The organism is Pseudomonas sp. Irchel s3h9 (genome assembly GCF_900187475.1).
Lineage (GTDB): Bacteria > Pseudomonadota > Gammaproteobacteria > Pseudomonadales > Pseudomonadaceae > Aquipseudomonas > Aquipseudomonas neuropathica.
The window spans coordinates 171,930-287,272 of the sequence record NZ_FYDH01000003.1; the positions used below are offsets into that span (position 1 = coordinate 171,930).

General features: G+C 60.8%; 70 protein-coding genes (2 of these 70 cut by a window edge). 35 read left to right on the forward strand and 35 right to left on the reverse strand.

Annotation, left to right across the window (positions count from 1 at the left end):
* Together CKW26_RS05965 and CKW26_RS05970 are read left to right on the forward strand one after the other, a co-directional pair.
* Positions 1-410: the 3' portion of an SDR family NAD(P)-dependent oxidoreductase gene (locus tag CKW26_RS05965; RefSeq protein ID WP_095047870.1), read on the forward strand. Its footprint begins 301 nt before the window's first position; 410 of the gene's 711 nt are visible here — the last part of the coding sequence; the start codon falls outside the window, past its left edge; the stop codon is at positions 408-410.
* 93 nt (positions 411-503) lie between these two features.
* A complete protein-coding gene (locus tag CKW26_RS05970) occupies positions 504-1,424 on the forward strand; it encodes a LysR family transcriptional regulator (RefSeq protein ID WP_095047871.1) in 921 nt (306 codons plus the stop codon).
* A 73-nt stretch (positions 1,425-1,497) separates the two neighbouring features.
* On the opposite strand, the gene ycaC (CKW26_RS05975) is transcribed toward CKW26_RS05970, so the two are convergent.
* The 3 genes from ycaC (CKW26_RS05975) to CKW26_RS05985 form a co-directional block, all read right to left on the reverse strand.
* Positions 1,498-2,130, reverse strand: a complete 633-nt coding sequence (gene ycaC, locus CKW26_RS05975; RefSeq protein ID WP_007916011.1) for an isochorismate family cysteine hydrolase YcaC — start codon at positions 2,128-2,130, stop codon at positions 1,498-1,500.
* 789 nt (positions 2,131-2,919) lie between these two features.
* Entirely contained in the window at positions 2,920-5,046 is a 2,127-nt protein-coding gene (locus CKW26_RS05980) for a TonB-dependent siderophore receptor (RefSeq protein WP_095047872.1), read from the reverse strand.
* 164 nt (positions 5,047-5,210) lie between these two features.
* Entirely contained in the window at positions 5,211-5,795 is a 585-nt protein-coding gene (locus CKW26_RS05985) for a TetR/AcrR family transcriptional regulator (RefSeq protein ID WP_095047873.1), read from the reverse strand.
* Between the two features lie 212 nt (positions 5,796-6,007).
* Here CKW26_RS05985 and CKW26_RS05990 point away from each other — a divergent pair, with 212 nt between their 5' ends.
* The 4 genes from CKW26_RS05990 (at position 6,008) to CKW26_RS06005 (ending at position 12,331) form a co-directional block, all read left to right on the forward strand.
* Complete coding sequence (locus tag CKW26_RS05990) at positions 6,008-6,685, forward strand: type 1 glutamine amidotransferase domain-containing protein (protein WP_095047874.1); 678 nt, start codon at positions 6,008-6,010, stop codon at positions 6,683-6,685.
* 103 nt (positions 6,686-6,788) lie between these two features.
* A complete protein-coding gene (locus tag CKW26_RS05995) occupies positions 6,789-7,913 on the forward strand; it encodes an alkene reductase (protein WP_095047875.1) in 1,125 nt (374 codons plus the stop codon).
* 280 nt (positions 7,914-8,193) lie between these two features.
* Entirely contained in the window at positions 8,194-9,732 is a 1,539-nt protein-coding gene (locus CKW26_RS06000) for a cryptochrome/photolyase family protein (protein WP_095047876.1), read from the forward strand.
* 136 nt (positions 9,733-9,868) lie between these two features.
* A complete protein-coding gene (locus CKW26_RS06005) occupies positions 9,869-12,331 on the forward strand; it encodes a hybrid sensor histidine kinase/response regulator (protein WP_095047877.1) in 2,463 nt (820 codons plus the stop codon).
* Here CKW26_RS06005 and CKW26_RS06010 read toward each other — a convergent pair.
* Positions 12,293-13,840 (reverse strand): sensor domain-containing diguanylate cyclase, encoded by a 1,548-nt coding sequence (locus CKW26_RS06010; protein WP_095047878.1) that lies wholly within the window; start codon positions 13,838-13,840, stop codon positions 12,293-12,295. The two genes, CKW26_RS06005 and CKW26_RS06010, sit on opposite strands and share 39 nt — an antisense overlap.
* 265 nt (positions 13,841-14,105) lie before the next feature.
* Between CKW26_RS06010 and CKW26_RS06015 the strand changes: the two genes are divergently transcribed.
* Together CKW26_RS06015 and CKW26_RS06020 are read left to right on the forward strand one after the other, a co-directional pair.
* Positions 14,106-15,362, forward strand: coding sequence for an MFS transporter (locus CKW26_RS06015; RefSeq protein ID WP_095047879.1), 1,257 nt, complete (start codon positions 14,106-14,108; stop codon positions 15,360-15,362).
* A 181-nt stretch (positions 15,363-15,543) separates the two neighbouring features.
* Positions 15,544-16,566 carry an alpha/beta hydrolase gene (locus tag CKW26_RS06020; RefSeq protein WP_095047880.1) on the forward strand — a complete coding sequence of 341 codons (1,023 nt, stop codon included), beginning with the start codon at positions 15,544-15,546 and terminating at the stop codon, positions 16,564-16,566.
* Positions 16,567-16,653: 87 nt separating this feature from the next.
* On the opposite strand, the gene ycaC (CKW26_RS06025) is transcribed toward CKW26_RS06020, so the two are convergent.
* Positions 16,654-17,286 (reverse strand): isochorismate family cysteine hydrolase YcaC, encoded by a 633-nt coding sequence (ycaC, locus tag CKW26_RS06025; RefSeq protein WP_007915995.1) that lies wholly within the window; start codon positions 17,284-17,286, stop codon positions 16,654-16,656.
* Between the two features lie 320 nt (positions 17,287-17,606).
* Here ycaC (CKW26_RS06025) and CKW26_RS06030 point away from each other — a divergent pair, with 320 nt between their 5' ends.
* Entirely contained in the window at positions 17,607-18,353 is a 747-nt protein-coding gene (locus CKW26_RS06030; RefSeq protein WP_095047881.1) for a response regulator transcription factor, read from the forward strand.
* Positions 18,354-18,555: 202 nt separating this feature from the next.
* On the opposite strand, the gene CKW26_RS06035 is transcribed toward CKW26_RS06030, so the two are convergent.
* The 7 genes from CKW26_RS06035 to CKW26_RS06065 all read right to left on the reverse strand — a co-directional run bounded on the left by CKW26_RS06035 (position 18,556) and on the right by CKW26_RS06065 (position 60,638).
* Complete coding sequence (locus CKW26_RS06035; protein ID WP_320413091.1) at positions 18,556-18,837, reverse strand: DUF6124 family protein; 282 nt, start codon at positions 18,835-18,837, stop codon at positions 18,556-18,558.
* 59 nt (positions 18,838-18,896) lie between these two features.
* A complete protein-coding gene (locus tag CKW26_RS06040) occupies positions 18,897-19,262 on the reverse strand; it encodes a DUF6124 family protein (protein ID WP_095047882.1) in 366 nt (121 codons plus the stop codon).
* Between the two features lie 675 nt (positions 19,263-19,937).
* Positions 19,938-21,896 carry a MacB family efflux pump subunit gene (locus CKW26_RS06045; protein WP_095047883.1) on the reverse strand — a complete coding sequence of 653 codons (1,959 nt, stop codon included), beginning with the start codon at positions 21,894-21,896 and terminating at the stop codon, positions 19,938-19,940.
* 2 nt (positions 21,897-21,898) lie between these two features.
* Complete coding sequence (macA, locus tag CKW26_RS06050; protein WP_095047884.1) at positions 21,899-23,047, reverse strand: macrolide transporter subunit MacA; 1,149 nt, start codon at positions 23,045-23,047, stop codon at positions 21,899-21,901.
* Between the two features lie 66 nt (positions 23,048-23,113).
* Entirely contained in the window at positions 23,114-40,957 is a 17,844-nt protein-coding gene (locus CKW26_RS06055; RefSeq protein WP_095047885.1) for a non-ribosomal peptide synthase/polyketide synthase, read from the reverse strand.
* Complete coding sequence (locus tag CKW26_RS06060; RefSeq protein WP_095047886.1) at positions 40,954-53,970, reverse strand: non-ribosomal peptide synthetase; 13,017 nt, start codon at positions 53,968-53,970, stop codon at positions 40,954-40,956. Before CKW26_RS06060 ends, CKW26_RS06055 begins: the two co-directional genes overlap by 4 nt.
* Before the next feature lie 257 nt (positions 53,971-54,227).
* Positions 54,228-60,638 (reverse strand): non-ribosomal peptide synthetase, encoded by a 6,411-nt coding sequence (locus CKW26_RS06065; RefSeq protein WP_095047887.1) that lies wholly within the window; start codon positions 60,636-60,638, stop codon positions 54,228-54,230.
* Between the two features lie 486 nt (positions 60,639-61,124).
* On the opposite strand from CKW26_RS06065, the gene CKW26_RS06070 reads away from it, so the two are divergent.
* The 4 genes from CKW26_RS06070 to CKW26_RS06085 all read left to right on the forward strand — a co-directional run bounded on the left by CKW26_RS06070 (position 61,125) and on the right by CKW26_RS06085 (position 64,589).
* A complete protein-coding gene (locus CKW26_RS06070; protein ID WP_095047888.1) occupies positions 61,125-61,919 on the forward strand; it encodes a helix-turn-helix transcriptional regulator in 795 nt (264 codons plus the stop codon).
* Between the two features lie 33 nt (positions 61,920-61,952).
* Positions 61,953-63,347, forward strand: coding sequence for an efflux transporter outer membrane subunit (locus tag CKW26_RS06075; protein ID WP_095047889.1), 1,395 nt, complete (start codon positions 61,953-61,955; stop codon positions 63,345-63,347).
* A gap of 157 nt (positions 63,348-63,504) precedes the next feature.
* Positions 63,505-64,110, forward strand: a complete 606-nt coding sequence (locus CKW26_RS06080) for an SCO family protein (RefSeq protein ID WP_007915980.1) — start codon at positions 63,505-63,507, stop codon at positions 64,108-64,110.
* On the forward strand, positions 64,110-64,589 hold the full coding sequence (locus CKW26_RS06085; RefSeq protein ID WP_095047890.1) for a copper chaperone PCu(A)C: 480 nt from the start codon (positions 64,110-64,112) through the stop codon (positions 64,587-64,589). The genes CKW26_RS06080 and CKW26_RS06085 overlap by 1 nt, the downstream gene beginning before the upstream one ends.
* Positions 64,590-64,668: 79 nt before the next feature.
* Here the strand turns inward: CKW26_RS06085 and CKW26_RS06090 are convergent, their stop codons facing one another.
* Positions 64,669-65,166 carry a hypothetical protein gene (locus tag CKW26_RS06090; RefSeq protein ID WP_095047891.1) on the reverse strand — a complete coding sequence of 166 codons (498 nt, stop codon included), beginning with the start codon at positions 65,164-65,166 and terminating at the stop codon, positions 64,669-64,671.
* Positions 65,167-65,398: 232 nt separating this feature from the next.
* Here CKW26_RS06090 and CKW26_RS06095 point away from each other — a divergent pair, with 232 nt between their 5' ends.
* From CKW26_RS06095 to CKW26_RS06105, 3 genes are all read left to right on the forward strand, one after another.
* Complete coding sequence (locus CKW26_RS06095) at positions 65,399-65,773, forward strand: hypothetical protein (RefSeq protein WP_095047892.1); 375 nt, start codon at positions 65,399-65,401, stop codon at positions 65,771-65,773.
* Positions 65,770-65,967 carry a helix-turn-helix transcriptional regulator gene (locus CKW26_RS06100; protein ID WP_093430734.1) on the forward strand — a complete coding sequence of 66 codons (198 nt, stop codon included), beginning with the start codon at positions 65,770-65,772 and terminating at the stop codon, positions 65,965-65,967. Before CKW26_RS06095 ends, CKW26_RS06100 begins: the two co-directional genes overlap by 4 nt.
* A gap of 103 nt (positions 65,968-66,070) precedes the next feature.
* The gene (locus CKW26_RS06105; RefSeq protein ID WP_095047893.1) at positions 66,071-67,612 is read left to right on the forward strand and encodes an alkaline phosphatase D family protein; all 1,542 of its coding nucleotides are present in this window, start codon (positions 66,071-66,073) and stop codon (positions 67,610-67,612) included.
* 33 nt (positions 67,613-67,645) lie between these two features.
* Here CKW26_RS06105 and CKW26_RS06110 read toward each other — a convergent pair whose 3' ends face one another.
* Positions 67,646-68,662 carry an ABC transporter substrate-binding protein gene (locus CKW26_RS06110; RefSeq protein ID WP_095047894.1) on the reverse strand — a complete coding sequence of 339 codons (1,017 nt, stop codon included), beginning with the start codon at positions 68,660-68,662 and terminating at the stop codon, positions 67,646-67,648.
* Between the two features lie 419 nt (positions 68,663-69,081).
* On the opposite strand from CKW26_RS06110, the gene CKW26_RS06115 reads away from it, so the two are divergent.
* Positions 69,082-71,292 (forward strand): LTA synthase family protein, encoded by a 2,211-nt coding sequence (locus tag CKW26_RS06115; protein ID WP_095047895.1) that lies wholly within the window; start codon positions 69,082-69,084, stop codon positions 71,290-71,292.
* 108 nt (positions 71,293-71,400) lie between these two features.
* Here CKW26_RS06115 and CKW26_RS06120 read toward each other — a convergent pair whose 3' ends face one another.
* On the reverse strand, positions 71,401-73,437 hold the full coding sequence (locus CKW26_RS06120; protein ID WP_095047896.1) for a TonB-dependent receptor: 2,037 nt from the start codon (positions 73,435-73,437) through the stop codon (positions 71,401-71,403).
* 334 nt (positions 73,438-73,771) lie between these two features.
* On the opposite strand from CKW26_RS06120, the gene katG reads away from it, so the two are divergent.
* Positions 73,772-76,042 carry a catalase/peroxidase HPI gene (katG, locus tag CKW26_RS06125; RefSeq protein ID WP_095047897.1) on the forward strand — a complete coding sequence of 757 codons (2,271 nt, stop codon included), beginning with the start codon at positions 73,772-73,774 and terminating at the stop codon, positions 76,040-76,042.
* 394 nt (positions 76,043-76,436) lie between these two features.
* On the opposite strand, the gene pepN is transcribed toward katG, so the two are convergent.
* The 6 genes from pepN to CKW26_RS06155 are packed head-to-tail and all read right to left on the reverse strand — an operon-like array spanning position 76,437 to position 82,952.
* Positions 76,437-79,094 (reverse strand): aminopeptidase N, encoded by a 2,658-nt coding sequence (gene pepN / locus CKW26_RS06130; RefSeq protein WP_095047898.1) that lies wholly within the window; start codon positions 79,092-79,094, stop codon positions 76,437-76,439.
* Positions 79,095-79,104: 10 nt separating this feature from the next.
* Positions 79,105-79,935 carry a DUF2797 domain-containing protein gene (locus CKW26_RS06135; RefSeq protein WP_095047899.1) on the reverse strand — a complete coding sequence of 277 codons (831 nt, stop codon included), beginning with the start codon at positions 79,933-79,935 and terminating at the stop codon, positions 79,105-79,107.
* On the reverse strand, positions 79,932-80,192 hold the full coding sequence (locus CKW26_RS06140; protein WP_007919229.1) for a YeaC family protein: 261 nt from the start codon (positions 80,190-80,192) through the stop codon (positions 79,932-79,934). Before CKW26_RS06140 ends, CKW26_RS06135 begins: the two co-directional genes overlap by 4 nt.
* A 32-nt stretch (positions 80,193-80,224) precedes the next feature.
* On the reverse strand, positions 80,225-81,094 hold the full coding sequence (locus CKW26_RS06145; protein ID WP_095047900.1) for a rhomboid family intramembrane serine protease: 870 nt from the start codon (positions 81,092-81,094) through the stop codon (positions 80,225-80,227).
* Positions 81,091-82,062 carry a metallophosphoesterase gene (locus CKW26_RS06150; RefSeq protein ID WP_007919225.1) on the reverse strand — a complete coding sequence of 324 codons (972 nt, stop codon included), beginning with the start codon at positions 82,060-82,062 and terminating at the stop codon, positions 81,091-81,093. The genes CKW26_RS06145 and CKW26_RS06150 overlap by 4 nt, the downstream gene beginning before the upstream one ends.
* A complete protein-coding gene (locus CKW26_RS06155) occupies positions 82,062-82,952 on the reverse strand; it encodes an NAD(+) kinase (RefSeq protein WP_003224174.1) in 891 nt (296 codons plus the stop codon). The genes CKW26_RS06150 and CKW26_RS06155 overlap by 1 nt, the downstream gene beginning before the upstream one ends.
* A gap of 115 nt (positions 82,953-83,067) precedes the next feature.
* Here CKW26_RS06155 and CKW26_RS06160 point away from each other — a divergent pair, with 115 nt between their 5' ends.
* Entirely contained in the window at positions 83,068-84,018 is a 951-nt protein-coding gene (locus tag CKW26_RS06160) for a DUF1853 family protein (RefSeq protein ID WP_095047901.1), read from the forward strand.
* Positions 84,019-84,148: 130 nt separating this feature from the next.
* Here CKW26_RS06160 and CKW26_RS06165 read toward each other — a convergent pair whose 3' ends face one another.
* Together CKW26_RS06165 and CKW26_RS06170 are read right to left on the reverse strand one after the other, a co-directional pair.
* Entirely contained in the window at positions 84,149-85,432 is a 1,284-nt protein-coding gene (locus CKW26_RS06165; RefSeq protein ID WP_095047902.1) for an arsenic transporter, read from the reverse strand.
* Positions 85,433-85,585: 153 nt separating this feature from the next.
* Complete coding sequence (locus CKW26_RS06170; RefSeq protein WP_038366013.1) at positions 85,586-86,143, reverse strand: NADPH-dependent FMN reductase; 558 nt, start codon at positions 86,141-86,143, stop codon at positions 85,586-85,588.
* A gap of 185 nt (positions 86,144-86,328) precedes the next feature.
* Here CKW26_RS06170 and CKW26_RS06175 point away from each other — a divergent pair, with 185 nt between their 5' ends.
* Both CKW26_RS06175 and CKW26_RS06180 read left to right on the forward strand, forming a co-directional pair.
* Positions 86,329-86,559 carry a hypothetical protein gene (locus tag CKW26_RS06175; RefSeq protein WP_093430724.1) on the forward strand — a complete coding sequence of 77 codons (231 nt, stop codon included), beginning with the start codon at positions 86,329-86,331 and terminating at the stop codon, positions 86,557-86,559.
* A gap of 85 nt (positions 86,560-86,644) precedes the next feature.
* Entirely contained in the window at positions 86,645-87,538 is an 894-nt protein-coding gene (locus CKW26_RS06180; protein ID WP_095047903.1) for a LysR family transcriptional regulator, read from the forward strand.
* Here the strand turns inward: CKW26_RS06180 and CKW26_RS06185 are convergent.
* From CKW26_RS06185 to CKW26_RS06205, 5 genes are all read right to left on the reverse strand, one after another.
* Positions 87,504-88,118, reverse strand: a complete 615-nt coding sequence (locus tag CKW26_RS06185) for a GNAT family N-acetyltransferase (RefSeq protein ID WP_095047904.1) — start codon at positions 88,116-88,118, stop codon at positions 87,504-87,506. The genes CKW26_RS06180 and CKW26_RS06185 overlap by 35 nt on opposite strands.
* Before the next feature lie 14 nt (positions 88,119-88,132).
* On the reverse strand, positions 88,133-90,388 hold the full coding sequence (locus CKW26_RS06190; RefSeq protein ID WP_095047905.1) for an Orn/Lys/Arg decarboxylase N-terminal domain-containing protein: 2,256 nt from the start codon (positions 90,386-90,388) through the stop codon (positions 88,133-88,135).
* A 133-nt stretch (positions 90,389-90,521) separates the two neighbouring features.
* Entirely contained in the window at positions 90,522-91,280 is a 759-nt protein-coding gene (gene dnaQ / locus CKW26_RS06195) for a DNA polymerase III subunit epsilon (protein WP_093430720.1), read from the reverse strand.
* Between the two features lie 190 nt (positions 91,281-91,470).
* Positions 91,471-91,941 (reverse strand): ribonuclease HI, encoded by a 471-nt coding sequence (gene rnhA / locus CKW26_RS06200; protein ID WP_093430719.1) that lies wholly within the window; start codon positions 91,939-91,941, stop codon positions 91,471-91,473.
* Between the two features lie 91 nt (positions 91,942-92,032).
* Positions 92,033-92,791 (reverse strand): class I SAM-dependent methyltransferase, encoded by a 759-nt coding sequence (locus CKW26_RS06205; protein ID WP_093430718.1) that lies wholly within the window; start codon positions 92,789-92,791, stop codon positions 92,033-92,035.
* Positions 92,792-92,857: 66 nt separating this feature from the next.
* Between CKW26_RS06205 and gloB the strand changes: the two genes are divergently transcribed.
* The 8 genes from gloB (at position 92,858) to fabI (ending at position 103,798) form a co-directional block, all read left to right on the forward strand.
* A complete protein-coding gene (gene gloB, locus CKW26_RS06210; protein WP_093431663.1) occupies positions 92,858-93,625 on the forward strand; it encodes a hydroxyacylglutathione hydrolase in 768 nt (255 codons plus the stop codon).
* A 99-nt stretch (positions 93,626-93,724) separates the two neighbouring features.
* The gene (locus CKW26_RS06215) at positions 93,725-95,188 is read left to right on the forward strand and encodes a transglycosylase SLT domain-containing protein (RefSeq protein WP_093430717.1); all 1,464 of its coding nucleotides are present in this window, start codon (positions 93,725-93,727) and stop codon (positions 95,186-95,188) included.
* Positions 95,189-95,602: 414 nt separating this feature from the next.
* The gene (locus CKW26_RS06225) at positions 95,603-97,435 is read left to right on the forward strand and encodes an extracellular solute-binding protein (protein ID WP_095047907.1); all 1,833 of its coding nucleotides are present in this window, start codon (positions 95,603-95,605) and stop codon (positions 97,433-97,435) included.
* On the forward strand, positions 97,432-99,273 hold the full coding sequence (locus CKW26_RS06230; RefSeq protein ID WP_095047908.1) for an extracellular solute-binding protein: 1,842 nt from the start codon (positions 97,432-97,434) through the stop codon (positions 99,271-99,273). The genes CKW26_RS06225 and CKW26_RS06230 overlap by 4 nt, the downstream gene beginning before the upstream one ends.
* A 4-nt stretch (positions 99,274-99,277) precedes the next feature.
* The gene (locus CKW26_RS06235) at positions 99,278-100,351 is read left to right on the forward strand and encodes a microcin C ABC transporter permease YejB (RefSeq protein ID WP_007910584.1); all 1,074 of its coding nucleotides are present in this window, start codon (positions 99,278-99,280) and stop codon (positions 100,349-100,351) included.
* Position 100,352: 1 nt separating this feature from the next.
* The gene (locus CKW26_RS06240; RefSeq protein WP_095047909.1) at positions 100,353-101,372 is read left to right on the forward strand and encodes an ABC transporter permease; all 1,020 of its coding nucleotides are present in this window, start codon (positions 100,353-100,355) and stop codon (positions 101,370-101,372) included.
* A 1-nt stretch (position 101,373) separates the two neighbouring features.
* Positions 101,374-102,984, forward strand: coding sequence for an ABC transporter ATP-binding protein (locus tag CKW26_RS06245; protein WP_095047910.1), 1,611 nt, complete (start codon positions 101,374-101,376; stop codon positions 102,982-102,984).
* Between the two features lie 19 nt (positions 102,985-103,003).
* Entirely contained in the window at positions 103,004-103,798 is a 795-nt protein-coding gene (gene fabI, locus CKW26_RS06250) for an enoyl-ACP reductase FabI (RefSeq protein ID WP_007910591.1), read from the forward strand.
* Between the two features lie 158 nt (positions 103,799-103,956).
* Here fabI and CKW26_RS06255 read toward each other — a convergent pair whose 3' ends face one another.
* The 4 genes from CKW26_RS06255 to CKW26_RS06270 are packed head-to-tail and all read right to left on the reverse strand — an operon-like array spanning position 103,957 to position 108,198.
* Positions 103,957-104,922 carry a diguanylate cyclase gene (locus CKW26_RS06255; RefSeq protein ID WP_095047911.1) on the reverse strand — a complete coding sequence of 322 codons (966 nt, stop codon included), beginning with the start codon at positions 104,920-104,922 and terminating at the stop codon, positions 103,957-103,959.
* 55 nt (positions 104,923-104,977) lie between these two features.
* Positions 104,978-105,556: a hypothetical protein gene (locus CKW26_RS06260; RefSeq protein ID WP_095047912.1), complete on the reverse strand. Its 579-nt coding sequence runs from the start codon at positions 105,554-105,556 to the stop codon at positions 104,978-104,980.
* 1 nt (position 105,557) lies between these two features.
* Positions 105,558-107,720 (reverse strand): xanthine dehydrogenase family protein molybdopterin-binding subunit, encoded by a 2,163-nt coding sequence (locus tag CKW26_RS06265; protein WP_095047913.1) that lies wholly within the window; start codon positions 107,718-107,720, stop codon positions 105,558-105,560.
* 22 nt (positions 107,721-107,742) lie between these two features.
* Positions 107,743-108,198, reverse strand: coding sequence for a (2Fe-2S)-binding protein (locus CKW26_RS06270; RefSeq protein WP_003224136.1), 456 nt, complete (start codon positions 108,196-108,198; stop codon positions 107,743-107,745).
* 266 nt (positions 108,199-108,464) lie between these two features.
* Here CKW26_RS06270 and CKW26_RS06275 point away from each other — a divergent pair, with 266 nt between their 5' ends.
* Positions 108,465-109,295: an alpha/beta fold hydrolase gene (locus CKW26_RS06275; RefSeq protein ID WP_095047914.1), complete on the forward strand. Its 831-nt coding sequence runs from the start codon at positions 108,465-108,467 to the stop codon at positions 109,293-109,295.
* Between the two features lie 110 nt (positions 109,296-109,405).
* On the opposite strand, the gene CKW26_RS06280 is transcribed toward CKW26_RS06275, so the two are convergent.
* The gene (locus tag CKW26_RS06280) at positions 109,406-109,798 is read right to left on the reverse strand and encodes a GFA family protein (protein ID WP_095047915.1); all 393 of its coding nucleotides are present in this window, start codon (positions 109,796-109,798) and stop codon (positions 109,406-109,408) included.
* Between the two features lie 622 nt (positions 109,799-110,420).
* Here CKW26_RS06280 and CKW26_RS06285 point away from each other — a divergent pair.
* From CKW26_RS06285 to CKW26_RS06295, 3 genes are all read left to right on the forward strand, one after another.
* Complete coding sequence (locus CKW26_RS06285; RefSeq protein WP_095047916.1) at positions 110,421-110,786, forward strand: DUF6124 family protein; 366 nt, start codon at positions 110,421-110,423, stop codon at positions 110,784-110,786.
* A gap of 282 nt (positions 110,787-111,068) precedes the next feature.
* The gene (locus tag CKW26_RS06290) at positions 111,069-111,842 is read left to right on the forward strand and encodes a carboxymuconolactone decarboxylase family protein (protein WP_095048101.1); all 774 of its coding nucleotides are present in this window, start codon (positions 111,069-111,071) and stop codon (positions 111,840-111,842) included.
* 129 nt (positions 111,843-111,971) lie between these two features.
* Positions 111,972-112,640 (forward strand): bifunctional 2-polyprenyl-6-hydroxyphenol methylase/3-demethylubiquinol 3-O-methyltransferase UbiG, encoded by a 669-nt coding sequence (locus CKW26_RS06295; RefSeq protein WP_095047917.1) that lies wholly within the window; start codon positions 111,972-111,974, stop codon positions 112,638-112,640.
* A gap of 212 nt (positions 112,641-112,852) precedes the next feature.
* Here CKW26_RS06295 and CKW26_RS06300 read toward each other — a convergent pair whose 3' ends face one another.
* A complete protein-coding gene (locus CKW26_RS06300) occupies positions 112,853-113,122 on the reverse strand; it encodes a transmembrane sensor/regulator PpyR (protein WP_095047918.1) in 270 nt (89 codons plus the stop codon).
* A 313-nt stretch (positions 113,123-113,435) separates the two neighbouring features.
* Here CKW26_RS06300 and CKW26_RS06305 point away from each other — a divergent pair, with 313 nt between their 5' ends.
* Complete coding sequence (locus tag CKW26_RS06305) at positions 113,436-113,939, forward strand: VOC family protein (protein WP_095047919.1); 504 nt, start codon at positions 113,436-113,438, stop codon at positions 113,937-113,939.
* A 35-nt stretch (positions 113,940-113,974) separates the two neighbouring features.
* Positions 113,975-114,808 (forward strand): AraC family transcriptional regulator, encoded by an 834-nt coding sequence (locus CKW26_RS06310; protein WP_095047920.1) that lies wholly within the window; start codon positions 113,975-113,977, stop codon positions 114,806-114,808.
* A 42-nt stretch (positions 114,809-114,850) separates the two neighbouring features.
* Here CKW26_RS06310 and CKW26_RS06315 read toward each other — a convergent pair whose 3' ends face one another.
* Positions 114,851-115,343: the final stretch of a YncE family protein gene (locus tag CKW26_RS06315; RefSeq protein ID WP_095047921.1), read on the reverse strand. The gene runs 1,505 nt beyond the window's last position; 493 of the gene's 1,998 nt are visible here — the last part of the coding sequence; its start codon lies beyond the right edge, outside the window; the stop codon is at positions 114,851-114,853.

A 115,343-nucleotide genomic window follows, 5' to 3' on the forward strand; every position in this document is an offset into this window, starting at 1 on the left:
TGGCGACCAACATGAGCGGCTTCTTCCATATCTCGCAACTGGCAATTGCCGAAATGGAGAAAAACGCCAGCGGCCATATCGTCAGCGTCACCACCAGCCTAGTCGACCACGCGATTGACGGCGTACCGTCGGTGCTCGCTTCGCTGACCAAGGGTGGCATCAACGCGGCGACCAAGTCTCTGGCCATCGAGTACGCCAAGCGTGGTATTCGGGTCAACGCGGTATCGCCCGGCATCATCAAAACGCCGATGCACGGCGAAGAAACTCACGCCGCCCTCGGCAGCCTGCACCCGGTTGGACATATGGGCGAGATCGATGACATCGTGCAGGCGATCCTGTACCTGGACGGCGCGAACTTCGTCACTGGCGAAATCCTCCATGTCGATGGTGGTCAAAGCGCTGGCCATTGATACCTCCCCGCAGCGCCGTCGGTGTGTACCGGCGGTGCCGCTTCATGAGATAAGCCTGAGAATGAACCGTCAGTTGATCCTCGGTGTACTCACATGAAGCGCCATTTTGATGACTTGCAATTGGGCAGTATCGAACTGTTTTGCCTCGCCGCTGAAGCCGGCAGTTTTACCGCTGCCGCGCAGCTCGCCGGTGTAACTCCGGCCGCCGTGAGCCGGTCGATTCTTCGCCTCGAAAAAAGATTGGGTTCACGCTTGTTTGCCCGCACCACGCGCAGCATTCGCTTGACCGAGGCCGGTAGAAACTTTTTTCTCCAGTGCAGCCAGGCGCTGACGCAATTGGTCGAGGCGCAACAAGAAGTCATGGGCGCACAGTCGTCACCCTCAGGGCTGTTGCGCATCAGCCTTCCCACCACTTACGGCCATCACCGCATCCTGCCGCTGCTGCCGAAATTCCGTGCGCTCTACCCTGACGTCACCGTCGACATCCACTTGGGCAACCGCAATATCGACTTTGTCGGCGAAGGCTACGATCTGGCGATCCGCGTCCGCGCCCAACCGGACTCGACCATGGTCGCGCGCCTGTTGGAGGATGCAAAACTGGTGGTGGTCGCGTCTCCCGACTATCTGAAAAAGGCTGGCACACCGCAGACGCTGGAAGACCTGGTGCAACACGAATGCATTCAGTTCGAACTGCCGAGCAGCGGACGGCGGATCTCCTGGCTGTTCGAGGAAAACGGCCACGACCGTGAAGTGTATTCCGACGGCGGCTACTCCTGTTCTGATGATGTGCTCGGTGGCGTGACCCTGGCCAAGCATGGCGCCGGGGTCTTTCAGACCTACAAATTCATTGTCGAAAAAGAACTGGCCGACGGCAGACTCGTCGAGGTGCTCGAGCCGTACGCCGGCCGCTCACGACCTTACACCTTGCTCTACCCGCACGGCCGCTATGTGCCGCAACGGGTCAGGGCTTTTGTCGATTTTCTGCTGCAGTTTCGTGATGAGTGGGCCGGTTAACGCGGATTAAATCGGCGCAGCAAATGACAAAAGCCTGCTTTTCAGGGCAGGCTTTCGTTTGGATCGCGCAGGCTTACTTCTGCTGAGCGGTGAGCGCCGAGTAGCTGTTCATCAGGTTGCGGTAGTTGGGAATCCGCTGCGACAGCAGATTACCCAAGCCTTCAATATCGTTGCGCCAGTCGCGGTGCAGCTCACAGGCCACCGAGAACCAGTTCATCATCTGCGCACCGGCCTGGGTCATGCGACTCCACGCGGCTTGTTGCACAGTGGTGTTGAAGGTGCCGGAAGCATCAGTTACCACAAACACGTCGAACCCTTCCGCCAGCGCCGACAAGGTCGGGAACGCTACACACACATCCGTTACCACACCGGCAATGATGATCTGCTTGCGGCCAGTGGCTTTGATCGCCTTGACGAAGTCTTCGTTGTCCCAGGCGTTGATCTGACCTGGACGAGCGATGTACGGCGCGTCCGGGAACATCTCTTTCAACTCCGGTACCAGCGGGCCGTTCGGGCCTTGTTCGAAACTGGTGGTGAGGATGGTTGGCAGTTCGAAGAACTTGGCCAGATCCGCCAGGGCCAGCACGTTGTTCTTGAACTCGTTTGGCGAGAAGTCCTGCACCAGGGAAATCAGGCCGGTCTGGTGGTCAACCAGCAGCACGATGGCGTCGTCTTTGTTGAGGCGGTTGTAGGTTGGAGTGGTCATGATTTGCTTCCCTTTTGAGTTTTTGAAGTTGTTGTTGCGTTCAAGTTGGGTACAGATTACTGACGCACAGGAACGGGATAAATCGGCTGAAAAGCGTTTATCCGTCAACTCAAAAAGGACAATCTCTAGCGACCACAATCGCGCCACCTCGCCCACCGAGCGCGTGCTGTTGAGCAGGAAATTGCGCGCCGCGTGCATCCTGCGTTCGAGCACCCGCTCACTAACGGGCATGTGCCGAAGCAGCTGCCCTCACCCTAGCCCTCTCCCTCAGGAGAGGGGACCGATGGGGGGATATTTGGCGATGAACGCCATGTGCAATAGCGCCGGTGAATTCAATACCGCCAAGCATTGCCGATGCCCGCGTAATCGACGCGACCTGTCAGTTCGATGCATAACGCAAGACGCCTCGGTCGGCTCCCTCTCCCCGAGGAGAGGGGACCGATTGGGGGATATTGGCGATGAACGCCGACGTGCAATAGCGCCGGTGAATCCAATACCGTCAAGCATTGCCGATGCCCGCGTAATCGACACGACCTGTCAGTTCGATGCGTAACGCAAGACGCCTCGGTCGGCTCCCTCTCCCCGAAGAGAGGGGACCGATTGGGGGATATTGGCGATGAACGCCATGTGCAATAGCGCCGGTGAATTCAATACCGCCAAGCATCGCCGATGCCCGCGTAATCGACGCGATCTTTCAGGTCGATGCTTACGCAAGACGCCTCGGTCGGCTCCCTCTCCCTCCGGGAGAGGGCTGGGGTGAGGGGCTGCCGTTGCAGCGTCGAGCTCGGCTTACAAGGTGTAGGAAATCCCCACCTGCACGGTTCTTGGTGAACCTGGATAGGCGTAGACGTTACCGAACGCGCCCTCTTCATAATCGCGGTCAAACAGGTTTTTCAGGTCAAGGTTGAGCCGCACTTTCTCGTTGACCTTGTAGAAGCCGAGCAGGTCGACAACGGTGTAACTGTCCATCGAGAACGCGGTATTGGCGGTTTGCCCGGCACGCTGGTCGACATACTTGAGTCCGGTGCCCAGGCCAAGGCCTTTTAGCGCACCGTCCTGAAACTCGTAGACGTTGAGCAGGCTGAAGCTGTTTTGCGGAATGTTCATCAGGCGCGTGCCAGAGCGGATCACATTGTCCTTGGTCACCTCGGCATCGACGTAGGCGTAGCCGCCGATCACTCGCCATTCGGGTGTCAGGTTGCCGGCGACGTTCAGGTCGAAACCACGGCTGCGCACTTCTCCGGCGGCGACGTTGAAGGTCGAGTCAACCGGGTCAGTGGTCAGCACATTGCGTTTTTCGATCTGGTAGATCGCCGCATCCACGCTCAACTGATGGTCCAGCGCTTCCCACTTGATGCCCATTTCGTAGGACTTGCCCTTCTCCGGTGCGAAGCCTCCGCCCGTACGACTCGCGCCGGTATTGGGTTTGAACGAGCGCGCCGTGTCGGCATAGATCGCCAGGGTCTCGGTCAGGTCGTAGGTCACGCCGATGCGCGGGGTCACCGCGTTATCACTGGCCTGCCAGTTTTTGCCGCCCGGCACATAGGTTTCATAGTCGTGCTCGAAACGCTCAAAACGTGCGCCGGCCAAGACCTTCAGACGCTCGGTCAACGCGACCTGATCCTGTACAAACGCGGCGTAAGTCTTGAGGTTTTCCTTGTCGTGGGTTGGCGTGCGCGTCAGTGCCGGACGCGGCTGGCCGTAGACCGGATCGAAGATGTCGATCGGGTAGGCGCCGAACGCGCCGCTGGAGCGCTGAATGATCGACTTGTAGTCATAATCTTCATACTCAATGCCGGTCAACAAGGTGTGCTGCAAACCACCAGTGCTGAAATGCCCGGTCAGATTGAGCTGGGTGTCCTTGTCGGTCCATTCCAGTTTGCGGTAGTTGAAGTTGCGCCCCAGGGTTCGACCGTCATCGGCAATGCCGTTGGCCTCGATCGCATTGCCCTCAAGCGAACCGTCGAGCCACTGGAAACCACCGCCCAGCGTCCAGTCATCATTGAGCAGATGTTCGAAACGCAGTTGCGCCATGTTGTTGTCGTTGTGCAATTTGCCGGCGTCTTTTTCGCCGAAAAACGTGTCACGCGAGGCGGTGCCGATCTGCTTGGCGTAACGCGTCACACCGCGATCCAGCGGATGATTGTTGCGCATGAAATCACCCTCGAAGATCACTCGAGTAGTATCGCTGGCCTGCCAGGTCAGCACTGGCGTGATGCCGTAGCGCTCAGTCTCGACGTGATCGCGGAAGGTATCGCCGCCCTCACCCACCACGTTCAATCGATAGGCCAGGCGCCCCTCTTCATCCAGCGGGCCGGAGGCGTCCAGGGTGCCGCGCTTCATGCCTTGATCGTTCAACTGGCTGCCCAACGTGACCGTACGCTCGGCCAACGGCTGCTTGGAAACGACATTGAAGGTGCCGCCGGGATCGCCACGGCCGTAGAGCATCGTCGCCGGCCCGCGCAGCACTTCCAGACGCTCGATGGTGTTGGCGTCGGGCATGTTCGGGTAGCCGCGATTGATCGGGAAGCCGTTGCGGTAGAACTCGCCGGTGGTGAAACCGCGCACGGTGAACGTCGTCAGGCCCTGCCCGCCAAAATTGTTCGCCCGGCCCACACCACCGGCATAATCCAGCGCATCTTGCAGACGCGTGGCGCCGAGGTCTTCGACAGCATCCTTGGTGACCACGCTGATCGATTGCGGGGTTTCATGGATCGAGGTGTCGGTACGGGTGGCACTGGCAGAACGTGTGGCGCGGTAACCCTGCACCGGGCCGTCAGCCCGTTCGTAATCCGCTGTACCGACCACGTCGGTCGCCTCCAGCTCTAGCGTTGCGGGTGTTGATTCGGCCTGTTCGGCCCATGAGGAAGGGGACAACGCCTGCAGCACGCAAATTGAAAGCAGAGTACGACGCATGAAATGAAAACCTTACGAATAGGCCAGAACGAAGGGTAAAACCGCCAGCAAAACGCGGCGATGGTATACCAAGCGTTCCGTTATTGAAACTTATTCCCATTCGTATATCTAACCGATCGAGTGCCGACAGGTAGGTCACCCATTGCGTCGCACAAAAACCTTGGTCAAACGTGCAATAGTTGTTTCGTCATCGCCATCGAGGTCTGCAGCGACTGCCCGGTACGCTGCAATTTGTTCAGCAAACTGGCGCCCAACCACAGCTGATAAAGGGTTTCCGCCAGATGCCGGGCGTCGCCTGCGGGCAGGCTGTTTTCGGCCTGGCCCTGCTCGATGCACAGAGTGATGCGCGCCACCACTTGCTCGGCGCCATCGCGCAAGGTCAGGCGCATCGACTCCGACAGGTCGGCGACTTCGGCACTGAGTTTCACTACCAGACACTCATCTCCGTGGCCTTCGAGGGTGCAGCGGTTCTGCCAGCCCTGCCAGTAATCCATCAGCCGCTCATAGGCGCTCAGCCCCGGCAGCGTCAGGCGCCGTTCCATGTCAGCGAGGTAATCGACGAAGTAATCCGCCAGCAACGCCTGACCGTACAACTCTTTGGATTTGAAGTAGTGATAGAACGAGCCCTTGGGCACACCGGCGGTTTGCAGGATTTCGTTGAGGCCGACACTGGTGAAGCCCTTCTCAGCCATCATCCGGTGGCCGGTGTCGAGCAAGTGTTGGCGGGTGTCGTCGTAGGTCGGTTTCATTGGGCGCGAATTACCAGGCAATAGACCAGTCGTATATTTGGAGGAACGGAAGTTTGCCATACCTGTCGATGAAAAACCGCAGGATAAAAAATTACTAGACGACTGGTCTAATTGGAATCTATGCTGCGCCCCGACAAACGTTTTCTGACCGGTGTGGCCGATGCGCGAATGTTTCGCCCAATCGAAGACGCCCAACCTACGCAAGGTGCTCTATGAAAATCTTGATGGTTCTGACTTCCCACGATCAACTCGGCGACACCGGCAAGAAAACCGGCTTCTGGCTGGAAGAATTCGCCGCGCCCTACTACGCCTTCAAGGACGCCGGCGCCGACGTCACCCTGGTTTCGCCAGCCGGTGGCCAGCCGCCGCTCGACCCGAAAAGCGATGAGCCTGATGCTCAAACCGCCGAGACCGATCGCTTCCGCCAGGACCTGGCCGCACAACAGGCACTGGCCAACACCGGCCGCTTGGCCGACGTCAACGCTGATGACTTTGATGCCGTGTTTTACCCGGGTGGCCATGGCCCGCTGTGGGATCTGGCCGAAGACAAGCAGTCAATCGCGTTGATCGAAGCGTTTGACCGCGCCAACAAACCCCACGGTTTCGTCTGCCATGCACCGGGTGTATTGCGTCATGTCCTTACCGCTGACGGCAAACCGCTGGTGCAGCATCGCCAGGTCACCGGCTTCACCAACGCCGAAGAAGAGGCAGTCGGCCTGACGGACGTGGTGCCGTTCCTGATCGAAGACGAGTTCCAGCGTCTCGGCGGTTATTACTCGAAAGTCGCTGACTGGCAGGTTCATGTGGTCGCCGACGGGCAACTGGTCACTGGCCAGAATCCGGCCAGTTCCGCCGCCGTCGCCGAGAAACTGCTGAAGATGCTCGGCTAAAACCTCGAACAACCCTTCCAAACGCCGGGTGCGTGTTGCCCGGCGTTATTTTTTCGCCCAGCCAATAGACGACTGGTCTAATAAACCACGAGCAAGGTCATTCATGAACCACAGCAGTTTCTTCACCCCCGCCAAACTGGGTCATCACACCCTGAAAAACCGTATCGTCCTGCCGCCTCTCACCCGTCAGCGCAGCACGCAACCGGGCAATATCGCCAACGAGCTGATGGCCGAGTATTACCAACAGCGCGCCGGCGCCGGTTTGCTGGTCACCGAAGGCACACAAATCGAACCTCGTGGCCAGGGTTATGCGTGGACGCCGGGCATTCATACGCCTGAGCAAATCGCCGGTTGGCGCAAAGTCACCGACGCCGTGCATGCCGTGGACGGGGTGATTTTCGCCCAGTTGTGGCACGTTGGCCGTGTCTCGCACACCGCGTTGCAGCCCAACGGCGCAGCTCCGGTTTCAGCCTCCGCCGTGGCCACCGACCGCGTCAGCGTGTTTATCGAAACCGCGCCCGGCGCCGGTGAACTGGTTCCACCGTCAGCACCTCGCGCACTGAGCACTGATGAAGTTCAGGAACTGGTGCAGCTGTATATCCAGGCTGCGCGCAACGCCATGGACGCGGGTTTCGATGGCATCGAATTGCACTGCGCCAACGGTTATCTGGTCAACCAGTTCATCTCGGCCCACAGCAATCTGCGCACCGATCAGTACGGCGGCTCGCTGGACAATCGCCTGCGTTTTCTGCGCGAAGTGGTGGCCGGTGTTGCCGAATGCATCGGCAAGGAAAAAGTCGGCGTGCGCTTCGCCCCGCTGTTCACCACCACTGATGAAGCGCGGACCTATTTGGGCATGGTCGAGGAAGACCCGCACACGACTTACATCGAAGCGATCAAAGTGCTGCAGGACGTGGGCATCGCCTATCTGTCGATCGCCGAAGCCGATTGGGACAACGCCCCGGCGATGCCGTTGACGTTTCGTCAGGCCGTGCGCGCAACCTTCAGCGGCGCGATCATTTACGCCGGGCGCTATACCGCCGAATCCGGGGTGCAACTGCTCGACTCCGGGCTGGCGGATCTGATCGCTTTCGGCCGCCCGTTCATGGCCAACCCCGACCTGCCGGCGCGGATTGCCAATGACTGGCCGTTGAACGCGCTGAACCCGGCGACGGTGTATGGCGGCAACGCCGAGGGCTATGTGGATTACCCCGTTTATCCCGGCTAACCCTTTCCACGCGGCGTCAAGCGCTCCCGCAACAGCGGGAGCGTTCATCCGAGTCGCAGTGAAAGCCCTTGTGGGAGCGAGCCTGCTCGCGAAAGCGGCGTGTCAGTCAGCCAAAATGTTGAATGTGACGACGCCTTCGCGAGCAGGCTCGCTCCCGCAGGGGGGATGTGAATATTCACCGCACAAAAACCTATACACATACTACAATCTGTACAACTATCTGGACTTAGCACTTAAACGTCCACGCGGCAGCCTGCTGCCCTTACGCTGAATTCGTGAAATGAACAAAACCCGTCGGCTGTGCCTGGTATTGGGTGACCAGTTATCGTTTGATCTGGCGTCATTGGCCGGTCTGGATAGCGAACACGACCGTGTGCTGATGGTCGAGGTTATGGAAGAAGCCACCCATGTCGCCCATCACCCGCAGAAGATCGCGCTGATTTTCAGTGCCATGCGTCACTTTGCTCAGGCGCTGGAGAAACAGGGCATCCAGGTGCATTACGTGGCCCTCGACGACCCGCAGAACAGCGGTTCGGTGCCCGGCGAGCTGAAGCGCTGGCAGACTTTGTTGCAGGCCAGCGAGTTGCACGTGACGGAGTGCGGAGACTGGCGTCTGGAGCAATCGCTCAAAGCGTGTGGTGTGCCGATCAACTGGCACGCGGACGGCCGCTTCCTGTGCAGCCGCGATGAGTTTCGCGCTTGGGCCGCAGGCAAAAAACAGTTGCGCATGGAGTTCTTCTACCGCGAGATGCGCCGCAAAAGTCGCCTGTTGCTCAACGGTGACGGCACGCCGGTCGGCGGCGCGTGGAACTTTGACGCCGAGAATCGCAAAGCTTTGCCGAAAACCGTCAAGGCACCCTACCCGGCCGGTTTTGCCAACGATGCAATCACCGTCGAAGTCCTCGCCTTGGTAAAACACCGTTTCGCCAGTCATTACGGCAGTCTGGAGGACTTCAACTATCCGGTGACGCACGCCGATGCCCAGGCGCTCTGGGCGTACTTTCTCGACTACGCCCTGGCCGGCTTCGGCGACTATCAGGACGCCATGGCCAGCGACGAGCCGTTTCTGTTCCATGCGCGCATCAGCGCGGCGCTGAACATTGGCTTGCTCGACCTGCGCCAGCTCTGCGCTGATGTGGAGTCGGCCTATTGGTCCGGCAGCATCGCGCTGAATGCGGCCGAAGGTTTCATCCGCCAACTGATCGGCTGGCGCGAATATGTCCGAGGCGTTTACTGGCTGCACATGCCCGAGTACGCCGAAGGCAATGCATTTGCCAACCAGCGGCCATTGCCGGAGTTCTACTGGACCGCTGCAACCAAAATGAATTGCATGCGCCAGGCCATCGGCCAAAGCCTCAAACACGCCTACGCCCATCACATCCAGCGCCTGATGGTCACTGGCAATTTCGCCCTGCTCGCCGGCATCGCGCCGAAGCAGATCTGTGAATGGTATCTGGCGATTTACATGGACGCGTTCGATTGGGTCGAACTGCCTAACACCCTCGGCATGGTCATGCACGCCGATGGCGGTTACCTCGGTTCCAAGCCTTATTGCGCCAGCGGCCAGTACATCAACCGGATGTCCGACTACTGTCGCGACTGTGCTTACTCGGTGCGCGAAACCACGGCCGACAACGCCTGCCCGTTCAACGCCCTGTACTGGCATTTCCTGATGCGCCACGCCGACCTTCTACGGGGCAATCAGCGCATGGCGATGATGTACAAAAACCTCGACCGCATGCCGCCAGCCAAACAACAGGCACTGTGGCAACGCGGCCAACAGTTGCTCGACACGCTGGATAACGGCGACTCGTTATGAAAACGCACGCGCCCGTGCCCCGCGTGCAACTTAAACAGGGCGCCCCGGGTCAATGGCTCACAAAGCTTACGAAGCAACCTGGGTGTTCGCTTGAAACACGCCTATTGAACGCAGACCAATAATCAAGGCATGAGGGGTGGATATCCTGAAACAGCTTACTCGCGAGGAGCTTGAGTCCGAGGTCACGCGCCTGCGCCTGGCCGTCAAAGCGACCTGCGACGCCGTCTGGGACTGGGATCTGACAACCCATCAGATTGTCTGGAACGACGCGTTGGAACAGGCGTACGGCTATGCCCCCAGCGCCATCGAACCGACGTGTGACTGGCGCTTTGCGCAGATCCACCAGCAGGATCGCGCGCGGGTAGAGACTTCGATTCGGGCGGCGATGGCGGGCACAGGCACCACCTGGAGTGCCGAGTACCGCTTCCGCTGTCAGGACGGATCCTACGCCGAGGTGCTCGACCGCGGGCATCTGATCCGCAATGCCGACGGCAAAGCCGAACGCATGGTCGGGGCCATGCTCGACCTGACCCGTTCGCGCAGTGCCGAAACCGCACTGCGCAAAAGTGAAGAGCGCTTCAGCACCATTCTGGAAACCATCGAAGCCGCCTTCGCCATCGTCAAAGTCAAATTCGACGCCGACGACTACCCCATCGATTACTGCTTCGTTGAAGCCAACCCGGCGTTCGAGCGTCAGGCCGGGGTCAACCTGCGGGGCAAGTGGGTCACCGAGTTTGCGCCCAACCTGGAGAAATTCTGGTTCGAGACCTACGGCCACGTCGCCAAGACCGGCGAGCCGGCCAACTTCGAGAACTACGCCAACACCTTCGAACGCTGGTTCGACGTACGCGCCGTCCGTGTCGGTGACCCGGCCGATCGGCAGATTGCGATCTTCTTCAGCGACGTCACCGAGCGCCGCGACGCGCAGGAACGCTTGCGCGTCAGCGAGGCGATTGCTCGGGAAAACGTCGAACGGGTCCAACTCGCCTTGGCCGCCGGCGCCATTATCGGCACTTGGCACTGGCACTTGCCCACCGATCGTTTCTACGTCGACGAAGCTTTCGCCCGGATCTTCAACCTTGACCCGGCACTGGGCCGTGACGGTCTGAGCCTGGAGCAAGTGGTAGTCACCGTGCACCCCGATGACCGCGAGGGGCTGACAGTGGCAATCAATGACGCCCTTGCCCGCGGTGGCGCCTATTCGCACCAGTACCGAGTGCGCGGCGGGGATGGCAAATACACTTGGATCGAAGCCAACGGACGCGTCGAATGCGCCGAGGACGGCACGCCTTTACGCTTTCCCGGCGTGCTGATCGATGTCGAAGACCGGCGCAATGTCGAAGACGAACGCGACCGGGTCACCGCCGCTTTAAAAGCGCTCAACGACACACTGGAACAACGGGTCTCGGCGCGCACCACAGAACTGATGCAGGCCGAAGAGAAGTTGCGCCAATCGCAGAAAATGGAAGCCGTCGGGCAACTCACCGGCGGTCTGGCCCATGACTTCAACAACCTGCTGGCGGGGATCTGTGCCTCTCTGGAGCTGATGGAAAAACGCATCGCCCAAGGTCGTCTGAAGGACATCGACAAATACATGCTGATCGCCCAGGACGCCGCCAAACGCGCGACCGCCCTGACCCATCGCCTGCTGGCGTTCTCCCGCCGGCAGACCCTCGATCCACGGCCGACTGAAGTCAACGCGCTGATTGCCGGCATGACCGAACTGATCCAGCGCACCGTCGGCCCGAGCATTCGCCTGAAAACGGTCGTTGCCGCCGATCTGTGGCCGGCGCTGGTCGATGCCAGCCAACTGGAAAACGCTTTGCTCAACCTGTGCATCAACGCCCGTGATGCGATGCCCGATGGCGGCAGCATTACCGTTGAAACTGCCAATCGAACCCTTGATGCTGAATCGGCGCGCATCAGGGAGATGCCCGAAGGGCAATACCTGTGCCTGTCGGTTGCAGACACCGGTACCGGTATGAGTGCGGAGGTCATGGCCAAGGCCTTCGACCCGTTTTTCACCACCAAACCACTGGGCCAGGGCACCGGGCTGGGGCTGTCGATGATCTACGGTTTCACCAAGCAATCCGGCGGGCAGGTGCGGGTGCAGTCGACCGTGGGGCAAGGCACCATCATCTGCATTTACCTGCCGCGCTACCGCGGCGAAACGCAGCGCAATCACGATGACACGCAAAACTCGGCAACCCTGCCGGCAAAGGCCGGTGAGACCATCCTGATTGTCGACGACGAGCCCACCGTTCGAACGCTGCTCAAAGACGTGCTGAACGACCTCGGCTACAACCTGCTCGAAGCGGCCGACAGCGTTGAGGGACTGGAAGTATTGCGTTCCAGCGCGCACATCGATTTGCTCATCACCGATGTCGGCTTGCCGGGCGGCATGAACGGCCGGCAGATGGCCGATGCGGGCCGGGAAATCAGGCCGAGGCTGAAGACTTTGTTCATCACTGGGTACGCGGAAAATTCAGTGATCGGCAACGGTCAGCTCGGCCCGGGCATGCAGGTACTGACCAAACCGTTTGCCGTCGACACGCTGGTGTCACGAGTCGGTGGCCTGCTGTCCATCGACGTTGAGTGAGGGTTGCGCAGCGGATGTCATGAACCTGTTGCGCCCTGCCGTTTTCGCTTGATACAGCGCTTGGTCGGCGCACTCGATCAGAGCGCTCACCGGCTCCAGGTGCGGACCGTGCGCAACGGCGATGCCGATGCTCAGGCTCACACGAGCCACCGGACTGGTGGGGTGGGCAATGTTGGCTTGCTGCAGGCGCTCGATAATCAACTGCGCCACCACCGCAGCGCCGCCCATATCGGTGTCGGGCATGATCACGGCGAACTCTTCGCCGCCGTAGCGCGCCACCAGGTCCGACGGTCGCCGCACACACTCATCCAGCACGCTACCGACGGTTTGCAGACAAGCGTCGCCGGCAACATGCCCGAAGGCATCATTGAAGCGCTTGAAATAGTCGATATCGATCATCAGCAAGGCCAGTGACGAACCGTCGCGCTTTGCCCGACGCGCCTCTGTGGCCAGGGTCTGGTCGAAGCAGCGCCGATTCGCCAGCCCGGTCAGCGCATCCTTCATGGCCAACAACTCGAGTTGCCGATTGGAGCCGAGCAACTGCTGCTGAGCGATGCGCAGTTCGCCTTCAACCTGGGTCCGGCGCCGAATATCGAGGATCAAGAACCAACCGATCAGACCGGTGAGCCCCAACAGCCCCGCCACCACCACCGCCGACAGCAGTGCCTCGGTTCGCCACGCCTTGAGCGCTTCACGCTTGCCGATGGCGACCGTGGTGATCAGTGGCAACTTCTCACTTTTGCGGAAGGCGTAGAGGCGTTCGACGCCATCCAGGCTGGAGGTATAAGACGCGGTGCCGACCGATTGATCGACCAGGTACTTGGCGTAGATCGGCGACTTGGAAAAGTTGCGGCCCATGTCCTGCTCGCGGAAGGGATAGCGCACCAGCAACGTGCCGTCGGTATAGGACAAACCGATGGCACCGTCCTGGCCGATGTCGAGTTTGCCGAACAGGCGCAGAAAGTTTTCCACGCCCAGCGTCACGGCCACAACCCCGGCGAACTCGCCGCGATCATCATTGAAACGGCGGCTGACGGTGATCACCCACTCCTGATTGGAACGGCTGCGGATCGGTGGCCCGATAAAGGGTTCGCGGCTCGGATCGGCGCGATGATGAATGAAATAGGCTCGATCAATACTGCTGGCACCGACCGGAATCGGCCGGTTCGACGACATCAGCCAATGACCATCTCGGTCATAGATGGTGATACCGCTCATTTGTGGCATCAACGGTTGCTGGCGGTTGATCAGCGCACTCAGGCGCTGGATCTGCGTGGGGCCACTGCCTTCGGTTTCCAGGCGTTCGACCAGCCCGAGCAACAGCAGCGAACTTTGCCGGACAATGCCTTCGGAATAGGTCTCGAGTGCCTGGGTCAGGTTCAACCCGTGCACGTTGACTTCCTCCAGCGCGCGATCGCGCGAAGACAGCACTTTCCAGATGGTCAGCGACGCCAGGGAGCAGCCGATGACCAGCAGCAAGAGGATGACGAGGTGGGTATCACGCTTCACGAAAGTACCTAATGGAAAGTCCGGTTTCCGGTTCCGGCCGTTACTGATTCAAGGCAATAACAGCGGTCGTATGTCCTCGACCGGCGCAAGGATACAAGTAGCGCGTCGAACGTGCAGCAACCGTATGACGGAACGTCGTTTTCAGCCCCTTGGCGTTGTTTCGCAACGACACAGCCGTGGCCTGCAACTTATATTCACGGGCGCAGGTCATTAGGCTTGCTGAGGTTGAATCCATCCGCAAACCTCGAACATTGAAGACACCGCCGTGGCCGCTGACCTCGATCGCCGCAACAACCTGTCACTGGACAGCCTGAACTTTTTCCTCGCCGACGTGCGCGACGGCCTCGGCCCCTATCTGGCCATCTATCTCTTGGCGGTGCATCACTGGGAGCCGGCCAGCATTGGTCTGGTGATGACCATCGCCGGGGTCGCCGCGCTGATCACCCAGACACCCGCCGGTGCCTGGGTCGACAACAGCCGGCGCAAACGTGCGTTGATTGCGATCGCCGCGCTGGTGGTGACCGGAAGCTGCCTGGTGCTGCCGTTCGTGACGTCGTTCACTTGGGTGGCGCTGACGCAAACCTTGAGCGCAATGGCCGCCTCGATATTCGCCCCGGCCATTTGTGCGATTACCCTGGGCATGACCGGGCCACGGGCGTTCACTCGGCGAACCGGGCGCAACGAAACCTTCAATCATGCCGGCAATGCCTGCGCCGCACTGCTGGCCGGTATATTTGCCTACCTGTTCGGCCCGGTCGCAGTGTTCTATCTGATGGCGGCCATGGCTTTGGCCAGTGTCATTGCCATCACCTGCGTTTCGCCAGCAGCCATCGACCATGATCTGGCGCGCGGACTGGATCCAGCCGACGCCTGCCACCGCCAGCCTTCCGGTTTGTCGGTGCTGCTGAGCAACCGGCCGCTGTTGCTGTTCGCCATTTGCTGTGCGCTGTTCCACCTCGCCAATGCGGCGATGTTGCCGTTGGTGAGTCAAAAACTCGCGCAAGCCAATTTGCAGATGGCCACCCCGCTGACCTCGGCCTGCATCGTCGCCGCGCAACTGGTGATGGTGCCGGCTGCATTACTGGTCGGGGCGAAAGCCGATCTATGGGGACGCAAGCCGCTGCTGCTGGCCGGATTCCTGATCCTGCCCTTGCGCGGCGTGCTTTATACGCTGTCGGACGACGCCTATTGGCTGGTCGCGGTGCAACTGCTCGACGGCGTCGGCGCCGGTCTGTTCGGCGCCTTGTTTCCGATCATGGTCAAAGACCTCACCCAGGGCACCGGCCACTTCAACGTCAGCCTCGGCGCACTGACCACGGTGTTCGGGCTGGGCGCGGCGCTGAGCAACGGCCTCGCCGGACTCGTCGTGCAAGAGGCCGGTTACAGCGCGGCGTTTCTGACCCTGGCCGCTATTGCGGCGGTGGCGGTTGTGTTGCTCGCGATCGGTGTTCCGGAAACTCAGCGCAGTGGCCGGCAAGCTGAAACCGGATTGGTCGAGGCCAGCACTGAATCTTCAGCGTAATCCATATCCCGTCCCTGCCCTCTCATCGCCGCCAAATCGTGTTTGCGCGGCATTAAAAATCCAGGACTCAGTGGATCAGGCAAGCAATCCAGAGGAATGCACTTCGGCGCCGAGGCGCTGATCGAGAGAATGTTCGTGCACAGGCTCAGACGAATAAACCCTCAATCGCAAGGACATTCCAGTGAAAGGTTTTTGCTTGGCCTTCGGGCTGCTCTTCAGTACTTTTTCAGCCATGGGAGCCGATATGTCGAACGGCGCAGACAACTTCTACACCAGCGATAAAGTGACCGTGGAAAAGGTCACCTTCAAGAACCAGTACGGAATGAAGGTCGCAGGCAATCTGTTCAGCCTGAAGAACCTTGACCCACAGTCAAAAAATGCCGCGATCATCGTCGGCCACCCGATGGGCGCAGTTAAGGAGCAAAGTGCCAATCTCTACGCCACCAAAATGGCCGAACAAGGTTTCGTCACGCTGTCGTTCGACTTGTCCTTCTGGGGCGAAAGCGAAGGCCTGCCACGCCAATCGGTTGCGCCGGACATTTATGCCGAAGACTTCAGCGCGGCGGTGGACTTTCTCGGCACTCGCCCACTGGTCGATCGCGAGCGTATCGGCGTTATCGGTATTTGCGGCAGCGGCAGCTTCGCCATCAGTGCCGCCAAGATCGACCCACGTTTGAAGGCGATTGCCACCGTCAGCATGTACGACATGGGTGCTGCCAACCGCAACGGCCTCAAACATTCGCTCACGCCAGCGCAACGCCAATCGATCATTGAACAGGCGGCGCAGCAGCGTAACGCGCAGTTCTGGGGCGGCCCGGTGCGCTACACCGGCGGCACACCGCTCAAACTCACCGGCAACGCGGTGGGGGACGAGTTCTACGATTTCTACCGCACCCCGCGTGGCCAGGTCACTCCGACCGGTGCTTCGCCGCAGACCACCACCATGCCGACGCTGATCAGCAATGTGAAGTTCATGAACTTCTACCCGTTCAATGACATCGAGAGCATCTCCCCGCGCCCGCTGCTGTTCATCGCCGGTGCTCAGGCGCACTCCCGCGAGTTCAGTGAAGACGCGTACCAGCGCGCGGCCGAACCCAAAGAGCTGCTGATCATTCCAGGGGCCGGCCATGTCGACTTGTACGACCGGGTCAACCTGATTCCCTTCGCCAAATTGACCACGTTCTTCAGCCATAACCTGAAGTAACGTCATCGCAACGCAACCAGCGCTTTACAGTGCAGACACGACAAAGCCTGCTTTTCAGGGCAGGCTTTTCGTTTGCAGCATGTCGGCTTACTTCTGCTGTGCGGTCAGCGCCGAGTAGCTGTTCATCAGGTTGCGGTAGTTGGGGATGCGCTGCGACAGCAGATTGCCCAAGCCTTCAATATCGTTGCGCCAGTCGCGGTGCAGCTCACAGGCCACCGAGAACCAGTTCATCATCTGTGCGCCGGCCTGGGTCATGCGACTCCATGCAGCCTGTTGCACTGTGGTGTTGAAAGTGCCGGAAGCGTCGGTCACCACAAACACCTCAAACCCTTCTGCCAGCGCCGACAAGGTCGGGAACGCTACGCACACATCCGTCACCACACCGGCAATGATGATCTGCTTGCGGCCGGTGGCTTTGATCGCCTTGACGAAGTCTTCGTTGTCCCAGGCGTTGATCTGGCCTGGACGAGCGATGTACGGCGCGTCCGGGAACATCTCTTTCAGCTCTGGCACCAGCGGGCCGTTCGGGCCTTGTTCAAAACTGGTGGTGAGGATGGTCGGCAGCTCAAAGAACTTGGCCAAATCCGCCAGGGCCAGCACATTGTTCTTGAACTCGTTCGGCGAGAAGTCCTGCACCAGCGAAATCAGACCGGTCTGGTGGTCGACCAGCAGCACGATAGCGTCGTCTTTGTTCAGGCGGTTGTAGGTTGGAGTGGTCATGGTGTGCGTCCCTTTTCAATGTTGGAAAGTTGTTGTTGCGTTCAAGTTGTGTACAGGTTACTGACGCATCGGAAAGGGATAAATCGGTTGAAATGGGTTTCACCGTCAACCTGAACAGGACAATTCAACGACGGTGTTCTCTTCGTTCCCACGTTGAAGCCAGCAAATTCAGGGTTATTAGCTAATAACACCTTCATTAAACCGTCGCTCAAACGTTGTACTAGGATAGGATCCAAGTCTGCGGTTTTTCGTCGACCAAGGAGATCGTCGACAGGGCTGCAGACGTTTTTGAATTAACGCCTCTCAGGGATGACACGCATATGAATTCACACTTGTTCCCCCACATCGGCAAGGTCATCGCCAGCACCGGCAGCCGGCACTTTCCGCGCATGCTGCATGACCTGATCCTGACGCAACTGGCGGTCGACGCCACGCACATCCGGCAGATGCGTGTCGAACCGGTGAGCCGCACGTCGAGCCGCAGTGAGCCGGAGCCGCTGAAAGAGCCGGCCCTGCTCGCCGAAACGGTGTTTTCCGAACACAGTGCGGCGGCTCACCATTTACAGAATCCGCCGGCCGCGACCAGCGCGGACGCTTCGCAACTGCACCTGACCCGACGCAAGGACGGCTACCGCTACGTGATTTCGGTGTACCGCAACGGCGAGTCGCAACGCTTTTCCGCGCAGGAGCGCAGCCTGTTGCAGGACATCTCCCCGGTGCTGCTGCCGATGGTGGAAAAACACATCAACGCCCTGCAACCGGCCACCCCTGATCCACAAATTCCGTCCGAAGCAGCCGAAGGCAGCGGCCTGGAAACCTTGCGCCTGCGCTTTGACGAGCGCTTGGAGCAACTGGGGCTGAGCCTGTCCAACCGCGAAACTGAAGTCTGCGTCGGCCTGCTCGCCGGCCGCACGGCGCCGGAACTGGCGGAGCAATTGGCGTTGAAGGTCAACACCGTAGAGAGTTATCTGAAACGCGCGGCGATCAAGTTGGGCATCAGCGGGCGGCATTCGTTGATGCGCTGGATGTATTCGCCGTTGGAGACGTTGGCGTCGAGTGCGGCTTGATACACCGGGATTAGCGAAGGCTTGGCTTTTTTGGTGGTGTCAGTGAGATTCCCCCCTCACCCCAGCCCTCTCCCCCCAAGGGGGGCGAGGGGGAAAGGGAGCCGATTTTTGTGGTTTTCAAAACCTGAGTTCGACTCGGTAGTTCACGTCGGTGCATCTTCAGCAAACACCGCGGTCAGTCCCCTCTCCCTCTGGGAGAGGGTTAGGGTGAGGGCACTCCCGCGACGTGCTCCAATGCCTGATTCACCGCCAACTCCCCCAGCATCACCACTTGCGCAATACCCAACAAGGTCTGGCGATGCGGCCCCTCCAGCATCCCGGCAAAATCACACAACATGACCGAGGCCGAGGCCAGCGATTCACAGGCGTTTGCCAGCAGGGATTCGGTATCGGTTTGCGGGTTGACCCGGAACATAGCGTTGGGCGTATAGGGCGTGGCCATGATGTTGGCTGCAGTAACCGGCGGATCGGATGTCTTGGACATAAGCTCAAACTCCTTCTGCGCAGCGAGGGAGCAGGCTCCCTCGCGCGGCCGTTTCGCAATTAGTTGGGCAAGCGCTGGTTGTCGAGGACGCGACTCACCACCAATTCACTCAACATGATCACCTGCTGCAGGATCAGCATTTTCTTGCGGTGAGGGCTGTCGATCGAGTCGGCAAGGTCGCGGGCCATGTCACTGGCCGAGGACAGCGATTCGTAGGCTTCGACGAGCAGGGTTTCGTCGTCGACGGTGGGGTCGATCAGGTAGATCTTGCCGGTTTTGCGGGTGGGTTTTGAGGTTTTGAGCGCGGAAGGATTGAGGTAGAAATTGATCGCCCGTTCTGTGGCCTCTTTGATGTTTTGAGGTTCCAGTGCGGCGTCGTAGGGGATCGGGTCGGTGTCCGGAGGGTTCGGCGTAACTTTGAACATATTCATCTAATTCCTGAAATAGGGCCGCGACCGTTCTCTACTAAAAGAAGGGTGGCGGCTGTGCACAGGTTAGTAGACCGGTGGAATTAGCAAGACCGGCGCGCCCGAGGGCGCCCTGCGCACAACCACCATTGAGTGCAGGCAGAGACGCACCTGACTAAATGGAACTCATGCACTTACTAATACCAATCGGGCTACTAAACCCGACCACTGATAGGCAGTGGCAGGGAAACGATAGAGCCCATGGGATAAGCGCACAAGCCGGCGGATTCTGGCGTACGCGTAGGTAACGACGCAAGGTGTTGTAGGCGGTATGACGTAACGGTTCGTGTAATTTAAACGCGCTCACGGTGTTGTGTTTATTGATGGAAATTCTGGATGGCGGTGATTCGAGGTTTTGCGGTGTGTCAGTGGGATTTACCCCCTCACCCCAGCCCTCTCCCCCAGGGGGGCGAGGGGGAAAGGGAGCCGATCTTTGTGCTGTTCAAAACCTGAGTTTGGCTCGGTATCCCACGTCGGTGTACCTCGAAAGAACACCGAGATCAGTCCCCTCTCCCTCTGGGAGAGGGTTAGGGTGAGGGCAATCCCGCGACGTGCTCCAATGCCTGATTCACCGGTAATTCCCCCAACATCACGACCTGTGCAATGCCCAGCAGATTTGATGAGGGTCAGCCCTTAATCCCGCGCCAACGCCTCAATCGGATCAAGCCGCGAAGCATTCCGCGCCGGCACAAAGCCAAAAACAATCCCGATCAACGTCGAACACACCACCGCCGTCAACACCGACCCCAGCGAGAACACCATCTCCCACTCCTTGATAAACACCGAAAACAAATGCCCGATGGCATACGACAAGGAAATGCCAATCGCCCCGCCCAACAAACAGACCATCACCGCCTCCACCAGAAACTGCTGACGAATGTCCGACTGCCGCGCCCCCACCGCCATCCGAATACCGATCTCGCGGGTCCGTTCGGTCACCGACACCAGCATGATGTTCATCACCCCGATACCGCCGACCACCAGGGAAATCACCGCAATCAGCGACAGCAGCAACGCCAGCGAGCGGCTGGTTTTCTGCACGGTCTGCAAGACGCTGTCGAGGTTGTTGGTGAAGAAATCCTTGGTGCCGTGGCGTTGCAGCAGCAGTTGGGTGACGTGTTCTTCCACCACTTTGCTCGGCTGGCCGTCCTTCATGCGCACGCTGATGCTGTCCAGATAACGCTGGCCCAATACCCGCCCGGCGGCGGTTTCGTAGGGCACCCAGACGTTGAGGGTCTTGCCCGAGGCAAACAGGCTTTTATCCTGCGCGGCCACGCCGATCACTGTGCACGGCAGGTTGCCGATCAAAATCACCTGGCCTAACGGGTCAACATCCTGCCCGAACAGACGCTGCCGGGTGTTGTGATCGATAACCACCACCTGCGCCTGCCGCCGCGCATCGCTTTCGCTGAACGGGATGCCGGCGGCCATTTTGATCCCGCGCACTTTGAAGTACTGATCGCTGACGCCGTTGACCTGCGCATCCAGATCGATATTGCGATAACGCAACAACAGACTGCGGCCAATCATCGGCGTGGCGCTGTCGACGTAGTACAACTGATTCAGCGCGGTGACGTCGGCCGGCGTCAGGGTTTCAATGGCGGCGGCACGTTTGTCGCCATAACTGCTGCCGGGATAGACATCGATGGTATTGCTGCCAATCGCCGCAATGTCCTTGAGCACGTAGTTCTTCGCGCCCTCCCCGACCGCCGAAATCGACACTACGGAAGTGATGCCAATGACGATGCCGAGCATGGTCAGTAAGGTGCGCATGCGATGGGAAATCAAAGCCACCCAGGCCATGGCGAACGCTTCTTTGAATAGCCCGAGACTGGCGACCAGGCGACGCGAAGCGGTGGCTTTCGGTGCCACCGGTTCTTCGCTGAGCAGGTGCGTGGTATCGCGTTCGTTGCTGCGGTCGCTGAGGATTTCGCCGTCGCTGACTTCGATGATGCGCTCGGCATTGGCCGCCACTTTCGGGTCGTGAGTGACCAGAATCACCGTGTGCCCCGCCGCGTGCAGCTCCAGCAGGATGCGCATGACCTCCTTGCCGCTGGCCGTGTCGAGGGCGCCGGTCGGTTCGTCGGCGAGGATCACTTCGCCGCCGTTCATCAAGGCGCGGGCGATACTCACGCGCTGTTGCTGACCGCCGGAGAGCTGGCTCGGCCGATGCGTCAAATGGCCTTCCAGACCCAGTCGCGCCAACAACTCACGGGCACGGGCATGGCGTTGAAGCTGTGGCGTACCGGCATAAATCGCCGGCATCTCGACGTTGTGCATTGCGCTCAAATGCGGCAGCAAGTGGTAACGCTGGAAGATGAAACCAAAGTAGTCGCGGCGCAGCTCGGCCAGGGCCTGATTGTCCAGATCGCGGGTTTCCTGGCCGTTGATCCTGTAGCTGCCGGCGGTGGCGTAATCAAGGCAACCGAGGATGTTCATCAGCGTCGATTTGCCGGAACCGGAGGCACCAATGATCGCCACCATTTCCCCGGCATTGATCGTCAGATTGATGTTGTTCAGCGCGAGAAACTCGCGGTCGCCAGCGGTGAAACTGCGGGTGATGCCGGTCAGCTGTAGCAGTGGCTCAGTCATGCTCAGGCCCCCGCCACATTGTTCACCGGATCACCGATCACCACGCGGTCGCCTTCTGCCAGACCGGCGTTGATCTGCACTTTGACGTTGTTGTTGATCCCGGTCTGCACATTGCGCGACTGCGCGTGGCCCTTGGCGTCGAGCACCCGTACCGGAAAACTGCCATCGGCATTGCGCGGGCCGAGCGCCGCCACCGGCACGGTCAGCACCGACTTGGCGGTGTCGAGGATAATGCGCACCTGCGCGGTCATCGAGATGCGCAGGCGATGATCGGGATTGGGCACCTCGAACAACGCGTTGTAGAACACCGCGCTGCTTTGCTTAGGCGTGCCGGCGGGCGGTGTTTCAAGAAAGTTCTGCGGCGCCGGGTCCGTGCCGCGCAGTTTCGCGTAGTAGCGTTTGTCCTCGCCGAGAATGGTGAAATACACCTCTTGCCCCGGGGCGATGTGAATTACATCGGCCTCGGACACCTGCGCCTTGACCGTCATGGTGTCCAGATCCGCCAGTTTCAGCAGGACCGGTGCCAATTGGCTGGCGATCACGGTCTGGCCTTCCTGTGTCACCACGCCGACCACATCGCCATCAATCGGCGCAACAATCCGTGTGTAGGCCAGATTGACCTTGGCCGTGTCGATCTGGATGTGCGCGCTTTTGATCTGCGCATCCAGCGACATCAGATTGGCCTGTTGCACCTGATAATCCGACTCGGCGGTTTCGAAGTCCTGGCGCGAGATCGACGCGTCGTCCTGCAAGTTCTTGTAGCGCTCGTAAATCGCTTTGGTCTGCCTGAGCTGAGCCTGGGTCGCGCGTTTTTGCGCTTGCAGGTTTTCTTCATCAACCTGGGCCTGGCGCAAAGTGTTCTGCAACACCAGCGGATCGATTTCCGCCAGCCACTGCCCTTTCTTCACCTTGTCGCCAACCTTGACCTTGAGCGACTTCAATTGCCCCGACACTTGCGCGCCGACGTCCACTTGCTTGATGCCTTCGAGCAACCCGGTGGCGAGCACCGCGTTTTCAATGTCACTGCGTTCCACCGGCGCGGTCAGGTACTGCGGCGCCTCGGCCGGTGCCTGCACCGTGTAGAACGCCAATCCCGCTACTGCCACTAACGCCAAACCCATACCGACTTTGCGCAACTTCGACTTTTCCATAAATGACCACAAGTCCGTTCAGGGGTGAACCCGGCCAGCGGCCGGGCTCTGGTAGATAAACAACAATCAGGAAACCACTTGGCCGGCCGGCACTTTCAGGCCGTCATGCCACCACGCCGCGAGACTGAAAACGTTGGGCGCCTTGAGAATCGTGAAGTGGTTGCCCGGCCCGTACCACACCGCCAGATCCGTCACCTGGCGTTGCCAGCCTTCAACCATCGCCGCTTGCTCGCGCTGATTGCCCCACGCATCCAGCGTCGGGTCATCGACCAGCGCCAGCCGCACCGGCCCGGTGTAGGCCAACTGCGGTTGATAGACCGTGCGCAAGGCTGTGGCGAAGGTGCGGACCGGGCCGTGCATGGCCTGCGCTGACGAACGCGCAGACAACACACCGGCGCGCACCATGCCCTCGTGCAACAGGCGCATTTGCGTGGTGTCGTCAGCCTCGGCGAACGCCAGCGGGTCGATGCCCAACGACTTGCCGCTGGACAGTTGCAGCGTCTCGATCAAGCGTTCCAGTGCGGCAGTCGTGGTGTACGGTTTGCCCGCCGTACCGTTGCCGCCGGGCGATTCGCTGTCGATCAGGGTCAATGACGCCACCTCACGCCCCGCCGCCTGCAACTGCGCGGCCATGGCATGCGCGACCCACCCGCCGAAGGAATGGCCGATCAGGTGCACCGCACCTTGCGGATACAACTGCTCGACAGCTTGCAGATAGCACTTCGCTGCCGCTTCAACCTGGCTGTGCGGCACGCCGCTGCCATCGAGCCCACGCGGTTGCAGGCCGATGATCGGCCACTCCGGGCCCAAGGCCTCGGTCAGGTGAATGAACCCGGTGACACTGTCGCCCGCCCCCGGCACGCAGAAGATCGGCGCATGCCCGGCGTGCCCGCTCTGAATGGTCAACAGCGGCTGATAGGCCTCTGGCTCCGGAGCCTGCGCAGCGGCCATAGCCTGACTCAAGGCCTGGCCGAGCGCCTGAATATCCGGAGCTTTCATCATGCTGCGGTGATCACCCGGGACATCGATGCAGCGCAGCAAACTTGTACTGATCTTGTTTTCCCAACCGCGGGTCGGACTCGGCTGCGCCTGCCCCGGCATCAGTGCCTGAGCGCGGAACAAGTGCACCGGCTGACTGGCCGGGCTGACCCGGTAATGCGCCAGCGCCAGGCCATGAGCGGCCTCACGATCGAAGTAACTCCAGGCATCCGCTGCACTCAGTGCGGCCAGTTCCGGGTCAGGCAATTGCTGTTCGCAGCAGCGCTGGAACAGCTCATCGAACGCAATGCGTTCGACTTCAGCCTCCAGCCGCTCGACCTCAGCCAACGCTGGCAGCCCTTCTGCACCGCGCATCTGCGAGCGCGCGCGGCAGTGCTCCAGCAACTGATGCTTGTCGCGATGCGCGCCGCTCCAGCGGGTTTTATCCTGACTGGCCGGATGCGGCGCGTAGGTATCGAGCAGACCGACAAACGCCACCGCCTCATCGAGGCCGAGCAACTGCTGAGCGATTTCATACGCCAGCAAGCCGCCAAACGACCACCCGGCCAGACGATACGGCCCATGGGGCTGTACCGCCCGGATAATCCCGACCATCCGCGTGGCCATGCACTCAAGCGTGCGCAGCTGCGGCTGCCCCAACGGCACACCGGGCAAACCGTAAATCGGAAACTGCCCCTCGATGTGCATCGCCAATGCCGGGAAATACACCTCCCTGCCGCTGAACTCATGGATCAGGAACAGCGCATCGCCGCCCTCGCCCGGCCGTACCACGACCAGGCCCTCCGGCTGTTCGGGCACCGTGTTGCGCTGACAGAGCAGCGCGGCCAGCGACTCGACACTCGGACGCTGGAACAGCTCCGCCAGCGTCACCTGTTGCCCCGCACGCTGCAGCAGGTTGACCAGACGAATCGCCAGCAGCGAATGCCCGCCTAATTCGAAGAAGTTGTCGTGGCGTCCGACCTGCTCGACATTCAGCACCTCAGCCCAGACCCGCGCCAACACGGTTTCGACCTCGCCTTCAGGTGCTTCGTAATGTCGGCTGAGTACCGCGTCGAGGCCCGGCGCCGGCAGCGCCTGACGGTCGATCTTGCCGTTGGGACTCAGCGGCAAAACGTCGAGCGCAACAAACGCACCCGGCACCATGTACTCGGGTAACTGCTCAAGAATGAACGCGCGCAGCGTGTCGATAGCCGGTGCAGCACTGCCCTCGCGCAAAGTGAAATACGCGACCAGTCGTTCGTCGCGCATCAGCACGACCACCTCGCGCACACCCGGGTGCTGGATCAACCGCGCTTCGATTTCACCGAGTTCCAGGCGCAAACCATACAGCTTGACCTGGAAATCATTGCGCCCGAGGAATTCGAGGTTACCGTCCGCGCGGTAACGCACCAGATCGCCGGTGCGGTACAAGCGGTCACCGGGCACAAACGGACTGTCGATAAAGCGCTCGGCCTGCATCTGTGGCAGTCCCATATACCCTCGCGCCACGCCGATACCGCCGATGTGCAACTGGCCAATAACACCGAGCGGTACCGCTTGGTCATGCGCATCGAGCACGTACAAACGGGTGTTACAGATGGCCTTGCCAATCGGCAATTCGGTGGATGGCACGGGCATGTGCGGTTCCAGTGTCCACGCTGTGCTGTCGACCGTGGCTTCGGTCGGGCCATACACGTTATGCAGGCGCACCCACGGCAGTTGCTGGCGCACTTCGCGGGCCAGGGCCGCCGTGAGTTCGCCGCCACCGCAGAACACATCGGTGAGGCTGGTGCATTCACTGACGTCTTGCAGCTCGAGAAATTGCTGCAACAGCGCCGGCACGAACTTGACCACCGTGATCCGCTGTTGACGAATCACTTGCGCCAGATACGCCGGTTCCCGATGGCCGCCCGGCCGTGCCAGCACCAGACGCACACCGGCCGTCAGTGGCCAGAAGAATTCCCACACCGAACCATCGAAACTGAATGGGGCTTTCTGCAACAACGCGCCCTCTGGAGCTGGCGGGCAAATCTGCGAGCCCCAATGCACCAGATTGCACAAGCCACGATGTTCGAGCATCACGCCTTTTGGTGTGCCGGTCGAACCTGAGGTGTAGATCATGTACGCCAGGTTCGAAGGACTCAGGCATGGCACTTGCGGATTGCTTTCCGACTGGTCGTGCCAGGTGCATTGGTCAAGGTCGATCAGCATTGCCCCAGCCTCGGCAAACAGCGATCGCGTGGCCGTCTGCACCAGCACCGCCACCGGCGCGCAGTCCCTGAGCATAAAGTCCAGGCGCTCCGCCGGATAAGCCGGATCCAGCGGCACGTACGCGCCACCGGCCTTGAGAATGCCGAGCAACCCCACCACCAGATCGAGCCCCCGCTCGACGCACAGCGCCACCCGCGCATCCGGCCCAACGCCTTGCTCACGCAGGTGATGCGCGAGGCGGTTGGCACGCGCATTCAGCGCGCGATAGGTCAGGCTGTGTTCGCCCGACTGCACGGCGATGGCGTCCGGCTGACGCCGCACCTGTGCTTCGAACAGGCTCTGCACCGGTTGCTCGACCGGGCAATCAAGCGCCGTCGCGTTGAAGTCGCCGAGCAGGCGTCGCTGCTCATCCTCGGCAAGCAACTCGACTTGCGCCAAAACCGCCTGATCATCACTGACCAGCGCCGCCAGCAAGCGCTGGAGGTAACCGACAAAACGCTGCACGGTCGACTCATCGAACAGCGCGATGGCGTAGCGCAGCGAGCCACGCACCCCGTGCTGGCTTTCGCCCAGACTCAGCGACAGGTCGAACTTCACAAAGTGATTTTCCCCGGCCAGACCTTCCAGCGTCAGCTCGCCGAGTGCCAGGGCTCGCGCCACGCTGCTGTCCCAGCTCAGCAAAGTCTGGAACAACGGTGTGTGGGAAAGGCTGCGCAGCGGCCGGGTGATTTCCACCACGTGTTCAAACGGCAGATCCTGATGCGCCTGCGCGGCCAGCGTCTGCGCTTTGACCCGCGCCAACAACGCTGCCCCCGTCAGATCGCCCGAGGTATCGATGCGCAGCGCCAGGGTGTTGACGAACATGCCGATCAACCCTTCGATTTCGGCGCGGGTACGGTTGGCGACAGGCGAGCCGATGACCACATCGGACTGCCCGGACAGACGCGTAAGCAGCATCGCCCAGGCGCTCATGATCACCATGTACGGCGTCACGCTGTGGCGCTGACACAACGCCTTGAGACCGGCGCTGGTCTGCGCGTCCAGTACGATCTCGACACTGCCGCCGCGGTGATCCTGTTGCGCCGGTCGTGGACGATCAGTCGGCAGGCTCAGCAACGCCGGAGCGCCGGCCAGGGTCTGCTGCCAGTAATCACTCTGGCGCTGCAACACCTCGCCGCTCAGCCAGCGCCGTTGCCATACCGCGTAGTCGGTGTATTGCAAGGCCAGCGGTGGCAGCGGATCGGCCTCGCCGTGGCTGAACGCCTGATACAGCGCCATCAACTCATGGGTCAGCACGCCCATCGACCAACCGTCGGAGATGATGTGGTGCATCGTCAGCAACAGCACATGGTGCTCATCGGCCAACTGCACCAGCCGTCCACGGATCAATGGATCGTCCTGCAAATTGAATGGTCCGCGCGCTTCCGTATCGAGCAATGTGCGCAAGGCCTCCTCGGTCTGCGGCTGTTGTCGCCAGTCTTCCACAATCAGCGGCAGACCACTGTCGACCGGGGCAATCAGCACCTGTGCTTCGTCGTTCAGTTGGGTGAACCGACTGCGCAGGGTTTCGTGACGAGCGACGATTCGCGCCAATGCCCGTTGCAGTGCCACGGCGTCGAGTCGGCCACGCAGGTGCAAGCCCAGAGGAATGTTGTAGGCGGTGTTGCCGCCATCCATTTGCGCGAGGAACCACAAGCGTTGCTGGGCGAACGACAACGGCAGTGCCTGATCGCGCGGTGCCGGCAGAATCGGCGGCAAGCTGCTGCGTTCGGCCTGACTCAACACTTCGGCGACCGCCGCCAGTTCCGGGTTGGCAAACAGATCGGCCAGCGCCAGCTCCACACCCAATTGCTGGCGCACCTGGGAGAGCATGCGCATGGCCAGCAATGAATGGCCGCCGAGCTCGAAGAAGTTGTCATAGCGACCGACCTGCCCGACCTGCAACACCTCGGCCCAGACCTGCGCCAGGCTTGCTTCCAGTGGATTGGCCGGTGCCTCGTAGGCCCGACTGAGCAGTGCCTCCTGCGTCGGTGCCGGCAGCGCCTTGCGATCGACCTTGCCGTTGTTGTTCAACGGCAATACATCGAGTTGCACCCACGCGGTGGGCACCATGTATTCCGGCAGTCGCGCGTGCATTTGCGCGTGCAGCTCAGCGCTGTCCAAGTGCTCATCGTGCGCCGTGTAGTACGCCACCAGACGCGGGGAGTCCTGTCCGTCGCGGCGCGCCAGCACCACCGCTTCCTTGATCCCCGGGCAATTCAGCAGGCGGTTTTCGATTTCTCCCAGTTCGATGCGGAAACCGCGAATCTTCACCTGATCGTCGTTGCGCCCGATGCAATCGAGTTGCCCCGGCGCCAGCCAGCGCGCGAGGTCGCCGGTGCGATAGAGCAACGCGCCCGGCATTTCGCTGAACGGATCGCAGAGGAATTTCTCGGCAGTCAGATCCGCCCGGTTCAGATACCCCAGCGCCACGCCCTGCCCGCCGATGTACAGCTCGCCGGTGACGCCCATCGGCACCGGCTGCTGATACGCATCGAGCACGTAAACCTGCGTGTTAGCAATCGGCCCGCCAATCGGCACGCTCTCGGCGTTTTCTGCCACTTCGCGCACTTCAAAGGTTGTGGCGTAGGTGGTGGTTTCAGTCGGGCCGTAGCAATGCACGATGCGCAGTGTTGGCGCCTCGGCCAACAGGCGACGAAACGCCGCCGGATCGCCCCGCTCACCGCCGCACAGCAGAATCCGCAGGCCCTTGAGCGCCTGCGGAATCAGTTGCACGTATTGATTGAACAGCGCGGTGGTGACGAACAGGATCGTTGCGCCACTGCTGCTCAGTTCACGGCCGAAGGCATGCGGATCAAGCAAGGTTTGATGGTCGATGATCACCACGCGACCGCCATTGAGCAGCGGCCCCCAGATGTCCATGGTGCTCGCATCGAACGCCGGGTTCGAGGCGAAGACCACACGATCCTGCGCATTGAAATCGGCGTAACCGTTGTTGAGCACCAAGCGGCCGATGCCCCGGTGCGGCACCATCACTCCTTTCGGCGTGCCGGTGGAGCCGGAGGTATACATGATGTACGCCAACGACTCGGATGACTGCAGCAGGTTCGGGTTATGCGTCGGCTGGCCGTTGAGGGTCAGCTTGTCGAGGTCGATACGCGGCGCGGCGTAGTCGATGACTTCGTCGCTCAAGGTCAACAACGCCACCGCGCGGCAATCCTCGACCATGAACGCCTGGCGCTCGCTCGGTGCATTGATGTCCAGCGGCACATAAGCGGCCGCGCATTTGGCAATGGCCAGTTGCGCGACCAGCAACTCCAGCGAACGCGGCAGCAGGATCGCCACGTGATCGCCCGGCTGCACGCCGTGCGCGATCAGGTGATGGGCCAGGCGGTTGGCTTGCGCGTTGAGTTCAAAGTAGCTCAGCGAATGCGCACCATGCACGGCCGCCACAGCTTTGGGATGCGCGGCTGCCTGATGTTGGAAAACCCCGTGTACGGTCAGTGTTTGCGGGTAGCCTCGCGCCGTGGCGTTGAAGTCGTACAGCAAGCGCTGGCGCTCATCATTTGCCAGCAATGGCACACGCTCCAGCACCGTTTGATCATCGGCAATCATCGCTTCGAGCAGACGTTCGAAGTAGCCGATGTACCGCTTGATCGTCAGCGCATCGAACAGCGCCGTGGCGTAGTTCAGCGTGCCGCGAAGCACTCCGTTGACCTCGCCCAGTGTCAGCGTCAGGTCAAACTTGGCGACATCGCCGGTCCCGGCAACACCCTCCAGCGACAGCTCGCCCAAGGCCAATTGCGGGCCAACGCTGCCGTCCCAGCTTAACGTGCTCTGGAACAACGGGCTGTGCGCCAGGCTGCGCACCGGGCGGGCGATTTCCACCACTTGCTCGAACGGCAGATCCTGATGCGCCTGCGCTTCCAGTGTCCGCGCCTTGACCTGTGCCAGCAGCGCTTCGACGCTGGGCGCGCCCGAGGTGTCGATGCGCACGGCGAGCGTATTGACGAACATACCGATCAGGCCTTCGGTTTCAGCGCGGCTGCGGTTGGCCACCGGCGCGCCGATCACCACATCGGATTGCCCGGACAGCCGACTCATCAGCAACGCCCAGGCACTCATCAGGGTCATGAACAGGGTCGCGCCATGACGCTGGCTCAACGCTTTGAGGCCAGTACTCAGGCGCTCGTCCAGCAACACCTCGACGTTGCCGCCGGTGTAATCCTGCTGCGCCGGTCGCGGGCGATCGGTGGGCAGCGTCAACAAGGCCGGCGCACCGTCGAGGATCTGCTGCCAATATTGGCTTTGCTGCTGCAGCACTTCACCGCTGAGCCAGCGCCGTTGCCATAGGGCGTAGTCGCCGTATTGCAGCGTCAGTGCTGGCAGCGGATCCGGTTGGCCTTGGCTGAACGCCTGATACAACGCCATCAACTCGCCGGTCAGCACGCCCATCGACCAGCCGTCGGCAACGATGTGATGCACGGTCAACAGCAGCACATGATGATCGTCAGCCAGACGCACCAACCGTCCACGAATCAACGAATCGTTCTGCAAATCAAACGTTGTCGAGGCTTCCTGCGCCAGCAATATTTGCAAGGTGTGCTCGGCCCGCGGCTGTTGGCGCAGATCTTCTACGCGCAGCAGCAAACCGTTATCGACCGGGGCAATCGACACCTGCGCGGTGTCGTCGAGGCGGATGAAACGGCTGCGCAGGGTTTCGTGGCGGGCGACGATCCGCGCCAGCGCCGATTGCAGGGCATCGACGTCGAGGTGACCGCGCAGGCGCAAGCCGAGAGGAATGTTGTACGCCGAGTTGCCACCCGCCATTTGCGCAAGAAACCACAGGCGTTGTTGGGCGAAGGACATCGGCAGCGCCTGATCACGCGGTGCCGGCAAGATCTCCGGTAACGCGCTGCGCCCGGCGCGGTTCAATACTGCAGCGATTGCGCTCAATTGCGCATCGGCAAACAGATCACTCAGCGCCAGTTCGACGCCGAGGCGCTGACGGATCAGCGAGACCATGCGCATCGCCAACAGCGAATGACCGCCCAGTTCGAAGAAGTGATCGTGACGGCCGACCTGCCCGACTTGCAGCACTTCGGACCAGATCTGCGCCAGCGCGGTTTCCAGTTCACCTTGCGGTGCCACGTATTCGCGGGTCGGCAGCGCGGCCAGATCCGGTTTCGGCAATGCCTTGCGGTCGACCTTGCCATTGGCGGTCAGCGGCAAAGCCTCGAGCCGGACAAACGCTGCCGGCACCATGTAGTCGGGCAACTGCGTCAGCAGATGCTCGCGCAACTCGCCCACTGCCAGTGGCTCGGCCCCCGCCTGTTCGGTGAAATAGGCCACCAGTCGCGGCTGGCCGGGTTGGTCCTCGCGGGCCAGCAACACCGCTTCGTTAATACCAGGGAGCTGATTGAGGCGAGTCTCGATTTCGCCCAATTCAATGCGCATGCCACGGATTTTCACCTGGTCGTCGTTACGCCCCAAGTAGTCGAGCGAGCCGTCTTCGCGCCAACGGGCAAGGTCACCGGTGCGGTACATGCGCGCATTCGGCAAGGGGCTGAACGGGTCGCGCAAGAAGCGCTCGGCAGTCAGGTCGGCGCGGTTCAGATAACCCCGGGCCACGCCCGCGCCACCGACGTACAACTCGCCCATGACGCCCATTGGCACTGGCCGTTGCTGCTCGTCGAGCAAATAAACCGCCGCGTTCGCCACCGGTTTACCGATGTGCAACGCCGCGCCAACGTCGATACGCCCGGAAGTCGCGACCACGGTGGCCTCGGTCGGGCCGTAGTTGTTGATCACGGCGAAGCGCTGCTGACGGCTGAACTGGCGCAAGCGATCGCCACCGATCAGCAAGGTGCGCAAGGTCGGATGATCGAGGTTCTGACTGAACGCATATTCGGCGACCGGTGTTGGCAAAAAGCTCACGTCCAGCGGCTGCGCACGCCACCAGTCGAGCAACCCATCGATGTCTTCAGCGCCGTCATGGGATGGGGCCAGGTGCAGGGTCGCGCCCGCGCACAGGGCCGGCCAGACTTCCCACGCCATCGCATCGAAACCGAATCCGGCAAGGCTTGAGGTGTGGCTGCCGGCGCGTAAATCGAACGCTTCACAGTGCCAGTCGACCAGATTGGACAACGTTTGATGTTCGACCATGACCCCTTTGGGCAGACCGGTCGAACCCGAGGTGTAGATCACGTACGCCAGATGCGTAGCGCTCAGGCCCGGCACTGCAGGGTTGTGCTGCGCCTGCGCCGGCCATGCGCACAGATCGACATCAATCACTGGCACGCTCAACAGCGGCAGTCTCTGGTGCAGATCGCTTTGCGTGAGCACCGCGACTGGTGCGCTGTCGCTCAGCAAATAACTGATCCGCTCGGCAGGATGCGCCGGATCGATCGGCACATAGCCGGCGCCGGCCTTGAGGATGGCGACCAGCCCGACCAATGTATCCAGGCCCCGGCGGGCGACGATGGCCACGCGGTCATCGGCTTTCACCCCGATGGCGATCAAGTGATGCGCCAAGGCATTGGCCTGGCGATTGAGCTGCAAGTAAGTCAGTGGCTGTCCGGCAAACACCGCTGCAATAGCCTGCGGACGCTCGGTGACCTGCGATTCGAAGCGCTGGGCAATCGTCAGCTCACGCGGGTAGTCAGCCTCGGTCGCATTGAAATCCACCAGCAACTGTTCGCGCTCATCTGCCGGCAGGATCGACAACCGGTCAAAGCCCACGTGCGGCGTGTGCTCCAGTGCCTCCAGCAACGTCATCAACGCTCCCTGCATGTACCCGCAGATACGCTGCGCATCAATGCCGGCCCCGGCCAATACCTTCAGGCGGAAGTCTTCACCGAGATCATCAACGCTGAGAGTCAGGCGATAGTTGGTGTGTTCCTCGGCAGCGAGCAATTGCATGCCGTGCCACGCCGCTTGCACCTCAGCGGATATCGGCCCGACCGGCACGCTGTGACGATAGTTGAGCAGCGTGCTGAACAGCGGCGTGCCCGCCGGCATGGCGCTGCATTGCTGCACCTGCGCCAGTTGCGCATGTTCATGGGCCAGCAACTGACTCAGGCGTTCGTGGGTCGCCAGTGCGGCGCCTTTGACGCTATGGGCGTTCAGCTCGATGCACAGCGGCAAGGTATTGATGAACACACCGAGTGCCCGCTCCGATCCTTCACCGCCCTGCAATCGCCCGAGCAACACCGTGCCAAACACCACGGCGTCGCGTCCGGACAATTGCCCCAGCACCTGTGCCCAGGCGAGGTGCATCAGGCTGGCGGCGCTGACCCCCAAACGCCGGGCCTGCTGACGGATGCTGTGGCTCAGCGCGTTTTCCAGGTCCAGTTGCGCCTCTTGTGCAGGGCCGTCGCTGGCCAGATTCTGCCCGTAAGGCAAGGTCGGCTCATCAACAGCGCCGAGCATCTCGCCGAAGAAACTGGCGTGCGCTTGCGCGGTCAGGCCGGAACGGGTGTGCGCCACGTAATTGCGGTACGGCACCGGTTCGCTCAGCAGCCCGTCGTTGCCCAGCAGAAACGCCTGCATCTCGTGCTGCAACACCTCCAGCGCCACGTGATCCATCACCAGGTGATGGAACAGCAGCAACGCCACCACGCGTTGATTGGCCTCATCGCGGCCGTGCACCACGCGCATCAGCGGCGCCTCGGTGACGGGCATGCGGTAGTTATCGATGGTGAAGCGTCTGCGCAACTGGCTCAGCGCATCGCCCGCTTCGGCGTCTAGCGGCAAGGCCTCGCAGCCCAGCGAAGCCTGACGCCAGACTACTTGCACCGGCTCTTCCAGCCCCTCCCAGAACAGCGACGTGCGCAGAATGTCATGGCGTTCGATTACCCGTTGCAGGGCATCAGTGAATACCTGCAAACGCTGCTCGTCGGCGAAGGCAAACTGCGCCTGCAGCACATACGGATCGCCCTGCGCGGCCGACAGATGATGGAACAAGATGCCGGTTTGCAAAGGTGCCAGCGGGTAGATGTCCTGAACATTGCGCACACCGCCGGGGACGCTTGCAACGATACGGTCGATCGTCGCTTGGTCCAGCGCTACCAGCGGCAACAATTCGGGTGTGATGCGCGGGCAATCGGCCGCAATGAGGTTTGCCGGCACCGCCGCATCAGGTTCTCCGCCCACAGCCGCAGCGAGCGCGGCCAATGTCGGCTGGCCAAAGAGCACACGAATATCCGCCGACAGGCCGGCCCGACGCATGCGCGCAACCAGATTGACCGCCAGCAACGAGTGACCGCCCAGTTCGAAGAAATGATCGAAGCGCCCTACCCGCTCGACCTTCAGCAACTCGGCCCAAATCCCGGCAATCACGGTTTCGACTTCACCGATCGGGGCTTCGTATTCCCGGCTCAGCAGCGCAGTCTGGTCGGGAGCCGGCAAGGCCTGGCGATCCAGTTTGCCGTTGGGGCTCAGTGGCAAGGCCGGCAAATACACAAACACGGCAGGCACCATGTAGGCCGGCAGATGCTTGAGCAATTGGCTGCGTAGCTGATCTGTTTCGACGAGTTCGCCGCTGTAGTACGCGACCAGACGCTGATCGCCCGGCACGTCTTCACGGGCCAGCACGGCCGCTTCGCGGACACCGTCGACCTGCGCCAGATGCGCCTGAATCTCGCCCAGTTCGATGCGTAGACCACGGATTTTGACCTGATCGTCATTACGCCCCAGGTACTCGATATTGCCATCGGCCAGATACCGTGCGACGTCACCCGTACGGTACAAACGTGCGCCGGGCTGATCACTGAACGGATCGTCGAGGAAACGTTCGGCGGTCAGCTCAGGCCGATTCAGATAACCCCGCGCCACCTGCACGCCGCCCAGATACATCTCGCCGACCACACCCCATGGCGTCGGTTGTTGGTGAGTATCAAGGATGTACACGCGGGTATTGCACAGCGGTTTGCCAATCGGTGGCGCGCCTTGCGGTACCGGCGAATTCGCCTCCAGCGTCCATACGGTGCTGTCGACGGTGGCTTCGGTCGGGCCATAAACGTTGTGCAGGCGTACCTGCGGCAGACGTTCACGCACGCTGCGTACCAACGCGGCCGTCAGCGCACCGCCACCACAGAACACATCGGTAAGGCTGCTGCACTCGCCCACCTCTGCCACTTCAAGGAATTGCTGCAACAGCGCCGGCACAAACTGAACGACGTTGACCTGTTGCTCACGAATCAGTTGCACCAGCGCGGCTGGATCGCGGTGGTCGTCCGGGCCCGCGAGGATCAGACGCATACCGCAGCTCAACGGCCAGAACAGCTCCCACACCGAGGCGTCGAAACTCAGCGGGGTTTTCTGCAACAGCGCGGCGCCGGTAGAAAGCGGACACAGGCTGGCGCTCCAGTGCAGCAGATTGCCCAGGTTGCGGTGCTCGACCATCACGCCCTTCGGCGTGCCGGTGGAGCCGGAGGTGTAAATCACGTAGGCCAGGTTCGCGGCGCTCAGGCCTGGCACCTGCGGATTACTTTGCGCAAGGTCTTGCCAGGTGCAATGGTCGAAATCGACCAACACACCGGCCCACTCGCCGATCAGCGCACGCGTCGGCGCATGCACCAGCACCGCCACTGGTGCGCTGTCCTCAAGCATGTAGGCCAGACGCTCAGCAGGATACCCCGGGTCCAGCGGCACATAAGCGCCGCCGGCCTTGAGAATCGCCAACAGACCAACCAGCAATTGCGGCCCGCGCTCGACGCAGATCGCCACCCGCGAATCGCGGCCCACGCCGCACTGGCGCAGGTGATGGGCGAGCTGGTTGGCGCGACGGTTCAACTCGGCGTAACTCAAACGCAATTCACCGGCCACCACGGCATCCGCGTCTGGCGTGCGCAACACCTGCGTCTCGAAGCGAGCATGAACAGTCTGCTCAAGATCGTGGGTGACAGTGGTTGCGTTCAGATCGACCAGCAGATGCTGACGCTCATCGTCCGCCAACAACGTTACCTGCTCCAACACCGCTTGATCGTTGCTGACCATCGCCTGCAACAGGCGCTGGAAGTAGCCGACGTAACGTTGAATAGTCGACTCATCGAACAAGGCAACGGCGTACTCCAGCACACCGCGAATGCCGTCCGGCGCATCTGCCAGCGTCAGCGACACATCGAATTTGGCAAAGTGGCTCGGTTCGGCAACGCTTTCCAGCGTCAGCTCGCCGAGACCCAGGCTGGCGCCGTGGCCACTGTCCCAACTGAACATCGCTTGAAACAACGGGCTGTGCGCCATGCTGCGCGCAGGCTTGGTGATTTCCACCACTTGTTCGAACGGCAGGTCCTGATGCGCCTGCGCCTCCAGCGTTCGCGCCTTGACCCGCGCCAACAGCGCCTCGGTGCTCAACTCGCCCGAAGTATCGATACGCAGCGCCAGGGTGTTGACGAACATGCCGATCAGGCCTTCGATCTCGGCGCGGGTTCGGTTGGCCACCGGCGAACCGATGACCACTTCGGCTTGCCCGGACAAACGACTCAACAGGCTCGCCCATGCGCCGAGCATGAGCATGTACATCGTCACGCCGTGACGCTGGGCCAAAGCCTTGAGTCCGGCACTCAGGCGTTCGTCGAGCACCACCTCGACGGTGTTGCCGGCGTAATCCTGCTGCGCCGGGCGCACACGATCAGTCGGCAGCGTCAAAAGTGCCGGAGCGCCCGCCAGGGTCTGTTGCCAGTACTCACTCTGGCGCTGCAACACCTCACCACTGAGCCAGCGCCGCTGCCACACTGCGTAGTCGGTGTATTGCAGCGCCAGCGGCGGCAGTGGATCTGGTTGACCGTGGCTGAACGCCTGATAAAGCGCCATCAGTTCACGGGTCAGAACCCCCATCGACCAGCCATCGGAGATGATGTGGTGCAGGGTCAGCAGCAGCACATGATGATCGTCGGCCAGCCGCACCAGGCGGCCGCGAATCAGCGCATCGTCTTGTAAGTCAAACGGCCCCGAGGCCTCGCCCTGAATCAGCGCCGCCAAGGTCTGGTCGGCTTGCGGATGCTGGCGCAGGTCTTCAACGCGCAGCAGCAGACCGCTGTCGACCGGGGCGATCAGCACTTGCGCATGGTCATTGAACTGGGCGAAACGGCTGCGCAGGGTTTCGTGACGCGCAACGATACGCGCCAAGGCTTGTTGCAGGGCATGCTCATTCAGTTGCCCACGCAGGCGCAGGCCGATGGGAATGTTGTACGCGGTGTTGGCGCCTTCCATTTGTGCGAGAAACCACAAGCGTTGCTGGGCGAACGACAGCGGCAACGCGCCGTCACGAGCCACCGCGACAATCTCCGGTTGCGTGCTGCGCCCGGCTTGCGCCACCGCCTCGGCAACCGCTGCCAGTTCGGCGTTGGCAAACAGATCGCCCAGCGCCAGCTCGACACCAAGACGCTGGCGAACCTGGGACACCATGCGCATGGCCAACAGCGAGTGACCACCGAGTTCAAAAAAATGATCCTGACGCCCGACTCGCTCGACTTGCAGCACCTGCGCCCAGATCTGCGCCAAGGCGCTTTCCAGTTCGTTGTGCGGCGCCTCGTATTCGCGGGTGAACAGCGCCGCTCGCTCGGGTTTCGGCAGGGCCTTGCGGTCGACCTTGCCATTGGCGGTCAACGGCAGCGCGTCGAGTCTGACGAAGGCCACCGGCACCATGTACTCCGGTAACTGGGTCAACAGGTGCGCGCGCAACTCGGCCACGGCCAACGGTTCGACCTGGCTCTGCTCGGTGAAATACGCCACCAGTCGCGGTTGGCCCGGCTCATCTTCACGCGCCAGCAGTACGGCTTCCTGAATACCGGGCAACTGATTGAGGCGGGTTTCGATCTCCCCGAGTTCGATACGCACGCCACGGATTTTCACCTGATCGTCGTTACGCCCCAGGTACTCGATCGTGCCGTCCGCACGCCAGCGTGCGAGATCGCCGGTGCGATACATGCGCGCATTCGACAAGGGGTGGAACGGGTCGTGGAGGAAGCGCTCGGCGCTCAGGTCGGCACGGTTCAAATAGCCGCGAGCGACCCCGGCACCGCCAACATACAACTCGCCCATGACGCCAATCGGCACCGGACGCTGCTGTTCATCGAGCAGATACACCGTGGCATTAGTCACCGGTTTGCCGATGTGCAAGGCATCGCCTGCCTCGATGCGTCCAGAGGTCGCAACCACGGTGGCTTCGGTCGGGCCGTAGTTGTTGATCACGTCGAACTGCTGATTGCGGCTGAACTGGCGCAAGCGGTCGCCACCGATCAGCAGCGTACGCAACGTCGGGTGTTCGAGGTTCTGGCTGAAGGCGTATTCGGCGACGGGTGTCGGCAGAAAACTCACGTCCAGTGGCTGCGCGCGCCACCACTCGAGCAGCGCATCGATATCCTCGGTACCTTCCTGAGTCGGTGCCAAGTGCAGGGTCGCGCCGGCACACAGCGCCGGCCAGACTTCCCAGGCCATGGCGTCGAAACCGAACCCGGCAAGGCTTGAAGTGTGGCGACCGGCGCACAGATCAAACGCTGTGCAATGCCAGTCGACCAGATTCGACAAGGTGCGGTGTTCGACCATCACGCCTTTGGGCAGGCCGGTGGAGCCGGAGGTGTAGATCACGTAGGCCAGTTGCGCGGCGGTCAGGCCCGGCACCTGCGGATCAAGGGTCTCGCTCAGCGGCCAGGTGCGCGGGTCAAGATCGATCACCGGCACCGCCAGCGTCGGCAAGCGCTCCCGCAGATTATTTTGGGTCAGCACTGCAACGGGGGCGCTGTCGCTGAGCAAGTAGTGCAGACGCTCAGCCGGGTGCGCCGGGTCGATCGGTACATAACCGGCACCGGCCTTGAGAATGGCGACCAGCCCGACCAGCGTATCGAGGCCTCGGCGGGCGACAATGGCGACGCGATCATCGGGTTTCACACCCAGTGCGATCAGATGATGAGCCAAGGCATTAGCATGCCGGTTGAGTTCGGCATAGCTCAGTTGCTCACCCAAGAACTGTGCTGCCACAGCTTCTGGCCGCTGCGCCACTTGGGCCTCGAAACGCTGGGCAATGTTCAACGTCGCGGGGAAATCGGCGTGACTGGCATTGAACGCCAGCAAAACCTGTTCGCGCTCGGCCGCTGGCAGAATCGGCAACTGGTTGAGCGCGGTGTCCGGCGCCTGCTCCAGCGCCAGCACCAGACTTTCCAGGGAGCAGTGCAAGTAATCGCAGATGCGCTGTGGATCGACCTCGGTGGTGGCCAGCAAGGTCAGGCTGAAGGTATCGCCGAAATCGTCGACGCTCAGGGTCAGCGGATAGTTGGTGCGTTCTTCGGAGCTGATCGTGCTGATGCCTTCCCAGGCCGCCAGGGTCTCGGCACTCGCCGTCGCCGCGTTGTGGCTGTGGCGGTAATTGAGCAAGGCACTGAACAACGGCGTCGGCGCGACCACGCCGCTGCAACGCTGGGCGAGTGCCAGTGGTGCGTGTTCGTGGCGCATCAGCGTGGTCAGGCGTTTGTGCGTCGCCTCCACCGCCGCACGCACGCCTTGTGCATCGACATCGACCCGCAACGGCAAGGTGTTGATGAAAATTCCCAGCGCCCGCTCGGTGGCTTCGGCGCCTTGCATACGGCCCATCAGCACCGTACCGAACACTACGTTTTGTTTGCCGGTGAGCACCGCCAGTACCTGCGCCCAACCCAGATGAAACAGGCTCGCGACACTCACGCCGAGCTGCCGCGCCTGTGCGCGCAGACGCTGGCCGAGCAACGGATTGACCGGCAGGCTCAGCTCAGCGATACCGAGGCCGTCGCCCTGCACATCCTGCAAACCGTAGGGCAGCGTCGGCTCGGCTATGTCAGCGAGCATGTCGCGGAAAAAAACCTCGTGCTCAGCTTCGCTGATGCCCAGCCGCGCCTGCGCCACGTAATTGCGAAACGGCACCGGCCGGCCGAGCGATTGAGCCTGGCCAGTGAGGCAGGCGAGCAGTTCGTGACGCACCACGTCGAGCGCCGAGTGGTCCAGCGCCATGTGATGGAACAACAACGTCGCGACCACGCGCTGACCGTCCTCATCCCACGCGTAGGCCAGACGCATCATCGGCGCGCACCGGACGTCCAGACGGAAATGCCGCGCATCGAAACGCTCGTGCAGTTGCTGCAGCGCATCACTTGCGCCGTCTGCCAGCACGATCTCTTCCATCGGCAACGGTGCCTGACGCCAGACCACTTGCAGCGGCACGTCCAGCCCTTCCCAATGCACCGCCGTGCGCAAGATGTCGTGGCGATCGATGACCTTTTGCAAGGCTTGAGCGAAGTCCTGCAGACGCTCGCGGCTGCTGAACGCAAAGTACGACTGCATGACGTACGGATCGCCCTGCTCGTTGCTCGCGTGGTGATAGAGAATGCCTTCCTGCAACGGTGCCAGTGGGTAGATGTCCTGCACATTGGCGGCGCCGCCTGGTACCTCGGCGAGCAAGCGGTCGAGGGTCGCCTGATCCACGTCAACCAGGGTCACCATCGCTGGCGTGATGTGCGTGGTGCCGGGGAGAATGCCGTTGGCCGGAACGTCAATCTGGCCGACGCGGGTGGCCGAGTATTGGCCGGCCTTGATCAGTTCGATCAGCGCCGGTTTGTGCTCGCGCAGCGCGGCCAGCAGCGCCGGATCGCTCAACGCCTGTTTGTTGCCGTTGACGCGCAATTGCTCATCGGTCACCGCCAACTGAATGTCTTTTGTCTTCAGGGTTGCCAACAGTTCGAGCACATTCACAGGACGATCTCCATTCTTTCCGTAATTGCGGCGTAGCCGGCCAGGGTCGGTTGTTCGAACAACCCCCTGACATCGGCTTCCATGCCTTCCTGACGTAACCGGCCGATCAGACTGACCGCCAGTAATGAGTGACCACCCAGTTCAAAGAAATGGTCGTGACGCCCTACCCGCTCGACGTTAAGCAGCTCGGCCCAGAGCCGTGCCAGGGTGATTTCGACGTCGCCAACCGGGGCTTCGTATTCGCGGGTTTTCAGCGATTGCTGATCCGGCGCCGGCAGCGCCTTGCGGTCGAGCTTGCCGTTGGGGCTCAGCGGCAAACTATCGAGATGCACAAACACCGTAGGCACCATGTAATCCGGCAAATGCTCGAGCAGTTGACTGCGCAGCAGGTCGATTTCCAGCCGTTCGCCGGTGTAATACGCGACCAGACGTTTGTCGCCGGGCACGTCTTCGCGAGCCACCACCACGGCTTCCTGCACACCTTTGATCTGGGCCAGGCGCGCCTGGATTTCGCCCAGCTCAATACGCAGACCGCGGATCTTCACCTGATCATCGTTACGCCCCAGGTATTCGATGTTGCCGTCCGCCAGATAGCGGGCGACGTCACCGGTGCGATACATCCGCCCGTTGGCCTGGAACGGATCGTTGAGGAAGCGCTCGGCACTCAGCTCAGGTCGGTTCAGATAACCGCGCGCCACCTGCACGCCAGCGATGTACAGCTCGCCGATCACGCCTTGCGGCACGGGTTGCTGTTGCGCATCAAGGATGTACATGCGGGTGTTGGCGATCGGTTTGCCAATTGGCGTGTTGTCCGGGGTCTGCTCGATCGTTCCCGCGCAGTCCCACGCGGTGACATCGACGGCGGCTTCGGTCGGGCCGTACAGGTTATGCAACGCGCTGCCCGGCAATTGCAGTTTGAAACGCCGCACCACACGGCCCGGCAACGCCTCGCCGCTGCACATTACCTGCCGCACGCTGTCGCAGCGTGTGGTGTCGCTATTGGCGAGGAACACATCGAGCATCGACGGCACAAAGTGCAGCGTGGTGATGTTTTCGGTTTCGATCACTTCAGTGAGGTATTGCGGATCCTTGTGTCCGTCGGGCCGCGCCATGACCAGGCGCGCGCCGGTCATCAGCGGCCAGAAGAACTCCCACACCGAGACGTCAAAACTGAATGGGGTTTTCTGCAATACCGAATCGGCAGCGGTCAGGCGATAGGCGTCCTGCATCCACAACAAGCGGTTGACCACCCCGGCATGTTCGTTGACCACGCCTTTCGGTTGGCCGGTGGAGCCGGAGGTGTAGATCACGTACGCGCTGTGCTGTGGTGTCAACGTCGGGATTTGCGGATTGTCGGCAGGCAGGGATTGCCAGGTGTTCTGGTCGAGGTCGATTACCGGTGCCGAGAACTCTCCCAATAGCGTGCGGGTCGCCCCGTGCACCAGCACCACGGCCGGCGCGCTGTCCTCGAGCATGTAGGCCAGACGCTCCGCCGGATAGGCTGGGTCCAGCGGCACATAAGCGGCGCCGGCCTTGTTGATCGCCAGCAGGCCGATGACCATTTCCAGGCTGCGCTCGACGCAGATTGCCACCCGTGAATCAACCTGTACGCCAAGGCTGAGCAGGTGCCGGGCCAAGCGGTTGGCGCGTTCGTTCAACTGCGTGTAGCTCAATGCCTGGTCGCCGGCGACAACGGCCACAGCCTGTGGCGTACGCTGCACCTGCGCTTCAAACAAGCCGTGCAGCGTCTGCTGCAAGTCGTAATCGACGTCGGTGGCATTGAGGCCGAACAGCAACGCCTGCCGCTCCTCGTCCGGCAACACCGTCAGGCAGTTCAACGGTTGTTGCGGTGTGTGCTCCAACGCTTCAACCAGCGCGATCAGCGCGTTGTGCATGTACTGGCCGAGGCGTGCTGCACCGATGCGCGAAGGGGTCATCACCGTCAGTGCGAAACCACTGCCGAGATCATCGACGTTGAGGGTCAACGGGTAATTGGTGCGCTCCTCGCCGGCCAGGGATTCGATGCCCTGCCAGGCCTCGCGCTTGGTAGTTTGCTGAGCTTCGCTGTCGCTATGGCGGTAATTGAGCATCGCGCTAAACAGTGGTGACGGTGCCGCGACACCGCTGCAACGCTGGGCCAATGCCAGCGAAGCATGTTCGTGAGCCAACAGCGCACTGAGCCGCGCATGGGTCGCCTTGACCCCGGCGCGCACATCGGTTTCGTCGACATCCACGCGCAATGGCAAGGTGTTGATGAACATGCCCAGCCCGCGATCTGCGCCCGCGCCGCCCTGCATGCGGCCCAGCAGCACCGTCCCAAAGACCACCCGTTCCTGACCGGACGTTGCCGCCAGTACCCGCGCCCAGGCGAGATGGAACAGACTGGCGACACTGACGCCGAGCAAGCGCGCCTGGCTGCGCAAACGCTGCGCCACCGTGGCAGGCAGCGCTTGGCAGACTTCCTCGATGTCATTCCCGTCGCCGTGCACGTCCTGCAAACCGAATGGCAGCGTCGGTTCGTCGATGTCACCGAGCATCTCGCGGAAGAACACTTCGTGCTCTTGTTCGCTAACGCCGAGGCGGGTCTGCGCCACATAGTTGCGGTATGGCACGGCGGGCACAGGTAGTCGCTCATCACCGTGCAAAATCGCCTGCATTTCTGCGCTGACCACCGCCAACGCGGTGTGGTCCATGGCGATGTGGTGGAACAACAGCATGGCGACGACGCGCTGATTGTCCGGGTCGAGGGCATACACCAGGCGCAACAGCGGTGCCTGGTCGAGGTCCAGACGCCAGTGCCGCGCATCGAAGCGCGCACGTAGTTGATCGATGGCTTCGCCCTGCGCGGGCTCCAGCGCCACAGCTTGAACCGGCAACTCCGCACGGCGCCAGACCACTTGCACCGGCGCCGCCAAGCCTTGCCAGACCACCGAAGTGCGCAGGATATCGTGGCGCGTCATAACCTGACGCAACGCCGCCGCGAACCGTTGAAACCGTTCAATACTGTCGAACGCCAGACACGATTGCAGCAGGTACGGATCGCCCTGCGCGGCGCTGAGGTGGTGATACAGAATCCCTTCCTGCAACGGTGCCAGCGGATAAATATCCTGCACATTGGCCGCGCCGCCCGGCACCGTGGCGACGATGCGCTCGATACTGGCCTGATCCAGTTGCACCAGCGTCAGCATGTCCGCAGTGATGTGCGTGCAATCGGCAGGAATCAGATTGTCCGGCACGGCGACCTCGCGGCCACTGCCCACCGCCGCCGCCAGCGCGGCCAGGGTCGGTTGGCTGAACAGCACACGCACGTCGGTGCTCAGATCGACCTGACGCATGCGCTCGATCAGCGTCACCGCCAGTAATGAATGCCCGCCCAGTTCGAAGAAGTTGTCGTGACGGCCGATCTGTTCGACCTTGAGGACGTCCGACCAGATCTGCGCCAAGGCGATTTCCACCGAACCTTGTGGCGCGGCATATTCGCGGCTCAGCCACGCCATTTGATCCGGTTCTGGCAACGCCTTGCGATCGAGTTTGCCGTTGGCGGTCAGCGGCAGTGCTTGCAGGCGCACGTAAGCGGCAGGCACCAGGGCTTGCGGCAACTGTGCTTGCAAATGACTGCGCAAATCCTCGATCTCGACGTTCAGGCGTTCGGTAAACCAAGCCAGCAACTGGCCGTCGCGTACCAGCACCACGCAATCCTGCACGGCTTCGTGAGCGCTCAACGCCGCTTCGATTTCGCCCAATTCGATGCGCACGCCGCGCAGTTTGACCTGATCATCGTTGCGCCCCAGGTATTCGACGTTGCCGTCAGCCAGCCAGCGCGCGAGGTCGCCGGTGCGGTACATGCGCGCCTGCGGTTCATCGCTGAACGGGTCGTCGAGAAAGCGTTCGGCAGTCAGCTCGGGGCGATGCAGATAACCGCGCGCCACGCCGGCACCGCCGACATACAACTCGCCAGCAACGCCAACCGGTACGGGGCGCTGCTGGTCATCGAGCAGGTAAATCTTCGCGTTGGCCATCGGCCGACCGATATGCAGCACCTGCCCGGCCTCGACCGCGCCGCAGGTGGCAACCACCGTGGCTTCGGTCGGGCCGTAGTTGTTGATCACCGCGAACGTCTGCTGACGCGGGAACTGGCGCAATTTGTCGCCACCGATCAGCAACGTGCGCAAGGTCGGGTGGCCGAGGTCACGACTGAAGGCGTATTCGGCGACAGGCGTGGGCAGGAAACTCACCTGCAACGGCTGCGCGCGCCACCACGCCAGCAATTCGTCGAGGTGCTCGTTGCTCACCGATTGCGGTGGCAGATGCACGGTCGCGCCGATGCACAGCGCTGGCCAGACCTCCCACGCCATGGCATCGAAACCAAACCCGGCGACACTCGACGTGTGGCTGCCCGCGTGCAGGTCAAAGGCGCCGTTGTGCCAGTGCACGAGGTTTTCCAGCGTTGCGTGTTCGACCATCACGCCTTTCGGCTGGCCGGTGGAGCCCGAGGTGTAGATCACGTAGGCCAGATGCGCCGGGGTCAGCATCGGCACCTGCGGATTGCTGTCCGGCAGATGCGCCCAGTCAAGGCGATCGAGATCGATCACGCGCGCAGCACCGAGCAAATCACGCGTCGAGGCCTCGGCCAGAACCGCCAATGGAGCGCTGTCCTCCAGCAGGTAGGCAATGCGTTCCGCCGGGTAGGTGGGGTCGACCGGCACATAACCGGCGCCGGACTTGAGGATCGCCAGCAGCGCCACCAGCATCTGCGGGCTGCGCCGCACGCACACGGCGATGCGGTCGTCAGGCTGCACGCCAAGGCTGAGCAGATGGTGGGCCAGGCGGTTGGCGCGTTGATTGAGCTGGCCATAGGTCAACGCTTGCCCGCCCTGCACCACCGCCAGCGCATCCGCCCGTTGTGCCGCCTGAGCCTCGACCAGCGCATGAAGGGTTGCGCCACGGCGAAACGCGACGGCACTCCGATTGAAATCGACCAGCAGTCGCGCCTGCTCCGGCAGCGACAGAATCGGTAGCTGATCGAGTGGCGTCTGGGGCTGCTGCTCCAGCGCTTGCACCAGTTGCTCCAGTGCGGTGTGCATGTAACTGCAGATCCGCTGCGCACCGATCTCGGCGAGCGCCAGCACGTCCAAGGCAAAACCGTCGCCCAGATCATCCACCGACAGGGTCAGCGGATAGTTGCTGCGCTCCTCGCCACCGAGCATGCGCACGCCTTGCCAGATCCCCTGGCCGTCGCGCGGCTGTTGTGCGGCGGCGCTGTGCCGGTAATTGAGCAAGGCGCTGAACAGCGGCGCAGAACCCGGCGTGCCGCTGCAGCGTTGAGCCAGCGCCAGTGACGCGTGTTCATGAGCGAGCAGCGCCGTCAGCCGCGCGTGGGTGGTTTTCACCCCGGCGCGCACGCTCTCAGCGAGACCCACCCGCAGCGGAAGGGTATTGATAAAAACCCCCAACGTGCGGTCGGCGCCCTCACCGCCCTGCATACGCCCCATCAACACGGTGCCGAAGACCACGTCGCGACGGCCGGAAACGACGCCCAACACTTGCGCCCAGGCCATGTGCATCAGGCTCGCCGGGCTGACGCCCAACTGCCGGGCCTGTTCGCGCAGGCGACGATTGAGCGCGGCATCGACCGCTTGCAGCGCTTCTTCGATACCACGCCCGTCGCCCTGAACATCCTGCAGACCGAAGGGCAAAGTCGGCTCGTCGATGTCGCCGAGCATCTCGCGGAAGAACGCCTCATGTTCCTGCTCATCGGCGCCGAGGCGTGCCTGCGCTACGTAATTGCGGTACGGCATCGGCGGCGTCAGTGTGTCGAGCTGATCGAACATCAACGCGTGCATTTCCCGGCCGATCACGTCCATGGCGGTGTGGTCGAGAATCGAGTGATGGAACAGCACGATGGCGACCACTTGCTGTTGCGCCGGATCCTCGGCGTAGACCATGCGGATCAGCGGCGCAACGCTCAGGTCGAGGCGGAAATGCCGGGCATCGAAACGCGCGTGCAGCTGTTCGAGAATGTCGCCGTCCTGCGCATTCAGCAGCACCTGCTGGACGACCATCTGCGCCTGCCGCCAGACTACTTGCTGCGGGCTCGGCAAGCCTTGCCAGACCACGCTGGTGCGCAGAATGTCGTGACGGGCGATGACCTGCTGCAAGTGCTCGGCGAAGCTGTGCAAACGTTCAAGACTGTCGAAGGCCAGACGCGATTGCAGCAGGTACGGATCGCCCTGTTCGGCACTGAGGTGGTGATAAAGAATGCCTTCCTGCAACGGTGCCAGCGGATAGATATCCTGCACATTCGCAGCACCGCCCGGCACCGTCGCGACGATACGATCGATGCTGGCCTGATCGAGTGTGGTCAGGGTCAGCATGTCGGGCGTGATGTGTGTGCAATCGGCCGCAATCAGATTTGCCGGCACATCGATTTCCCGGCCACTGCCCAAGGCCCGCGCCAGCGCGGCCAGGCTCGGTTGGTTGAACAGCACGCGCACATCGGCGCTTAAACCGGCCTGACGCATGCGTTCGATCAGGCTCACCGCCAACAGCGAATGGCCGCCGAGTTCGAAGAAATTGTCGTGACGGCCGATCTGTTCGATGTTGAGTACGTCGGCCCATATCTGCGCCAGCGCCATTTCGACCGGGCCTTGTGGCGCTTCATATTCACGGCTGAGCCAGGCGTCCTGATCCGGTTCGGGCAAGGCCTTGCGGTCGAGTTTGCCGTGAGCCGTGAGCGGCAGGCTGTCCAGTCGCACGTAAGCGGCCGGGACCAAAGTGTCCGGCAGCCGCGCGTGCAGATACTGGTGCAAATCGCCGATCTCGACAGACTCGATTGCGGTAAACCAGGCGACCAGACGGCCGTCGCGCACCAGCACCACGCATTCGCGCACCGCGGCGTGAGCGCTCAGCGCCGCTTCGATTTCCCCGAGTTCTATACGCACGCCGCGCAGTTTTACCTGATCATCATTGCGCCCCAGGTATTCGATATTGCCGTCCGCCAGCCAGCGAGCGAGGTCGCCGGTGCGGTACATCCGCGCATGCGGTTCATCGCTGAACGGGTCGTCAAGGAATTGTGCTGAGGTCAGTTCCGGACGATTCAGATAGCCGCGCGCAACCCCGGCGCCGCCTACATACAACTCGCCTTGTACACCGGTCGGCACTGGTTGTTGCTGACGGTCCAGCAAATAGACTTTGGCATTGGCAATCGGCCGGCCAATGTGCAAAACCCGCCCGGGCTCGATGCGCCCGGACGTCGCCACCACCGTGGCTTCGGTCGGGCCATAGTTGTTGATCACATCGAACGTCTGATCTCGCGGGAACTGGCGCAATTTATCGCCACCGATCAGCAATGTGCGCAGGGTCGGATGGCCCAATTCACGACTGAAGGCATATTCGGCCACCGGGGTTGGCAGAAAGCTCACCTGCAACGGCTGCGCGCGCCACCATTCGAGCAGTTCATCAAGATGTTCGTTTTTGATCGAAGACAGTGGCAGATGCACGGTCGCGCCAACGCACAACGCCGGCCAGACTTCCCAGGCCATGGCATCGAAACCGCAACCGGCGACGCTGGCGGTGTGGCTGCCGGCATGCAGATCGAAGGCTTCGGCGTGCCAGTGCACGAGGTTTTCCAGGGTGCGGTGCTCGACCATCACGCCTTTCGGCTGCCCGGTGGAACCGGAGGTGTAGATCACGTAGGCCAGATTCGCCGGGGTCAACCTCGACAGCACTGGGTTGGTGTCAGGTAAGTGCTGCCAGTCGCCGGCATCCAGATCGATGACGGGAACAACGCCAAGCAGCTCGCGCGTCGACGCCTGCGCCAGCACCGCGATCGGGTCGCTGTCCTGCAACAGGTAGGCGATGCGCTCTGCCGGGTAATCCGCATCGATCGGCACGTAACCGGCGCCGGCCTTGAGAATCGCCAGCAGCGCGACGAGCATGTCCGGCCCGCGACGCAGGCACAGCGCAACACGGTCATCGACTTGCACGCCGAGACCGATCAAGTGATGGGCGAGACGATTGGCGCGCTGATTCAGTTCACGGTAGCTGAGCCGTTGCTCGCCCTGCACCACCGCCAGCGCTTCGGGATGTGCCGCCACTTGCGCTTCAAACAGGCGCGGCACGGTCTGCGCCGGCGGGAATTCACGACCGCTGATGTTGAAGCCGACCAGCACTCGCTGCCGCTCACTCGGCGACACGATCGACAGTTGCTGCAACGGCGCCGTTGGCGTGTACTCAAGTGCCGTGACCAGGCTGTGCAACGCGGTTTGCAAGAAATCGCAGACCCGCGCGCCATCCACTTGCGGCACGGCTTGCACGTTCAGGCGGAACCCGTCGCCGAGGTCGTCGACACTGACCACCAACGGATAGTTACTGCGCTCGCGGGAGCTGAGAATCTGCACGCCGTCCCACGTTACAGCGGCCGACTCCGGCGCACTGTGGCGGTAGTTGAGCAAGGTGCTGAACAGCGCCTGCGACCCGGCGACACCACTGCAACGCTGGGCCAGCGCCAACGAAGCCTGCTCATGGCCGAGCAACTGCGCCAGACGTGCATGGGTACCCCGCACGCCGCTCTCTACCGAATCAGCCCCGACGCTGACGCGCAGCGGCAAGGTGTTGATGAACATGCCCAACGCCCGATCTGCGCCTTCGCCGCCCTGCATGCGCCCGAGCAATACCGTGCCGAACACCACGTCCTGCTGGCCGGACACCTGCGCCAACACCTGAGCCCAGGCCTGATGCACCAGACTGGCCACACTGACACCGAGCCGCCGCGCCTGCTCACGCAGACGTTTACCGAGGTCGGCATCGAGCTCGGAATGACTGTCGAGAATGTCGCTGCCGTCGCCGTGCACGTCCTGCAGACCGAAGGCCACGGTCGGCTCGTCGATATCGCCAAGCATCTCGCGGAAGAACGCCTCATGGGCCTGATCATCAACGCCGAGCCGCGCCTGGGCGACAAAGTGGCGGTATTGCACCGGCGGCGGCAGATGCTCGCTGCGACCAAGCATGACGTCATTCATTTCCGCGACCAGCACGTCGAGGGCGGTGTGGTCGAGGACGATATGGTGCATCAGGAGAATGCCGATCCAGCGCTTGTGCGGCTGATCTTCGGTGTAGACAAAACGCATCAGCGGCGCGCGATTGAGGTCCAGACGATAGTGGCGTGGATCGAAACGCGCCTGCATCTGCTCGAGCACGTCGCCGTCGAGTTCGTCAGCATCGACGCGTTCCAGCGCCAGTGGCGCCTCGCGCCAGACCACTTGCACCGCCTCTTCAAGCCCTTCCCAGACGATGCCGGTGCGCAGAATGTCATGGCGCGCGATCACGCCGTTCAAGGCGCGAACGAAGGTTTTGATCTGCGCCAGACCGTCGAAGGCAAATTGCGCCTGCAACACATACGGATCACCGGCAGCGGTGGCCAGATGGTGATAGAGAATTCCCGCCTGCAAAGGCGCCAGGCCATAGATATCCTGCACATTGGCGATGTCGCCCGGCACGGTTGCAACGACACGGTCGATCGCGGCTTGATCGAGATTGGTCAGCGGCAACATGGCCGGGGTGATGCGCGTACAACCCGGCTCGATCAGGTTGCCGGGAACGACGATGCCGCGTTCGCTGCACAAGGTCGCCGCCAGCGCGGCCACACTCGGCTGACCGAACAGCACGCGCACGTCACAGTGCAGATCCTGTTGGCGCATGCGTTCGATCAGCTTCACTGCCAGCAGCGAATGACCGCCGAGCTCGAAGAAATTGTCATGGCGGCCGACCTGCTCGACACCAAGCAATGTCTGCCAGAGACCAGCAATCAGATTCTCTACCGCTCCGACCGGCGCTTCGAAACCGCGCCGCGCGAATGCATCGCTGTCCGGTGCCGGCAAGGCTTTGCGGTCGAGCTTGCCGTTGGTGGTCAGCGGGAAGGCTTCCAGGCGCACGAAGGCGCTTGGCACCATGTAGTCAGCCAACCCCGCCAACAGATGATCACGCAATTGCGCCACATCCGGCGCAGCGCCTGCGTCGGCCAGCCAGTAGGCGACCAGACGCTGATCGCCGGGGCTGTCCTCACGAGCGATTACCACGGCTTCGCGCACGCCTTCGCAAGTAGACAGCCGCGCCTCGATCTCGCCCAACTCAATGCGGAAGCCGCGAATTTTCACTTGATCGTCATTGCGACCGAGGTATTCGAGGCTGCCGTCGGCGGCCCAGCGCGCGAGGTCGCCGGTTTTATACAGCCGCGCATCGACATTTTCAGTGAACGGATCATTGATAAAACGCTCGGCAGTCAATGCTTCACGATTCAGATAACCGCGCGCCACCCCGGCCCCGCCGACGTACAACTCGCCAATCACGCCGACCGGTACCGGTTCGCGCTGAGCATCGAGGATATACAGTTGCAGATCGGGAATACGCACGCCAATCGGGCTGACGCCGAGCAACTGCGCGTCGGCGGCTTGCAGCGGTCGATAGGTCACGTGCACGGTGGTTTCGGTGATGCCGTACATGTTCACCAGCCGCGTGCCGGCATTGCCGACCCGCGCATACCACGGCTTGAGCAAGCCCGGCTCCAGCGCTTCGCCGCCGAACACCACCTCCCGTAACGAGTGTTGCAGCTGACTGCGGCCCTGCGCGGCGATCAGTTGGCGGAAGGCGCTCGGCGTCTGGTTAAGTACGGTCACGCCGGTCTGGCAGAGCAATGCATAGCAGTCGTCCGGCGAACGGCTGACGGCTTGCGGGACCAGCAGCAATTGCCCGCCGAACGCCAGCGCGGCCCAGATTTCCCAGACCGAGAAGTCGAACGCGAAGGAATGGAACAACACCCCGATGTCTTGCGGGTTGAACTGGAACCAATCGTGGGTGGCGGAAAACAACCGCGCCACGTTGCGGTGCTCGACCATCACGCCTTTGGGTAAACCGGTGGAACCGGAGGTGTAGATCACGTAAGCCAGATGCGCCGGGGTCAGCTCAGGGATCTGCGGATTGCTGTCGAGTTCGGCCTTGAGGTGAGCGCTGTCGAGGTCGATCTGCGGCACTTCGAGAGCGGCCACGCGCTCGCGCGTCGCCGCCTGCATCAGCACCGCTGCCGGGGCGCTGTCCTGCAAGGTGAAGCTGATTCTGTCGAGCGGATAGGCCGGATCGATCGGCACGTAACCGGCGCCGGCCTTGAGCACCCCAAGCAGGCCGATGATCATTGGCGCGCCACGCTCAACGCAGATCGCCACGCGGTCGTCGGGACGAATGTTCAGGGCCAGCAGATGATGCGCCACCTGGTTGGCGCGCCGGTTGAGTTCGCCGTAACTGAGGGTTTGTCCGTCGAATATCAGCGCCGTGGCCTCAGGCTGGGCCTGGGCATGGGTTTCGAATTGCTGGTGAATCAACAGGGTTTCCGGGAACTGTGCCAGCGGCGAATTGACGCCGTACAGCAAGTGTTCGCGTTCGCTCGCCGGGAGGATGCGCAGCGTTTGCAGCGGCACATCGGCGCTGGTTTGCAAGGCTGCGAGCAGACTCTCCAGCGCCGTGTTCAGGTACGCGGCCATGCGCTCGGCCCCCAGCGCTGCATCCGCCAGCGCGGTGATGCGCAAGTCGGCGCCGAGGTCATCGATGTTGATGGTCAGCGGATAGTTGGTGCGCTCGCGGGCACCCAACACCTGCACACCGGGGGCGATGTCGATCACCTCCGCCACTTCCTCAACGCTGCTGTGTCGGTAGTTGAGGATCGCGCTGAACAGCGGCGTCGGCACCGCAACGGCGCTGCAGCGTTGCGCCAGGGCTAGCGAAGCCTGCTCGTGCGCCAGCAGCGCGGTCAGGCGCCGATGGGTCGCCAGCACGCCGGCGCGCACGCTTTGCTCGCCAACATCAACGCGCAGCGGCAAAGTGTTGATGAACATGCCCAACGCTTGCTCGCCGCCCTCGCCCGCGTCCATCCGCCCCAGCAGCACGGTGCCGAACACCACCGCCGTGCGCCCGGACAATTGCCCGAGCACCCGCGCCAGGGCCAGATGCGTCAGGCTCGCGACGCTGACGCCGAGCTGCCGTGACTGCTCGCGCAACTGCCGGCTCAAGCGGCTGTCGAGCATCAGCGAGGCTTCCTCGATGGCGTGGCCATCGCCCTGCACATCCTGCAAACCACAGGGCAGCGTCGGCTCGTCGATATCCGCGAGCATGTCGCGGAAAAATGCTTCCTGCGCCTGCTCGTTACCGGCTTTGCGTGCCCTGGCCAAGTGATCGCGATACGGCACAGCGGCAGGCACTTGCGCGGTCTGCCCGAGCAGACAGGCCTGAATTTCCCGGCGCAGCACATCCAGCGCCACGTGATCCATGATCATGTGATGAAACAGCAACAGCGCGACCACGCGGCCCTGCGCGGCATCCTGCGCATACACCAGGCGCAGTAAAGGCGCTTGCTGCATGTCGAGACGGAAGTGTTGCGGGTCGTGGCGTGCGAGCAGTTGCGTGAGCACGTCGGCGGCACTGTCGACGGGGACTTCCTCACACACCAGCGGCGCCTCGCGCCAGACCACTTGCAGCGCTTCGTCGAGATATTCCCAGACGAACGAGGTGCGCAGGATGTCGTGACGTTTTACCACCCAGCGCAGCGCGTCGGCGAAGGCGTCCAGCCGTTCCTGGCTGTCGAATACGAAGCGCGCCTGCGAGATGTAAGGGTCACCGGCAGGGGCCGAGAGGTGGTGATAGAGCATGCCTTCCTGCAACGCGGACAACGGATAGATGTCCTGCACGTTGGCGGCGCCACCCGGCACCGTGGCGACGATGCGGTCGAGGGTTTCCTGATTCAGTTGCACCAGCGGCAGCATATCCGGGGTGATGCGAAAGGCCGGGCTCAGCCAGTCGCCGCCGTGTTGGGCGACCAGCTCCAGCAGTTGCGCCTTGTGCGCCGCGAGGCTGTCCCACAACGCGTCATCCAGCGCGTCGTCGCTGCCCAGAATGACCAGGTCTTCATCTTCCTGTTGAAGGCGGATCGCACGGGTGGAAATGGCAGCCATCAGTTCGCTGAAATGCATGAGGTAACCTGCTGTAAATTCGAAAAAAAATGAGCGCGCAGCAGCGAGTCCATGCAGGCGGCGCGCAGCCTGGAAAAACTAAAACATCGGGGCGTGGGTGTCTGACATGGGAAGCGGGGACAAGCTGCCAGCGTGAGCACCGCAAGTCCCCGTGGGAGCGAGCCTGCTCGCGAATGCGTTGGTTCAGTCAATGTTGATGGCGACTGACACAGCGCTTTCGCGAGCAGGCTCGCTCCCACAGGTTTCGTGTCCGACGATCAGAGCCGGCGTTTGCGGTTGAGGCTCGGGATGGTGGTCTGGGCGATTTCGACCTGCTTCGCCTGCCGCGAGGTCTGTGCCGCCAGCGCGGTCAGTGTCGGCTGGCTGAACAGCGTGCGCGCGTCGACATGCAGGCCAGCCAGACGCATGCGCGCGACCAGACTGACCGCCAGCAACGAATGCCCGCCCAGCTCGAAGAAGTTGTCGTGCCGGCCCACCTGCTCGACCTTGAGCACCTGCGCCCAGATCTGCGCCAACGCGGTTTCCACGTCGCCTGCGGGGGCCTCGTAAGGACGACTGAGCAGCGCCTCCGCCCCCGGCTCCGGCAACGCCTTGCGGTCGATTTTGTCGTTTGGCGTCAAGGGCAACGCCGCCAACCTCACGTAGGCGCCAGGCACCATGAACTCCGGCAACTGCGCCAACACATGCGCTCGCAATGCTTCCAGCGTCGGTGCAGCCAGTTCGGCGCGCAGGGTGTAATAAGCCACCAGCCGCTCATCGCTTACCAGCACCACCGCCTCGCGAATGGCCGGGTGTTCCAGCAGGCGCGCTTCAATCTCGCCCAGCTCAAGACGCACCCCGCGCAGCTTGACCTGAAAGTCGTTACGACCGAGGAATTCGAGGTTGCCATCGGCGCCATAACGCACCAAATCACCGGTGCGATACAAGTGATCACCAGGCACGAACGGACTGTCGATAAAGCGTTCGGCCTGCAATTGCGGCAGTCCCAGATAGCCCCGCGCCACGCCCACCCCGCCAATGTGCAAATGCCCACTGACGCCTGACGGCACTGGCTGATCAAAGGCATCAAGGACGTACAGCCGCGTGTTGCTCAGGGCCTTGCCGATCGGTACCAGTGTCTGCGGCACCGGCTCGCCGGGTTGCAGCGTCCAGCCACTGCTGTCGACCGTGGTTTCGGTCGGCCCGTAGACGTTGTGCAGGCGCACCCACGGCAGGCGCTCGCGCACTTGCCGGGCCAGCGCGACGGTCAACTCGCCGCCACCGTTGAGCACATCGGTCAGGCTGGTGCACTGGCTGACATCGTCCTGTTCGAGGAACTGCTGCAACAAGGCCGGCACGAACTTGACCACGGTTATGTTTTGCTCACGAATCACTTGCGTGACATACGCCGAATCGCGATTGCCATCGGCTCGCGCCAGGACCAGGCGCATGCCCGAGCACAGTGGCCAGAAGATCTCCCACACCGAACTGTCGAAACTGTACGGGGCCTTTTGCAGCAACGCCCCGTGTTCAGTCGGCGGCGACAACTGCGAACCCCAATGCACCATGTTGCAGGCGCTGCGGTGCTCGATCATCACGCCTTTCGGCGTGCCGGTGGAGCCGGAGGTGTAGATCATGTAGGCCAGATTCGCCGCGACGAGACCGGGCACCTGCGGATTCTCGTGCGGTTGGTCCCGCCATACACCGAGATCGAGATCGATCAGTGGCACGCCGGGTTCGCCGAGCAAATCACGCGTTGCGGCATGCACCAGCAGCGCGACCGGAGCGCTGTCCTGCAACATGTAGTTGAGCCGTTGCTGCGGATAATCCGGATCGAGCGGCACATAAGCACCGCCGGCCTTGAGAATGCCCAACAGACCGATCACCAGTTCAGGCCCGCGCTCGACGCAGATCGCGACCCGCGAATCCGGTTGCACGCCGAGCCCGCGCAGATAATGGGCCAGGCGGTTGGCCTGCTCGTTCAACTCGCGATAGCTCAGGCGTTGCTCGGCGAACTGCACGGCGATGGCATCCGGCTTGCGCTGTACCTGTTGTTCAAACAGCGCCTGAAGTGGCTGATCCAGCGGGCAGTCGACTGCCGTATCGTTGAACTCGATCAGCAGCCGTTGCAGTTCTTCCTGCGGTAACAACGGCAGGCTATTCAGCGGCCGCTGCGGCGTGTTCTCCAGCGCTTCGACCAACACGCTCAGCGCTGACTGCACATAACTGCAAATCCGCTGTGCGCCGATGCTCGACAGGGTGCGGGTGGTCAAGCGCAAGCCTGTGCCGAGGTCATCGACACTCAGGGTAAACGGGTAATTGGTCCGCTCCTCGTTAGCCAGGGTCTCGATGCCCTGCCAGGTTTGCCGCGAGGTTTTTTGCTCGACATCATCGCTGTGCCGATAGTTGAGCAAGGCGCTGAACAGCGGTGCCGGCGCAGCAACGCCGCTGCAACGCTGGGCCAGCGCCAACGAAGCGTGTTCATGGGCAAGCAACGCGCTCAGGCGCGCATGGGTGGACTTCAGCGCTGCGCGCGCACCCTCGCCGACATCGACCCGCAGCGGCAAGGTGTTGATGAACACCCCGAGCGCCCGGTCGGCACCCGCGCCACCCTGCATGCGGCCCATCAACACCGTGCCAAATACGACACTTTGCTGCGCGGAGGTCGCCGCCAATACTTGCGCCCAGGCGAGGTGGATCAGGCTGGCGATGCTCACGCCCGCCAGGCGCGCCTGCTGCTGCAGGCGCTGATAGAGAGCGCTGGCCAGCGCCTGCTCGGCTTCTTCGATGTTGCTGCCGTCGCCCTGCACGTTCAGCAAAGCGAACGGCAAGGTCGGCTCGTCGATGTCGCCGAGCATCTGCCGAAAGAACGCTTCATGCTCCTGCTCGCTGACACCCAGGCGCGTCTGCGCCACATAGTTGCGGTACGGCACCGGTGCTGCCAGCGGTTCGCCGTGCCCGGACAGGCTGGCGTGGATTTCTTCGCGCATCGCCTCCAGCGCAATGTGATCCATCGCCAGGTGATGGAACAACAAGATGCCGACCACCCGATTGTGCGCGGGATCACGGGCATACATCAGGCGCAGCAGCGGCGCCTGACTGACATCGAGGCGATAACGCCGCGCGTCGAAACGCTCGTGCAATTGATCGATGATCGCGCCACGGGCAGGATCAAATTCAACCTCCTGCACCGGCAAAATCGCCTCGCGCCAAACGACCTGAACCGGCGACGTCAGCCCTTCCCAAACCACCGCCGTACGCAGAATGTCGTGCCGCGCCATGACCTGACGCAGCGCAGCGGCAAAGGCCTCGACCCGCTCGAGGCTGTCGAACGCCAGCAGCGATTGCAGCAAATACGGATCGCCCTGCGCAGCGGTGATGTGGTGATAGAGAATGCCTTCCTGCAACGGTGCCAACGGGTAGATATCCTGCACATTGGCGGCACCGCCCGGCACGGTCGCGACGATACGCTCGATCATCGCCTGATCCAGTTCAACCAATGGCAACAGGTCCGGCGTGATGTACGTGCAATCGGGCGCAATGCGGTTAGCCGGCACCTCGACTTCGCGGCCGCTGCCCTCTGCCGCCGCTAACGCCGCCAGTGTCGGTTGGTTGAACAGCACGCGAACATCGCTGCTCATGCCAATCTGGCGCATGCGTTCGATCAGGCCCACGGCCAACAAGGAGTGGCCGCCCAGCTCGAAGAAATGGTCGTGACGCCCTACCCGGTCGACTTGCAAGACCTCGGCCCAGATCTGGGCGAGAGCGATTTCGACGTCACCTTGTGGCGCCTCGTATTGACGGCGGATCAGCGCGTCCGGCCCCGGTGCCGGCAACGCCTGGCGATCGAGCTTGCCGTTGGCGGTCAGCGGCAAACTCGCCAGGCGCATGTAAGCGGCCGGCAGCATCGTGGCCGGCAAGCGCGATGTCAGGTGCACGTGCAGTTGCAGGATGTCCAGCGCTTCACGCTCGGTGAACCATGCCAACAGTTGACCGTCGCGCACCAGCACCACGGCTTCCTGCACCGCGTCATGGCTGGCCAGTGCGGCTTCGATCTCGCCGAGCTCGACACGCACCCCACGAACTTTCACCTGGTCATCGTTGCGACCGATGTACTCAAGATTGCCGTCGGCGCGCCACCGCGCGAGGTCGCCGGTGCGGTACATGCGCGCATCAGGCTGCGCACTGAACGGGTCGTCGAGAAAGCGTTCGGCCGTCAGGTCCGGACGGTTCAGATAACCCCGGGCAACCCCGGCGCCGCCAACATACAGCTCGCCAATGATGCCGATCGGCACCGGACGCTGCTGATCATCGAGCAGATAAGCCGTGGCATTGCTCACGGGTTTGCCGATGTGCAACGCCTGCCCCGGGCTGATCAGCCCCGAGGTGGCGACCACCGTGGCTTCGGTCGGGCCGTAGTTGTTGACCACCGCAAAACCTTGCGCTCGGCTGAACTGGCGCAGACGATCGCCGCCAATCAGCAAGGTGCGCAAGGTCGGATGATCGAGTTTTTGGCTGAAGGCGTATTCGGCAATCGGCGTCGGCAGAAAGCTGACATCCAGCGGCTGCGCACGCCACCAGGCAAGCAGCGCATCGATGTCTTCGCTGCCTTCGCTCGCGGGTGCAAAATTCAGCGTTGCCCCGGCACACAGCGCCGGCCAAACCTCCCAGGCCATTGCGTCAAAACCGAAGCCAGCCAGGCTTGAGGTATGCTGCCCGGGGCCAAGTCCAAACGCCGCACAGTGCCAGTCGACCAGATTGCCCAGCGTGCGGTGCTCGACCATCACGCCTTTGGGCAACCCGGTGGAGCCAGAGGTGTAAATCACATAGGCGAGGTGGTGGGTGTTCAACCCCGTCACGTCGGGATCGGTCAAGTTGTCGAGCGGCCACTCGCGCCGATCCAGGTCGATCACCGGCAGCGTTGTGGCGGGCAGACGATCACGCAGATCGCTTTGCGTCAGCAGCGCCACCGGAGCACTGTCGCTGAGCAAGTAACTCAGGCGCTCGGGCGGATGCGCCGGATCAATCGGCACATAAGCAGCACCAGCCTTGAGAATCGCCAACAGCCCGACCAGCGTGTCCAGGCCACGGCGTGCAACGATTGCCACACGATCGTCAGGAAGCACGCCGAGGCCGATCAGATGGTGGGCCAACGCATTGGCTTGCCGATTCAGCTCGGCATAAGTAAGGGTTCGTCCCTGATACGTCGCGACCACCGCGTCCGGCTCTTCGGCCACTCGCGATTCGAAGCGCTGATGAATCAGTCGGCCTTGCGGATAACTGACCCGGGTGTCGTTCCACTCATTGAGCCGGGCCAGTTCTGCCGGGCTATTGAGGTTGAAATCGGCGATCGCCAGCGCCGGGCATTCCAGGCCTTGCTGCAGAATTAGCAGCAAGCGTTCAGTCAACGCCGCGATCTCGTCAGCCGTGAAATAGGCCGGTGAATACACCAGATGCAACCAAGCCTTGTCGGTGTAACGGTTGCTGCGCAGGTGAATGGCCAGCGGAGTCGCCTCGTGCTGGTTGGAGACCTTGACCGAGTGTCCCGAAGCCTCACCGTAACGGTAGTCATGGTCGTCCTGTTCGTAGGACAGCGACAGCTCGAACAGTTGCGTACGGTCTTCGCGCAACAGGCCCAGCGCGCGGTTCATCTCGCTCAGCGGGTAGCGTTGATGGCGGAAATCCTGCTTCAGGTCAGCGCCGATCGCCTTGATCAATTCAGCGAATGACAGCGCTCGCCCAAAGCCCATGCGCATTGCACTGACCTGGGTGAACAAGCCCAAGGTGCTTTTGAAGCGGGCACCGGAGCGATTGAGAATCGGCAAACCGATCACCCATTCATCACGTTGGGCGGTACGACTGAAATACACATGCAGCGCCGCCAGCAAGACATGAAACGCCGAGCCGCCCAGTGGCCGCGCGGTGTCTTTCATGCGTTCGTGCAACAGCGCTGGAAATGCCTTGACGTGGATCCGAGCGGGCGCCGCTTCAGCGTCGAGGGGTTCGCGATGACGAGGGGTCAACAAGGGTTCGGGAATACTGCGGTACTTGTCCAGCCAGTAGCGTTGGTCGCGCTCATAGCGAGGTGATTGATGGTAGCGCGCGTCATCTTCGATAAAGTCGACATAGGACGGTGTCGCCATGCGCGGGCGCTCGCCACGGCAAAACGTGCTGTAGATCTCGCCCACCGACTTGAACAGCAGCGCGAACGCCCAGCCATCGATGATCAAGTGATGGGCCTGGGCTGCCAGCCAGTGACGATGGCGATCGAGGCGAATCAGACTGAAGCGGAACAACGCGTGCCCGCTCAACACAAAGGCCTGCGCCATCTGTGCTTCAACCAGCGCCCGGGCCGCCGCCTGTGGATCGGCTTGCCCGCTGAGATCAAACAGCGGCATGGCCACCGGCAGCGCCTGCGCAAACCCTTGCAACGGCAGCCCGTCGCGACCCACGTCCGATCGCAGAACAATGCGCAAGGCATCATTCGCTTCCACCAGACACTCAAGCGCCGATTGCAGCAATGCCGGATCCAGTGGCCCGGTCAGCTCCACGTAACCGCCAATGTTGTACAGCGGCGAATCTCCGCGGCTCAATTGGTCCAGCCAGATATCCCGTTGGGCGGCAGTCAGCGCAAATGTCTCGACAGGCACGGACTCATCGTCCGCCACGTTGGCAGAAGTAGGCTGCATAAGATCCATCTCATGAAATTTTGCCGGTATTCAAGCATCGGCCCCGCCACCGACATGACACCTGAAACCCGGACAACCACCAGGCTCGTAAGCGCCTGTCTGACCTTGCGGGCGTGTTTACCGTAGGCACTGTCGAAAAGTTCGGAGAGGAAACACTGAAAAGCTTGTAGGAAAAAAACCACATAGCAGCGCCGCCATTTACCCGAACGCTGCCGATCAGAATTCCCCTTCGCCAGGTTTTCCGGGGCTTGAGCGTGACTGAACAGTCACACTCGCCGTTACGCCGGCGTTTAACAGCGTCAGAACCCCGGCGCCAATATTCAGAAATAGTGGCACTTTGTGTCCCTGTTTTCCCCTACAGACGTAGGACAAATCCATAGGCTTAAATCCCGCTCCAGATCATGTTCAAGGAGAAATGACTGCGTGGGCGGCTTTTACAGAGACGGCAGACGATTCAGTGATGGCTCTGAACCAAGGATGAAGGATATGAATCTGACCGGCAGCATTCGTAATATGGAAAACCCACACTTCTACTGGCAACTGGGTGAGTTGATAGCAAGCACCGGCGATGATCACTTCGCCACGAACATGTTCCAGTTGGTCGACACCTTGGTGCCGGTCAACCGCGTGGATCTCAGTGAGTGGACGCTGGATGAGCGTCAGGCCAGCGTGGTCGACATCAAGCCGTTGGGCAGCGCCGGTTTGACGCAGACCTGTGCCGCACCCGATCCGCTGGAAAGCCCCGACGATCATCCGCTGCTGCAGAAGATGATCGAGATGAACGACTCGCTGCTGATTCAACTGAAAGCCTCGCTCCAGCCTCGCCATCCGCAACACAGTGCCCATCAATGCAATCTGGTTTCGCGTACGTCCAACCGCCGTTGCGTGATTTCGTTTTACCGACCGCATACCCAACGGGTGTTTTCCCTGCCGGAGCTGTCGTTTCTCAAGAGCCTGTCCGACACCCTGCTGCCGCTGATCGAACGTCACGCGCAGATCAGTCGGCAAATCCTCGCCCGGCAACCGCGCCAACCGTTGGCCGAGCTGGATCAGGCGCCGCTGGCGCAGGTGTTCGATGAGCGCCTGGCATTAAGCGACATCGCCCTGTCGGTGCGCGAGAAAGAAGTCTGTCTCGGCCTGTTGACCGGCGGCACCGTGCCGCAAATGGCGGAAAAGCTGCGGGTCAAAAACAGCTCGATCGAGACGTACCTGAAACGCGCCACCGCCAAACTCGGCGTCAGTGGCCGCCATGGCCTGGCGAAATGGATGGCCGGGGCCTGAGCACAACGCTCTTTTAATGCATGAGGCAGTTCGATGTTGACGTTGCGACTTTCCCTGCTGTCCATCGCGGTGCTGATGGGCGGTTGTTCATTGATTCCCGAGTATCAGCGCCCCGCTTCCCCCACTGCCGCGCAGTATCCGACAGCAACGCAGCCAGCCACGAGGGCTGAGGACTGGCGCACGCTGTTCACGGATCCGGTGCTGCAACAACTGATCGAAAGCGCGCTGGTCAACAACCGCGACCTGCGCGTGGCGGCACTGAACGTCGAAGCCTTTCAGGCGCAATACCGCATTCAGCGCGCCGACCTGCTGCCGGCGGTGTCGGCCAATGCCAATGAATTGCGCCAGCGCATGCCGCCGAGCGTGACCCAAGGCAAAGCGCTGATCAATTCGACGTACTCGGTCAACCTCGGGATAAGCGCTTATGAGCTGGACTTCTTCGGCCGCGTGCGCAGCCTCAGCGAGCAAGCGCTGCAAACCTGGCTTGCGACTGAAGAAGCGCGGCGCAGCGCACAGTTGAGTCTGGTGGCCAACGTCGCCAACGCCTACCTGACCTGGCGCGCCGATCAGGAGTTGCTGGAACTGACCCGCGACACCCTTGCTGCCGATGAACAGAGCCTGCACCTGACCACCCGCAACCGTGAGGCCGGCAAATCGTCAGCGCTGGAGCAGGCGCAGGCCAGAACCAGCGTCGACAGTTCACGGGCCAATCTGGCGCGCTATCAGCGTCAGGTCGCCCAGGACTTGAACAGCCTGACCTTGCTGGTCGGCGCGCCCGTGCCCGAGTCACTGCCCGCGCGTCCACTGGCCAGCGAGCTGGTGCGGCAACTGCCCGCCGGCCTGCCCTCGGATCTGCTGCAACGGCGTCCGGACATCCTTCAGGCGGAGTACAAACTGAAAGCAGCCAACGCCAATATCGGTGCGGCACGGGCGGCGTTTTTCCCCAGTGTCAGCCTGACGGCGAATGCCGGGACGTCGAGCCGCGATCTGTCCGGGCTGTTCGGCGGTGGCTCTGGCGCCTGGACATTTCAGCCGCAGATCAGCCTGCCGATTTTTAACGCCGGCAGCCTGCGCGCCAGCCTGGATTATTCGAAGCTACAGAAAGATGTGGCGGTGGCCGAATACGAAAAATCGATTCAAACCGCATTTCAGGAAGTCGCCGACGGCCTCGCTGCGCGCAGCACTTATCAGCAGCAATTGCAGGCGCAGCGCGATCTGGTCGCGGCCACACAGACTTACTACAACCTGGCGCAAAACCGTTATCAAAACGGCGTCGACAGCAGCCTGACGTTCCTCGATGCGCAGCGTTCGCTGTTCAGCTCGCAGCAAGGCCTGATCACCGATCGCCTCGCGCAACTGGTCGCCGAGGTCAATCTGTACACCGCGCTGGGCGGGGGCTGGAGCGCCGATGAGTCACGCGCGCAGTAAGCCACAGTCACTTTTCCTTACACCTTTTGTCGCGCGATCCTGCGCCGTGGCGGCGATCCGTGGCCGGCGTCTGCCTGCAGTTTGGTATCATGCGCCGCTTTTACGGTTAACCCCCCGCCAGTCCTGCTGACTGACGGGCTGCAAAAGGCGGTATTAGATGACGGCTTTGTTGACTCGCCGCAAGGTGCTTGCGGGAATGGGCGTACTCGGGCTCGGCCTGCTCGCCGGCTGCGACACCCGCGGCCAACTGTCGTACAAGTACGGCAAGGATCTGAGTAACAAGATCATGGGGCGCACCTTCAAACTGAAGAACACCGATGGCGAAACCATGACGCTGTCGAGCTTTCGCGGCATGATGCCGATGGTGTTCTTCGGCTTCACCCAGTGCCCGGCAGTCTGCCCGACCACCCTCGCCCGCGCGGCGAAAATCAAGAAACTGATGGGCGCCGATGGCGATCGTTTGCAGGTGATCTTCATCACCCTCGATCCCGAGCGCGATACCCCGGAAATCCTCGACGCCTACATGAAAGCCTTCGACCCGACGTTCGTTGCGCTGTACGGCACACTCGAGGAAACCGCGGCCACCGCCAAGGAATTCGACGTGTTCTACGAGAAAGTCCCGGCCGGCGACACCTATACCATCTCGCACACTGCCACCAGTTACGTTTACGACTCCAACGGCGGCTTGCGCCTGGGTCTGTCCACCTCGCTTTCGGCAGAACAATGCACGGAAGATTTGCTTACTGTTATGGAGGTTTGCTGATGCAACCTGTTCTGAACCACATCAAACGCGCTGTCATCGGTCTGTCTCTGCTGGGCCTGGCGTTCCAGGTGTCCGCGCAGACCAAAGTCGACGACGCCTGGGTCCGTGCCACCGTGCCGACCCAGTCCGCCAGCGGCGCGTTCATGACCCTCACCGCCGACAGCGACAGCAAGTTGTTGAGCGTCGCGACATCCGCGGCCAAAATCGTGCAGATCCACGAAATGACCATGAACGGCGATGTAATGAAAATGGGCGAAGTGAAGTCGGTCGCCCTGCCCGCCGGCAAAGCCGTCAAGCTTGATCCAAACGGCTACCACGTGATGCTGATGGGCCTGACCGGTCAGCTAAAGGAAGGCGAAACTGTGCCGCTGACCCTGACCGTGGAAAACGCCAAGGGCGAAAAAGAAACAATCGAAGTGAAGGCACCGGTTCGTGCGCTGACCAACATGGAAGGTCACGATCACAGCAAGATGCATTGATCTGACTGAGCGGCAATAAAAAAGGGGCGGCCTGATCGATGATCAGGCCGCCCCTTTTTTGTATTTGATCTGCGCAGTATTAACGCTTGCGGGCCAACGCCTTGCGCACGCTTTCCCGTGACATCCCCGAGCCGGAACGGGGCACGGCCTTATCTACGGGCGCCTTGGCCAACTGTTCCTTGCGCTTTTCCACCTCACGCCACTGATAACCGAGATATCCGCCTGCCGCCACAATCCCCAGCCAACCGAACACCGAACTGACGAAGAACCACAGCCCGAGGGTGATCCACACGGTTTTCGAGGTGAATAACTTCAAGCTGTCATCGGCAGGCACCGGTTCAGCCGGTTCAACCACTGCCTGCGTCACCGGTACTCTGTGCACCCCATCCAGATCAATGCGCCAAGCGAAGTCCGCCCCGGCCACCGGAATGTTTAGCTGATTACCTTCAGCACGATGCACCCGAATGTCGCCATCGACGAGCGACATGGAGCTGAAACTGATCTGGGTTTCATAGTGAATCTCGCCGTTGACCTGGGTCACGACCGTTCGTTTTTGGTCAGTGGGGGTGTCGCGCATGCCGATTCCTTGAGCGTTCCACGTCGGACGACGTGCGATGGGATAATCCGTTGGAGTCGAATGCTACTGAGTGGCTATTACGCTGTCCAGAAAACGTGCCCCTAAGCTGCAGACCTACGCGAAATCCTCCGGCATGAGTCTGTTCGAGGTTAACGGCTGGATGGAAAGTGTGCTTTACATCGAATAAATCTTCGGCGACCATGTAAAGGGTCTTTTACATAGGAAGTGAAGAATGAACCGGTACTACCTCGAATTGGGCGCAGCATTAATCATCTACATTCTGGTGCTGACAGCATCATTGATTGCCTCGCAATACCTGATGGACGCCCCCATCGTGATGCGCTCGGCCGTCGCAGTGACGCCGGTCATTCCGGCGGGACTGATGTGCTGGGCCATCGTGCGCAATATGCGGCGCATGGACGAAATGCATCTGCGCATCCAGTTTGAAGCGTTGGGGTTTGCCTTCGCCGCCTCGGCACTGTTGACCTTCAGCTACGGTTTCCTGGAAAACGTCGGCGCCCCGCATATTCCGTGGACGTGTGTATGGCCGGTGATGGGGCTGATGTGGATTGTCGGCCTGCAAATTGCGCGACGCCGCTACCAATGAAAAACCGTCTCAAGGAATTGCGCGCCGAGCGCAAATGGTCGCAGGTCGATCTGGCTGAACGCCTGAGCGTGTCGCGTCAGACGATTAACGCTATAGAAAACGAACGCTACGACCCGAGTCTGCCACTGGCCTTTCAGATTGCTCGGGCGTTCGAGTTATCAATCGAAAGCATTTTTGATGATGGCATGAACTGAAACGCTCCCCTCGCGTCCTCGCTACTTGCAAAAACGGACTACGCTCGGAGACACCACGGCATTGCGTGGCATCCGTTTTTCTATTGTCAGCGAGGACGACAACATGAGTCCCTTTGGCCCGGTTTTGAGCTTTCGCGGTATTCAGAATCAGAAATACTGTGTATCTGCCCTGCTGGTGCAAGACCTCAACGCACCGGCACCCACTACGCAGGTCGCGCAGGCACACAATCCGACGATCAAACGGATTGCCCGGATTCCTTTGATCAAACCGCGCATGGCCGTCTGGCGACTGGACATGCAGATCCAGCAAAGTAAAACGCAGTTGAAGATTGACTATGACTTGGGAGACGTATCGGGCTCATTTCACGTCCCGCCTCTGGATCAGGCTCCCCGCATCGCTTACACCTCGTGCAACGGTGTGTCGGACGTCAAATACCTGAATTCGCTGGCAGATCGCTATGCCGAACGCTGGAGTCATCTCGCGCAGACCCACAAGCAAGCCGAGTACCATCTGTTGGTCATGGGAGGCGATCAGATTTACAGCGATGAACTGTTACAGACTCAAGGCCCCTTGAATGAATGGTACAAACAGTTCTCCTGGAATCGTGATGACACTCTGTGGACTGAAGAAATGGAAGTTCAGGCAGACGAGTTTTTCGCCAGTGTTTACCCGCGATACTGGGCCAGACCACAGATACTGAAAATGCTCAGTTGCGTTCCGACCCTGATGATGTGGGACGATCACGACATCATTGACGGTTGGGGATCCTATCCCCAGGCCCTGCATGAAAGTCCCGTACACCAGGGGCTGTTCCGCATTGCCAGTTATTATTTTCGTCTCTACCAATTACAGGTTGACGAAACCGAGAGCCGCCCGGGAGCGATTACTCGTCAAGGGCATACCTTCGCTTTTGAAGGCCTCGGTGGCCTCGCCATTGTCGTTCCCGACCTCAGGTCTGAACGTGCGCCCGACATCAAAGGCAGAAACGGCCAGCTCAAACAGCCCACGCAAATCATGTCGCAAAAAAGCATCTCGCAGATGTTTACCTGGATCAAAAGCCTGACGGTCAGCAAACCTTCACACCTGCTGTTCATCTCCAGCGTTCCGGTATCGTTCGTCAACCTTGCGCTGCTTGAGGCCCTGATCGGATGGATTCCGGGAGAGATCGGACCGGAGGATGATTTCCGCGACCACTGGCGCCATCAGCCGCACAAAAACGAGCGCAAGCAACTGATCAATGGATTGCTCGATTTCGCCAAGTTGGCGAAATGCAAAGTCACCATTGTCTCCGGGGATGTGCATGTAGCGGCCGCCAGCGTCATTCGTTCGGCCAACCCCCGGCATATCGACAATGGTGCAGAAGTCATCCATCAGCTGATTTCAACCGGCATCGTCCATCCTCCTCTGCCTGTGCTGACGATCAGAAGCCTGGAAACGATCACCGCTACCCGGGAAAAGATCGACACCGACCTTACTGCCGAGATGCAAGCCATTGGGTACGACGGAAATTGCCTGATTGCCAGTCGTAACTGGCTGTCCATCGAGCCAGACAAAAGTTCCGACGGGCGCAATCGGTTGTGGGTGAAATGGCACGTCGAGGGGCACGATCACCCCATTACGCGACTGATCGAGCCTGCCGGTTGAGTTCCGGAAATCCCCTGCACCGGGCCGGGTTCTTCAGCTACCGGCCCCACCATGCGCCTCTTCAAAGAAGTAATCCTTCCAGCTGTCGGCCTTGTTCTTCAGCACACCCAGTTCCTGCAACTTCTCGGCATAGATAAAGGTGCGCTGCGGCACCACCGTGAAGTCGATTTCCGGGTCTTTGACGATTTGCTCCACCAGGGCCAGCGGCAACTTCGACTGTTCGACACGAATGTACGCCTGAGCCGCCGCCGGCTTGTCAGCCTTGATAATTTTCTCGGCTTCGGCCAAAGCGTCGTAGAACGCCTTGTAGGTTTTCGGGTTTTCGTCGTGGAATTTTTCTGTGGTGTAGAGCACGTTGAACGTTGCCTGACCGCCGAGCACGTCATAGGAGCTCAGCACTTTGTGCACGTTGGGATTCTGCAAAGCCTGGTACTGGAACGGCGGGCTGGAGAAATGCGAGTTGATCTCGGAGCCGCCGGCGATCAGCGCGGCGGTCGCATCGGGGTGCGGCAGGCTGACTGAAATATCGTCGAATTTCTTGTACTGCCCGTCACCGAATTCCTTGGCGGTTTCGATCTGCAAGGTGCGTGACTGGAAGCCCACGCCGGCAGCCGGCACGGCAATCCGGTCCTTGTCGGTGAAGTCCTTGAGCGTTTTGATGTTCGGGTTGTTGGTCAGCAAATAGTTGGGCATCGAACCCAGCGCGGCGATGGCTTTGACGTTCTGTTTGCCTTTGGTGCGATCCCACACGGTGAGCATCGGCGGCACACCGGCGGACACCACGTCGAGGGATCCGGTAAGTAATGCTTCGTTCATCGCGGTGGCCCCGGAGATGCTGTTCCAGTCGACCTTGATGTCGAGGCCCTGCTCCTTGCCGTGTTTTTCGATGAGATTCTGGTCGCGCACTACATCGAGAATCAGGTAACCGATGCCGAATTGCTGGGCGATGCTGATCTTGCCTTCGGCCTGGGCGCCGGTGCTGAACAACGCACTCGCGGCCAGGGAGGCGGCCAACAGAGTCAGTGCAGAACGTTTGAACGGTGTGGCCATGACAACCTCGCAGCATGGGGGTGGTGTGCTGAAAGGCCTGACTTTATCGCTATAAAAAATAGAAATTAAATATCTTTATCGCATATCGATAGCACGGGTTGTCGAGCGAAAGGAGGCTGCAATCTTGTGATGCCGGGTTTCGATAACAAGATCAAAAGATCGCAGCGTGCCGCAGCGCCTACATTGGAATCCGGTGGCGGCTCGACGGGTTAAACAGCCTGAAACAATAAATCCACCAGCCTCAATATCGTCGATTGCTGTGCCACGCGAAGGCCGGTCAGGCCTGCAGACACTTCATCACCTTCAGGGGCCACCGCACCAGCACATCAGTTGAGGGTTTAAAAGGGCGATCAGACAGTCCACCCTTGGTATCATCACGCACACTTTTATGACGATTTAATGGCTGGAAGGTCTTTTTTGTGAGCGCTCTTTTTAACCGGTTGCGGCAGCCGCATGCCCGCCTCTTTTCCCTGATTGTCCTGGTGCTCGTGGTGCCGCTGTGCCTGCGTGCGGCGCTGGGTTGGTCGGCACCGCTGGGCTATTTGTCGGATCTGGCCATCGGCAGCCTGTTGGTGGTGTTGCTGCATCGCCGGGCGTGGTGGCTGGCCTTGCCGGTGTTGCTGTTCTGGGGATTGCTGGCTGTAGCGACTGCTGAACTGGTCAGCGCGGTTGGTCGGCTGCCGACGCCTTCGGACATTCATTACCTGATCGATCCGCAGTTCGTGGAAAACTCCAGTGGTGGCGGCTTGGCCCATCCTGCACTGGGCATCACTTTGCTATTGGCCCTGCTGTTCTGGCTGCTGACCCGGTTTGCCAACCGCGACCTGCCACGTCCGCCCCTGCCCCGCGCTGCCTGGAGCGCACCGTTGGTGTTGTTCGCCGCCCACTGGGGCGCGCAGAACCTGTGGCCAAACGAAGCGGATCCGTGGCGTCAGTACAACCTGCCGCACCAATTGCTGGCCAGCGAGGTCGCCGATCTGCAGATCCAGGCCGAGGAATGGCTGGACGGTGATGTCGAAGAACCCGCGCCGGCGATGGCCGGTCTCACCGACGTCGACCTCAACGGGCAGAAACTGCTGGCCGCGCCGGGACAAGCACGCAACGTGCTGATCATCGCGCTGGAAGGCATTCCCGGGGCTTACATCCGCGCCAACCGCGAGGCGATCGGCAGCCATTATCAGGAAGACCTGATGCCCAACCTCAGCCGCTGGGCCGAGCGCGGCATGAACACCCCGGACTACGTGCTGCATACGCACCAGACCATTCGCGGTCTGTACGCGATGCTCTGCGGCGATTACGACAAACTCAACAACGGCACGCCCAAAGGCGTGGAAATGCTCACCCTCAACGAGCGCAATCAGGCCTGCCTGCCGGCGCAGCTGCGCGAACACGGCTTCAGCACGCACTATCTACAGGGCGCGGGGCTGCGCTTCATGGCCAAAGACAAGATCATGCCGCACATTGGTTTCGATGCGACGCACGGTCTGGAATGGTTCAGCAACAGCAATTATCTGGAATTCCCGTGGGGCAAGGATGACAAGGCGTTTTTTGAAGGCGCGCTGGATTATGTCGGCCAACTGAAAAAGCAGAAACAGCCGTGGATGCTGACGCTGCTGACCGTCGGCACCCATCAGCCCTACTCCGCGCCCGAGGAATACCTGGAGCGCTACGAAACGCCGAAACAGGCCGCCGTCGGTTATCTCGACGATGCGCTGGAGCAATTCCTCAGCGGCCTCGAGCGCCAGGGCGTCCTGAAAGATACGCTGGTGGTGATCACCTCGGACGAATCCCATGGCATTGACGGCGTGCGCCTGGCCTCTTCATGGGGCTTCAACCTGACTCTGGCGCCGGAGCATGAACAACTGCCAAGGCTCAACAAAGGCGTGTATGGCCACGTCGATCTGAGCACTTCCATACTCGACTACTTCGACTTGCCGGTGCCTTCCGCGCTGAGTGGCCGCTCGCTGTTTCGCGACTACGACAGCGGCCGCGAAATCATGTCGTTCACCAACGGCAAGCTGCGCTATCACAACGGTCAGGGGATTTTTTCCGAGTGCGACATGCCGCGCCGCTGCCGCTACTACGAAAGCGCCGGTTTCATCGCCGAGAGCGCCACGTACAAAGGCAACTACAGCGGTCATCCGGCCCGGCAGATCGCCGCTCGCGCCAATGCTCTCGACCTGTCGCTGCTGCGCACGCCGCTCAATCATCGCTATCAGTTCGGCAGCACCAACGTCATCCCGCTGCAAGCGCAAATCAAGGATGACTGGGCCGACAACCTGATCGGCGCGCAGTACCTGGAAATGCCCAAAGGCTCGCACACCCGCGTGCGCCTGACCGTGCGCTCAGTCGATCCGCAACAAGCGGCGTACATTCAGCTCAAGGCCAAAGAGTTTGAACAGGACGTGCAGATCGGTCTGCCGCAGGAGATGGTGGCAACCGCCGAGCAGCCACTGGAAATGAACTTCAGCTTCGACAACCCGCAAGAGCGCAAAGCGTTTTCTTTCCATTTGCTGGGGTATGGCTTGGGCGCGGTTGAGGTGACGGATTTCAGTGTGATTACCGAGTTACCGGGGCAAGAGGACATCCTTGACGACGTGCCGGAGGACGACACGGCTCAATCCACCTGATCACGCCCGTGTAGGAGCTGCCGCAGGCTCGGGCCGCGATCGGACGATCTTTTAAATAGAGATCAAAAGATCGCAGCCTGCGGCAGCTCCAGTGGGAATCAGTGATTATCAGAACGTTGTGCGCAACCCGACCTGAATGCTGCGCCCTTCTGCCGGCGCAATGTCGCGCAGAATCGAACTGGCGTAACGCACGGTTTGATTGGTCAGGTTCTCGGCATTGACGAAGGCCAGCCATTGGCTCTGACCGACATCGAAGTGATACCCGACATTGGCGCCCAGCGTGGTGTAGCCGTCAGTGCTGCTTTCATTGTCCGGCACGCGATGCTGTGAACTGGCGTGTTCAACATCAATGCGCGCCTGCCACTTGTCCAGTTCCCACAGCAGCCCGGTGCTCAACCGCAGCGGCGCGATGCGTGGCAAGTCTTCGCCGGTATCGAGGTTCTTCGCGCGGGTGTAATCGCCGGACAACTCCAGCGCAAACTTGCCGTATGCGCTCTCGCCGAGCTTCCAGTGATCCTGCGCTTCAAAGCCGCTGAAGCGCGCGCGCACACCGGAATAGGTGTATTCGGGAATACCGTCGGCGTCCTCTTCGCCCTCGTCATTCAGCGTTCGGCCCGTGCCGAGCAAGCCGATGTAGTTGGAGAAGTGGCTGTAAAACACACCGACACTGCCCTTGTGCGTACCATTGTCGAAGCGCAGCGCAAGGTCACTGGACACGGCTTTTTCTTTCGACAGCCCGGCATCGCCGACTTCATAAGTGCCGGTCGCGACGTGGGCACCGTTGGCGTAAAGCTCATAGAACGTCGGGGCGCGCTCGGTGTAGCCCAGCGTCGCGGCCACCGACCAGATCGGCGTCAGCGTGTACACCGCACCGGACGACAGACTGCCAGCGGTGAAACTGCTGAATCGATCGGCGTTGGCAAAGCGCTCGTTACCCTTGGCGTCCGGGTCGACCGTGGTGTGCTCAAGGCGTCCGCCGAGGGTGAACAGCAGCCGGTCGGTGGCTTGCAACTCTTCAAGAATGAACAGCGCAGCGGCATCGGTATCGGTCTGCGGTACAAACGCTTCTTCGCCGAGTGCCGAGAACTCGTTGCGGCTGACCTGCGCACCGATTACGCCGTTGAACGGCCCCAACGGCTGGTGCCGCGCCTCGACCCGCGCCTCGTAACCTTTGTTCTTGAACGTCGTGCCGACCTCGCCACCTTCGATTTCGCGATGCTCGTAATCGGTGTAACCCGCATCCAGCTTGATCGAACTGAACGGCCCATCGAGATTGCGGATCTCCGAGGCGAACGCGTAGTGCTCCTGTTGCATGCGGATGCGCACGTCTTGTTCAGCGGGCGAACCGTAGTTGGAGTCGTAGTTGCTGTAGGACAGGCCGGCGTATCCGTCATCCCAAGTGTAAGAGCCGCCGACCGCGCCGCCGTCCTGCCGACCATCGCTGTTGGCCAGGCGATGCTTTTTCGAGTCGCCGTCGTCGTTTGCGCGTTCGCGAGCGGTTTTCGCGTAACCGGGGATTTTCAGATCATTAAACTCGCGGGCACTGGCGTCCAGATGCAGGGCGAATTGACCGTTACCGGCCTCGAGTTTGCCGGCGCTGCTACGCGTGGTGTCGGCACCGCCGTAGCGCAACTCACCGGCGCCATGGATTCCGTCGATAGCCTCGGTCGGAATGCGGTTATCAAAAGTGTTGACCACCCCGCCAATGGCACTGCCGCCGTACAGCAGCGCTGCCGGACCACGGACGATTTCAACGCGTTCGACGTTGACCGGGTCCAGCGGCACCGCGTGATCGTAAGACAGCGACGAGGCATCCAGCGCGCCGACACCGTTGCGCAGAATACGGATGCGGTCACCGTCCTGGCCGCGAATGATCGGCCGGCTCGCGCCCGGGCCGAAGTACGACGAAGACACCCCGGGCTGCTTGTTCAGGGTTTCACCGAGGCTACCCTTCTGTTGAAACGTGAGGTCGTCGCCGCTGAGCACGGTCGATGGCGAAGCGAGTGTCTGGCTGCCGAGCGGATTGCCGGTGATGACTTGCGGTTGCAGTTCGAGGGTGTCAGCGGCGAACACCGGGGATGCAAAAAGCAGCGCGGCGGCCAACGGATTGAGGCGTCGTTGCAGGGGGTTAGAACGGGCAGGCATTGCAGAATTTCCATGCGCTGAAAAGTGAGGATCGCTGCCAGCGTTTTTCTTTAACGCTGGTAGAAACAGAATGAAACGAATTTTATGTTATACAATAACATTTCTTCCTGTCATCCCGATTTTCACTTTTTGTTTTTTGCAGAGGCTCAACAACGCATGTTTCCAGCAGGTAGCCGCTATCGGCTGATCCGTGAAGCGCTCCGAAAAACGCTGAAAGACTTTGCCTATCAGCCTCCAATAGTCGGCCTATTAGCTGACTCTCCAAGTCGGGTCTAGCCTTACTAGTCCGAAGTCGGCACGAGCCGGCCGTAGCAGACCTGATAAGGACCCGAACATGGCAAACGAATCGAAATGCCCGTTCAACCACGCCGCCGGTGGTGGTACGACGAACCGTGACTGGTGGCCGAATCAACTCAACCTGAAAATCCTCAGTCAGCATTCGCCAAAGTCCGATCCGTTGGGCAAGGATTTCGACTACGCCAAAGCTTTCAAAAGCCTCGACTTTCAAGCCCTGAAACAAGATCTCAATGCGCTGATGACCGACTCTCAGGACTGGTGGCCAGCCGACTTTGGCCACTACGGCCCCCTCTTCATCCGCATGGCCTGGCACAGCGCTGGCACTTATCGCACCGCCGATGGCCGTGGTGGCGCCGGCTCCGGGCAACAACGCTTTGCACCACTGAACAGCTGGCCAGACAATGTCAGCCTCGACAAGGCCCGCCGCCTTCTGTGGCCGATCAAGCAGAAATATGGCCGCAATATTTCCTGGGCTGACCTGATCGTTCTCACTGGGAACGTCGCGCTGGAATCCATGGGTTTCAAAACCTTCGGTTTCTCCGGTGGCCGCCCCGATGTGTGGGAGCCGGACGAAGACGTCTACTGGGGTTCGGAACACGAATGGCTGGGCGGCGACAGCCGTTACGGCAAGGACAAGTCCGCCATGCAGGAACCCGGTGACGGTACGTTGGTCGCCGAGCCGGATTTGCATGGCAAAGAAGAGAGCCGCACCGATCAGGGCGAACGCAATCTGGAAAACCCGCTCGCCGCCGTGCAAATGGGCCTGATCTACGTGAACCCCGAAGGTCCGGAAGGCAATCCAGACCCCGTCGCTTCAGCCCACGACATTCGCGAAACCTTCGGCCGCATGGCCATGAACGATGAAGAAACCGTCGCGTTGATCGCTGGCGGTCACGCCTTTGGTAAAACCCACGGCGCCGGCCCAGCCGATAACGTCGGGCCTGAGCCGGAAGCGGCCGGCCTCGAAGAACAAGGCCTCGGTTGGCGCAACGCGTTCGGTACCGGCAAGGGTGGCGACACCATTACCAGCGGTCTGGAAGTGACCTGGACCACCACACCGACGAAGTGGAGCAACAACTACCTGGAAAACCTGTTCGGCTTCGAGTGGGAGCTGAGCAAAAGCCCGGCCGGTGCGCATCAGTGGATTCCGAAGAACGGCGCCGGTGCCGGTACCGTTCCCCACGCCCATGATCCGAGCAAAAAGCTTTCGCCGACCATGCTCACCTCCGACCTGGCGCTGCGTTTCGACCCGGCTTACGAGCAGATCTCGCGGCGCTTCCTCGCCAACCCGGATCAGTTGGCCGATGCCTTCGCCCGCGCTTGGTACAAACTGATCCACCGCGACATGGGCCCGCTGTCTCGCTACCTCGGCCCGGAACTGCCGAATGAAGAACTGTTGTGGCAGGATCCGATCCCCGCTGTCACTCATCCGCTGATCGACGAAAGCGACGCGGCTGCGCTGAAAGGCAAAATCCTCGCGTCAGGCCTTTCGGTGTCGCAACTGGTCTCGACCGCATGGGCCGCTGCCTCGACGTTCCGTGGCTCCGACAAGCGCGGCGGCGCCAACGGTGGTCGCCTGCGTCTGGCACCGCAAAAATTCTGGCAGGCCAATCAGCCTGAGCAACTGGCCAAAGTGCTGCAAACCCTTGAGGGCATTCAGAACGACTTCAACAGCGGCGCTGCTGGCAAGAAAGTCTCGCTGGCAGACCTGATCGTATTGGCCGGGAATGCCGGGGTCGAGCAAGCAGCGAAAAACGCTGGCCACTCGGTCACGGTGCCGTTCACACCGGGACGTACGGACGCCTCGCAAGAGCAAACCGACGTTGATTCCTTCGGTTTCCTTGAACCGATTGCCGATGGCTTCCGCAACTACAGCAAAGGCAAATACACCGTTTCGGCCGAGGCGTTGCTGATCGACAAGGCGCAATTGCTGACACTGACCGCACCGGAGATGACTGTGCTGCTGGGTGGTCTGCGGGTGTTGAACACCAACGTCGGGCAAACCCGGCATGGTGTGTTCACTTCGCAGACGGAAGCACTGACCAATGACTTCTTCACCAACCTGCTGGACATGAGGGTGGAGTGGAAGCCGACTTCGAGGGATGCGGATGAGTTCGAGGGGCGTGACCGTAAAACCGGCAGCGTGAAGTGGACGGCGACGCGGGTTGATCTGGTATTCGGCTCGAATGCGCAACTGCGGGCATTGGCTGAGGTGTATGCCAGTTCGGATGCCAAGGAGCAGTTCGTCAAAGACTTCGTTGCGGCCTGGACGAAGGTGACGAATCTGGATCGGTTTGATTTGAAGTAATTTTTCGGAAAATAAAAACGCCGCATTGTTTCAATGCGGCGTTTTTTGTGTGTACGGCTTGGGTTTTGTGGTGATGCGTGAATCCTGCCCCCTCACCCCAGCCCTCTCCCCCCAGGGGGGCGAGGGGGAAAGGGAGCAGATCTTCGTGCTTTTCAAGTCCTGAGTTCGGCTCCGGACTTTAAGATGTGAAACTCGTACATCCACCTCGGTCAGTCCCCTCTCCCACTATGAAAGAGGGAAAGGGAGCAGATCGGGGCCGTTCAAAGCCTGAGTTCGACTCCGGACCTTCAGGTCGGTGTCACTCGACCATCCAACCCGGTCAGTCCCCTCTCCCTCTGGGAGAGGGTTAGGGTGAGGGCCGGTCCAACGCTGGAACACCGACGCCAACACACCATCAAGCCAGGCTCTTGCTCACCACCTCATACACATCACTCGACAACTGCCCCGACGCCCGAATCCGCTCCAGCTCGCCCTTCATCAAAGCCTGACGCGCATCGTCATATTTGCGCCAGCGCGTCAGCGGCGCCAGTTGGCGCGAAGCGATCTGCGGGTTGAAGCCGTTCAACTCGATCACCAGATCCGCGAGGAAGCGATAACCGGAACCATCGGCCGCGTGGAAGTTGATCAGGTTCTGCCCGGCAAACGCGCCGACCAGTGCACGCACCTTGTTCGGGTTCTTGATGTTGAACGCCGGGTGTTGCATCAACGCTTTCACCCGTTCCAGACCGCCCGGCAAGGTGCTGCCGGCCTGCACGCTGAACCACTGATCCATGACCAGAGGATTGTCCTTGAAGTGCTCGGCGAAACTCGCCAGCGCCAAGGCTTTCTGCTCTTCAAATGGCGAGTTGACCAACACGGCCAGCGCAGTCAGGCGTTCGGTCATGTTGTCGGCCGCTTCGAATTGCTCCAGCGCCGCCGCCAATACTTCCGGCTTACCGCTGAGCATCAAGTACGACAATGCAATGTTCTGCAGCGCGCGACGAGCAAAGTGCTCGGCCTCGGCCACATACGGGGTCTTTTTCGACAGATCACGATTGGCTTGATAACGCAGCCACAGAGCTTCGAACAAACCTTCCGCCAGTTGCTGACGCGCGAACTCACGGGCGATATGAATGGCATCGACATCCGCCACTTCGCTGATTTCAGTGAGGTACGCCTCACCCGGCAACGAGAGCATTTCCGCGACCATGGCCTGATCCAGCGTTTCATCCGACAGCACCGTACGCAGCGCCGACACCAGACGCGGATCGAGTTTCAGGCTTTCGCCTTTCTGTTGCTGGCCAATCAATTCCTGCAGGACTTGCACCGACAGTTGCTGACCGGCATCCCAGCGGTTGAAGCCGTCGCTGTCGTGCTGCATCAGGAACATCAGTTGATCGCGGTTGTACGGGAAGCTCAGTTTCACCGGCGCGGAGAAGCCGCGCAGCAGCGATGGCAGCGGCTGTTCAGCGATATCAACGAAGGTGAAAGTCTGCTCGGCTTCGGTGACCGAGATCACGCGGGTGGTGCCTTGCGCCGATGCCTCGCCGCTCAGACGCAAAGCAATCTCGTTACCTTGGCTGTCGAGCAGGCCGAGTTCGACCGGAATCACGAACGGCAGTTTTTCAACTTTGTCCGGGGTTTCCGGGCAGCTCTGGCGGAAGGTCAGGCTGTAGCTTTTCGCGGCGGCGTCGTACGACTCGCTCACCGCCAGACGCGGCGTGCCGGCCTGGCTGTACCAGCGTTTGAACTGGCTCAGGTCGACACCGTTGGCGTCTTCCATCGCTTTGATGAAGTCGTCGCAGGTTACCGCTTGGCCGTCATGGCGTTCGAAGTACAGATCGCTGCCCTTACGGAAGCCTTCGGCGCCGAGCAAGGTGTGGATCATGCCAACCACTTCCGAACCCTTCTCGTATACGGTCAGGGTGTAGAAGTTGGAGATTTCGATAAAGCTGTCCGGGCGCACAGCGTGAGCCATCGGGCCGGCATCTTCGGCGAACTGGTGGGTGCGCAGATAAGCCACGTCCTGAATTCGCTTGACCGTGGCCGAGTTCATGTCGGCAGAGAAGCCGGAATCACGGAATACGGTGAAGCCTTCTTTCAGCGACAGCTGGAACCAGTCGCGGCAGGTCACGCGGTTGCCCGACCAGTTGTGGAAATACTCGTGGGCGACGATTGCTTCAACGCGCTGGTGTGCGGCGTCGGTCGCGGTTTCGGCGCGGGCCAGTACGGCGCTGGAGTTGAAGATGTTGAGGCCTTTGTTCTCCATTGCGCCCATGTTGAAGTCGTTGACGGCGACGATCATGAAGATGTCCAGATCGTACTCGCGACCGTAAACCTCTTCGTCCCAGCGCATCGACTTCTTCAGGCTATTCATCGCGTGCTGGCACTTGTCGATGTTTTCCGGCTCGACGTAAATGCGCAGTGCAACATCGCGGTTGGTCATGGTGGTGAAGCTGTCTTCAACGCACCACAAATCACCGGCCACCAGCGCAAACAGGTACGCCGGTTTCATGAACGGGTCTTCCCAGGTTGCCCAGTGCCGGCCGTCTTCGCCCGGGCCCGAGGCAATCGGGTTGCCGTTGGAGAGCAGCACCGGATAGCTGTGCTGTTCCGCGACCACGGTGGTGGTGAACTTGCTCATCACGTCCGGGCGGTCGAGGTAATAAGTGATCTTGCGGAAACCTTCGGCCTCGCACTGAGTGCAGAACATCGTGCCGGACTTGTACAGGCCTTCCAGCGCGGTGTTGGTTTCCGGATGGATCTTCACGCTGGTGTCGACCGTGAAAGTTTCGCTGGCCGGTTGCAGGGTCAGGTGGTTTTCCGTGAGCTGGTATTGGCCGTCAGACAGTTCCTGATCCGCCAGCGTTACCGAGAGCAGCTCCAACTGCTGGCCATCGAGCACCAGCGGCGGCAGGCCCGGGCCACGCGCCGGGTTGCGGCGCATGACCAACTGCGCGTGCACCAGGCTGTGATCCTCGAACAACTCGAAGGTCAGGTGTGTTTCGTCGATCAGGTACTCGGGCGCCTGATAGTCCTTCAGGTAAATCATCTTCGGTTGTTCGGTGCGCATGCTGGCGTCCTTATTGATGCACGGCGAGCTGATAAGCCGTGTACTTGCGAATGTTGATCACGCCGGTGTCGAAGATCAGGTACTGGCCCTTGATCCCCAGCAGCGTGCCTTCGGCAATCGGGTTCTTGTCCAGGTTGAAGCTGACGATTTTGGCCGGGTATTGCTCGACCGGATAGCGGATTTCCAGCGGTTCTACATCGGCAATCGTCTGAATAGACTGTAGGCCGAATCGCTCCTGCAAACCTTGCAGGCCTTCGGCGCAGCTTTCGAATAACTGGTCACGTACCTGCGCCAGATCGACCGCCGCCGCATCGCCCTTGAGCAGCGCGCGCCAGTTGGTTTTATCCGCGACCTGACTGCGGAACAGGTCTTCAACGAAGCCCGATTGCTGCCGTGTCGAGACGCGCATGATCGGCAATGCCTGACATGCGCCCTGATCGATCCAGCGAGTCGGCAGTTGCGTAGCACGAGTGATGCCAACCTTGATCCCCGACGAATTGGACAGGTAAACCACGTGGTCGGTCATGCAGAATTTCTCGCCCCACTCCGGCTCGCGGCAGGTGCCGGCGTCATAGTGGCAGCGCTCCGGGCTCATGATGCACAGGTCGCACTGCGCCAGTTTGGTCATGCACGGGTAGCAGTAACCCTGACTGAAACTGGTTTTGGTCTTGCGCCCGCAATGGGTGCAGTGGATCGCCCCCAGGTATTCCAGACGCACCGTACTGCCAATCAACGGATTGACCGGGACCTCGACGTCATCCAGACGAAACGCGTATTGCACGTTCGACCCGTCCAGGCGCGCCGACATTTTGCTGATTGCACCGCGGCCAATCTCGATCAATGGATGGCATCCGATTTGAACAGAATGTTCGGCACTTCGATCGACTTCGATGCACATTCCTGCGGGCCCATGTAACCGGTGCGCTGGTCTTCAGGCAGGTTCTGGATTTCCCAGGCGATCATCGCCTGCAGCGACAGCTCGCGCTGTTCGGCGGTGAGTTTGCCACCGTCGGACCACTTGCCGATTTCCACGGCCAGTTTCAGGCTCTCGTAGATGTCCGGGGTGATGTTGTTGATCATGTCGTTAAAAGAGGACATCAGGGTCTCCGTGCTCTTTATCTACTGAAATTTTAGGCGGCCAGTTTACGGCGGTTATACAAACCGCCCAACAAACCGGTGAAGCATCCGATGAGTAACCCGCCGACGTGGGCGGCGTTGGCGATTTCGCCGAAACCGATCATCGAGATCAGCCCGGACATGCACACCAGCAACCACACCAGCATCATCACCAGCACGCCACGCGGCAGGCGATAGGCTGGGTTCGGCGCCAGCAGTTGGAAGATCCAGCAATGCCCAAGCAAGCCGTAAAGCACGCCGGACAGACCGCCGAACAACGTCGCGCCGCTCCAGACAAACTGCGCGTAGTTGGAAACCAGGCTGAACAGCAGCGTCAGGCCGATCAGGTTGATACTGCCCTGGCGCGACTCGATACGCCGCCCCAGCTCCCAGTACCACATGCCGTTCATGGCCAGATGGAGGATGCCGAAGTGGATCAGCATCGGCGTGACCAGACGCCACCACTGCCCTGCCGCCAGGCTGTCGGCCAATGGCGTGAAATGGATGTACTCGCCCACAACTTGAAAATCGAGAAAGGTCAACCAGCGCAGCGTTTGCAGGTTTTCGCCGAGGTACGTCAGCCCGCCAACGATCAGGCACAACAACAGGATGAACCCGGTGGCCTTGGCGTATTTCAGTTGCTCGGCGAAGCTCGGCCGCTTGAAGGTTGGCGCGACGGGAATGTCCATTTGCTGGTCGGGATCACCCGCCGGAAAGCGTTCGTACAAGGAGCGCACGTCTTCGCTGATTTCCGCCGGTGCCCACAGCACTTGTTCGCCGGCCTCTTCGCTGACCCGATGCGGGACCTGCATGCGTTGCAGCAGTTTGACGAAACCACTCAAGTCCACCGCCAACGGCAGACGCAATACCGCTACCGCACTCATTGCAGCACCTCCGGCCGCTCGACATCGACCCAGACAAATTTATGCGGATCCAGACGTGTTTCCTGATCCAGACGATAGGCGACCAGTTTGCCGTAAAGCACCGCGCTGTAATCCAGGCACGCGAGGTTCGGGCGGATCGGTGCTGGTTTGCCACTGCGCCAGTAATGGCCGACGAACAGCAGTGGCTCGTCGACGCCGTAGCGCAGCAGGTTGTTTTTTTCGCTGGACGTCAGCGGCTTCTGCGCCACCGGATCTGGCAGTGCATCAGGCTGGAAAACGATATCGCCGTAAGTCTTCGGATCGTCTTCCCAGAACTTGGTGCGGAAGAAAGACCGCACCAGACCATCGCCGCTGGTCATGGTCAGACCATCGGGCAGGCGCATGTCGGTGCCGCGCAACAGACGGTCGAACACGGTGCAGGCGAAGCTGTCCGGCACGGCCGAGGCCTGGAGGAAGTGTTCATCGATGCAGCCATTGGGGAACAGCGCGCGCAACGGCTCGATCAGGCCGGCATCCCAACAGGCATGCACGACGCGGAAGCGGCCGGCGTCGACAAACAGCGGCAACTCATAGAACCAGCGTTGGAAATCGTGCCAGTCACCGGGATGGTCTTCGAACTGGGTCAGGGTTTCGTGCAGCAGGCGCGCATGGCGCGGCGTGTGTTCGCGGACGAACTGCTTGCCGCTGCCCGGTAGCGCCGGGGTGCTCCAGCCCAGAGCATTGAATTCGTGGTTGCCCATGATGCACAAGGCCTGACCTGCCTCGACCATGTCGTGGACGATGTGCAGCGCCTCGCGGATGCGCGGGCCACGGTCGATGATGTCGCCGACGAACACGGCCATGCGCGATGGATGCCGCCAGACCCCGCCCTGCTTGTGATAACCGAGACGGTCCAGCAAGTGTTCAAGGGTCAGGGCGCATCCGTGCACGTCACCAATCAGGTCATAACTGCGCGCGGGATCGAGCATCAGTCGCCTCCACCACCCAACTTGCTGCCCCAGCCGAGCTTGGTGCGGCAGACTTCGTAGTAGTTGTGGTCGAGCGGATGAATCAGCCGCAGCTTCTGTGCTTTCTTGCTGACGGTGATGGTGTCGCCCGGCGCGCAAGTGAAGTGGTTCTGCCCATCGCAGGAGACTTGCGGGTAAATCTGCATGTTTTTCGACACGACGATTTTCAGCTCACTGTTGCCATCGACCACAATTGGCCTGCTCGACAACATATGGGGGTACATCGGCACAATCACAATGGCATCGAGCTTGGGATGCATGATCGGCCCGCCGGCAGACAGCGCATACGCGGTGGAACCGGTCGGCGTCGCGACGATCAGGCCGTCGGCCTTCTGGCTGCAGACGAACTGCCCGTCGATGTAAAGCTCGAACTCGATCATCCGGGTCGATTTGCCGGGGTGCAGCACCACGTCGTTGAGCGCATCGCCCTGACCAATGGCCTCGGCGTGGCGGCGCACTTCGGCTTGCAGCAGGAAGCGGTTTTCCACCAGATAGTGGCCGTCGAGCACCTTGGCGACTTCGACTTCCAGCTCGTCCGGGCGAATGTCGGTGAGGAAACCGAGGCTGCCACGGTTGATCCCCAGCACCGGAATATTGTGTTTGGCCAGCGCTCGTGCGGCGCCGAGCAGGCTGCCGTCACCGCCGACGACGATGACCATGTCGCAGACTTCGCCGAGCATTTTGCGCGACGAGGTTTGCAAACCGTGGCCCGGCAGGACTTCGGCGATGGTGTCTTCGAGGATCACATGCAGGTGACGATCGAGCAGAAACCGTTTCAGTCGGCGGACGGTATCCAGCACCTGGGAACTGCCCAGGCGACCGATGATGCCGATATTACGAAATTGCTCCATGGGACCTCTGCGGACAATCGAAAACGCGAAAAGCACGATTATGGGCGAAAGCGCCGGTTAGACAAAATCCTTTCAGCCTCAAGGCTGCGCTCATGTTTCAGGCTATGCTCGCAAGATGATCCTGTTTCCCGATTTGCTTCAGTTGCCCCACCAATTACGCCACCCGGAAGTGCGGGATCTGGCGTGGGTGATCCTCGCCCCGCCGATGCTCGCCACCACGCCATGGCCGCAGCGTCATCCGCTGGCGGGCAGCGATTGGGTGCATGACCCGCAGCGACTGGAGCACTGGTTGCGCCAGCTCGACCGCGACAGTTATGGCTTGTTGCATTGGCTGTCGCAGGCGCGCACGCGGCGTCTGGGCCTGTATTACGAACGGCTGTGGCAGTTTGCCGTGGAGCATGCGCCGGGCATTGAGCTGATCGCCGCCAACCTGCCGATCCGCCGCGAGGGCCACACCCTCGGCGAGCTGGACATGCTGTTGCGTGACCGCGACGGCGTGCATCACCTGGAACTGGCGATCAAGCTTTATCTGGGCCCGCAAAATGGCGACGGTCGTGATCCCGCGCAGTGGCTAGGCCCGGGTTGTCATGATCGGCTGGATCGCAAACTGGCGCATCTGGCCGAGCATCAATTGCCGATCTCGGCGCGCCCGGAAAGTCGCGAAGTGCTGGCGGCGCTGGATATCGAGGTGTTCAGCGCGCAGCTGTGGCTCGGTGGTTACTTGTTGTATCCGTGGCCCGGGCCGGCTGAATCACCGAGCGGTGCGCACCCGCAGCATTTGCGCGGCAGTTGGTTGCATCAGAAGGATTGGCTGGCATTCGTCGCTCAACGTCCGGCGGGACGCTGGCAACCCCTGCCCCGCCACGCCTGGCTGGCACCGGCGCATTATCCGGCGGATCAGACGTGGACTATGGAGCATTTACGAATGTGGCTGGAGGATCTTGAGCCGCTGGCCCCGGCGCAGTTGATGGTGCGCCTGATCGAGAATGCGCGAGGGGAATGGGAAGAGGCTGAGCGGTTGTTTCTGGTCTCGGACCTTTGGCCGAATGTCCCCGGCCAGGCCTGAAAATTTCAGTGCCTGACCCGGCCTCTTCGCGAGCAGGCTCGCTCCCACATTTGGACCGCATTTCAAATGTAGGGAGAGGCGATACATTCCCCTGTGGGAGCGAGCCTGCTCGCGAATGGGCCGACTCGGTCTAAAGGGATAAACGCAGGGCCAAAGCCGCCAACGTCACCAACAACACCGGCACCGTCAACACAATCCCGACCCGGAAGTAATAGCCCCAGCCAATGTGAATGCCCTTGCGCTCCAGCACATGCAGCCACAACAACGTGGCCAGGCTGCCAATCGGCGTGATCTTCGGCCCTAGGTCACTGCCAATCACGTTGGCATAGATCATCGCTTCCTTGACCACTCCGCTGGCCTGACTGGCATCAATCGACAACAAACCAATCAATACCGTCGGCAAATTGTTCATGATCGATGACAGCAACGCGGTCAGCACACCCGTGCCCATTGCCGCGCCCCAAACGCCATGACCGGCAAAGACATCCAGCCAACCGGCCAGATACACGGTCAGCCCGGCATTGCGCAGGCCATACACCACCAGATACATGCCCAACGAGAAAATCACGATCTGCCACGGTGCCTCTTTCATCACCTTGCGCGTGGAAATCTTGTGGCCACGGGCGGCGATGCCCAGCAACAGCGCGGCACACACGGCAGATATCGCACTGATCGGAATGCCCAGCGGCTCCAGCGCAAAGCAGCCGATCAGCAGAATCACCAACACCGCCCAACCGGCGTAAAACGTGGCTTTATCGTGGATCGCGGTTTCCGGATGCTCGAGTTGCTCAGGGTCATACGTCGATGGAATGTCGCGACGGAAAAACCACAACAGCATGCCCAGCGTCGCCGCCACGCTGACGAAGTTGACCGGCACCATCACCGCTGCGTAGCGGTTGAAGCCGATGTGGAAGAAGTCTGCCGAAACAATGTTGACCAGGTTCGATACCACCAGCGGCAGGCTCGCCGTGTCGGCAATAAAACCCGCGCCCATGACGAACGCCAACGTCGCCGCCGGGGAAAACCGTAGGGCCAGCAACATCGAAATCACGATCGGCGTGAGGATCAGCGCTGCACCGTCATTGGCAAACAACGCCGACACCAATGCGCCGAGCAGCACCATAAAAGCAAACAGCTTGCGCCCACTGCCCCGCCCCCAACGCGCCACGTGCAATGCCGCCCAGTTGAAGAACCCGGCTTCGTCGAGCAGCAGGCTGATGATTATCAGCGCGACAAAGGTGCCGGTGGCGTTCCAGATGATCTGCCACACCAGCGGAATGTCGCTGAGGTGAACGACGCCGAAGATCAGCGCCAGCACCGCGCCAAGCGTCGCACTCCAGCCGACGCCAAGGCCTTTGGGTTGCCAGATGACAAGGGTAATGGTCAGCAGGAAAATCAGTGACGCAGCGAGCATCCGCAACAGCCTTAAATTGAAATGGGGTTATGAAGCCAACACAAAACCTGTAGGAGTGAGCCTGCTCGCGATAGCGGACTGTCAGTTACCAATTGGTCGACTGACACACCGCTATCGCGAGCAGGCTCACTCCTACATTGTTCCGTGTACAGGTTACTTTTTGTGTTGTTCTACGAATTGTCCGTAGGCATTGATAAAGCTTTGCAGAAAAGGTTTCACCGACTCGCTCAACTTGCCCGCCTCGTCAAACGCCGAACCCGCGCCGCCCAGATACGCTTCCGGTTGCTGCATGCACGGCACGTTGAGAAACACGAACGACTGGCGCAGATGCTGATTCGCGCCGAAACCACCGATCGCACCCGGCGATACGCTGATCACCGCCCCCGGTTTGCCACTCCAGACAGCCTTGCCATAAGGCCGCGAGCCGACGTCGATGGCATTCTTCAATGGCGCCGGCACCGAACGGTTGTACTCGGGCGTGACAAACAGCACCGCGTCGGAAGAACCCACTTTTTGCCTGAAAGTGCTGTAGGCTGCCGGCGGTGAGTCGCCGTCGATGTCTTCGTTATACAGTGGCAGATCGCCAATTTCGACAATCTCAAGCTTGAGGTTAGCCGGGGCCAGCTCCGCCAGTGCCAGGGCGACTTTGCGATTGATCGAAGCTTTGCGCAGGCTACCGACCACTACAGCGACGTTGTAGACATTGCTCATGGAAGAACTCTCGATGGTCCGTGGGAGGAGCCCGTAGTTATAGATGATCCGGTGACGATTCCACCAGCACACAATGGGAAATTCCCGCGCGCTGATTATTTTTTTCCTGTAGGAAAACTTACAGGCCTTGATAGCGGTCTACCAAGCCGCAAATCAAGCGTTTTATCTCCAGAGGTTCTAAGCAGATGGCAGCAGTACTGGTCGGTCAGTTCCATGCAAGAGATGCGGAAGGCCGCGTTTATTCCGTGCATGAGTTCCAGGAATCCAACCCGTCGGCAGACGGTTCCACTGGCTCGGAGCCGATTTACAAACTGGCCATTGGCGATCGCGTCAACAAGGTCAACGACAACGAGTTTCTCCTGGTTCAGTCAGGCATCACCCTGACCCGTGAGCCTGAGACCACCGTCGCTTCATAACTGGCCGTTATGAGCAGAAGTCATATGCGCAGAGTTGGGGTAGGATTCAGCCACTGACCCCACCTGCTGAACATGGACTTCACGCATGCGTTTACGTCATATCGAAGTGATTCAGGCGCTCTTGCAGACCGGTCACCTGGGCACCGCCGCCGAATGGTTGCAGTTGCCGGTGGCCGAGGTCGAAGAGCGTTTGCGCGAAGCCGAGAGTCAGTTGGGGTTCATGCTGTTCGCCAGCGTACGCGGGCGCCTGCAATCGACGCCCGAAGCGCGGGCATTGCAGGTCGAAATCGCCCACGTTTATGAAGCGCTGGAGCCAGTGCAGCGTCTGGCCAGCAGCCTCAAACAATACCTCGCCCCACCCTTGCGCATCATCGGCACCCCGCCGCTGGCGCAACAATTACTGCCACAAAGCCTTGCCGCCCTGCGCCGACGCCTGCCCGATGCACCGTGCAGCCTGCTCAGCGCGCCAACCCGCGATATCGTCCGCAGCCTTTTGCTGCGCGAAAGCGATCTCGGCTTGAGCCTGCACGATCCCGAACACCCCGACATTGATTGCCGGCCATTGGCCCAGGGCAAGCTGCAACTGCTCGCCCCCCATGGCTGGCTGCAACCAAAACAGAAATACATTTCCCTGCAAGATCTCGCTGGCCAGGCCATGGTCGGCCTCGAAGGCCAGGACCCGCTGAGCCCGGCGCTGGAAAACAAACTCCAGGCGTTGCGTCCGGCACCGAGCATCCAGACCCGCGTACAAACCCATCAGATGATGCGCAGCATGGTCGAGGCCGGCGAAGGCCTGGCCATCGTCGATCCGTTCACCGCACTGGGTGCGCGCGCCGCCGGACTCGACGTGTGCCCGCTGTCGCCGGCCGTGCCGATCAGCCTCTATGCCCTAACGTTCAAGCACATCGCGCCGGCATCGGCGATTCAGACGCTACTGGCGATCATCACGGAACAAGCCGAGGCGATGCTGGCGAGCTGACAGGGTTTTCCAGCGGGTTATCGAACAATCGATACCAGAACAGCGCCACTTCGGCGGTGTTCGGATCGATGCCGCGATAGCGCAACTGGTCGATGCCACCCATTACATAGCCGCAACGCTCATACAGCCGACAAGCGCCGAGGTTGTTGTTCTGGGTTTCGAGCATGATCCCCGGCAGTTTTTTCTTGCGACTCCAGAACTGCGCGACATCGAGCAACGCCTTGGCCACGCCATGGCGCCGCGCCGGCGCATGCACCGCCAGCTCATCGATATGGGCGAAGCCGTTCCAGTTGGTACTGATCACCAGATGGCCGACCGGCTGATCATCCAGATACGCCATGAAAATCGCGCTGTCCGGCGCGTTATGAAAGGCGCTGAACTCTTCCGGATCGATGCCGTAGCACTTGCGGTACGGCACGATCGGCGTCACCCGCCATTGCTCGACAGGCTGGCCGATCACGGCAGCGCCATAGGCGGCGACCTCAAAACTGAAGTCGCTGCCCCAGATATACGGCGCAAAGCCTTCATCGGCGACGCGCACCGACAGCCCTGGGTATTTCGGATTCATGACCGGTTGCATACTGGGAAAAGTCCTCATTCCTTGACGCAATCGACGGTGTATTGCCGCCCATTGCCTTCATCTTCGTGCTGCAATCCATGCACATCCGCGACAAAACCGGGGAAGCTGCTATCGAACGTGCGAGCAAATTTCAAGTAATCGATGATCGAGCGTGTCGACTCGGTAAAGCGTTCGCCGGGCATGATCAGCGGAATCCCCGGCGGATACGGCACCAGCATCACCGCGGCGATGCGTCCTTCCAGATCATCGATCGGCACCGCCTCGACTTCGCCGCGCACCAGATGATCGTAAGCGTGCGCCGGCTTCATGGCAATTTCCGGCAACACGGTGTACATGCGTTTGAGGTGTTTGGCCGTGGCATTGCTGCGATAACAGGCGTGCAGTTGATCACACAAATCCCGCAGGCCCATGCCGCGATAACGCACGGTGTCTTGCTGGGCAACACACGGCAGGCAGGTGTCGAGGCGCACATTGGCGTCGTAGCTGCGTTTGAATTCCAGCAACTCGGTGAGCAGCGTGCTCCATTTGCCTTTGGTAATGCCCATGGAGAACAGCACCAGAAATGAATACAGACCGGTCTTCTCCACCACCAGCCCCCGCTCCCAGAGGAATTTACTGACCACCGCCGCCGGGATGCCCTTCTCGCTCAGCGCGCCGCCGGCGTTCAACCCCGGCATGACCAGCGTGACTTTGATCGGGTCGAGCAACACGTAATCGTCGCTGACCTCCCCAAAACCATGCCACTCGGCATCCGGCTGCAATAACCAGTCTTCAGTCTGCACGCGGTCGATGCCCTCGACACCCGGCGGCTGCCAGATCGAAAACCACCAGTCATCGGCGGCGATGTGCTGCCGCAGATTGGCCAGCGCGCGACGGAAGCTCAGCGCTTCGTCAAAGGTTTCCTGCAACAGCGAACGCCCGGCCGGGCCTTCCATCATTGCCGAGGCAACGTCGAGCGAGGCGATGATGCTGTACTGCGGTGAAGTCGAGATGTGCATCATGAACGCTTCATTGAAACGGTCACGGTCCAGTTGCCGCGCACCGCCGTCCTGCACATGAATCATCGAGGCCTGACTGAAGGCAGCGAGCAGCTTGTGCGTGGAATGCGTGGTGAATACCAGCGGGCTGTCTTCGCTGCGCGAGGTGGCCATGCCGTAGCGCCCGGCGAAGAATTCGTGAAACGCCGCATAGGCGTACCAGGCCTCGTCGAAATGCAGCACCTCGACGCTGTTGCCGAGACTTTGCTTGATCAGCTCGGCGTTGTAACAGAGGCCGTCGTAAGTCGAATTGGTGACCACGGCGAGTTTGACTTTCGGCGCACGGCCCTTGGTCAGCGGGCTGGCGTCAATCTTGGCCTGAATCGACTCGCGGCTGAATTCGCTCAGCGGGATCGGGCCGATGATCCCCAGCTCATTACGCTCAGGGCACAGGTACAGCGGGATCGCCCCGGTCATGATGATCGCGTGCAAAACAGACTTGTGGCAGTTGCGATCGACCAGCACCAGATCGTCGCGCGCGACCATCGAATGCCAGACAATCTTGTTGGCGGTCGAGGTGCCATTGATCACGAAAAAGGTGTGATCGGCGCCGAAATTGCGCGCGGCGCGCGCTTCGGCTTCGGCGAGCGGTCCGGTGTGATCGAGCAGCGAACCGAGCTCCGGCACCGACACCGACAAATCCGAACGCAGCGTGTTTTCACCGAAAAACTGGTGAAACGCCTGCCCGACCGGACTCTTGTGATACGCCACACCTCCGCCATGGCCGGGGGTATGCCAGGAATAATTGGAGTCGGCGGTGTGCTGCACCAGCGCCTTGAAAAACGGCGGCAACAAGCCATCGAGGTACTTGCGCGCCGCGCGGGCCACTTGCCGGGCGAGGAACGGTACGGTGTCTTCGAACAGATAGAGAATGCCGCGCAGTTGATTGAGCTCGGCCATGGCATCGGCCGGCGCATTTTCCAGGGTGACTTGCTCGCCCAGGGCAAAGATCGGCAGATCCGGTGCGCGTACCCGCGCCAGACCGATCAGCTCGGCCATGTTCTGCAACAGATGCGAGTGGGTGCTGGCGTCCTCGGCGGCAATCAGCATGCACGCCAGACCATGATGGGTCGACGCGACCAACCGCCCTTCGGCGTAGTCGGTGGCCGACACGATACTGAAACCTTCCTGCTCCAACTCTTGGGCGATGCCACGGATACGGTCACCGGCGACCGTGTCGGCCTTGATGTCGCGATGAACGATCAACACCGGAAACTTCAAATCTTTGTACATGAGGCTCAGTGTCCTGAGGCGGCCGAATTGAATCGGCCAATGCACTCAAGGGTAGAGGGTTGCAGCGAATGTGGCGAGGGTGGCCAGTTGGCTTCATGCCGCCAAAAGCAAAGATCGTCCGATCCGTTGATCTTCAAGCCTGGGCGTCAGCTTCCGCGATCTGCGTCCACATCGCCGGGCCACCCGCAGACTTGGCAATAATTTCCAGCCGCACCAGATGCGCCGCCAGTTCTTCTTCCGTCGCACGAATGATCCGCGCAGGCTGACGATCAGCCGGCAAGCGCCGAATTTCGGTCGCCGAGTTGTCCGCGCCCTCGCCCGTGCCATTGCCGTCGGAAGCGTTGCCGGCCAGCGACAGGCTGGTCTGGCCACCGGTCATGGTCAGGTAGACGTCGGCGAGAATCTCCGAGTCGAGCAAGGCGCCGTGCAGTTCACGGCCGGAGTTGTCGACGCCATAACGTTTGCACAACGCATCGAGGCTGTTGCGCTGCCCCGGGTGACGTTCCCGAGCCATCATCAGGGTGTCGAGGATTGAGCAGTGCTGGGTGATGTCAGCGCGATCGTGCTGGCCCATCAGGGCGAATTCGTTGTTGATGAAGCCAACGTCGAACGCCGCGTTGTGGATGATCAGCTGCGCGCCTTTGATGAACTCGAAGAACTCATCGGCCACTTCGGCAAAGCGCGGCTTGCCGACGAGGAATTCGTTGGTGATGCCGTGGACGCCGATGGCGCCTTCATCACTCTCGCGATCCGGCTGCAGGTAAACGTGAAAATGCCGGCCCGTCAGGCGCCGCCCGATCAGTTCGACACAGCCGATTTCAATGATCCGGTGACCATCGGTCACCGGCATGCCGGTGGTTTCGGTATCGAGTACAACGGATCTGGTGGCCATCAGTGTTCAGCTCTCAACGGGTCGATCTTGCAAAAAACGCGGATGTTAACACGCTCGGCGGGGTGTTTCAGTCAGACCGTGGCGCGCCCTTCGCGAGCAGGCTCGCTCCCACATTGAATGTGTTGTGAGCACGATCCAGTGTGGGAGCGGGCCTGCTCGCGAATGGCCACACCACGGTTCAGAAGCGAAATCAGCTCTGCTTGTAACCGCGAACCTCATCCACCCCACGGTTAGCCAGCTGGTCAGCCCGCTCGTTACCGTGATGGCCAATGTGCCCACGCACCCACTTCCAGGTAACCTTGTGGCGGTTGACCTGCTCGTCCAGCTCTTTCCACAGATCAGCGTTTTTCACCGGCTCCTTCGCTGCGGTTTTCCAGCCGCGCTTCTTCCAGTTGGCCATCCACTCGTTGATGCCCTTCATCACGTACTGCGAGTCGGTCACCAGCAATACTTCACACGGCCGCTTCAAGGCTTCGAGGCCACGGATCGCGCCGAGCAGTTCCATGCGGTTATTGGTGGTGTTGGTTTCGCCACCCCACAGTTCCTTTTCGACGCCCTTGCACACCAGCAAGGCGCCCCAGCCGCCGGGGCCGGGGTTGCCTTTGCAGGCACCGTCGGTGAACAGTTCTACGGTGTCGACGCTTTCAACGCTTTCGCTCATGCCACTCTATCCAGAAAAATGCCTGTCTTGCCGATCACGGATCGACAATGACCTAGGCCGGAACAAGTCCGGCCACTTATAAAAAGAAGGTTTACGGTTCGATGCGGCGGCGGTTGACCTTGGCCATTGGTAGCGGAATCAGCTTGCCCATCGGCTCGCGACGTTCCTGACGCAGCGGCCGCAGCCCGACCACGATCTTGCGCGCGACCAGTAAATAAAAGCCGCCGCCCGACAACTGCCAGTCACCGGCCTTGCGTTCCCAGCCGGCCAGACGGGCCTGCCACTTGGGTGACGCGAGCGGCGGACGATAGCACCCGAAGCGGCGTTTCTCCAGCGCGAAGCCCAGCAGATTGAGCCAGTCGGCGACCCGCGACGGCGAGATGCAGCGCGCCTGGCGCAAGGCGTCGTGGGCGAACACATGGCGCAGCCCCCAGGTGCTCCAGGGGTTGATGCCGATGATCAGCAAATGCCCACCGGGACGCACGCTGCTCGCTGCTTCACGCAGCAAACCGTGGGGCGACAGGCAGAAATCCAGACCGTGCTGCATCACCACCACATCGGCGGCATGCTCGCTCAGCGGCCAGGCCTGCTCTTCGCAGACGATCTCGACCCCGGGCAACGGTGCACCGAGGCGCACATTGCGCTGCACTTGCGGTGCCGACGGCGGGGTTTCGGCCGATGGCCCGTAGTGCACCAGATAACCGCCAAAGAAACGGCCCAACTCGTCTTCGAGCATGCGCCGCTCTTCATCGAGCAGAAATTGCCCGAGCGGGCCGGACAGCCATTCACGGGCTGCACCGATCAGGGCCAGCCAGTCAGGATCAGCCTGTGCGAACGCTTTATCACTCATCGCATTCTCCAAAGCGCCAGGAACTACTAAGATGCGCCAATGTTTTCCGCTTGGCGAATTCCGACGATGATACAGATCAGTGCCCTGCCCGCGTTCACCGACAACTACATCTGGTTGTTACAGGATCACCGCACCCAGCGCTGCGCCGTGGTCGACCCGGGCGATGCCGCGCCGGTCCAGGCGTGGCTTGCAGCGCATCCAGGCTGGGTGTTGAGCGATATCCTGATCACCCACCACCATCATGATCACGTCGGCGGCGTCGAACGCCTGAAAGCGCTGAGCGGCGCAAAAGTCTACGGCCCGGCCAGCGAAAGCATCCCGGGGCGCGACGTGGCGCTCGAGGACAACGATACGGTCAGCGTGCTCGGCTGGGACTTCGACGTCTATGCGGTGCCCGGTCACACCTTGGGGCACATTGCCTATTACCACCACGGCCTGCTGTTTTGCGGCGACACCCTATTCGCCGCCGGTTGCGGTCGCCTGTTCGAGGGCACGCCGGAGCAAATGCACCACTCGCTCAGCCGCCTCGCTGCTCTACCGGAAGATACCCTGGTCTACTGCACCCATGAATACACCCTGAGCAATCTGAAGTTTGCCGCCGCCGTCGAGCCGGGCAATCCGGACATCGCCGCCCGTCTGGAAAAAGTCACTCAGCAGCGGCAAAACGGCGTCATGACCCTGCCTTCGACCCTGGCACTGGAAAAGCTCACAAATCCGTTCTTGCGTACCTCTGAAACATTAGTTACACAAAAAGTGGACGAACGGGCAGGCGCTCAAAACCGGGCGCCGAGTGAGGTATTTGCGGCTCTGCGGGCTTGGAAAGATAAGTTCTAAGCCCCCCACCACTTGGTACAAAAATTCTGAATGGTTGACCGCAGGGGGTGCGCTTTCTAGAATCGCCCGACATTTTTGCCCGGAACTTACTTCCAGCCAATGTCGTCATCCATACGTAAGTCCGTCAATTCAGACGCATTGACCCGCCTGGCGCAAGCCATCGCGGTGGCTGTGTCCGCCACGCTGGCGGGCTGTTCCAGCCATGCTCCGCAGACTGAAGCGACCCATACGCCGAACATTGCTGCGCGAGCCAAGCAGAAGCCGATCTGGCTGTCCGAAAAGCCCAGCCCACAGGTTCCCCAGGACATCTGGGAACGCATGCGCCAGGGCTTTCAGCTGCAGGAAGGTCTCGGCGTCAACCCGCGCATCGAGCAACAGCGCCTGTGGTTCGCCAGCAATCCCTCTTTCCTCGAGAACGCCGGCGAACGCGGCAGTCTCTATATTCACTACATCGTCGAACGCCTCGAAGAACGCAACATGCCGCTGGAACTGGCCCTGCTGCCAGTGATTGAAAGCGCCTACAACCCGATGGCCTATTCCCGGGCCGATGCAGTCGGGTTGTGGCAATTCATTCCGTCCACAGGGCGTTATTTCAATCTGCGTCAGACGCGCTTCTACGATGGCCGTCGCGACATCACCGCCTCGACCACGGCAGCGATGGATTACCTGACCCGCCTGCACGACATGTTCAACGGCGACTGGTTGCTGGCCTTGGCGGCGTACAACGCCGGTGAAGGCACGGTCAGCCGCGCCATCGAACGTAACGAAAAGCTCGGCCTGCCCACCGACTACTGGAACCTGCCGTTGCCGGCGGAAACCCAGGCCTACGTGCCGAAGCTGCTGGCGCTGTCGCAAGTGGTGCTGGCGCCGGAAGCCTACGGCGTGAACCTCAACCCGATCGCCAACGAACCGTACTTCCAGGTCGTCGAAATCAACCAGCGCATGGACCTGTCCAAGGTCGCTGCGGTGGCCAACATCGACGAAGACGAACTGTTCCAGCTCAACCCGGCCTTCAAGCAACGCACCACCATCGACGGCCCTCAGCATTTGCTGGTGCCGACGTCGAAGGCGCAATTGCTGACGGCCAGTTTGCAGACCATGCGTCCGGAAGAGCTGATCAGCCCGCGTTCACTGAAACCGGTGTTCGAGGGTGCCGATCCGTCGGAAGTGGCGCAGCTCAAGCGTGCCTATCGGGTGAAGCGTGGCGACAACCTCGGTTCCATCGCCAAGGCCAACAAGGTCGAAGTCAAAGACCTGCAGCGCTGGAACAAGCTGACCGGCAAGAACCTCAAGGTTGGTCAGACCCTGGTGATGCAAGACACCACCAAGCGCGCGCCGGCACGCAAATCCGGCCGGGTCAACACGGTGATTGCGGCCAACAGCAAGAGCAAAGGCAAGGACGACAGCGCGCAGCAAACCCAGTACAAGGTCAAACGCGGCGACACGCTGTACGTGGTGGCCAAGCGCTTCAACGTTGAGATGCAGCATCTCAAGCGCTGGAATCCGGGTGCGGGTAAAGCACTGAAGCCGGGGCAGATGCTCACGGTTTATCAGCCGCACTGACAGATGAGCCCCTGAGTTTTCAGGGGCTTTTTTTGATCACGTTTTTGAGGTGTGCATTAGATCCATCCCCCTCACCCCAGCCCTCTCCCCCAAGGGGGCGAGGGGGAAAGGGAGCCGATCTCCGTGCTGTTCAACATCCGAGTTCGGCGCGGTATCGCACGTCGGCGCAGCTCTCGCAAACACCACAGTCAGCCCCCTCTCCCCCCGGGAGAGGGTTAGGGTGAGGGGCTTTTGAGAACTTGAGTTCGACTCGGTGCAGCACGTCGGTGTAATTCGTCCAAACACCACGATCAGTCCCCTCTCCCTCCGGGAGAGGGTTAGGGTGAGGGGCTCTTTAACCCACATCTTTTTCCTGTCCAGACAAGCTGTTACTGTACGGCCCACTAAGCCCAAGCCGCCTGGATCGGATCTGACTTGAAGCGTCCCCTCCTCCTGCTCCTGATCAGCCTGGCCTTGAGCTCAACCGCAAGCGCGACGATTACCGAAAGTCACGGTTATGCGCAGTTCGGCACGCTCAAGTACCCGGCCAGATTTACCCACTTCGACTGGGTCAACCCGCAAGCGCCCAAGGGCGGTACGTTGCGGGTGATGGCGTTCGGCACCTTCGATACGGTCAACCCGTACACCTTCAAGGGCACCAGCCCGGTCACCACAGCGAATTTCCTCCAGTACGGCATCAACGAGCTGAACGAGCCGCTGATGGTCGGCACCGGCCAGTATTCGCCGTCCGGTGACGAGCCGGCGTCGAGCTATGGTTTGATCGCGCAATCGGTGGAGTACAGCGAAGATCGCAGTTGGGTAGTCTTCAACCTGCGCCCGGAAGCGCGTTTCCACGACGGCACGCCGATCACCGCTTATGACGTCGCCTTCTCCTATCGAACGCTGCTCAAGGACGGCCATCCGCTGTACCGTACCGCGTTGCAGGAAGTGCTGCGGGTCGACATTCTCAACAAGCAGCGCATTCGCTTCGTGCTCAAGCGCTCGGGCAATCCGCTACTGATCCTGCGCCTTGGCGAATTGCCGGTGCTGCCGCAGCACTACTGGAAAGACCGCGACTTCAAGGCCACTACCTTCGAACCGCCACTGGGCAGCGGCCCCTATCGCATCACTTCGGTGACGCCGGGCCGGCAGTTGATCTTCGAGCGGGTCAAGGATTACTGGGGCAAGGACTTGCCGGTCAATCGCGGCAAGTACAACTTCGATCGCATGGAAGTCGAGTTCTACCGCGACAGCGATGTCGCCTTCGAAGCATTCAAGGCTGGCGAATTCGACATTTACATCGAGCATCAGGCGAAGAACTGGGCCAACGGCTACAACTTCCCGGCCATACGCCGTGGCGATGTGATCAAGGCACAGATCCCGCATCAGATCCCGACCCAGAGTCAGGGCCTGTTCATGAACACCCGCCGTGCGACGTTCTCGGACGTTAAGACCCGTGAAGCGCTGGGCCTGATGTTCGACTTCGAGTGGACCAACCGCGCACTGTTCAGCGATGCCTACAAACGCACCACCAGTTATTACCCCAACAGCGAGTTCACCACCTCCGGCCTGCCGGTCGGGCATGAATGGCTGATGCTCAAGCCGTACAAGGAACAACTGCCGGCCAAGCTGTTCACCGAGCCGTTCACCCTGCCAAAAACCGATGGACGCGGCATTCCCCGGGAAACCATGCGCAAGGCATTGGCATTGCTCGCCGAAGCCGGCTGGAAGCTCAACGGTCAGCGCCTGCAAAACGCTGACGGCCAACCGCTGCGGTTCGAGCTGCTGCTGGTCAATCCGAACCTGGAGCGCCTCTACCAGCCCTATATCGAGAACCTCAACAGCATCGGCATCGACGCGCGCCTGCGCACCGTGGATCGGGCGCAGTACAAACAGCGCCTCGATCAATTTGATTTTGACATGATCTCGATGACGCTCAACCAGACCCTCAGCCCGGGCCTGGAGCAGTGGCAGTACTTCCACTCCAGTCAGGTCGGGGTCAAGGGCAGCAAGAATTACGCAGGCATTGCCAACCCGGTAGTGGATCACCTGCTCGAACAATTGCTCGCCGCGCGCACCCGCGACGAGCAGGTCGCCGCTGGCAAGGCGCTCGACCGCGTGCTGCTCTGGCAGCACTACAGCATTCCCAACTGGTACCTCAATTATCACCGTCTGGCCTACCGCAACCGGTTGGCCCACGTCACCACGCCGCCCTACACTCTGGGCCTGAGCGCGTGGTGGCTGAAGTCTTCGGAGAAAGATCAATGAAACCGATCCGCGCCCTGCTCGTCCAGGCCAGCGGTTTGCTGTTCGCCGGGCTGGCCTTTGCCGCTCCGCAACACGCCGTGACCCTGTACAACGAGCCGCCGAAATACCCAGCCGATTTCAAGCATTTCGATTATGTGAACCCCGACGCGCCCAAGGGCGGCATCTTCCGTCAGGCCGGTTTCGGCGGCTTCGACAGCCTCAACCCGTTTATCAGCAAAGGCGTGCCGGCCGACGATGTCGGGCAGATCTACGACACCTTGACCAAACACAGCCTCGACGAACCGTTCACCGAATACGGCCTGATCGCCCGGCAGATCGAAAGAGCCCCGGACAACAGCTGGGTGCGTTTCTACCTGCGCCCCGAAGCGCGCTTCCACGACGGCCACCCGGTACGCGCCGAGGACGTGGTGTTCAGCTTCAACACGCTGACCAAGGAAGGCTCACCGCTGTTTCGCGGCTACTACAGCGACGTTTCCGAAGTGATCGCCGAAGATCCGCTGAAAGTGCTCTTCAAGTTCAAGCACACCAATAACCGTGAACTACCGCTGATCCTCGGCCAGTTACCGGTGCTGCCCAAGCACTGGTGGGCCGATCGCGACTTCACCAAGGGCAACCTGGAAATTCCGCTGGGCAGCGGCCCTTACAAGGTTGCCGAAGTGAAGGCCGGACGTTCAGTGCGTTACGAGCGGGTCAAGGATTACTGGGGCAAGGACCTGCCGGTCAACCGTGGCTTCTACAACTTCGACACGATGACCACCGATTACTACCGCGACAACACCGTCGCGCTCGAAGCGCTGAAGGCCGGACAATTCGATTACTGGCTGGAAATGACCGCAAAGAACTGGGCCAACGCCTACAACATCCCGGCGGTTACCGAAGGCCGCTTGATCAAGGAACAGATCGCCAACAGCAACCCGACCGGCATGCAGGGCTTCGTCTTCAACCTGCGTCGCCCGGTGTTTCAGGATGTGCGGGTGCGTCAGGCACTCGGTCTGCTGTTCGATTTCGAGTGGACCAACAAACAACTGTTCAACAGCGCCTACTTCCGCACCCGCAGCTATTTCGAAAACTCGGAAATGGCCGCCACCGGCCTGCCCGACGCCGATCAAGTGGCGATCCTCGAGCCGTTCCGCAGCAAACTGCCGGCGCAGGTGTTCAGCGAAGCGTTCGAGAATCCGAAGACCGATGCCAGCGGCATGATCCGCGCGCAGCAGCGCGAGGCCTATCAACTGCTGCAAGAGGCCGGCTGGAAGATCGTCGACGACAAAATGGTCGACGCCACGGGCAAACCGGTGGTGATCGAGTTCCTGCTCGCGCAGACCGAATTCGAACGCGTACTGCTGCCATTCAAGCGCAACCTCAGCGACCTTGGCATCGATCTGGTAATCCGCCGCGTCGACGTTTCGCAGTACATCAACCGCGTGCGTTCGCGGGACTTCGACATGATGGTCGGCAGCTTCCCGCAGTCCAACTCACCGGGTAACGAACAGCGCGAATTCTGGATGAGCGCCGCTGCCGACAAACCGAGCAGCCGCAACACCATTGGCCTGAAGGATCCGATTGTCGATCAACTGGTCGAAAACCTGATCAACGCCGACTCACGCAAAAGCCTGGTGGCCCACGCCCGCGCACTGGATCGCGTGCTGCAATGGGGTTACTACGTGGTGCCCAACTGGCACATCAAGACCTGGCGCGTAGCGTACTGGAACCACATCGGTCACCCGAAAGTCTCGCCCAAGTACGACATCGGGATTAATACCTGGTGGGTCAAGCCCGACGCCAAACCGGCAGTAGAAGTCGAAACCAAACTGCAAGCCGACCCTGTGGGCACGGAGTAATCAGATGCTGGCGTATATTTTTCGGCGACTGCTGCTGATCATCCCGACCCTGTTCGGCATTCTGCTGATCAACTTCGTGATCATCCAGGCCGCGCCCGGTGGCCCGGTGGAACAGATGATCGCCAAGCTCGAAGGCTTCGAAGGCGCCACCAGCCGCATTGCCGGCGGCGGTGCCGAGGTGTCGGTGGCCGGTTCCTCCTATCGCGGCGCGCAGGGTCTGGACCCGGCGCTGATCAAGGAAATCGAGCACATGTACGGGTTCGACAAATCGGCCCCGGAACGTCTGTGGATCATGGTCAAGAACTACGCGCAGCTGGATTTCGGCGACAGTTTCTTCCGCGACGCCAAGGTGATCGACCTGATCAAGGAAAAGATGCCGGTGTCGATCTCGCTGGGGCTGTGGAGCACGCTGATCATGTACCTGGTGTCGATCCCGCTGGGGATCGCCAAGGCCACGCGGCACGGCAGCCATTTCGACGTCTGGACCAGTTCGGCGATCATCGTCGGCTATGCGATCCCGGCGTTTCTCTTTGCGATCCTGCTGATCGTGGTGTTTGCCGGCGGCAGTTATCTCGACTGGTTCCCGCTAAGGGGCCTGACCTCAAACAACTTCGATGAACTGAGCTTCGGCGGCAAGATCCTCGATTACTTCTGGCACCTGGCGCTGCCGGTGACCGCACTGGTGATCGGTAACTTCGCAACCATGACCCTGCTGACCAAAAACAGCTTTCTCGACGAAATCAACAAGCAATACGTGGTCACCGCCAAGGCCAAAGGCCTGACCCGCCATCGCGTGTTGTACGGCCATGTGTTCCGCAACGCCATGCTGCTGGTGATTGCCGGATTCCCGTCGGCGTTCATCGGCATCTTCTTCACAGGATCCTTGCTGGTGGAAGTGATTTTCTCCCTCGACGGTCTCGGCCTGATGAGCTTTGAAGCGGCGATCAACCGCGATTACCCGGTGGTGTTCGGTACCCTGTTCATCTTCACCCTGCTGGGGCTGGTGGTGAAACTGATCGGCGACCTCACCTACACCTTGGTCGATCCGCGCATCGACTTCGAAAGCCGGGAGCATTGAGATGAACCTGTCCCCTCTCAACCGCCGCCGCTTCGAACTGTTCAAGGCCAACAAGCGCGGCTGGTGGTCGCTGTGGCTGTTTCTGGTGCTGTTCGGCCTGAGCCTGGGCGCCGAGCTGATCGCCAACGACAAGCCGTTGGTGGTGCATTACGACAACAATTGGTACTTCCCGGCGATCAAGCGCTACCCGGAAACTGCGTTCGGCGGCGAATTCCCGCTGGAAGCCAACTACAAGAGCCCGTACATCCGCGAACTGCTCAAGGCCAAGGATGCGTGGGTGCTGTGGGCGCCGATTCCCTACAGCTACCAGAGCATCAACTACGACCTGAAAGTCCCGGCCCCGGCGCCGCCGTCGGCGGACAACCTGCTCGGCACTGACGATCAGGGCCGCGATGTGCTGGCGCGGGTGATCTACGGTTTCCGCATTTCGGTGCTGTTCGCGCTGACGTTGACCGTGCTGAGTTCGATCATCGGCGTGATTGCCGGTGCTTTGCAGGGCTTCTATGGCGGCTGGGTCGATCTGGCCGGGCAGCGTTTTCTGGAGATCTGGTCGGGGCTGCCGGTGCTGTATCTGCTGATCATCCTCGCCAGTTTCGTCCAGCCGAATTTCTGGTGGCTGCTGGGGATCATGCTGCTGTTCTCGTGGATGAGCCTGGTCGACGTGGTGCGCGCTGAGTTCCTCCGTGGCCGCAACCTTGAATACGTGCGCGCGGCGCGGGCGCTGGGCATGCAGAACGGCGCGATCATGTTCCGCCACATCCTGCCCAACGCGATGGTCTCGACCATGACGTTTATGCCGTTCATCCTCACCGGCGCCATCGGCACCCTCACCGCTTTGGACTTCCTCGGTTTCGGCTTGCCGGCCGGCAGTCCGTCGCTGGGTGAACTGGTCGCCCAGGGCAAATCCAACCTGCAAGCGCCGTGGCTGGGCATGAGTGCCTTCGCCGTGCTGGCGTTGATGCTGAGTTTGCTGGTGTTTATCGGCGAGTCCGCTCGCGACGCCTTCGACCCGAGGAAGTGAAATGAATCAGGACAATCTGATCGAAGTGCGTGACCTCGCCGTCGAATTCGGTTTCGGCGAGCGCGTGCACCGGGTCGTCGAAGGCGTGAGTTTCGACATCAAACGCGGCGAAACCCTGGCGCTGGTCGGCGAATCCGGCTCGGGCAAATCGGTCACCGCGCACTCGATCCTGCGCCTGCTGCCCTACCCGATGGCCCGCCATCCGGCCGGCAGCATCAACTATGCCGGGCAAAACCTGCTGGGGCTCAGTGAGAAAACCATCCGCCACATCCGTGGCAACCGCATCGCGATGATCTTTCAGGAGCCGATGACTTCGCTGAATCCGCTGCACTCGATCGAGAAGCAGATCAACGAAGTCCTCGGCATCCACAAGGGTCTGACCGGCAAAGTCGCGACCAAGCGTACGCTGGAGCTGCTGGACATGGTCGGCATCCCCGAGCCGCACAAGCGTCTCAAGGCCTTGCCCCACGAGTTGTCCGGTGGCCAGCGCCAACGTGTAATGATCGCCATGGCCCTGGCCAACGAGCCGGAATTGCTGATTGCCGACGAACCGACCACGGCGCTGGACGTGACCGTTCAGCTGAAAATCCTCGATTTGCTCAAGGAATTGCAGGCTCGATTGGGCATGTCGTTGTTACTGATCAGTCACGATTTGAACCTGGTGCGAAGAATTGCGCATCGTGTATGTGTCATGCAGCGCGGTTGCATCGTCGAACAGGCATCGTGCGCAGAGCTGTTCCGTTCGCCGCAGCATCCGTACACTCGGGAATTGCTCGGCGCGGAGCCCAGCGGAGGCCCGGCGAGCAATAAAATCGGCGCGCCGCTGCTTGAAGTCGAGGACTTGAAAGTCTGGTTCCCGATCAAGAAAGGCCTGCTCAAGCGCACGGTGGATCACGTCAAGGCAGTGGACGGCATCAATTTCAGCCTACCGCAGGGTCAGACCCTGGGGATCGTGGGAGAAAGCGGCTCCGGTAAATCCACCCTGGGTCTGGCGATTTTGCGGCTGATCGGCAGCAAAGGCGCGATCCGCTTTGAAGGCAAGCAGCTAGACTGCCTGACGCAGAACGAGGTTCGCCCGTTGCGTCGGGAGATGCAGGTGGTGTTTCAGGACCCGTTTGGCAGCCTGAGCCCGCGCATGTGTGTCAGCGATATCGTTGGCGAAGGCCTGCGGATTCACAAGATGGGCACCGCTGAGGAACAAGAGGCGGCGATTATTGCGGCATTGAAGGAGGTAGGTCTGGATCCGGAAACCCGGCACCGCTACCCCCACGAATTTTCCGGTGGGCAACGGCAGCGAATCGCCATTGCCCGGGCTTTGGTGCTGAAACCGGCGCTGATCCTGCTGGACGAGCCGACGTCGGCGCTCGACCGCACGGTGCAGCGGCAAGTGGTGGAGCTGTTGCGTTCACTGCAAGCCAAGTACAACCTGACGTATTTGTTTATCAGCCATGATCTGGCTGTCGTCAAAGCGCTGAGCCACCAGTTGATGGTGGTCAAGCATGGCCAAGTGGTCGAACAGGGAGACGCGCAAAGTATTTTTGCCGCCCCCCAACATCCGTATACACAGCAGTTGCTGGAAGCCGCTTTTTTGGCACCAGCCACTGCGCAATAACCTGAAAGAGGAGCAACACATGGGTTTTCTCGCCGGTAAGCGCGTACTGATCGTCGGTGTCGCCAGCAAGCTGTCCATCGCATCCGGCATCGCTGCCGCCATGCATCGCGAGGGCGCTGAGCTTGCCTTCACTTATCAGAACGACAAACTGAAAGGTCGTGTTGAAGAATTCGCCCAAGGCTGGGGTTCGAGCCCTGAGCTGTGCTTCCCGTGCGACGTGGCCAGCGATGAAGAAATCGCCAAGGTCTTCGAAGCACTGAGCAAGAAGTGGGACGGCCTGGACTGCATCGTCCACTCCGTTGGCTTCGCCCCGGGCGACCAACTGGACGGCGACTTCACCGAAGCCACCACCCGTGACGGTTTCCGCATCGCGCACGACATCAGCGCCTACAGCTTCGTGGCCCTGGCCAAAGCCGGTCGCGAAATGATGAAAGGCCGCAACGGCAGCCTGCTGACCCTGTCGTACCTGGGCGCCGAGCGCACCATGCCTAACTACAACGTAATGGGCATGGCCAAGGCTTCGCTGGAAGCTGGCGTACGTTACCTGGCCGGCTCTCTGGGCCCGGATGGCACCCGCGTCAACTGCGTATCGGCTGGCCCGATCCGTACCCTGGCAGCCTCGGGCATCAAGAACTTCCGCAAGATGCTGGCCGCCAACGAAGCGCAAACCCCGCTGCGTCGCAACGTCACCATCGACGAAGTCGGCAACGCCGGCGCCTTCCTGTGCTCCGACCTGGCGTCGGGCATCAGCGGCGAAATCATGTACGTCGACGGCGGCTTCAACACCACCGCCATGGGCAACATCGAAGAGTGATCTTCGGTTAGCCAATAAAAAAACCCGCCGATCTGGCGGGTTTTTTTATGCCTGCAACACTGTCCCCTGTGGGAGCGCTGTGTCAGGCAATGAAGAGGTTGATGGCCGGACGCTATCGCGAGCAGGCTCATTCCTACAAGCGATCTGCGGTGCATTCGCTAACAACGCTTCAAGGCCTGCTTGTGCACATACATCGCGCTATCGGCATCCGCCAGCAGCCGATCCACGGCCTCATGGCGTTTGGCGTCGTATTCGATCTGGCCGACGCTGAAGCGAATCGCATACCCGCGGTGCAACGTGGCATTGCGCTCTTCAAGGATTTCCTTGAGCCGCGCCATGATCGCCGTCGTTTCAATATGGCTGGAGCCGGTCAGCAACGCGACGAACTCATCCCCGCCCAGGCGCCCGACCACATCACTCTCGCGAAAGGCGATGCGCAGCACGTCGGCAAAGGTTTTCAGCGCACTGTCACCCTCGGCATGCCCATACAGATCGTTGATCTGCTTGAAGTCATTGAGGTCGAAAAACAGCAAGGTTGCCGGCCGTTCCAGCCGTGCGCAGGCGTCCAGTGCATGCTGCGCCAGTTGTTTGAAACCACGGCGATTGGACAGCAACGTCAACTCATCCATGCTCGCGATCTGCACAGCGGCCAACTCTTGCTCGGCCATTTCCGCCAGATCACGCAACAACGCGCGCTCTTCCTCGTCGAGGTCGCGGGGCTTGGTGTCGATCAGGCACAGCGTGCCCATTTTATTGCCATTGGGCACGGTCAGCGGGTAACCGGCGTAGAAGCGAATGTTCGGCGCGCCTGTCACCAACGGGTTGTCATGGAAGCGCACATCCTCGCGGGCGTCCGGCACCAACAGCAGGCCGTCGTTAAGAATCGCATGGCCGCAGAACGAGACATCCCTCGGTGTCTCGCTGACATCCAGGCCCACGCACGACTTGAACCACTGCCGATTGGTGTCGACCAACGTCACCAGTGCAATCGGCACATTGAACAGGCGTTTCGCCAACCGTGTCAGTCGGTCGAAACGTTCTTCAGGGGCGGAATCGAGCAGCTCAAGACCGTGCAACGCTTGAACGCGCGCCGTTTCATTCGCAGGTTTTCCTGGAACCAGCATCAGCACACTCCATTGGCAACAATGCTTCCAAGCGTAGCGCTAATTTGGCAATGGCTCACATTTGCGCCACCGGGCATGGCCCGCCCGCATCGGCCCAGAGCTTGAATTGCGTGACAAAAATATCGTGCGGCACTGGCACCGGCGCGCGCCCTGCCCCGGGATTCCAGCCCCACAGCACCAATTTGTCTTCGCTGACATGCTTGATCAGCGCAGCAAAGTCGCGATCGCCATTGCTCGAACGGTCCTTGATCATCGCGCAGAGCTTGTCCGGTGGCAGGCCGATCCAGGCCATTTTGTGCGCTGCCGGCGGCAGGCTCCAGTGCGGCGCCCCCGGTGGCGCATGCGGGCCGTAACTGGCCGGCGGATTGTTTTCCGCGTGGCAGGTCGCGCAAGGCAAACCGGCGGCGCCCTTGCCGTCCATGCCGCGCACCACGTTCATCGCATGGGGAATGCCGGCGTCGAACTGCAACGGCGAATCACCGGGAATGTGACAGTTCTGGCAGCGCGGACTCTGGAAGACTTTCTGTACCGTGGTGAAGGCTTTCAAGGCTTCCTGATCATCGGCAAACAGGTCCGAGGCATAACCGCCCAGCCCCAGTAGAACCACCGTGCCCAACACTAGATGTCGTTTCATCTCACACCCCCGACAGTTGCAGCGGCAACTCGCGCAGGCGTTGCCCGGTCAGGGCGAACACCGCGTTGGCCACGGCTGGCGCGGTCGGCGGCACACCGGCCTCGCCGATGCCACCGGGTTTGTCGCTGCTGGGCACGATGTGCACTTCCACCACCGGCATCTCGTTGAGCCGCAGCACCTGATAATCGTGATAGTTGGATTGCACGACCGCGCCGTCCTTGAGCGTCAGTTTGCTGTGCAGCGCCATGCCCAGACCGAAGGTGATGCACGATTCCATCTGCGCCGCGATACTCTGCGGATTCACCGCAATCCCGCAGTCCACCGCACAGACCACGCGATGCACGCGAATCGCCAAATTGTCCTGCGACACCTCCGCCACCTGCGCCACGTAGCTACCGAACGACTCGTGCACTGCCACGCCCAACGCATGGCCATCCGGCAATGGTGCTTTCCAGTTAGCCTTTTCCACCGCCAGATTGAGCACGCCCAAATGCCGAGGATGATCCTTGAGCAAGGTTCGTCGGTACTCGACCGGATCCTTGCCCGCCGCCGTGGCCATTTCATCGATCAGCGATTCCATGACAAAACCGGTATGGCTATGGCCAACCGAGCGCAGCCACAACACATTGATGCCCGTTTGCGGCGAATGCAGATCGACCTGATGATTGGCCAGGCCTTTAACGTAAGGACTGTCGGAAACGCCTTCGACCGAGGTCGGGTCGATGCCGTTTTTGACCATCGTCGCCTCCATCAGCGTGCCGGTCATGATCGACTGCCCGACCAGCACGTGCTGCCAGCTCGACGGCAAACCATCAGCGCCCAAGCCGATCTTCGCCTGATGCAAGAACATCGAGCGGTAGTAACCGCCACGAATATCGTCTTCCCGCGACCACACGGTTTTCACCGGCATCGCGGCGGCTTTCGCCACGTGCACGGCTTCGGCGACAAAGTCAGACGTTGGATTGGCCCGACGCCCGAAACCGCCACCCAAAAACTCAGTGTGGATCTCGACCTGATCAGGCTTCAGCCCGGTGATCTTGCCGGCGACCATTTGATCCAGCGTCTGAAACTGCGTACCGGTCCAGATTTCGCATTTCTCGGCGCTGATTTTCACCGTGCAATTGAGCGGCTCCATCGGCGCATGAGCCAGATAAGGCACGCTGTATTCGACATCGATCTTCTTCGCCGCTTTGCCAAAACTGCCCTTGGCATCACCGGCCTGACTCGCCGACGTGCCTTGCGTCGCGGCCAGTTTGCGGAAACTTGCCAGCAGTTTTTCGCTGCTCAGGTCCGCATGCGGACCCAGGTCCCAATCGACCTTCAGCGCATCACGCCCCAGTTTCGCCGCCCAGTAATGCTCGGCAATCACCGCCACGCCCGTCGGTACCTGCACCACTTTGTGTACGCCCGGCACCGCCAGCGCTTCAGCGCCTTCGAAAGATTTAACAGTGGCACCGAATACCGGTGGGCGCGCGACCATTGCGGTCATCAAGCCTTCAAACTGCACGTCCATGCCGAACTTGGCGCGGCCGGTGATTTTCTCCGGTGTGTCGAGGCGTTTGGTCGGTTTGCCAATGACCTTCCAGTCCTTGGCTTCCTTGAAGGTAATCGACTTCGGATCCGGCACCGGCAATTGCCCGGCGGCATCTGCCAGCTCGCCATAAGTTGCACGCTTGTCACCGGCAATCACCACGCCCGATTCAGTGCGAATGGCCGACGGTGCCACCTCGAAGCGTTTCGCCGCCGCCTCCACCAGCATCTGCCGCGCGGTCGCGCCTGCCAGTCGATAGCGGTCAAACTCCATCCACGTCGACGTCGAGCCGCCGGTAATCTGCATGCCGCCAAAACCGGGCATGCCGTAATCCGCCGCCGACGCGGGCGAGTGCTCGACGCGGATCTTCGACCAGTCCGCGTCCAGCTCCTCGGCAATCAACATGGTCAGGCCGGTCCAGATGCCCTGGCCCATTTCCGAATGCCCGAGCAGCACCGTCACGCTGTTGTCCGCTGCGATTCGCAAAAATGCATTCGGCGCAAACACCTTGCCTTCATTCTCGGCCGCATAGGCAAACTTGTGGCCGCCAGGGACGACAAACGCCACCACCAGACCGCCGCCCAACAGGGCGCTGCCTTTGAGAAAACTCCGACGCGATACAGGACTGTTCATCGCCTATCTCCCACAGATTGAATCAGCCGATTTCCGATGCACGCTTAACCGCTGCGCGAATGCGGGGATAGGTTCCGCAACGGCAGATATTGCCGGAGAGCGCCTGATCGATATCGCTGTCGGTGGGTTTGGGGATTTTCGCCAGCAGCGCGGCAGCAGACATGATCTGCCCCGACTGGCAGTAACCGCACTGCACCACGTCAAGTTCGGCCCAGGCTTGCTGCACCGGGTGCGAACCATCGGTGGACAGCCCTTCGATGGTGAGAATTTTCTGGCCATGGGCTACGGCGGTCGCGGGCGTAATGCAGGCGCGCAACGGCGCCCCGTCAACGTGCACGGTGCAGGCCCCGCACTGGGCCATGCCGCAGCCAAATTTGGTACCGGTCAAGTGCGCGACATCGCGCAGGACCCAGAGCAACGGCATGTCCGCGGGGACATCGAGCTCCTGATCCTTGCCATTGATATTCAAGGTCAGCATCGGGGAATTTCCTCAGACTCACGGTGTTCTGAAGGGGCGCCGCTGTGGCCATCAAAGCCTACGCGCGCCTCGGCTTATCCCTTTCAGCAAAGCCTAATTTGCGCACGAAGCCAGACGTTGCGACCACCGGTCATGCAGATGTCGACTTTAATCCTACAGTTGATAACGGCTCGCACTGAGCCATCGCAGTGGAAAACTCGTCATGAGCGAAACCGGTCCGCGCTGACCGCGCGGGTTACCCATCAGATTGGTCTGGAGTTGCGAACATGGGATTTGTCACCAGCAAAGACGGCGTCGAGATTTTCTACAAAGACTGGGGCCCGAAAGACGCGCCGGTGATCCACTTCCACCACGGCTGGCCGCTCAGCTCGGACGATTGGGACGCACAGATGCTGTTCTTCCTCGGCAAAGGCTTCCGGGTGGTTGCCCATGATCGCCGTGGGCACGGGCGTTCGAGCCAGGTCTGGGATGGCCACGATATGGATCATTACGCCGACGATACGCTGGCCGTGGTTAATCATCTGGGCCTGAAGAACGTGGTGCATGTCGGTCACTCGACCGGTGGCGGTGAGGTGATTCATTACATCGCCCGGCATGGTCAGGCCAACGTCGCCAAAGGTGTGCTGATCAGCGCGGTGCCACCGTTGATGGTGCAGACCGAGAGCAATCCGGGTGGGCTGCCGAAATCGGTATTCGATGACTTTCAGGCGCAACTCGCGGCGAATCGCGCGCAGTTTTATCGCGATATTCCGACCGGGCCGTTTTATGGCTACAACCGGCCCGGGGCCACGCCATCGGAAGGGATTATTGCCAACTGGTGGCGTCAGGGCATGATCGGCGGAGCGAAGGCGCACTACGATGGGATCGTGGCGTTTTCGCAGACCGATTTCACCGAAGACTTGAAGAAGGTCACGGTGCCGGTGCTGGTGATGCATGGCGAGGATGATCAGATTGTGCCGTATGCGGATTCAGGGCCGTTGTCGGCGAAGTTGCTGCCCAATGGCACGCTGAAGTCGTATCCGGGGTTTCCGCACGGGATGCCGACGACGGAGGCCGAGACGATCAACGCGGATCTTTTAGCCTTTATTCGCGGCTGAACAATGTAGGAGCTGCGGAACGCTGCGATCTTTTGATTTTGCGCCTTGAAAATCAACGTCAAAAGATCGCAGCGTTCCGCAGCTCCTACACAGGCAGATGTGGGCTGCAATTAATCTTCGGTTCGGCCAGTGTTTTCGCGATCACGGTCATAGTGGTGAGCCAGTGGCAGCGCCGGTAACCACGACTCGCGGCGAATCGTCCAGAGTTCGTAGGTGGGTTTGAACTGATTAGGCTCATCGAGCGATCCGATGTTGACCTCTACTTCATCTGCCGAACGTGTGAACACCGGTGAGCCGCAACGCGGGCAGAAAAAGCGCCCGTTGTAGTCGCGGGTTTCGCCGGTGACCTTCAACGCATCCTCGGGAAATATGGCCGAGGTGTGAAAGAGCGTGCCGTGGCGTTTGCGGCAGTCGAGGCAGTGGCAGATGCCGACTCGGTAGGGCTGACCTGTCACTTCGAAACGGACATCGCCGCACAGGCAACTGCCGGTCAATAGATTCATGTCGCACCTCCTCTTCAGAATTTGAAATTAGCGACAGCCCTCACCCTAACCCTCTCCCAGAGGTAGAGGGAACTGACCGCGCTGAATGTGCAAGTTGCACCGACTTGAGATACCGAGTCGGACTCAGGCCTGGAAGTACATGGAGATCTGCTCCCTTTCCCCCTCGCCCCCTTTGGGGGAGAGGGCTGGGGTGAGGGGGGGAATCGCACTGACACACCGCAAAACCCAAAGCCCCCGCCATCCAGTATTTTCATCAATAAACACGAAGGCCGTGATCACGTTTAAAGCACACAAACCGTTACGCCATCCTCCCTACAACACCTTGCGTCGTTACCTACGCGTACGCCAGAATCCGCCGGCTTACACGGCTATGGGCCGGGCTATATCGTTTGCCTGTCACTGCAAAACAGTGATCGGGTTTGGTAGCCCGTCTGTAATAGCCGTGTGACAACACCCTGTGCTGTCTCTTTGTGGAGGCTCAGTTCAATGGTAGTCATGCGTGGGGCTCACTCGTGAGCGCCGGGTTCCTATTGCAGCCGGTCTACCAACCCGCGTATGGCCACCACCCACTCGTTTGGTAGCGAGAGTGATGGCTCCTTAAACTGCGATAGGAGTTTCATCCATGTTCAAAATCACGCCAAATCCGCCACCCACCGATCCAATCCCTCACGACCCAGCGCTCAACCCGCAAAAGGTCAAAGAAGCCACCGACCGCGCCCTCGACTACTACCTGCGACCCGAAGCACTGGGGGCGCCGCCAAGCTCACCCAAGTTTCGCCCGGTCTATTTGGTCGACCCCACGCTGGATGACGAAACCCTACGGGTCGAAGCCTGTGAGTCGCTTTCCTACGCCCACTCCATGGCCGGTAACATCGCCAACTCGATAGGCGGCCCGGAGCGCAAACCGCTGCTGGCGCTGCAACAGGTGATCATGCTGAACGAGCTGCTGGTCAATCGCCTGCTGGACAAGCTGCGCGTGCCACAGTAGTCACCCAAAGGATGAGTGCAGAGTTACCCCTTCACTCATTCCGTAGATTGATGAGCAGAATTCATCAAGCCATCCCGATTTAGCCGTCTAGTGCCCCCCCGTCACCTCGCTTACTGTGCTCCCCACGCCCAACGGGAGATCGACATGCACAAGCGCACACGCGGCAACCGTTCACTCGAAGTATCCGCCCTCGGCGTTGGCTGCATGGACCTGAGCTATGGCTATGGCTCGACCACAGCTACTCAGGACATCACAGAACCGCAAAGGATGGAGCCTTTCACGATGGCCACTGACACACGCAGCAGCGCTGCCCTTCCCGCACTTATGGCGTTCTGCCTGAGCGTTGGGTCGATGTTCAGCGCTACCACTCAAGCAGCCGAGACACCGCAATCCATGACTACTCCGCAAACCACAGCACGAGCCCTGTCGGGTAAACAACAGACGATTCCACTGATTGCCGCGTTCATGGCGACCAGCGACATGCGCAACCTCAACTCGGCGCTCAACCAGGCACTCGACGCCGGCCTGACCATCAGCGAAACCCGGGAAATTCTCGTGCAGCTCTACGCTTACGTCGGGTTCCCGCGCAGCCTCAATGCCTTGAACGAGCTGATGACCGTGGTGCAGGCACGCAAACAACGCGGCATCGAAGATGCGCCGGGGCGTGAGCCGGGCCGGGCGATTCCAGTTGGGGATGAACTGCTGGCCAGCGGCACGGCGAATCAAACGAAAATTTCGGGCGCCCCGGTCAAAGGCCCGGTGTTCGAGTTCGCCCCGGTTATCAACCAGTTCCTGCAAACCCACCTGTTCGGCGACATCTTCGAGCGCGACAACCTTGACTGGCAAAGCCGTGAACTGGCGACCGTCGGGGCGCTGGCTGCAACGCCGGGCGTAGAATCGCAACTGCGCGCGCATATGGCGGCGAGCCTGCGCGTCGGGCTCAGCGCGGCACAGTTGGCCGAGGTCACTGAGCTGCTGAAAAAGCACGGTGATGCGCAAACCGCCGAACGTGCAAATGCAGCGCTCAAAGAGGCTTTGGCGGCTTCGAAAAAATGACCGAAAAATGGACCTGATATCGATTTCTCAAAAATATCGGCGTTCGGAGTTGTGTGGGTGCGCTGATCTACAAACCCTGGCTTGCGATCAGCGTCCATACTGTGGTTTTTCAGAAGTCGGGACTCCGCCATGCCCTCCCCCGAATCCAGCCTTTTGCAGAGCTGGCACGACAACGCTGATGTCTGGATCGTGGTGATCCGCAGCGGCGCCATCGAAAGCCGTCAGCAGGTTACCGATCAAGCGATTTTGTTGGCGATCATGGGCCGGCAGCCGCAGCGTGTGCTCGACCTCGGCTGCGGTGAAGGCTGGCTGTTGCGGGCGCTGGCGGATCGGGGGATTGATGCCGTCGGGGTGGATGGCGATGCGCGGCTGGTCGAAGCGGCGCGTCTGGCGGGGGCGGCGCGGGTGCATGTTGCGAGTTACGAAGCGCTGGTCGATGGCAAGGTCGATATCGGTCGTGACTACAACCTGGTGTGCGCGAATTTCTCGCTACTGCATCAAGACATAATTCCGCTGCTTGCCGCGATGAATGCCTTGCTTGTTCCCACAGGTGTTGTGGTCATTCAGACACTGCATCCATGGTCTGTCGCGGCAGGCGATTATCAGGATGGCTGGCGCGAAGAATCGTTCGCGGGATTCAAAGGTCAGTGGCAGCCGATGCCGTGGTATTTCCGCACGTTGTCGAGTTGGCTGAATGCGCTGGACATGGCCGGGTTCCAATTGGCCGGTTTGCAGGAGCCACAGCATCCGCAAAGTCCAGTGCCGCAGTCCTTGCTGATGGTTGCCGAGCGCCGCTGAGATTTCAGAAACACCATCAATCATTGTGGGAGCTGGCTTGCCAGCGATGGCGTCGGGTCAGTCAACATTGATGTTGAAGGTGCTGGCCTCATCGCTGGCAAGCCAGCTCCCACAGTGGTTTGGGTGTGCCAGGAATTTGTGACCACCATACAAACCTGTGGGAGTGAGCCTGCTCGCGATGACGGTATTTCAGGCGACATCAATGTTGAATATCAGACCGCAATCGCTTGCAGGCAAGCTCCCACAGTGGTTTCGGGACCACGGATGCGGTACTGCGCCAGCAGGCGCATGACGTAGCCGATCTTGATCAGGGTCGGGCCGAGGATGGTCAGCGAATGCATCGCCACCAGCAGCGCAATCGGCATGTGGCCGTTGTAGAGATACGCGCCGTAGATGCCGGCCAGCAGCATGAGCAGACCAGCGACGAGGATTTTGCTCGACAGGTGCAGAACGTCCAGCGGGCTTTCGAAGAAAGTGAGCATGGTGGCGTACTCCTGAGCGGTTCGTTTAGGTCAGTTGAGTACATCAAGTCTCGTGCCAGATTATCAATTCAATAGAATCAGTTAGTTGCACGATAACAAGTCAATTTGACACAACGCGGACATAGTCAATTCGACCTGAAACCTTGTCATTACGACTACAGAAAGACACGGTAAGAAAATCCGGTCTGCGGCTCGGTGTCTCCGTCGTCAGAATTTCCAATGCTCGGCAATTGTCTATCTACGGCACCGGCAATCGACCAGGGACTGACTACGCTGAAAATCCTGCGTGTCTAACCTGCCGAGGATGACTGCCATGCAACGCTTTCAAAAGCTCACGCCCTGCCTTTGGTTCGACGATCAGGCCGAAGCCGCCGCGAAGTTCTACTGCTCGATCTTCGATCACTCGAAAATCACCGGCCTGACCCACTACAGCAAGGTCGGCCAGGAATTTCACGGCAAGCCGGAAGGTGCGGTGATGACCGTCAGTTTCGAACTCGACGGCCAGACCTTCACCGGGCTCAACGGTGGGCCGATGTTCAAATTCAGCGAGGCGATTTCGTTTCAGGTCAATTGTCAGAATCAGGAAGAAGTCGACCATTTCTGGGGCCATCTGTCCGAAGGCGGCCCCGTCGAAGCCCAGCAATGCGGCTGGCTCAAGGACAAGTTCGGCGTGTCGTGGCAGATCGTGCCAGTGGCCTTTATGCACATGATGCTGGACCCGGACACCGCCAAGTCGCAGCGAGCGATGCAGGCCATGTTCACGATGAAAAAACTCGACATTGCCGAACTCGAACGGGCCTTTGCCGGCCAGAGCTAATACACTGGCGCACTGGCCTGCCGGGAATAACAACGATGAAACACGCTGCCGCCAAAAACCCTGAAAAAGACCCGCGTTTCTGGCGCGACGCGGCGCTGCCGTTCATTGAAGCGCGGGCCATCGCCGATGGCCGCGAGGTCTGTTACGCCCGGCATTCCCATGCACATTTTTCCATCGGCGCAATCACCGCCGGTCGCAGCACCTATGTGCATGAGCAGGCGCAGTTCGAGGTCGCGGCGGGCACTGTGGTGCTGATGAACCCCGGCGATGTGCATGCGTGCAATCCGATCGATGATCAGCCGTGGTCGTATGTGATGCTGTACGTGGAAACGCCCTGGCTGACGGATTTGCAGCATCAGTTGGGCTTTGCCGGTGATCTTGAGTTTCGGCGTTTTTCCACCACACACCTTGATGACACTGCGCTGTTCAACGAACTGAACGGGCTGTATCAAACGTTAGTCGACCCGCAACAGGATGTGCTGCGCAAGCAAAGCGCGGCGGTGGAGTTTTTCAGCGACCTGCAACTGCGTTTGAACCCCGCCGGCCCCTCTCTGCGCGAGCCAAATTTCAAACTGGAACGCGCTGCCGATTTCATCCGCGAGCACTGCACCGAAGTGCTCAACCTCGACGACATCTGCGCCGCTGCACAGCTTTCACCGTCGTACCTGATCCGCGCCTTCAAACAGCATTACGGCATGACGCCCCACGCATTTTTGGTCAACCAGCGCATCCAGTTCGCCCGCGAGCGTTTGCGCAGAGGCCAGTTGATTGCGGATGTGGCGCTTGAGGCAGGGTTTGCCGATCAGGCGCATTTTCAGCGAGCGTTCAAGCAACATCTGGCGGCGACGCCCGGCCAGTATCGCGGTTGAGAAACGACACCACCCGCAGCGTTCATTTCAAGCCATCACGACTCAGCGCACATCACCCGGAATCGGCTCCCATGGCAATGCGTTGAATTCCGTCTCGCCTTCCCCGTTCTGTGCATTGATACCCGCTACTCCCGGCAACAGAGAAATGACCGATACAGTGCCTCTGTCGCAAGCCACGAAAGCCCGGCTATCGTCATCGCTGATCGCAATTTCCATGGCCAGCGCCCCAACAGGGGTAGAAGTGATCACCTCGAAATTTGACGTATCAATCGTGTAGACCGGTCCAGCAGCAACATACGCCCTAGTCCCCGCATGGTTAAACACAATTCCTCGGGCGATATCATTGAGCGCAATGCTCTTGCCCGGGGCCCAAGTGTGAGTATTGAACTGCACGACAGTGCCTTGGCCACCCACCCCTCCGGCAACGTAAAAGCTGTTGCCGTCTGGGCTGAATGCAACACCATAAGGTTTCATCGGCGTCGACACAGTACGGATCACTGCCAACTTTTGGACATCAATGACCGAGACAGAGTAG

What these genes read in the sequence shown, in the direction of transcription:
- CKW26_RS06155 (WP_003224174.1), bottom strand. Translation starts at nt 82,952, where the DNA reads ATGGAGCAATTTCGTAATATCGGCATCATCGGTCGCCTGGGCAGTTCC.
- CKW26_RS06300 (WP_095047918.1), bottom strand. Translation starts at nt 113,122, where the DNA reads ATGCTCACTTTCTTCGAAAGCCCGCTGGACGTTCTGCACCTGTCGAGC.
- CKW26_RS06240 (WP_095047909.1), top strand. Translation starts at nt 100,353, where the DNA reads ATGAACCTGTCCCCTCTCAACCGCCGCCGCTTCGAACTGTTCAAGGCC.
- CKW26_RS06285 (WP_095047916.1), top strand. Translation starts at nt 110,421, where the DNA reads ATGTTCAAAATCACGCCAAATCCGCCACCCACCGATCCAATCCCTCAC.
- CKW26_RS06260 (WP_095047912.1), bottom strand. Translation starts at nt 105,556, where the DNA reads ATGAAACGACATCTAGTGTTGGGCACGGTGGTTCTACTGGGGCTGGGC.
- CKW26_RS06290 (WP_095048101.1), top strand. Translation starts at nt 111,069, where the DNA reads ATGGCCACTGACACACGCAGCAGCGCTGCCCTTCCCGCACTTATGGCG.
- CKW26_RS06295 (WP_095047917.1), top strand. Translation starts at nt 111,972, where the DNA reads ATGCCCTCCCCCGAATCCAGCCTTTTGCAGAGCTGGCACGACAACGCT.
- CKW26_RS06140 (WP_007919229.1), bottom strand. Translation starts at nt 80,192, where the DNA reads ATGTCCTCTTTTAACGACATGATCAACAACATCACCCCGGACATCTAC.
- CKW26_RS05990 (WP_095047874.1), top strand. Translation starts at nt 6,008, where the DNA reads ATGAAAATCTTGATGGTTCTGACTTCCCACGATCAACTCGGCGACACC.
- CKW26_RS06110 (WP_095047894.1), bottom strand. Translation starts at nt 68,662, where the DNA reads ATGGCCACACCGTTCAAACGTTCTGCACTGACTCTGTTGGCCGCCTCC.
- CKW26_RS06165 (WP_095047902.1), bottom strand. Translation starts at nt 85,432, where the DNA reads ATGCTCGCTGCGTCACTGATTTTCCTGCTGACCATTACCCTTGTCATC.
- CKW26_RS06030 (WP_095047881.1), top strand. Translation starts at nt 17,607, where the DNA reads ATGAATTCACACTTGTTCCCCCACATCGGCAAGGTCATCGCCAGCACC.
- CKW26_RS06065 (WP_095047887.1), bottom strand. Translation starts at nt 60,638, where the DNA reads ATGCAGCCTACTTCTGCCAACGTGGCGGACGATGAGTCCGTGCCTGTC.
- dnaQ (WP_093430720.1), bottom strand. Translation starts at nt 91,280, where the DNA reads ATGGCCACCAGATCCGTTGTACTCGATACCGAAACCACCGGCATGCCG.
- CKW26_RS06035 (WP_320413091.1), bottom strand. Translation starts at nt 18,837, where the DNA reads ATGTCCAAGACATCCGATCCGCCGGTTACTGCAGCCAACATCATGGCC.
- rnhA (WP_093430719.1), bottom strand. Translation starts at nt 91,941, where the DNA reads ATGAGCGAAAGCGTTGAAAGCGTCGACACCGTAGAACTGTTCACCGAC.
- CKW26_RS06120 (WP_095047896.1), bottom strand. Translation starts at nt 73,437, where the DNA reads ATGCCTGCCCGTTCTAACCCCCTGCAACGACGCCTCAATCCGTTGGCC.
- CKW26_RS06085 (WP_095047890.1), top strand. Translation starts at nt 64,110, where the DNA reads ATGCAACCTGTTCTGAACCACATCAAACGCGCTGTCATCGGTCTGTCT.
- ycaC (WP_007915995.1), bottom strand. Translation starts at nt 17,286, where the DNA reads ATGACCACTCCAACCTACAACCGCCTGAACAAAGACGACGCTATCGTG.
- CKW26_RS05995 (WP_095047875.1), top strand. Translation starts at nt 6,789, where the DNA reads ATGAACCACAGCAGTTTCTTCACCCCCGCCAAACTGGGTCATCACACC.
- CKW26_RS06105 (WP_095047893.1), top strand. Translation starts at nt 66,071, where the DNA reads ATGAGTCCCTTTGGCCCGGTTTTGAGCTTTCGCGGTATTCAGAATCAG.
- CKW26_RS06215 (WP_093430717.1), top strand. Translation starts at nt 93,725, where the DNA reads ATGTCGTCATCCATACGTAAGTCCGTCAATTCAGACGCATTGACCCGC.
- CKW26_RS06280 (WP_095047915.1), bottom strand. Translation starts at nt 109,798, where the DNA reads ATGAATCTATTGACCGGCAGTTGCCTGTGCGGCGATGTCCGTTTCGAA.
- CKW26_RS06070 (WP_095047888.1), top strand. Translation starts at nt 61,125, where the DNA reads ATGAATCTGACCGGCAGCATTCGTAATATGGAAAACCCACACTTCTAC.
- pepN (WP_095047898.1), bottom strand. Translation starts at nt 79,094, where the DNA reads ATGCGCACCGAACAACCGAAGATGATTTACCTGAAGGACTATCAGGCG.
- CKW26_RS06180 (WP_095047903.1), top strand. Translation starts at nt 86,645, where the DNA reads ATGCGTTTACGTCATATCGAAGTGATTCAGGCGCTCTTGCAGACCGGT.
- CKW26_RS06060 (WP_095047886.1), bottom strand. Translation starts at nt 53,970, where the DNA reads ATGCATTTCAGCGAACTGATGGCTGCCATTTCCACCCGTGCGATCCGC.
- CKW26_RS06160 (WP_095047901.1), top strand. Translation starts at nt 83,068, where the DNA reads ATGATCCTGTTTCCCGATTTGCTTCAGTTGCCCCACCAATTACGCCAC.
- CKW26_RS06245 (WP_095047910.1), top strand. Translation starts at nt 101,374, where the DNA reads ATGAATCAGGACAATCTGATCGAAGTGCGTGACCTCGCCGTCGAATTC.
- CKW26_RS05985 (WP_095047873.1), bottom strand. Translation starts at nt 5,795, where the DNA reads ATGAAACCGACCTACGACGACACCCGCCAACACTTGCTCGACACCGGC.
- CKW26_RS06230 (WP_095047908.1), top strand. Translation starts at nt 97,432, where the DNA reads ATGAAACCGATCCGCGCCCTGCTCGTCCAGGCCAGCGGTTTGCTGTTC.
- CKW26_RS06310 (WP_095047920.1), top strand. Translation starts at nt 113,975, where the DNA reads ATGAAACACGCTGCCGCCAAAAACCCTGAAAAAGACCCGCGTTTCTGG.
- CKW26_RS06000 (WP_095047876.1), top strand. Translation starts at nt 8,194, where the DNA reads ATGAACAAAACCCGTCGGCTGTGCCTGGTATTGGGTGACCAGTTATCG.
- CKW26_RS06145 (WP_095047900.1), bottom strand. Translation starts at nt 81,094, where the DNA reads ATGAGTGCGGTAGCGGTATTGCGTCTGCCGTTGGCGGTGGACTTGAGT.
- CKW26_RS06090 (WP_095047891.1), bottom strand. Translation starts at nt 65,166, where the DNA reads ATGCGCGACACCCCCACTGACCAAAAACGAACGGTCGTGACCCAGGTC.
- macA (WP_095047884.1), bottom strand. Translation starts at nt 23,047, where the DNA reads ATGGAAAAGTCGAAGTTGCGCAAAGTCGGTATGGGTTTGGCGTTAGTG.
- CKW26_RS06170 (WP_038366013.1), bottom strand. Translation starts at nt 86,143, where the DNA reads ATGAGCAATGTCTACAACGTCGCTGTAGTGGTCGGTAGCCTGCGCAAA.
- CKW26_RS06270 (WP_003224136.1), bottom strand. Translation starts at nt 108,198, where the DNA reads ATGCTGACCTTGAATATCAATGGCAAGGATCAGGAGCTCGATGTCCCC.
- CKW26_RS06275 (WP_095047914.1), top strand. Translation starts at nt 108,465, where the DNA reads ATGGGATTTGTCACCAGCAAAGACGGCGTCGAGATTTTCTACAAAGAC.
- CKW26_RS06185 (WP_095047904.1), bottom strand. Translation starts at nt 88,118, where the DNA reads ATGCAACCGGTCATGAATCCGAAATACCCAGGGCTGTCGGTGCGCGTC.
- CKW26_RS06255 (WP_095047911.1), bottom strand. Translation starts at nt 104,922, where the DNA reads ATGCTGGTTCCAGGAAAACCTGCGAATGAAACGGCGCGCGTTCAAGCG.
- gloB (WP_093431663.1), top strand. Translation starts at nt 92,858, where the DNA reads ATGATACAGATCAGTGCCCTGCCCGCGTTCACCGACAACTACATCTGG.
- fabI (WP_007910591.1), top strand. Translation starts at nt 103,004, where the DNA reads ATGGGTTTTCTCGCCGGTAAGCGCGTACTGATCGTCGGTGTCGCCAGC.
- CKW26_RS06205 (WP_093430718.1), bottom strand. Translation starts at nt 92,791, where the DNA reads ATGAGTGATAAAGCGTTCGCACAGGCTGATCCTGACTGGCTGGCCCTG.
- CKW26_RS06265 (WP_095047913.1), bottom strand. Translation starts at nt 107,720, where the DNA reads ATGAACAGTCCTGTATCGCGTCGGAGTTTTCTCAAAGGCAGCGCCCTG.
- CKW26_RS06045 (WP_095047883.1), bottom strand. Translation starts at nt 21,896, where the DNA reads ATGACTGAGCCACTGCTACAGCTGACCGGCATCACCCGCAGTTTCACC.
- CKW26_RS06080 (WP_007915980.1), top strand. Translation starts at nt 63,505, where the DNA reads ATGACGGCTTTGTTGACTCGCCGCAAGGTGCTTGCGGGAATGGGCGTA.
- CKW26_RS06095 (WP_095047892.1), top strand. Translation starts at nt 65,399, where the DNA reads ATGAACCGGTACTACCTCGAATTGGGCGCAGCATTAATCATCTACATT.
- CKW26_RS06075 (WP_095047889.1), top strand. Translation starts at nt 61,953, where the DNA reads ATGTTGACGTTGCGACTTTCCCTGCTGTCCATCGCGGTGCTGATGGGC.
- CKW26_RS05980 (WP_095047872.1), bottom strand. Translation starts at nt 5,046, where the DNA reads ATGCGTCGTACTCTGCTTTCAATTTGCGTGCTGCAGGCGTTGTCCCCT.
- CKW26_RS05970 (WP_095047871.1), top strand. Translation starts at nt 504, where the DNA reads ATGAAGCGCCATTTTGATGACTTGCAATTGGGCAGTATCGAACTGTTT.
- CKW26_RS06305 (WP_095047919.1), top strand. Translation starts at nt 113,436, where the DNA reads ATGCAACGCTTTCAAAAGCTCACGCCCTGCCTTTGGTTCGACGATCAG.
- CKW26_RS06190 (WP_095047905.1), bottom strand. Translation starts at nt 90,388, where the DNA reads ATGTACAAAGATTTGAAGTTTCCGGTGTTGATCGTTCATCGCGACATC.
- CKW26_RS06235 (WP_007910584.1), top strand. Translation starts at nt 99,278, where the DNA reads ATGCTGGCGTATATTTTTCGGCGACTGCTGCTGATCATCCCGACCCTG.
- ycaC (WP_007916011.1), bottom strand. Translation starts at nt 2,130, where the DNA reads ATGACCACTCCAACCTACAACCGCCTCAACAAAGACGACGCCATCGTG.
- CKW26_RS06175 (WP_093430724.1), top strand. Translation starts at nt 86,329, where the DNA reads ATGGCAGCAGTACTGGTCGGTCAGTTCCATGCAAGAGATGCGGAAGGC.
- CKW26_RS06100 (WP_093430734.1), top strand. Translation starts at nt 65,770, where the DNA reads ATGAAAAACCGTCTCAAGGAATTGCGCGCCGAGCGCAAATGGTCGCAG.
- CKW26_RS06150 (WP_007919225.1), bottom strand. Translation starts at nt 82,062, where the DNA reads ATGCTCGATCCCGCGCGCAGTTATGACCTGATTGGTGACGTGCACGGA.
- katG (WP_095047897.1), top strand. Translation starts at nt 73,772, where the DNA reads ATGGCAAACGAATCGAAATGCCCGTTCAACCACGCCGCCGGTGGTGGT.
- CKW26_RS06040 (WP_095047882.1), bottom strand. Translation starts at nt 19,262, where the DNA reads ATGTTCAAAGTTACGCCGAACCCTCCGGACACCGACCCGATCCCCTAC.